We start from the raw sequence: 114480 nt of genomic DNA on the forward strand, positions 1-114480 counted from the left end.
GGTTGCTCAAGGCGTCAACGGCGGCGTGATCGCCCTCGACGGCAAGGGCGAAACCAACCTGGCCAAGCCGACCGCCGACGGTGTGCGCGAACCGCTCAACCGCCGCGCGACCATCGACATCAACTTCTAAGACTTGCCCAGGAGCCGATCTGGTTCGTCCGGATCGGCCTCAACCTTCGAAGTTGTCGAAAGACAGAACGCCGCTTCCGACAGGAGGCGGCGTTTTTCTTTGCGCCGTCTCACCTTCTGCGTGATGCGTCCACGCAGAGAAAAGGGCGACGCCTCACGACGTCGCCCTCAAGCATTCTGATTTTGACGCCGATCAGCCGGTGAACGGACGGATCAGGATCTCGACCCGGCGGTTCTGCGCCTTTCCTTCTGCTGTTGCGTTCGAGGCCACCGGGTTGCGCGAGCTATTGCCGGCGACATAGAGGCGCTGGGCGATCACGCCACGACGAACCAGTTCAGAGGCGACGCTGCTCGCGCGGCGCTCCGAAAGAGGCTGATTGATCGCGTCGCCGCCTGAGGAGTCGGTGTGACCGATCACGTCCACCGTCGACTGGTCATACTGTTGCAGCACGCGGGCGACGTCGTCCAGCACAGGCAGGAAGCGTGGATCGATGGACGACTGGTTCGTGGCGAAGGTCACGTCCGAAGGCATCCGCAGCACCAGCAGGTCGCCTTGGCGCGCCACACCGACGCCAGAGCCGGACAGTTCGGCCTCCATCGCGCGCTGCTGACGATCCATGTATTGGCCGACGGCGGCGCCGCCCAGCGCGCCGATGCCCGCGCCGATCAGAGCGTTCTTGCGGCCCTGTTCACCGTTCGAGGTGTTGGTCAGATAGCCGAGCACCGCGCCGCCCAGCGCACCGGCGATGGCTCCGGTTCCGGTATTGTTGCGAACCGGACCCGAACGATACGGATCCGTGGTGGTGCAGGCGGCGGCCCCCAACAGGGCGGCGATGGAAACGCTGGCGACGATGAACTTGGCGCGCATGGAATGGTCCTTTTCTTTTGCGTGATCTGGCGCGAAAAACGTGCGCTTACTGTGAAGGTTCCAATCTGTACGGCGCATGAACACCCACCATGTCCGCACTCGCCATGGCCCTGACAAGGCCGCCGATTAGGCGTATGGGAACCGCCGCACATCCCAGATCGAGGACGACGCCGTGAGCGTGAACCAGACGGACCACACGACCGACCGCGCCATTCAGCCGGTTTCGATGACGCAGTATGACGCCGATTTTCAGGCGTTCAGCGATGCATTGGGCGCGTCATTCTCACGCTATGGCTTCGCTGTGATCGCCGACCATGGTCTGGATGAGGCGCGCATCACCGCGGCCATCGACGACGCCAAGGCCTTCTTCGCCCTGCCGGAAGACGTGAAGCGCCAATACCATCAGCCGGGTACTGGCGGCGCGCGCGGCCTGACCCCGTTCGGGGTCGAGGCGGCCAAGGACGCCAAGACGGTCGATCTGAAGGAATTCTGGCACGTCGGCCGGGAATTGCCTGAAGGCCATCCCTATCGCCGCTACATGCGCGACAACGTCTGGCCGTCCGAGGTCGAGGGCTTCCGCGAGCACCTGTATGGCATGTTCGAGGACCTGGATGCGCTCGGGGCCAAGATCCTGCGCGCCATCGCCCGCTATCTGAAGCTGGGCGACGACTTCTTCGCGGACAAGGTGGACATGGGCAACAGCGTCCTGCGCATGCTGCACTATCCGCCGGTTCCGGCCGATGCACCGGGTGTGCGCGCCGGGGCGCACGAAGACATCAATGTCATCACCCTGCTGCTCGGCGCCGAAGAAGCCGGTCTTCAGCTGAAGGACAAGGACGGCAGCTGGCTCGACATCGCCCCGCCGCCCGGCGCCTTGGTCGTCAACATCGGCGACATGTTGCAGCGGCTGACCAACCACGTCCTGCCGTCGACGACCCACCGCGTGGTCAATCCGGCGCCCGAGCGTCGCGGCTTCGCCCGCTATTCGACGCCCTTCTTCCTGCACTTCAACCCGGATTTCCCGATCGAGACCCTGCCCAGCGCCATCACGCCGGACAATCCCGATCGCTATGCGGGCAAGACCATCCTAGCCGAGGATTATCTGACCGAACGCCTGCGCGAAATCCGCCTGCTCTAGGCCGTCAGCGGGAAATCCGTAGTCGGGTGATGTCGCGTCCGATGGCTTGGAAGTCATTGGACAGGTCCGCGCCCGACTGCGGTAGGAAGGCCTTGTCTTTGTCAGTGGCGCAACTGCTCAAAATTTTGGCCGCGTCGCTGCCTGGGGTAATTGAGAACCCAACCGTGTAAACGATCACGTTCTTGTTCTTCATGCTGGTGCACAGTTTTGAGGCCTGATCGAACGGGTCGCCATTCGTCGCATCGCAGGCGATCTTGTCAAAGAGGTTGCCGGACCCTGAGCCCGCATCGCGCGCGATGACGCCACCGCAATAGGGCGTGTTGAATTCCCCGTCCGTCATCAAGATCACCGCCTTCAGAACCTTGGTCGGTGCATAGGCCGCTGCGGGGTTCGATGACCACAGCCCATTGAACTGGTTGGATACCGTATACCAACCCCAGGCGAGACCAATCTGCCCGGATGTCGAGCCCGTCACAGACAGCCCATTTACTAGGCTGGTCAAGGTGCTGATATTGGATGTCAACGGCTGGATCGTCGCTGCCGGGCAAGGGTTACCCGCGGATTTTAAGGGCGTCGTGCGGGGTGGCGCGGCATAGTTGCGACCCACCGTGGCTGTGCTCGGAGCCGCGTCGGTGTAGGCTTGTGAACCCGTACGCTCGCTGACGCAGCTGGTGTTACTAAAGGCGGTCAAGCGATTGTACTGAGCGTCGCGGAAGACGCGTGTGGCGCATCCATCGCGCCCACACTGAACCGAGCCGCCACCAGAATAATCAGCGAACGTGGCGCCACCGACAGGGATTACAAAGGCGTCGTTCGAGATTTTCTCTTGGACTTCGTAAAGGCCTTCATCATTCGTCGTGTTAAGCGCCGTCATGCCCTTAACGTCAGCGATCTGAAGCGTGTCGCCTTTCGACAAGCCGTGAGTTGTGGAGGAGATGGTCACGAAGCAGTCGGAGCGCATGCATTTGCGGATCTGACCGCCCGAGCTGTAGCTGCTGTATCCATTGCCGCTAGTGGTGTTCAGCGCATACCAGTTCGTGCCCGACTGATATTGCAGGGACACCCGATTGGCGTCGATCCGCACGACCTTGTAGGCGCGGTTGTTGATCTGGGTCATGCCGCCGACGCCGCTGATCCAGACGTAGTCGTCGGTCGATAGCCCGTGGCTGTTGGCGGTCACGACGCCCGGCGAAGCGCGCGTGATGCCAGAGATCGACTTGGCCGCCGCCGCCGCCCATGCGGCGCCGCTGATGCTGGTCGATCCGATCGAGGCGCCGCGTGCGGCGTCGGCGCGAGCACCTAGATTTACGCCGATCGAATAGGGCACAATCGCCATGCGGGAATAGTAGGGCGTCTGTTTCGCGGCCGGCTGAACGACCAGTTTGATCAGCTGGTTTGCGGCGTTCTTCAGATCACCGATCCGATTGTTGCTGGCCATCGAGCCGGTGATGTCGAGCACCAGCGAAACCTCGATATCCTTGGACGATCTATTCACCTCGGAGTGGACGCTCACGGGCAGGGTGTCGTCCAGAATCTTACCGTAGGGCGGCAGGACCACATTGGCGATCAGGGTCTTCACCTGGACCTGGATGTCGGCGATGACGACCTGGTCTTTCGTCAACTCGATCTTGACGGCGTCGTCGGCGAACGGCTCCACCGAGGCGTTGCGCAGATTGGCTCTCAGCGCCACCAGCGCGACGGTCTTCAGGTCTTTCGGATCGGTGTAGGACGAGCGCGCTGCGGCCAGGGCGGCCGCGTCCAGCGCGTCCTGAACGCGGGCCTTCGCCGTCGTCACGCGGTTGATGTCGATGCCGCCCAGGGTCAGCATGATCAGCGCCGGCATCACCAGAGCGAAGATCATCACGACATTGCCGCCGCGGTCCGACGAGAGGCGCGACGTAAACATGCGCAGAGCCTCCACCGCCCTGCCGATCCGTTTGGAAACCTTCACCATGCCCATCCCAAAGGACGCGGACCGCCCGATTAGCGCTCAGTCTGCCATCGGGCGGTTAAGGGAATTGTGAAGGGGACGGTTAACGCCGCGGCGTGATCAGGCGGCGCTCCATCCGCATTGGTGACCGCGGTTCTGCTCCTGGAGCCAGACGTTCAGCGGGGCGAAATAGTCGGCGATGGCCGAGGCGTCATTGCCGTCGTCGCCGGTGAAGGCCTTCATCGCTTCCTGCCAGGGTTGGGACTGGCCCATCTGCAGCATGGCGTTGAAGCGCGCGCCCACCTCATTGTTGCCATAGACGGAGCAGCGGTGCAGCGGCCCGGTCCAGCCGGCCTGTTTGCAGGCCGCGCGCTGGAACTGGAACTGATAGATGGCCGCCAGGAAGTAGCGGGTATAGGGCGTGTTTCCGGGCACATGGTATTTGGCGCCCGGATCGAAGGCGTTGGCCGGGCGCGGTCCAGGCGGAACCAGACCCTGGTATTGCAGCATGTCGGCGGTCCAGGCGGTATTGTAGGCGGCCGGCGCCGTCTCGCCTGAGAAGACGTCCCAGCGCCAGCGGTCGACCATCAGGCCGAACGGCAGGAAGGCGATCTTGTCCAAGGCCATCTTGAGCAGGAAGGGAATGTCCTCCTCTGCGCCCGGGGTGGTTTTGAGCAGGCCGATCTGGTTCAGATAGGTGGGCGTCAGGGCCGACAGGCCGACGAAGTCGCCGATGGCCTCGTGGAAGCCGTCGTTGGCGCCGTTCCGGAACAGCATCGGCTGGTTCTTGTAGCCGCGCTGGTAGTAGTTGTGACCCAGTTCGTGGTGGACGGTGTAGAAGTCGTCGCCGTTGACGTTGGTGCACATCTTGATGCGGATGTCGTCGGCGTTGTCCAGGTCCCAGGCCGAGGCGTGACAGACGACTTCGCGGTCGCGCGGGCGGGTGATCTGACTGCGTTCCCAGAAGGTCTGAGGCAGCGGGTCGAGGCCCAGCGAGACGTAGAAGCCCTCGCCCGTCTTGACCATTTTCGTCGCGTCGTAATCGGCGGCCTTGAGTAGTTCGGTGAGGTCGTAGCTGGAGGCGCCGCCGCTGGGCGGGGCGACGACGTCATAGATGTTGCCCCACTGTTGGGACCACATATTGCCCAGCAGATCGGCCCGGATCGGACCGTGATCGGGTTGCACCGCGTCGCCGTATCTGGCGTTCAGCCGGGCGCGCACATAGCAGTGCAGGTTCTCGTAGAAGGGCTTCACCTGGGCCCACAGCCGGTCGGTCTCGGCGGCGAAGTCGTCGGCGGGCATGTCATAGCCCGAGCGCCAAAGGGCGCCGGTGTCGGCGAAGCCCAGTTCGCGCGAGCCCTCATTGGCGATCTCGACCATGCGGGCGTAATCGTCGCGCATGACTGGCGAGATGGTGCGCCAGCCTTCGTACAGCGCCTTGGTCTCGGCGGGATCGCGGCTGTCGGCCAGGATCAGCGAGGCCTCGTCCAACGTGATCGGCTTGTCCTTGAAGTCGAACTTGCCGGTCGAATAGGTCGAATCCAGCCGCGTCGTGATCTGGGCCAATTCCTCGGCCGCGCCGGGACGATTGGGCGCCGGCAGGACCAGGCTGAGCCGCAGCAGGTTCAGCTTGCGGCGCACGACCGGATCGACCTGGACGTCGTTGAACTTGGCCGCCCGATTGGCCAGCTGGACCTGAAGCTCGGTCGCTTCGGCGTTGGCCTTGGATTCCAGCCACATGGTGTCGAAGGTGATGTTGGTGGCGCGCGCCCATTGGATTCGGGCGACATATTCGCTGACCTCGGCCCATTTGGTTTCGGCGTCGGCGATGAAGGCGGTCGCGCCGTCGGCGGTGATCGGATAGTCGGCGCGCATGCCGCTGACGGCCGGCGCAGGCGTCGTCGAGGCCGTCTGTTCGACCCCCGGGGCTGCGGCGGCGGGTTCGCGGGTGCTGGCGCAGCCGGCGGCAAAGGCGAGGGCGCAGACCGCGACGGCGGTCATCATCTGACGCTTCATGATGGATCTCCTGAACAGCGCGGGCAGGAGAGGTCAGGCCCGGTCGCCCGTCAAGCGTGACGGTTCAGCGGCCGACGACGCAGCTGTTCAGACCCTCGTTGCGCACCGTGCCCATGGCCGCCTGAACGCGCGCGGCGCGCCGACGCACATAGGGGCCGGGCGCGGCGGCTTCGTAACGGCGCGGGGCCGGAAGGATGGCGGCCAGACGCGCCGCCTCACGCGGGCTCAGGTCGCGGGCGTCCTTTCCGAACCAGTGGCGCGACGCGGCCTGGGCGCCATAGACGCCGGGCGCCCATTCCACCACGTTCAGATAGACCTCCATGATCCGGCGCTTGGACCACACGGCCTCGATCAGGACGGTGTAGCCCGCCTCCAAACCCTTCCGGATCCAGTCGCGGCCGGGCCACAGGAAGACGTTCTTGGCTGTCTGCTGGCTAATGGTCGATCCGCCGCGCAGGCGCCCGCCCTCGGCGTTGTGGTCCAGGGCCTTCTGGATCGCCTCCATGTCGAAGCCGTGGTGGCTGCAGAACCGGGCGTCCTCGGCGGCAATGGCGGCGTTCACCAGGTTGGGTGAGATCTGGTTCAGACCCCGCCACTGATAGTCCATGCCGTCGCCCCTCGCGAGTTGACGCAACATCAAGATGGTGGGCGGCGGTGGGACGATGGCGACGATCAGCACGCCAGCGACCGGGATCAGGGCCAGGATCAGAAACGCGGTCAGCACGACGCGACGCCAACTTTTGCGGCCCGTCGCCATCAGAGAATCAACACCCCGGCGGCGCCGTCTTCGTCAGCCCAGGCCACCTTGTCGACGGCGGGGCTGAGCGACAGGGCGACGATGGCCGGCCCCTTCTCGGCCTTGACGAAGTTCAGACCTTGGGCGGCTGGATGGGCGACCCAGACCCGACCGTCGGTCAGGCCGGCGGCCAGCAGGCCCTGATCCGCGCGGGCCGAGACCAGATTGACCAGGGTCGTGTCGTCATAGCCGATCTCGGTCGCCTCGCGGCCCATCGGTCCGTTCGATCCGATGAAGGGCCACAGGACCGCGCCCTGCGCGCCCGAGGTCGCCATCAGCTGACCATTGGCCAGGAAGGCCATCGAGCGCACCTTGCCCGGATAGCCGCCCATGCGCAGGTTCTTGGCGTCCTTGATGCGCCAGCCGTGCATCTGATTGTCCTGCATCGTCGTGACGACGAAGGCGCCGTCGGGCGAGAAGGCGACGCCGGTGTGCGACCCGGCCCAGGCCAGCTTAATCGGCTGCTGCTTTTCGATCCGTGCATACCACAGGGCCGCCCCGCCATAGGTCGAGGTAGCGATGCGCCGGCCCTTGGGTTCGAAGGCGACGCCGGAGACGGTGCGCTCGTGCTGGAAGTCGCGGCGGAAGCCCACCTCCTTGGGGTCGATCACCGACAGGGTGCGGCCGAAGGAAAAGGCGATCAGGCGGGAGGCCGGCGAGGCGTCGATGGCGTCGATCCACTGGTTCTTGGCCGTGGCCAGAACGACCGGGTCCTCGTCTCGACGGCTCCAGACGACCTTGCCGTCGTCGCCGCCGGTGACGATCCCGTCGCCGGACGGGTGAACGCAGGCGCACAGCACGGCGCCGTCGTGCGCCTCCACCCGCGTCCGGTCCTCGAACCGGACCGAGCCGTCGCCGAGGGCGAAGACGGCGCCGGTGTTGTCGAACAGGGCGGCGGTGACCTGGGCGTCGAAATCGAAGTTCATAGGCCGCATGTAGCGACCCGACCTCGCCGCGTCACCTTCTGCCTGCCCGCTAGACCGGATCGGTCGGCTTGGGCGTCACTGACGCAGGCTCCGCCTGCGCCTTTGCGGGTTCGTCAGGCAGGGGGATGAACTCCAGATCGTCGGCGTGGGGCAGGCTCATCCGGCCCGCCTTCCAATCGGCCTTGGCCTGATCGATGCGGGCCTGGCTGGAGGCGACGAAATTCCACCAGATCAGCCGTTCACCCACCGGCTCGCCGCCCAGCACCATGACGGTCGCCTGGGTCAGGGCCTTGATCGTCGGCTCGGCCGCCGGCTCCAGCACGATCATCTGGCCCTCGTGGAAGGTGCGGTCGCCGACCTCGATGGAGCCTTTGGCCACGTAAAGGGCACGCTCGCTCATGCCCCCGGCCCCTTTGCCGGCGGGCGGGGCGGTGCGCACGCCGGGCTGAAGCTCCCAATGGATATAGAACAGCGGCGACGACACCGGCACGGCCGCCTTGGCGCCGTAGGCCTCGCCCGCGATCAGCCGCGCGAACAGGCCGCCGTTCTCGTAAGCCGGCTGGGCGTCCTCGCCCAGGTGGTGGAAGGCCGGGTCCATCTCCTCAGCCTCGTCGGGCAGGGCGACCCAGGCCTGCATGCCGTGCATCGGTCCGCCCTTGCTCTTCTTCAGCGGATCGGTGCGCTCGGAATGGACGATGCCCTTGCCGGCGGTCATCCAGTTGACCTCGCCCGGCCGGATCGCCTGATCGTAGCCGAGATTGTCGTGGTGCATGATCTCGCCCTCGAACAGATAGGTCAGGGTCGACAGGCCGATATGCGGGTGGGGCCGCACGTCGATGGCCGTGGCGCCGGGCGCGAACTCGGCCGGTCCCATCTGGTCCAGGAAGATGAAGGGCCCGACCATCCGGCGCGAATGGAAGGGCAGGACGCGCCCGACCTCGAACCCGCCCAGGTCCTTGCGGCGTGCGTCGATCACCAGTTCGATCATGTGTCGGCTCCGAAAGCGGCCCGCGCCGCCTGAGCGACGTTATCCGACGTGAGGCGTGATGATGCCAAGAGGCAGTGCGGTCACATTCTTCACGCCACGCGTGACGATGTGGCTTTCGCAGTCCGAGACGATGCCCAGCGCCAGCAGCTTCTCGCGCAGGAACAGGTCGAAGGCGTGCATGTCCGAGGTGATGATGCGCAGCACATAGTCCTCGCGCCCCGTGATGGTGGCGCACTGGACCACTTCCGGCCACTTGGCCACGGCGGCCTCGAAGACATTGAGATTATCCGCCGAGGGCAGCATCAGTTTGACGATGGCGTAGACTTCGAAGTCCAGGCCCAGCAGCTGCGCGTTCAGCAGGGTGACGCGCTTGGTGATCAGGCCGGAGTCTTCCAGCCGCTTGATCCGCCGCCAGCAGGGCGAGGCCGACAGCCCGACGCGATCGGCGACCTCTGCGACCGACAGCCCGGCGTCTTGTTGCAGGATATCCAGGATGCGGGCGTCGATGGGGTCGAGTTCGTCGGCCAATGCGTTTCTCCGATTATGATTATCGCGAAATAAAATACCCGATATCGGGATTGCGCAAGGTCAAATTGAGCGAGCACCTGCTTAAGCGGCGTGTTATCACACGTCCAGAGGAAACACGGACGGACCCCAGAACGGATATGGACGCCCGCATGAACGACAAAATGAACAAAAAGAACAGCCAGCCCCTGTCCTTGCGCGTGCCGGAGCCGTCGGGCCGTCCCGGCGATACGCCGGACTTCAGCCATCTGCAGATGGATCCTGCCGGTGTCGTCGAACGGCCCGAGGTCGGGTCGACGCCCTATCAGATGCGCGATCTCGCCTTCCGCCTGATTCGGGTGCTGGACGACGAGGGCGCCGCGGTCGGTCCGTGGAACCCGCGCCTGGATCCCGAGACGATGCGCCGGGGGCTGAAGGCCATGATCCTGACGCGCGCCTTCGACGACCGGATGCACCGCGCCCACCGCCAGGGCAAGACCAGCTTCTATATGAAGTGCACCGGCGAAGAGGCCATCGCGGTCGCCCAGGGCATGATCCTGAGCCGCGAGGATATGGGCTTCCCCACCTATCGTCAGCAGGGGCTTTTGATCGCGCGCGGCTATCCGCTGGTCGCGATGATGAACCAGATCTATTCGAACGCCGAAGATCCGATCAAAGGCCGCCAGTTGCCGATCATGTATTCGGCCAAGGACTACGGCTTCTTCACCATCAGCGGCAATCTGGGCACCCAGGTGCCGCAGGCCGTCGGTTGGGCCATGGCCAGCGCCTACAAGGGCGACGACAAGATCGCCATCAGCTGGATCGGCGACGGCGCCACGGCCGAAGGCGACTTCCACAACGCCCTGACCTTCGCCTCCGTCTATCGCGCCCCGGTCATCCTGAACGTCGTGAACAACCAGTGGGCCATCAGCTCCTTCCAGGGCATCGCAGGCGGGCTTGAGACCACCTTCGCCTCCAAGGCCATCGGCTATGGCCTGCCGGCCCTGCGGGTGGACGGCAACGACTTCCTGGCGGTCTGGGCGGCGACCCAGTGGGCCGAGGAACGGGCGCGGTCGAACCAGGGGGCGACGGTGATCGAGCTGTTCACCTATCGCGGCGCCCCGCACTCGACGTCCGACGACCCCAGCCGCTATCGCCCCGGCGACGAGCATGAGAAATGGCCGCTGGGCGATCCGATCGAACGTCTGCGCCAGCATCTGACCGTCATCGGCGAATGGGACGACGAGCGTCACGCCGAGGCGTTAAAGGACGCCGTCGAACAGGTCCGCGCCGCGGGCAAGGAATCCGAAGCCATCGGCACCCTGGGCCAGTCGCGTCCCAGCGTGAAGACGATGTTCGAAGAGGTCTATGCGACCGAAGACTGGCGGCTGATCGAACAGCGCCGCGAGGTAGGGGTCTGACCATGAGCGAGCAAACCACCTTCACCGACGCCGATCGCAACGACGGCGTCGAGCCCGACATGGTCGACCAGAACGCCGCCCCCGCCTCGGAAGCGACGGGCGCGGGCGTGGTCCCCATGAACATGATCCAGGCGCTGAACTCGGCCATCGACGTCAAGATGGCCGAAGACGCCAATGTCCTGTCGTTCGGCGAGGACGCCGGCTATTTCGGCGGCGTCTTCCGCGTCACCGACAAGCTGCAGCAGAAGCACGGCCTGACCCGCAGCTTCGACGCCCCGATCTCGGAATGCGGCATCGTCGCCGCCGCCATCGGCATGGGCGCCTATGGGCTGCGTCCCGTCGTCGAGATCCAGTTCGCCGACTACATCTACCCGGCCTACGACCAGATCGTCTCGGAAGCGGCCAAGATGCGCTACCGCTCGGGCGGTCAGTTCACCTCGCCGATCACGGTGCGCAGCCCTTACGGCGGCGGCATCTTCGGCGGCCAGACCCACAGCCAGTCGCCCGAAAGCCTGTTCACCCATATCGCGGGTCTGAAGGTCGTCATTCCGTCCAACCCCTACGACGCCAAGGGCCTGCTGACCGCCGCCATCGAGGACGACGATCCGGTCGTCTTCTTCGAGCCGAAACGCCTCTATAACGGCCCATTCGACGGCTGGCACGAGAAGCCGGTCTCGCCGTGGAAGGCCCAGGATCTGGCCCAGGTCCCGACCGGCAAATATGTCGAGCCCATCGGCAAGGCGCGCGTGCTGCGCGAAGGAAACGACGTCACCATCCTGGCCTATGGCACCATGGTCTGGGTCGCCCTAGCCGGCGCGGAGCACGCGGGCGTGGACGCCGAGGTCATCGACCTGCGCTCGCTCGTGCCGCTGGATATCGAAACCATCGAGGCGTCGGTCAAGAAGACCGGCCGCTGCGTCATCGTGCATGAGGCTCCCAAGACCTCGGGCTTCGGCGGCGAGCTGTCGGCTCTCGTTCAGGAGCGCTGCTTCTATTCGTTGGAGGCGCCGATCGCGCGCGTCACCGGTTGGGACACGCCCTATCCGCACGCTTTCGAATGGGAATATTTCCCCGGACCGCAAAGGGTCGCAGACGCCTTGAAGAGCGTCATGACGGGAGGTCGATAAGATGGGTCGTTTCGTCTTCAAACTGCCCGACGTGGGCGAAGGCACCGCCGAGGCCGAACTGGTCGGATGGCACGTCAAGGTCGGCGACACGGTCGCCGAGGACCAGATCGTCGCTGACGTCATGACGGACAAGGCCACGGTTGAGATCACCGCTCCGGTCAGCGGCAAGGTCGTCGCCCTGCACGGCGAACCCGGCGCCATGGTGCCGGTGCGCGGTCCCTTGGTGGAGTTCGAGGTCGAGGGGGCGGGCAATGCCGATGACGCCCCGACGCCCGTCGCCCCCCCCGCCGCAAAGCCGGACCCCGCGCCCGTGGTCGCCGAGGCGCCGAAGGTCGAGACGCCGGCGGTCCCCGCTGCCGAGGCGCCGACATCCGGCAACTACGTCTTCAAACTGCCCGACGTCGGCGAAGGCACGGCCGAGGCCGAACTGGTCGGCTGGCACGTCAAGGTCGGGGACGCGGTGGAGGAAGACCAGATCATCGCTGACATCATGACCGACAAGGCCACGGTCGAGATCACCTCGCCGGTCGCCGGAACCGTCGTCGCCCTGTACGGCGAGGCGGGCAAGTCGGTGCCGGTCGGCGGGCCGCTGGTCGCGTTCGATGTCGAGGGCCGGGGCAATGTCTCGACGCCCGTCGCGGCGCCGAAACCGGCCTCCAAGCCGACCGAGAATGCGACGACGGCTTCCGCCGCGATTCCGACGGCTCAAAGCGCGACTTCAGCGACTGCGCCCTCCAAGCCCGTTCCCGCCCTGACGGGACGTGCGCCCGGCGAACGCCCGTCGGCCTCGCCGGCCGTGCGCAATCGCGCTCGGGATCTGGGCGTCGATCTGACCTTCGTGCCCGGGTCCGGCCCGGCGGGTCGGATCACGCACGAGGATCTGGACGGATTCATCGCGCGCGGCGGTTCGCAACCCGCGTCGGCGCCGGCCGGCGGCGGCTCGACCTATGCGAATGCGCAAGGGACGACCGAGGTCAAGATCATCGGCCTGCGCCGCAAGATTGCGGAGAAGATGGCCGAGAGCGTGCGCCGCATTCCCCACATCACCTATGTCGAGGAAATCGACATGACGGCGGTGGAGGAGCTGCGCGCCCACCTGAACGCGACGAAGTCCAAGGATCAGCCCAAGCTGAACGTCCTGCCCTTCATCGCCCGCGCCATCGTGGTCGCCCTGCGCGACCAGCCCCAGATCAACGCCACCTATGACGATGAAGCCGGCGTCCTGACCCAGCACGCCCCGGTCCATCTGGGCATCGCCGCCCAGACCCCGAACGGCCTGATGGTGCCGGTGGTCCGCCATGCCGAGGCGCGCGACCCCTACGATACGGCGCTGGAAATCGCCCGCGTCTCGGGCGCCGCCAAGGACGGTTCGGCCAAGCGCGAGGAACTGTCGGGTTCGACCATCACCATCACCTCGCTGGGCACGCTGGGCGGGGTGGTCCACACCCCGATCATCAACCACCCCGAGGTCGCCATCGTTGGTCCGAACAAGATCGCCGAACGGGTCGTGGTCAAGGACGGCCAGATGGTCGTGCGCAAGATGATGAACCTGTCGTCCAGCTTCGATCACCGCATCGTTGATGGACATGATGCGGCGGTGTTCGTGCAGCGGATCAAGGGGCTTTTGGAGAACCCCGCGACGCTGTGGATGGGGTGATGCCCATTTTCTAAGCGGGAAAGCGAGGTCCGCCCGCGTCTATGGCCATCACCTCGAAATTGGCGCCATGGCTCTTGATGATCCTTTCTCGTCGCCGAGAGAGGAACATCGGGATCGGAAGGGTAATGTGATGCGGCAATTCAAAGTCAAAGCGTTGACCTTCGGCGCCAGCCTGCTAGCAGCCGTCGGGGTCGTCGCCTCGTCTGCGAACGCCTGCATACCTGAGCCGCCGCCGGCTTGGTCGTCTCTGCTACGGACCGATGGGCCGGCGCTGTTCATCGGGCGCGTGACGACGGTGGAGCGTTTGCCGGAACCCAGCCGGACGCCGACCATCGAGGTCATTCAGTCCAAGGCGACCATCGCCAGACTGGAAACGCTTCAAGGCGCCCCGCAAGAGACATACACCCTGACCGCTGCGGAAACCGCCCGTCCGTTGGGCGGCTATCAAGGCATGATTTGCGTCGATTTTCAGCGCGTCAAACCCGGCGACGTCGTACTGGCCATGGAAACCCAGACCGGCGCGGTCCGCGTTTTCGAGCCCCAGCAAGTTCCTCCGCAGTTCAGCACCCGCCTTGAGGCCTATCGTTGACCCAGACCCTGAAAACCAAAGTCCTGATCATCGGGGCGGGCACCGGCGGCTATGTCGCCGGCATTCGCTGCGGCCAGCTGGGCCTCGACACCGTGCTGGTGGACGGCGGCGATGGGCTGGGCGGCACCTGCCTGAACGTCGGCTGTATTCCGTCCAAGGCCATCATCCATGCGGCGGGCAAGTTCGAGACGGTGGCCAAGGCGGCCGGCGGCGGGACGCTGGGCATCACGGCGGCGGCGCCGGCCATCGACCTGTCGCAGACAGTCGAATGGAAGGACGGCATCGTCCGTAAGCTGAACGCCGGGGTCGCGGCCCTGCTGAAGAAGGCCAAGGTCAAGGTCATCAAGGGCTGGGCCGAGTTCGCCGACGCCAAGACCTGCGTGGTCAAGACCGACGAAGGCGATATCCGCATCACCGCCGAACACGTCATCCTGGCGACGGGATCCGAGCCGGTCGAACTGCCCTTCCTGCCGTTCGGCGGCGACGTCATTTCCTCGACCGAGGCGCTGAGCCTGTCGGAGGTTCCCAAGAAGCTGGTCGTCGTGGGCGGCGGCTATATCGGGCTGGAACTGGGCATCGCCTATCGCAAGCTGGGCGCCGAAGTAGCCATCGTCGAAATGGCCGACCGTATCCTGCCGCTCTACGACAAGGCCCTGACCGATCCGGTCGCCAAGTGGCTGGAGAAGCATGGCGTCGAGCTGCATCTGGGGGCGCGCGCCGGGGGCTTCGGCGACGGAAAGCTGTCGATCACGACCAAGGATGGCGAGCCGCTGCAACTGGACGCCGACAAGGTGCTGGTCACGGTCGGTCGGCGTCCGCGCACGCAAGGCTGGGGTCTGGAAAACATGGGCGTGGCCATGGCCGGGCCGTTCGTGAAGATCGACCAGCGCTGCGCCACCAGCATGAAGAACGTCTGGGCGGTCGGGGACCTGACCGGCGAACCCATGCTGGCGCACAAGGGCTCGGCCCAGGGCGAGGTGGTCGCCGAAATCCTCGCTGGCCATGACCGCATCTTCGACCCCGTCACCATCGCCGCCGTCTGTTTCACCGAGCCGGAAATCGTTTCGGCCGGTCTGGGCCCGAACGAGGTCGCGGGCCGCGACGATGTGATCCAGTCGGTCTTCCCCTTCGCCGCGATCGGCCGCGCCCTGGCCATCGAGGCGGGCGAGGACGGCGGCTTCGTGCGGGTGATCGCGTCGAAATCCGATCATCGCATTCTGGGCATCCAGGCGGTGGGCCAGCATGTGTCGGAACTGTCCAACAGCTTCGCCCAGATGCTGGAGATGGGCGCAGTGCTGGAAGACGTCGCCGGGACGATTCACGTCCACCCGACGCTGGGCGAAGCCTTCCACGAGACCAGCCTGCGCGCCCTCGGGCACGCCATCCACATCTGATCAGATCCGGTCCAGTCGCTTCGCATGGTTCGCCACCATGCGGAGCGCCAGGCCATCGGGCAGGAAGCGGGCCAGTCCGGCCATGACGTTGTTCATAACGCCGGGGGTGACGCTGGGACGGTTGGCCTCGCAGGCGTCATAGCCGATGCGCGCCACGCGCGCGGCGTCCATCCACATCCAGGCCGGATAGGCGCTGGAGACCTGGTCGCGCGAGCCGTTGACGTCGTGAAACTCGGTCAGGGTGTAGCCGGGGTTCAGGACCGTGACGTGGACGCCGGTTCCCTGCGTCTCCAGATACAAGCCCTGCGACGCCTTGATCAGGAAGCTCTTGATCGGCCCATACAGGGTGTCGCCGCCCGTCGCGGGCATCTGGCCGGCCAGCGAAGCGACGTTTAACACCCGGCCGAAGTTCCGCTGGATCATGCCGGGCAGTAACAGGCGCGACAGCTCGACCGGCGCGGTCAGCATGACCTGGATCATGGCGCGGTGCGCGCTCAGGTCGGTATCCAGAAAGCCCGTGACCCGACTGAAACCCGCATTGTTGACCAGGCCGTCGACGGTCAGGCCGCGCGCGGCGATTGCTGCGACCAGCCGCTCGGGCGCCGCGGGATCGGACAAGTCTTCGGGGATCACGGTCGCGGTCACGCTGTGGGCGGCGGTCAGGTCGTCAGCCAGAACCTGCAACGGGCCTTGGCGACGCGCTGTCAGGATCACATTCCAGCCCTCGGCCGCATAGGTCCGGGCCAGGGCCGCGCCGATGCCGGCCGAGGCGCCGGTGATCAGAACGGTTCGATTCACGGCGCGATCAGGCCGCGACGGGGCAGGACTTGTGCGGCGCGAAGGCCGCCAGCGCGATCGGGTTGTCGGCCAGAAGATCGGCGATGGTGATCTTGGACAGTGCTTCGGTCGCGGCCTCGTCGGCGGCGGTCAGGGCCTTGGCGACTTGGCGCGGGATATGTTCGCTGATCGGGCAACCCTTGGCGCCGGCGGGGGGCGAACCGATGTGGGCGCAGCCGTTCACCGCCTTCAGCACCTGATCCAGCCGGATGTCCTCTGGCTGCCGCAACAGCCAGGAGCCGCCGGTCGCGCCTGGGCGGGTGGCGATCAGCCCGGCCTTGGCCAGAAGGGCGGTCACGCGGCGCACCACGACGGGATTGGTCGGGATCGAGGACGCCAGCACGCCGCTTGGCATCGCCTGCGCAGGCCCAAAGGCGCCCTTGTGGGCCATATAGGCCAGGGCGTGGGCGGCGACGGGGAAGCGTTGGCTGTCTGACATGGTTCTGTTCCTGATGCGAAAATAGGCGTTCAGGGGCCGAATCACAAATCGCGCCGCAGAACGCCGAAACCGAATCCATCGCGGCGCGATTGAAGACCGCGTGGAATGAGCCTAAAGGCTCGCCGCTTTGAAGGGACCGACGCCGCGTCGGAGACCCGGAGGATACGCATGGCCGGGGACACTCCCCACGACGCGAGCGCTCCCTCGCCCGCGTCGAACACGCCGGACAAGCCCACCCACGCCACGGGTCCGGAATCCCACATCCCGGGCGGCCAGGCTGCCAAGCACGGCGGCTTCTGGGCCCTGACCATCGGCGCGATCGGCGTGGTGTTTGGCGACATCGGCACCAGCCCGCTCTACGCCCTGCGCGAAGCGATCGACCATGCGCGCTCCGGCGTCGGCGGCGATCTGGCCGTGATCGGCGTCGTGTCGCTGGCGTTTTGGGCGCTGATGGTGGTGGTGACGTTCAAATACGTCTTCTTCCTGATGCGCGCCGACAACAAGGGCGAGGGCGGCACCCTGTCGCTAATGGCGCTGGCCCAATTCGCGGTCGGGCGACGCAGCGCCTGGATCTTCATTCTGGGCGTTTGCGGCGCGGCCCTTTTCTATGGCGACGGCATCATCACGCCCGCCATCTCGGTCCTGTCTGCCGTCGAAGGCCTGCAGGACGCGCCGGGTCTGGCCGGGCGGCTGGATTCCTTCATCGTGCCGATCTCGGCCGGCATCCTGATCGCCCTGTTCTTGGTCCAGTCACGCGGCACCGCCAGCCTGGCCAAGTATTTCGGCCCAATCACCGCCGTCTGGTTCCTGAGCCTGGGCGCGCTGGGCCTGTATCATATCTTCGACGACGTCAGCGTGCTGCGGGCCCTGTCGCCCCACTATGGCGTCATGCTTCTGCTCAACGATGGCTTCCTGGGCTTCGTGATCCTGGGCAGCGTCTTCCTTGCCGTCACGGGGGCCGAGGCCCTCTATGCCGACATGGGCCATTTCGGGAAGGCGCCGATCCGCATGGGCTGGCTGGCCTTCGTCCTGCCGTGCCTGACGCTGAACTATCTGGGCCAGGGCGCCCTGATCTTGGACAATCCGGCCGCATCCGAGAACCCGTTCTGGAACATGGTGCCGCAGTTCGCCTATTGGCCGATGCTGATCCTGGCGACCGCCGCGACCGTCATCGCCTCTCAGGCGGTGATCACCGGCGCCTTCTCGGTGACGCAGCAGGCGGTGCAACTGGGCCTTCTGCCGCGCATCGACATCAAGAACACCTCCGAGACCCAGGCCGGACAGATCTTCGTGCCGGCGGTCAACACCTTCCTGATGGTCGGCGTGCTGGTGCTGCTGGTCGTGTTCCAGAGCTCGCATAACCTAACGGCCGCCTATGGGGTGGCGGTGACCGGCACAATGCTGGTCAATACGCTGATGGCCTATTCGGTCATCCGCAAGGGCTGGAAGTGGCCGATGTGGGCGGTGGCGGGGACCCTCATTCCGTTCGCCTTCATCGACAGCGTCTTCCTGACCTCCAACCTGCTCAAGATTCCGGATGGCGCGTGGATGCCGCTGGTGCTGGGCGCCCTGCTGGTCGTGGTGATGTGGACCTGGGTGCGGGGGACGCAGATTCTGACGACCAAGACGCGCAAGGACAGCCTGCCGCTGAACGATCTGATCGAGATGCTTCAGGCCCGTCCGCCGCACCGTGCTCCGGGCATGGCCATCTTCCTGACCTCGGATCCCGATGTCGCGCCGGTCGCGCTGATGCACAATCTCAAGCACAACAAGGTGCTTCACGAGAAGAACGTCATCCTGACCGTGCGCACCTCCGAGCGCCCGCGCGTCAAGGAAGCCGACCGGGTGCGAATGGAGCCGATCAACGACGACTTCAAGAAGGTCACGGTCACCTATGGCTTCATGGAAACGCCGAACGTGCCGCGTGCGCTGGGCCTGTGCCGCAAGCAGGGGCTGAAGTTCGACATCATGTCGACCAGCTTCTTCCTGGGTCGCCGTTCGCTGATCCCGTCGGCGCGTCAGGGCATGCCGCTGTGGCAGGACAAGCTGTTCATATTCCTGATGCGCAACGCCGCCAATCCGACCGACTTCTTCCACATCCCGCCCGGCCGCGTGGTCGAGCTCGGCGCGCAGGTGGCTGTATGAGCACCGAGGGACGGGGCGGGCAGAGCTCGCAGGCGCGCGGCCGTCGCATGGCCACCAAGGGCCGTCCGCGCCCGGCCTCTGCCGAGGCCGCTCAAGGTCCGTCGCAGGACGACATCGGCGTCGAAGCCCGCGTCGTCGCCGGCATTCTGCTGAACGCTGCGCTGGAGAAGCGCAACGGCCTGGACGAAGCCCTGTCTCAGCCTGCCGCACGCGCGCTGGAGCCGGTGGACCGCGCCTTCGCCCGGGCCGTGTCCATGGCGGCCCTGCGTCGTTTGGGCGAGATCGACCAGATCCTGGATCGCCGCCTGAAGAAGTCGCCGCCCGAAGCTGTGCGCACCCTGATGCGCATCGCCCTGGCCCAGACTCTGGTGCTGGAAACGCCCGCCTTCGCCGCCGTCTCGACGGCGGTGAAACTGGCCGAGCGTGATCCCAAGACCCGGCCCTACAAGAATCTGGTCAATGCGGTGCTGCGCGGGGTTGGGCGTGAAGGCCCGGGCCTGACCACGGCCGAGAGCAATCTGCCGGACTGGATCGCGGCGCGCTGGAAGGCGAACTATGGCGAGGCCGCCCTGGCGGGTCTGGCCTTGGCCGCGCGCGAAGAACCCGCGACCGATCTCAGCCTGAAGCCAGGCGTCGATCCCGCCGCCGTGGCTACCTCTGTCGAGGGCGAAGCCTTGCCCGGGGGCACGGTTCGCACCGGCCGTCGCGGCGATGTGGCCGGCTGGCCCGGTTTCGAGGACGGCGACTGGTGGGTCCAGGACGCGGCCGCCGCCGTGCCCGGCCGGCTGCTGGGCGTGAAGCCCGGCGAGACGGCGCTCGACATGTGCGCCGCGCCTGGAGGCAAGACGCTTCAACTGGCGGCCGCCGGCGCGTCGGTCGTCGCGCTCGACCGTTCGGCCCCGCGTCTGAAACGCCTGACGCAGAATCTTAAGCGGACCGACCTGACCGCCGAGGTGGTCGCCGTTCCGGCCGAGGACTGGGAGGACGCCCGCACCTTCGACGCCGTCCTGCTGGACGCGCCCTGCACCGCGACGGGCACCTTCCGCCGCAACCCCGAAGTCCTGCGCGCCACCAAACCGGCAGAGGTGGCCAAATTGGCCGACGTCCAGCATCGCCTGCTCGACGCCGCCGCCGAACGCGTGAAGCCGGGCGGCCGTCTAGTCTATTGCACCTGCTCGCTGGAGCGTGAGGAGGGCGAGACTCAGATCATCGCCTTCCTGCGTCGCAACCCCGCCTTCCGCACCGTCGCCGCCGATCCGGCTGCCATCGGCGCCCCGCCCGAGGCGCTGACGCCCGAAGGCTGGCTGCGCATCTTGCCCTCCATGTGGGCCGAACACGGCGGACTGGACGGCTTCTTCGCGGCCAGGCTGGAACGGGTTTCCTGAGCGGGAGCGCCTTGCTCCTGCCCGCAACCCGCCTTATCCGGAAGGCCATGGCCGTTACTCCTCTGATCTGCCCGTCGATCCTCGCCAGCGATTTCGCGCGGCTGGGTGAAGAAGTCCGCGCGCTGGAGGCGGCGGGCGCCGACTGGATCCACGTGGATGTGATGGACGGGCATTTCGTGCCCAACATCACGCTTGGCCCCGACATCGTGAAGGCGATCCGGCCACACACGACGCTGCCGTTCGACGTGCACCTGATGGTCGAGCCGGTGGATCCATGGCTGGAGGCGTTCCGCGAGGCGGGCGCCGATGTCCTGACCGTCCATCCTGAAAGCGGGCCGCATCTGCACCGCACCTTGGGTCGCATTCGTCAGCTGGGCGCCAAGGCAGGCGTTGTGTTCAATCCGGCGACGCCGCTGTCGATCCTGGAAGAGGTGGTCGATCTGGTCGATCTGGTGCTGATCATGTCGGTCAATCCGGGCTTTGGCGGTCAGAAGTTCATCGAAAGTTCGCTGAAGAAGATCGCGGGCGCGCGGGCCATTCTCGACCGCGCCGGTTCGTCGGCTCACCTTCAGGTGGACGGCGGCGTGACCTCCGCCAACGCCGGGGCCTGCGTCGCCGCTGGGGCCGATGCTCTGGTCGCTGGGTCGTTCGTGTTCAAGGGCGATTACGCGACCAACATCGCCGCCCTGAAAGCCGCGCCGGCTGCTCCGAGCCTCTCGTGAGCCCGCTCGGTCCCTTCGCCCCGCGGGGCCAAGAAACGACGCTGGACGTCGCTTCGGGTCAGATCCCCGGCCTGCCTGGCGCGCCGGTGCGCACGCCGGTGCGGTCGGGCGACACGATCGCAGGACCCGGTCTGTGGCCCGCCATCGCCGGACGGTTGGCGACGCGGCAGCTGTGGATCGAGCTTTACGGTCTGCCCGGCTACGGCCTGACGCTTGGGGCTCCGCTGGGCGGGGGCAAGGTGACGGCGTTCGCCGCCACGCCGCGCGATTTTCGCCCGCACGATCCCGCGCCGGGCCGCAATGTTCTGGCCGGACGTTTCATGTTGGCGGGCGCCTCGATGGAGGTCGAACCGCCGTCCGATCCGTGGAACCGGCCCAGTCCCTCGCGGCCCTTTGCGGTCGAGCTTCACGCCTTCGCCTGGTTGCCGGGCCTGATGGCACAAGGCGACCGTGGCGCGCGCGAGGCGCTGCGTCTGACCTTGGCCTGGGCCGACGCCTTTGCACGGTGGTCGCCCTTCGCGTGGGGACCGGAAATCCTGGCCCGGCGGGTCGTCAATCTGGCGTGCGGCGCACGGCGGATTGGCGCCGTCGCGACCGAGGCCGAGCGGCTGAAACTGGCCGATAGTCTGGCGCGCCAGACCCGACAGCTGCTGCGTCCGCCCGGCGGTCTGGCCAGCCGGGCCGAGCGGTTGACGGCGGCGGCCATCGGCGGCTGCGTGCTGGCGGGGGCGCCAGGGCAGACCTTGCGCCGCCGCGCGCTGTCGCGGCTGGGCGGCGCCCTGAAGACGACGGTGCAGGCCGACGGCGGCCACGCCTCGCGCAGTCCCGAGGCGGGGCTTGAGCTGCTGCTCGACCTGTTGACGCTGGACGACGCCCTGTCGCAACTGTCCGAACCGACGCCGGAGAGCTTCTCGGCCGCCATCGCCGGGCTGACGCAGGGCCTGCGCCTGCTGACCTTGCCCGATGGTCGTCTGGCCAGCTTCCAGGGCGGCGGCCCCTCCACCATTGAACGCGTCGCGGCCGCCCGCGCCCACGACGACGAAGCGATGGCCAGCAGCGACGTAGCGCCTGCAGCGACCGGTGCGGTCGCCGGCCTGACGCGCATCGCCAGCCCCCTGCTCACCATCATCGCCGACACCGCCCCGCCGGCGCGCGACGCCTGGGGGGCGGCCGCCTGCGCCCAGCCGCTGGCGCTGGAGATCGCCTGCGGCAAGGATCGTCTGGTGACCGGCTCGGGGTGGACGCCGGCCTCGACCGACCGCCAGGCCCTGCGGCTCACGCCGGCCCATTCGACCCTGACCTTGGGCGAGCGATCGCTGAACGAACCGCTGGGCGGCTGGAAGGGTGAGCTCTTGGGCCCGCGCCTGGTCGGACCGCCGATCCATGTGACCACCGACCTGCGCGGCGGCGACGGCGCCGTCTGGCTGGAGATGGAACACGACGGCTGGAATGAGTTGTTCGGCCTGAACCATCAGCGCCGGCTTTATCTGGACCAGCGCTTGGACGAGTTGCGGGCCGAAGAGAAGCTTTTCCCCACGCCCGACCGCAAGGAGATGGTGCGCCAGATCGCGGCGCCCTACGCCATCCGCTTCCATCTGGAGCCGGGAGTGCAGGCCTCTCTGGCGCGCGACCGGCGGTCGATCCTGCTGCGCGGCGCCTCGGGCCGGGGCTGGTGGTTCAGGACCGACGGACCGGACGTGGCCATCGAGCCCAGCGTCCATATCGACGCCGGCCTGACCCGCCGCTCCCTTCAGATCGTGGTGCGCGGCTCGGCCCGCACCGACAGCGAGACCAAGATCCGCTGGAAGCTGAGCCCGGCCGGCGCGAGCGGCGAACCGACATGATTCAAGAGCCTGATTCACGGCGTCGATAAAATCGCGCAGTGATTTGATCTCTGCCGATCAGGCTCTGAAACCGCCCATGGGGTGACGGCGAAGCGGTTTGGGTCTAGACGGCGCGCCATCCTCCCCTGCCATCACGGACGCCGCCCATGCCCGCCGCTCCCGACTTTCCGCCCGCCCCTGATCGGGTCAAGCCGCAACGCGCCCTAATCTCGCTGTCCGACAAGGCCGGGCTGGAGGACGCAGCCCGCACCCTGCACGATCTGGGCGTCGAACTGGTCTCGACCGGCGGAACGCGCGCGGCGATCGAGAAGCTGGGCCTGCCGGTCAAGGACGTGGCCGATCTGACGGGCTTCCCCGAGATGATGGACGGCCGGGTCAAGACCCTGCACCCCATCGTTCACGGCGGTCTGCTGGGCGTGCGCGATGCGGCCGACCACGCCCAGGCCATGACCGACCACGGCATCGGCGCCATCGATATTGTCTGGATCGACCTTTATCCGTTCGAAAGCACAATCGCGGCCGGCGGCGCGTTCGAGGCGGCGGTCGAGAACATCGACATCGGCGGCCCGGCCATGATCCGCTCGGGCTCCAAGAACCACGGCTATGTCGCCGTCGCCGTCGACGGCGAGAGCATCGGCCTGATCCTTGAGGCGCTGAAGACCGAAGGCTCGACCGATCTGGCCCTGCGCAAGCGCCTGGCCGCCCGCGCCTTTGCCCGCACCGCCGCCTATGACGCCGCCGTCTCCGGCTGGTTCGCCGGTCAGTTCGAGGATGCCGCGCCGGCCCGCAAGTCGATCGCGGGCGCCCTGGCCCAGACCCTGCGCTATGGCGAGAACCCGCATCAGACGGGCGCCTTCTACCGCACCGGCGAGCGCCGTCCGGGCGTGGCCTATGCCGAACAGGTTCAGGGCAAGGAACTGGGGTACAACAACATTGCGGACGCCGACGCCGCCTATGAGCTGGTGGCCGAGTTCGAACAGCCGGCCGCGGTCATCGTCAAACACGCCAACCCGTGCGGCGTGGCCGTGGGCAAGGACCTGTCCGAAGCCTATGCCCGCGCGCTGGAATGCGACGCCGTTTCGGCCTTCGGCGGCGTGATTGCGGTCAACCGTCCGCTGAACGGCGAAGACGCCCGCGCCATCACCGGCATCTTCACCGAGGTCGTCATCGCCCCCGGCGCCGACGACGAAGCCAAGGCCGTCTTCGCGGCCAAGAAGAACCTACGCCTTTTGATCACCGACGGCCTGCCCGACCCCCGCGGCCCGGGCGAGGTGTTCCGCTCGGTCGCCGGCGGCTTCCTGGTCCAGAGCCGCGACCGGTCGCTGATCAAGCCGTCGGACCTGAAGATCGTCACCAAGCGCCAGCCGACCCCGACCGAAATCCAGGACATGCTGTTCGCCTTCACCGTGGCCAAACACGTCAAGTCCAACGCCATCGTCTACGCCAAGGACGGCCAGACCGCCGGCATCGGCGCCGGCCAGATGAACCGCCGCGACAGCGCCCGCATCGCCGCCATTCGCGCCAAGGAGGCCGGTGAGGCCAAGGGCCTGGCCCAGTCCCTGGCCGAGGGTTCGGCCTGCGCCTCCGAAGCCTTCTTCCCCTTCGCCGACGGCCTTTTGGAAGCGGTCGCGGCCGGCGCCACGGCGGTGATCCAGCCGGGCGGCTCCATGCGCGACGCCGAGGTCATCGCCGCCGCCGACGAGAAGGGCATCGCCATGGCCTTCACCGGCGTGCGGGTCTTCAGGCACTAATCTTGGAAGGAAGGGCGCTAACGCTCGACGCGCGGCATCGCACTGCTTGAGCACCCTTCTTCCCGTTTTAAAGCGCGCCTTATCGTGACTGGACGACTGCCGTCAGCCGTGATGCTCTGACGTCTTTCCCGCGTTGGAGCGTCCCATGACCGTGCTGATCCGCCCCGAAGGCCAGACCGCCGACGATCTGAAACTGAGTCGTCGAACACTGGGCGCATTCGGTGGCTTGCTCTTTTCCGGCTATGCGGTCGCGGCCCTGGCCAAAGAAGCCAAGCCCATAACGACCGACGCCGAGGGCCTGTCGACCGAGACCGTGACCTATGCCGCGCCGGACGGGTTCCAGCTTCCGGCCTATGTCGCCCGGCCGGCGGGCGACGGGCCTTTCCCGGTCGTGGTGGTGGTGTCCGAGATCTTCGGCGTCCACGAATATATCCGCGACATCTGCCGCCGTCTGGCCAAGCAGGGATACGCCGCCATCGCGCCCGCCTTCTTCGTCCGGGTCGAGGATCCCGCGCCGCTGTCGGACATGCAGCGGATCATGCAGATCGTCGGGGCGGCGAACTATGAGCAGGTGATGGGCGACCTGTCGGCGACGCTGGAATGGGCCAGCCAGCAGTCGTGGTCCAAGGACGGCAAGGTGGGCATCACCGGCTACTGCTGGGGCGGCAAGGTGGTGTGGCAGGCGGCGGCCCGCTTCGCCGCCATCGGCGCGGGCGTGGCCTGGTATGGCCGTTTGGCGCCCGCCGCAGACGCCACGCCGGTTCAGATCTCATCGGGCCAACCCTGGCCGGTCGACATCGCCGACGATCTGAAGGCGCCCGTGCTCGGCCTGTACGGCGGCAAGGATCAGGGCATCCCATTGGCCAGCGTCGAACGGATGCGCGAAGCCCTGGCCCGCGCCAGCCAGACCGGCAGCCAGATCGTCGTCTATCCCGACGCCCAGCACGGCTTCCACGCCGACTACCGCGCAAGCTACTCGGAAGCAGACGCCAAGGACGGCTGGTCCAAGCTGCTGGCGACGTTCGATAAAGCGTTAAAGAATTAGGGCGTTACTGGCGCCAAGGCTGCGGGGAGCAGCCCGAGTATGGGAGGGTAGGGCGTGAACGGATTGCGGCTTCGTGGGGTGATCGTCCTGGGTATCGGTCTGCTGTTTCTGCCTCTCGCAGGGTGCGGAGGTGGTGGCGGCGGTGGCGGCGGCGGCACGATCACGCCCCCCGTTCCTCCGCCCCCGCCACCCCCGCCGCCTCCCCCACCTCCGCCCCCACCACCGCCTCCGCCGCCGCCGCCTCCCTCGGTCACGTCGAGCGAGTATCTGCGGAACTACGGCCTGGCAAATATCAAGGTCCAATCCGCTTGGCAGGCCGGGGCGACCGGAGCCGGCGTCACCGTCGCCGTCGTCGACTCCGGCATCGCCAATACCTTGCCCGAGTTGGAGGGGCGTATCTCCAGCGCCTCGACGGACGTCGTCGTGGGGCGCAATACGCCCTATGTGGCGTCAAGCAGCCACGGCACGCGCGTGTCGGGCGTGATCGCCTCGAACTTCAACGGGTTCGGTACGATCGGGGTGGCGTACAATTCGACCATCCTGTCGATCCGCACCGATATCTCTGACTGCACGGACAAGAATACGGACGTCTGTTTCAGCAGTTCGGATCTTGTACGCGCGCTGGACTACGCCGTCGCCAATGGCGTCAAAATTATCAACATGTCGTTGGGCGGCGATGGGCGGCTGGGCTCGGCGTTCGAGGCGGCGCTGCTGCGCGCGGTCAACTCGGGCGCCGTAATCGTGGCTTCGTCGGGCAATGACGGAAATGCCAATCCGGGCTGGCCCGCGCGTTATGCCATCGATCCCCGGTTCGCCGGCAGCGTCATCGCGGTCGGATCGCACGGCGCGACCGATGTGATGTCCAGCTTCTCGAACCGGGCAGGGGATACGGCGGCCGGGTATATTTCAGCGCCGGGCGAGGATGTGATCACAGGGTGCGAGGGCACGTCGTGTTGGCGCGTCAACGGCACATCCTTCTCGGCTCCGCATGTCTCCGGCGCGCTCGCTTTGCTGATGCAGGCCTTCCCCAATCTGTCGGCGCGTGCGGCTCTGGATATCTTGCTGACGACCGCACGCGACGCCGGCGATCCCGGCACGGACATCGTCTATGGGCGCGGCCTGCTGGACATGGCCGGCGCGTTCAGACCGGTCGGAACGACCTCGACGCCGATGGCTGACGGGAGTTCCATTGTCAGCATGAGCGAACCGGGCAGCTTCGTCGGCGCGGCGTTCGGGGACGCTTTCGGTCGCCAAACGGCGCTAAACACGGTGCTGTACGACGCCTACGATCGGATGTTCGCCGTCCAACTGGGCGGCGCCTATCCGACTGCCCCAAGCCGTTCCTATCAGGCGGCGCCGTTCGAGCAGAACACCACGGCGACAACCACCCTGGCCCTGCCGGGCGGCGGTCGGTTGAACCTGATTGCGGCGCAACCCAGCGCCCGACCCGAGCCGATCGCGCCTCGTCATGATCTCTATGATGCGCCCTGGATGGGGGACGAGCCGCGTCAGGAGGCGATGTTTGACGTCGCCACGGGTCGGATGAATTTCTCGGTCTGGCAAGGAAAAGGCGGGGCGACATCGCCGTTCAACGGCGCGGCGGGCGACGGTTTCGCCGCCCTGGCCCAGGCCGACCACGCCGTGCGGGGCGCGCTGCGCTTCGGCGCGGTGACGGTCTCGGGCGAAAGCGGAGGCGGCGACCGCCGGATGCCGCTGCGTCGTGTCGAGCAGGACGCCTCGACCTATAGTCGCGCGGCGATCGGATGGCGCGGAGCGGAGGGCGGTCTGTCGTTCAGCGTCGGCGCCCTGGATGAACGTCTCGGACCCTTGGGCGCCTTCTTGCCGGGCGGGTCCGACTTCGCCCTGCCGTCACGAACCAGCTTCTATGCGCTGGGCGGCGACTGGACCCTGCGGCCGGGCCTGCGCCTGATCGGCGAGGCGGGGATGGGGTCGACCCGGATCGAGGGCCGGTTCCTGTCGATGGATCAGGCGGCGATCAGTTCGAATTGGCGGCTGGGCCTGCTGACGGGCTGTTCTATGATCTGCGACCGGATCAGCTTTACCCTGTCGCAGCCGTTGCGGATCGAAAGCGGCACCTTCTCAGCGCTGCTGGCCGATGTGCCTATCGAATATTTCGATCCGCTGACCTATTCGCGCCGCAGCTTCTCGGCGACGCCCAGCGGCCGCCAGATCGACTTCATCCTCGGTGGCGAACGTCGGCTGTGGGACGGATCCAGCATGACGCTGCAAGCGGTCGCAAGCCGCGAGCCGCGCCATGTTGCAGACGCGCCGCCGGAGTTCGCCTTGATCGGAGCCTGGCGGCGTCAGTTCTGACCGACGCCGCCTAGAGACCGCGGATCAGGCCTTGCCGTCGAAGGCCTGACCGTCGGCGGCGGGGGCGGCGCCATAGGGGTTGGGAGCCTGGGCGCCGGATCCCTTGGCGGCGACGACGACCATTGCGGGGCGCACGGTGCGGCCGAACAGTTCAAAACCGGACTGCATGGTCTGGATCACCGATCCGCCGGGCACGGTCTCGGACGGCTGTTCCATCATCGCCTGGTGCAGATGCGGGTTGAAGGCCTCGCCGGCCTGGGGCGCGACGCGCTTCAGGCCGTTGGCGTCAAAGGCTTGCAGCAGGGCCTTCTGCGTCAGTTCCAGCCCGGTCACCAGACCGGCCGTGGCGCCCTCGGCGTCCTTGGGCGCCGCCATCAGGGCGCGCTCCAGATTGTCGGCGACGCCCAACAGGTCCTTGGCGAAGCGCTGGATGGCGAAGGCGCGGGCGTCGTTCTGCTGCGTCTCCGAACGGCGCTTCAGATTCTCCATCTCGGCGGCGACGCGCAGGGCGCGGTCCTTCCATTCGTCACGTTCGGCGATCACCGCGTCCAGCGGCGCCAGATCGTCTGACGGATGGGCGTCCAGGCCGTGTTCGGCGTTGGTTTCGGCCATGTCGGCGTCCACGGCGTTCAGTTCGTCGTTAAGGGGCTTGTCGCTCACTTGTCGTTCCCGTCCAGCATCCGGCCCAGCACCCGGGCGGTATAGTCCACCAACGGAATGACACGGGCGTAGTTCAGTCTTGCGGGGCCTATGACGCCGATTGCGCCCAGAACCCGTTGTCGGCCGCTCATATAGGGCGCCGCGATCACGGCGGAACCCGAAAGTGAAAACAACCGTGTCTCCGCGCCGATGAAAATGCGCACGCCTTGGGCCGCATCGACGCCGTCCAGCAGGCCGATTAGCTGTTCCTTCTGCTCCAGATCATCGAACAGGACGCGGACCCGCTCCAGATCGGCCAGGCCTTCCCGGTCCTGAAGCAGGTTGGCGCGACCCCGCACGATCAGGGCCCGCTCGCGATCCTGGCCGCCGGACCACGCAGCGAATCCGTCCTCGACCAGGCGGGCGGCGGTCTGGTCCAGTTCACGCCGTGCGATTTCCAGCTCCTGGGTCATCTCCCGCTTGGCGTCGGCGAAGGGGCGGCCGCGCAGGCGGGCGTTCAGGAAGTTGGAGGCCTCGACCAAGGTCGAAGGCGTGACGCCGGCCGACAGGGTCATGATGCGGTTTTCGACTGTGCCGTCGTCAGCGACGATGACCGCCAGGGCCTGATCGCCGCCCAGGGCGACAAACTCGACATGTTTGACGCCGGAATCACGGACCGGGCTGGAGACAACGCCGGCGCCGCCGGCCAGGCCGGACAGCAGGTTCGAGGCTTCGTCCAAGGCGGACTCGAAGTTCCGGCCGCGCCCGGCGAGCCGCCCGTCGATCTCGCGACGTTCTTCCTTGGTCAGGTCGCCGACCTCCAGCAGGCCGTCGACGAACAGGCGCAGGCCCGCATGGGTCGGGATGCGCCCGGCCGAGGTGTGGGGCGCCGCCAGCAGGCCCGCGAGGGTCAGATCCTGCATGGTGTTGCGGATCGAGGCAGGCGACAGGGCGATACCGCCCAACGACAGGGTCCGCGACCCGACCGGCTCGCCTGTCTCCAGATAGCTTTCCACGATGCGACGAAAGATGTCGCGCGCCCGCGCATCCAGCCCCGCCAGACCCGCAAGGGACTGGCCGGCGTCGAACGGCGGGTTTTTCGGGGCATACAGGCTCACGGTTTCAGGATAAGCACCGCCGCCACAGCTTCCAAGGTCAGACTTCCAGGATCCCTCCCATGCGCCATTCGCAACGCACCGACGATCAACTGCGTCCCGTGACCATCGAGACCGGCGTCAACCGTTATGCTGAGGGCTCGTGCTTGATCAGCTTCGGCAACACCAAGGTGCTGGTGACCGCCTCGATCGAGGACAAGGTGCCGGGCTGGATGCGCAATTCGGGTCAGGGATGGGTGACCGCTGAATACGGCATGCTGCCCCGCGCCACCCACACGCGCGGGCGTCGTGAAGCCGCCGCCGGAAAACAGTCGGGCCGCACGCAAGAGATTCAGCGATTGATCGGCCGCTCCCTGCGCGCCGTGGTGGACCTGAAGGCGCTCGGCGAACGTCAGGTGCTGATCGACTGCGACGTCATCCAGGCCGACGGCGGCACGCGTACAGCGTCGATCACCGGCGCCTGGGTCGCCATGAGCCTGGCCCTGAACTATCTGCGCGACGAGGGCGTGCTGAAAGCCGACCCGATCACGGATCAGGTGGCGGCCGTGTCGTGCGGCGTCTGCGACGGCGTGCCGGTGCTGGACCTGGATTACGAAGAGGATTCCGACGCCGAGGCGGATTCGAACTTTGTCCTGACCGGCTCGGGCCAGATCGTCGAGGTCCAGGCCACGGGCGAGAAGCGCGGCTTCTCGCGCGCCGAATTCGACCGGCTCTTCTCGCTGGCCGAGATCGGCTGCACCGAACTGTTCACCCTGCAGAAGGCGGCCTTGGCGGCGGTGAAGCGATAGGGGGTTTCACCTCGGGGCGCGGACGGGCATCCTCGTCCGGTCAGTCCTGACCGGAGACAAGTCGATGCGTCGATCCCCCTGGCTTTCGATGGCCGCCTGCGTTGTGTTGATGGCCGGATGTCAGCGCGCTGATCCAGCCGATCAGCCTGCGTCCGGAGACACGGCGGCAAGCAGCAATGTCATCGACGCGGTTCCACTGGCGCCGGACGCTCCGCCGCCTGCCCCGCCCGCCAAGCCGGCGGCTGCGGAGAAGGAAGCGACCAAACCGGCCGGGGACGTCGAGGCCAGCATTCCCGAAGGACCGGACATGCCCGCTCAGCCGGTGCCGGTCAGCGAGGTCCCCTGCCGCGACGCCATCGGCGCCGCCGCCTCGGCCCGGTTGGTCGAGCGCTGCATCCAGGTCAGCCCGGCGACCCGCCCGCCCTGCAACGCCGCCAATCCTTGCGACCTCATCCAGGGGGAGATCGACCGGTCCTGCAAGCTGTGGGCGCGCGACGGCGATCCGCCGGCGGCGTGCAAACCCTAGGCTGAGCGCACCGCGCCCGCCACATCGGCCACCACGCGCCTCACCAGCGCCTCGTCGTCGCCCTCGGCCATGACGCGGATCAGTTTTTCCGTGCCTGACGGACGCACCAGCAGCCGCCCCTGACCGTTCAGCGCCGCTTCCGCCTCGGCGATGGCGGCCTTGACCGCGTCGGTCTCCAGCGGCTTGTCGGCGGTGAAGCGGACGTTTTCCAGCTTTTGCGGCACGGGATTGAACTGACGGGCCAATTCGCTCATCGGCTTGCCGGATTCGACCAGGACGGCCAGGACCTGCAGCGCCGCCATCAGGCCGTCGCCGGTGGTGGCGTGGTCGTGCAGGATGATGTGGCCCGACTGCTCGCCGCCGATGTTGAAACCGCCCTCGCGCATCCGCTCCATCACATAGCGGTCGCCGACCTTGGTCCGCTCAAGCGTTAGCCCCTCGGACTTCAGTTTGCGCTCCAGCCCCAGGTTGGACATGACGGTGGCGACGACGCCGCCGCCGGTCAGCAGGCCACGCCTGGCCCAATCCAGCCCGACCAGGGCCATGATCTGATCGCCGTCCACCACCCGACCCGTCTCGTCGCAGATGATCAGTCGATCAGCGTCGCCGTCCAGGGCGATGCCGATATCGGCGCGGTAGCGTTTGACCGCATCGGCCAGGGTCGCCGGATGGGTCGAGCCGCACTCGGCGTTGATGTTGGTGCCGTTCGGGGTCACGCCCACGGGGAAGACTTCAGCGCCCAGTTCGAAAAGGGTGGTCGGCGCGACCTTATAGCCGGCGCCGTTGGCGCAATCGACGGCGATACGCAGCCCCTGTAGCGTCAGCCGCTTGGGGAAGGCCTGTTTGGCGATCTCGATGTAGCGGGCCTGGGCGTCGTCGATGCGTTTGACCCGGCCCAGCTTGTTCGACGGCGCCAAGCCCTGGTCCAGGCCCTGATCCATCATCGCTTCGATCTTCAGCTCGATCTCGTCCGACAGCTTGTAGCCGTCCGGGCCGAACAGCTTGATCCCGTTATCGGCATAATCGTTGTGCGAGGCCGAGATCATCACGCCCAAATCGGCGCGCATCGAGCGGGTCAGCATGGCCACGCCCGGCGTCGGCACGGGCCCGAAGGTGCGCACGTCCATTCCGACCGAAGCAAACCCGGCGACAAGGGCCGGCTCGATCGTATAGCCGGACAGACGCGTATCCTTGCCGATCACCACCAGATGGCGCCGATCGTCGTCGGTGCGGAACAGTTTCCCGGCGGCCAAACCGACGCGAAGCGCGACCTCGGCTGTCATCGGATAGGTGTTGGCGCGTCCGCGAATGCCGTCGGTGCCGAAGTATTTTCTGTCGCCCAAGGCCTGGTCCTTTGTTTCGGGTAACGTTCCGAAACCCCTTTTTTGATGCGGCCCGCCTTAAGATTGCATAGACGGCCGGAGGGGCTTGATGTGTGGCTTAGCCCCGGATCGCCGCCAGTGCAAAGCGGCGTGCTCAATCCACTACGTTTCTGCGGGGTCTCTGGCATGTGTGGCATCATCGGCATCACTGGCAACGGGCCAGTTGTTCCCCGGCTGATCGACAGCCTGAAACGGCTGGAGTACCGCGGCTATGATTCCGCCGGCGTCGCCGCCGTGGTGGACGGCTCGGTCGAGCGCCGCCGCGCCAAGGGCAAGATCCGCAATCTTGAGGCCGTCCTGGCCGAGGATCCGATTACGGCGACGGTCGGCATCGGCCATACCCGCTGGGCGACCCACGGCGCGCCCACGACCGAGAACGCCCACCCGCACAAGGCTGGGCGCGTCACCCTGGTCCACAACGGCATCATCGAGAACTTCGCCGAGCTGAAGGCCGAGCTTGCCGCCGAAGGCCATGTCTTCGAAAGCCAGACCGACACCGAGGTCATCGCCCACCTGCTGGACGCCGAATTGAATACGGGTCGCGCGCCGCTGGAGGCGTTCAAGACCACTCTGGATCGCCTGACCGGCGCCTATGCGCTGGCGGTGCTGATCGACGGGACGGACGACTTGATCCTGGGCGCGCGACGCGGCAGCCCCTTGGTGGTCGGCTGGGGCGAGGACGAAATGTATCTGGGCTCGGACGCGCTGGCCGTCGGTCCGTTCACGCAGAAGATTTCCTATCTGGAAGAGGGCGATTACGTCGCCGTGACCAAGGCCGGCGCCCAGATGTTCGACGTGGCGGGCAAGCCAGTCGAACGCGCCATCGTCCAAGTCTCGGCCTCATCGGCCATGGTCGAAAAGGGCGAGTATCGCCACTTCATGGAGAAGGAAATCCATGAACAGCCCGACAGCGTCCAGCACACCCTGTCGGAATATCTCGACCTGGTGACGGGCAAGGCCAAGACCAATCCCGTCGATTTCGCCGCCATCGACCGCATCCAGATCGTCGCCTGCGGCACCGCCTTCTACGCTGGTCAGATCGGCCGTTATGCGTTCGAGAAGCTGGCCGGCCTGCCCTGCGACGTCGAGATCGCGTCCGAGTTCCGCTATCGCTCGCCTGCCGTGTCGCCCAAGACGCTGGCGGTCGCCGTCAGCCAGTCGGGCGAGACGGCCGACACCCTGGCCAGCCTGACCTGGTGCAAGGCGCAAGGGTTGCAGACCGCCGCCGTCGTCAATGTTCACTCTTCCTCGATGGCGCGCGAAGCCGCCGTGCTGTGGCCCACCCATGCTGGGCCTGAGATCGGCGTCGCCTCGACCAAGGCCTTCACCGCCCAGGTCGCGGCTATCCTAGCCCTGGCCGTGGCGGCGGGCGTGGCGCGCGGCCGGATCGATGCTGCGACCGAGGCCGAGCTGGTCAAGGCTCTGTTCGAAAGCCCGCGCCTGATCGCCGAGGCCCTGACGATGGGCGACAGCATCCGCGCCGTGACTCATGACCTGTCAAAGGCCGACGATGTCCTTTTCCTGGGCCGGGGCGCCATGTTCCCGCTGGCGATGGAAGGCGCGCTGAAGCTGAAGGAGATCAGCTATATCCACGCCGAGGGCTATGCCGCCGGAGAGTTGAAACACGGCCCCATCGCCCTGATCGACGAAGAGACCCCGACCATCGCCCTGGCTCCGCTCGACGATGTGTTCGAAAAGACCGCGTCCAACCTGCAGGAGGTCGCCGCGCGGGGCGGCCCGGTCATCATGATCGCGCCGGAAAAGGCCCCCGATCCGCACGGCGCCGGCATTCGCCGCATCCACGCCCCCGACTGCCACCCGCTGATCGCGCCCCTGGTCTATGCCGTGCCGGTGCAGCTGCTGGCCTATTACACCGCCGTTCAGAAGGGCACCGACGTGGATCAGCCCCGCAACCTGGCCAAGTCCGTCACGGTCGAATAGGCCGCGTCCGTCATCCGGCGCAGGGCGTTCGCATCGATGATTTGGATCGCGCCGCGCCGCAGCCGCACGGCGCCGGCGGCGCACAGTTCGGTGCAGGCGGTCGATATGCTGGCGCGCCGCACGGCCATCAGATACGACAGCTCGGTTTGACGCAAGGCGAGTACGTCGCCTCCCTCTCGGTCGTGAACGTCGAGCAATAGGGCGGCCAGGCGCTGGCTGACTTTTAATGTGGCGTGGCGCGAAAGCTCAGCCTGAAGGGCGATGTTGCGACGGCGAAGATCAATCAACGCCATCTCGACCAGACTGTCGCGATCGATCTTTTGCGCCAGCTTGCGAGCGGAGACGGTCAGGTATCGTCCGGCCGTCAACCAAACGGCGGACTCTGGCCCACCCCCGCCCAATACAGCGTCGAAGTTGATCACGTCGTCGCTGGACGCCAGCCCATGCGACAGCGCGCCGTAGAGCCCGATACGCGCCAGGACGCCTGACAAAATCAGCGTGACGACAGCTTCGCCATTCTGTGTGGTTGAGCTTCGTGCGCCAGCCTCGGCGAAGAATGCATCGCCTTCGTCCAGGCCCTGAACTGCAAGGGCAGACAACAGAGCGTGCGCGAGGTTTGACTGAGACATGCCCCGTCTAGACGGCCGATCGCCGTTCGGTGCGATAACATGCGTTAAGCGATCAGACGGGCTCGGATTGCAGGCGCAGATAGGTGGGGTCGAATTCGGCGATTTCGGCCAGACGACGCCAGTCGAGGATATCAATCCGTCCGCCCGTCCATGCGACGACGCCCTCGTTGCGGAGCTCGGAAATCAGACGGCTGACATGGACAGTCGAAAGGCCGAGCGCGTCACCCAGCGTCGTTTGCGTCAGCGGAAGATCGAATGACAGATCACCCGTCTGGCCGACGGCTTGGAGCCGCAGGTAAAGCTCGCACACCAGATGCGCTAGATGGCCCAGACCGCTGCGCCGGCCCATGGCCACCAGCCACTGTCGATGGATGGCGGCGTCGATGATGGTGTCCAGCCAAAGCAGTCGGCCCAGGTGTGGATGTCGCTCGGTGATGTCGATCAAGCCGCTGTGCGGCGCCTCTGCGATCACGCAGTCGGTTAGGGCGACGACGCCGTGATCCATCTGCTTCATCAACAGGCTGTGCAGGTCGATGAAGTCGCCGGACACATTGATTTCCGTGATCTGACGCGACCCGTCCTCCAGCGTGGAGTAACGCGCGGAAAAGCCCGAAATCAGAAGGGTGCTGTGCAGCGGGCGGGTGTGCTCGCGCACGATATCGGATCCGGCGGAGACGGTTTTGGGCGCATCGAGGACAGCGCGTAACGCCTCTATTTCTTCGGGATTGAGCCGGTCCCGGAGCGACAGCTTATCGACCAGCGTGGTAATCTTTGAGGCGCTGCTAGCCTTGGTCATCACGCGTCCCCCGTCAATGTCCAGCCCTCGGGCGCCTGATCGGATGCGGAGGCCGTGACGCTGACGACCGTTCGACCCTCGGTGTCCGTGACGATGACGCTGAAGGCGCGGGTCGTCCAGAACGATGCGCCCCGGTAGCGAAGGATTTCGCCCAGCACGGCGACGGCTTCCTCGCGCGCCGCGTCAATGCTCCTCAGTTCCTCGCCCTGATCGTCGCGGATGCAATCTCCGTTCTGGGTATGGAAAAAGTAGCGCGGCAATCTTCCCTCCTAGCCTCAGCCGAGAGGGAAGCGGTCACGGGCGCGATTGGTTCAGTCCGCTGTGATCTTTCAGATTTCCTGATTGAAGGAGCCGATTTCAGGATAGGCGGCCAGGCGCGGCTTGATCTCCTTGCGGAACAGATCGCGCATGTCGTCTTCGGACCGCATGCTCTCGACCACCACAACCAGCTCCGGTTTGTTGGACGAGGCGCGGACCAAGACCCATGAGCCGTCTTCCAGGTGCACACGAACGCCGTTGACGGTGATAGCCTCGACGATCTTGCGGCCCAGGATTTCGTCGCCCGCTGCGGCCAGGTCGGAGTATTCCTTCACGATCCGCTCCAGCACGCCGTACTTCAGCTCGTCATCGCAATGCGGCGACATGGTCAGACTGGTCCAGGCGTCTGGAAGGGCCGACTTCAGTTCGCTGAGCTTTTTACCTGGATTGCGATCCAGCATGGCCAGCACAGCTCCGGCCGCAACCAGACCGTCGTCGTAGCCGTGGCCCAGATCGCCGGCCATGAAGAAGTGGCCCGACTTCTCGAACCCAGCCAAGGCGCCCAGTTCGGCGGTCTTGCGCTTGATGTAGGAGTGGCCCGTCTTCCAATAGACGACCTCGGCGCCGTTCGCCTTGAGCACCTCGTCGGTCTTGTAGAGGCCGGTCGACTTCACATCGACGACAAATGTGCTGTCCGGATAGACCTTGGACAGGTCCCGGGCCAGCATCAGGCCGATCTTGTCGGCGAAGATCTCCTCTCCCGTGTCGTCCACAACGCCGCAACGGTCGCCGTCGCCGTCGAAGCCCAGGGCCAGATCGGCCCCCGTTTCTCGCACCCGCTGGGCCATCTGCACCAGCATGGCGTGATCTTCCGGGTTCGGATTGTATTTCGGGAAGGTGTAGTCGAGGTCGGTGTCCATCTCGATCACCTCGACGCCCATCCGGCGCAGGGCGTCGGGGGCGAAGGCGCCGGCTGTGCCGTTGCCGCAGGCACAGACGACCTTCAGCGGTCGCTTGATCTGCACCTTGGAGGCCACGTCGGCGACATAGGTTTCGCGGAAGTCATCGACGCGCACCAGCTTGCCGCCGAGGCGGGCCACGCCCTCGCCGTTGAGGACGATTTCTTTCAGGCGCCCCATCTCGTCGGGGCCGAAGGTCAGGGGCTTGTTGGCCCCCATTTTCACCCCGGTCCAGCCATTCTCGTTGTGGCTGGCGGTGACCATGGCGACGCACGGCGCATCCAGTTCAAACTGGCCGAAATAGGCCATGGGCGACAAGGCCAGACCGACGTCCAGCACCTCCATCCCGCCTTCCAGCAGCCCCAGGATCAGGGCCTGTTTGACGCTGAGGCTGTACCCGCGGAAGTCATGGCCGGTGACGATCTTCGGCGCGACGCCGATCTCGTGGACATAGGTGGCCAGGCCAAGGCCCAGCGCTTGAATGCCGAGAAGGTTGATCTCTTTTTCCAGGATCCAGCGCGCGTCGTATTCGCGAAAGCCTGTCGGCTTGACCAAGGCCTGGATTTCGTAAGCAGCCGTGTTCGGCTTCAGGTCCTGACAGGGTTTCATCATGGCTTGTCCTAGGGGGGCGGCTCGACGGGCCGATCGATCAGGCGGCGGCGCGTTTGCGGATGCGGGCGATGCGCCGCAGGCGACGCCAGAAGCGGCCGCGCTCAGGTTCGGGATAGGGTTGCAGGTTCTCGACGAACTGCTCGGCCGAAGCGCGCCAGCTGAACTTTTCCGCATAGGCCCGCACAGCCTTACGGTCGAGATCGAGGCACTGCAGGCAGGCGGTCTTGAGGTCCTTGTCGATTGCGCCTGCGTTCGATCCGGGAATGATGTCGATAGGGCCGTGAGCCGGATAGGCGGCGACCGGCGTCCCGGCCGCCATAGCTTCGAGGATCACCAGACCGAAGGTGTCTGTCCAGCTGGGGAAGACGAAAACGTCGGCGTCGCGGAAACAGCGGGCCAGGTCGTCGCCGAATTTGGCGCCGAGGAATTTGGCGTCCGAATACTTTTCTTCGAGCTCGGCGCGGGCCGGGCCATCGCCCACGACGATCTTGGTGCCGGGCAGGTCGAGTTGCAGGAAGGCCTCGATGTTCTTCTCGACCGCCACACGGCCGACGTTCAGGAAGAAGGGGCGCGGCCAGTCCTTGCCGCCAAGCTCGTCGTAGATGCGCTCCAGGTCGGGATTGAACACCTCCGTGTCCACGCCCCGCGACCAGGGCGAGACGTTCTTGAATCCATGCTCGACCAGTTCGTCGCGCAGGGTCGGCGTCGCCACCATCAGCCGTCCCGACGGCTTGTGGAACCATTTCATATAGGCGTAGCCGACCTGAACCGGGATCGGGAAACGCGCCGAGACGTATTCGGGGAATTTGGTGTGATAGCTGGTCGTGAACGGCAGCTTCCATTCCACGCAGATGCGGCGCGTGGCGATGCCGATCGGGCCCTCGGTGGCGATATGGACGGCCTCGGGTTCGAAGGCCCGCAGCATCTCGCGGATCTCTTCTTCCGCCCCGAGCGCCAGCCTGATCTCAGGGTAGGTGGGGCAGGGGATGGTCTTGAACAAGCTCGGTTCGATGACCTCGACCTCATGGCCCATGCCGCGGCATTCCGCGACGGTGCGCGTCAGGGTGCGGACGACGCCATTGACCTGAGGTTCCCAGGCGTCGGTGGCCAGAACGATGCGCATTGAGGCGGGCGGACCCTGAGCCGTTGAGTAAGGGCGGAACTTCTAGACGGTTCGCATGACGAAGGCGAGACGGATGTCGAGAGCTCTGATTACAGATTCAGCGAAGAGGCAAGATCGCGGCGCAAGGCGCCTAGCGTGGCCCTGACCTGACTGTAGGCGGCCATGATGTGGTAAAGGGAACTGGCAGGCGCTGGCTCGTCGATGAAAGCGCCGCTCTCCAGCATTTTGTCGCGCCACAGACCGACGGGCGTCAAATAACGCCACACAGCGCGCTGGGCTTTGGCGGCTTGCACCAGGCACAAGTCGCGTCGACCGTCGTCTAAAGACGACGCCAGGATGAGGGCGGCCTTCAGCCATTCCGTCTGCGGCCACAGGCGCGCCCGCGCGCTTCGGATCGAGCCGTCGATATCCATCGCATCGATGGCCACTCCCCGCGAGGGATCGACACCGTTCAGGCCAGCCTCGAACAGTCGCCAGGCGACCTCGCGTGTCTGAGCGTCGGCGCGGGCTCTGGCGTAACGAGCCAGAAGCCAGGCCCATTCAAACTGATGACCGGGCTCTATCAGCGAACCCTCGCCGCCGGCTGCCGGAGACCAGTCAGAAGAGAAGAATTCTCGGATCATGCCGGTGTCGGCATCGATGAACCGTTCGCGCGCCAAGGCGACGATCCGATCCGAAAGCCCTGCCCAGCACGAGTCGCCTCCTGCGTCCTCCCACGCGAGCGCCGCTTCCAGCAGATGCATATGCGCGTTAGCTTGATAGGGATGATCGCCAGTTTCCACGACACCGCCGTCAGCGTCCATGGAAGCCACCACCTGATCGCGGATTTGGGCCGCCTGATCCTCGACGGCTGCGGCGGGCATGGCGATCGAAATGTCGGCCAGGGCGAAGAGAAGGAAGGCCTGATCATAGATGGTCGTCGTGTCGACTTCGCGGGCGCCGGAGAAAGATATCCGGGTCCGCACCCGCCCGTCAGCCTTCATGAGGCGCTGCTCTGTCCAGGCCAAGCCTGATGTGACCACAGCGCTCCAAGGCCCGGACCAACCGAGACGACCTGCTGCGGAATAGACTTGGAGCTGGCGCGCCTGCACGACGGCGCGTCGTGAGGCCGGAAGTCGCCGCCCGTCCTGGGCCAGCAACTCCTCGAAGCCGCCCTCGGCGTTCTGACCCAAGGTGCACCAGGTCGGCAGCGCCGTTTGCCGCATCCACGCCGCGAAGCGCGTCGCGCCCTGCTCAAGCGTTTCCTGAGGCGTCTGCGGGAAGTCGAGATGGCGCGGCGACAGCCCCTCCAATCGACTCACGATCTTTCGTACGTCCTGGCTCCGCGCCAGATCGGTAACCAATACCGCGTCCCGTTCGACCACGATGGCGAGATCGGACACGCCGACGGCGGCGACCAGGACGCCGTCGCAGGCCCGGACCAGGCAGTTCTCGGCGTCCTCGAACACATGCAGGCCGACGTCGCCCTCTCCCGACCGGTGAACGGCGTCCCAGGCGCCGAGGTCCGACCAATCGAACCCGACCGGCAGGACGGCGGCACGCCGGGTTTTTCCATGACGGCGTAATCGATGGAGATCTTCGGCGCATCGCCGAATCTGCGGCCCAAGAGGAGCGCGCCGCCGTCCGAGAGCGAAGAATCGAGCGCATCAGAAACAGCCTCGATCAGGCCTGCGGCGGCCTGGCGGAGCTCATCTTGAAGGACATCGGCGCGGACGACAAAGTTGCCGCTGTTCCACAGATACCCTTCGGCGATGTAGCGTTCCGCGGTGACGAGGTCGGGCTTTTCGACGAAGGCCTGAACCTCCGCCAACCCTTCGCTGCGGGGGGCAATATATCCATAGGCCGACGAGGGGCCGGAAGGCACGACGCCAAACGTAACGATGCGGCCGGCGTGTGCGGCCTCGCTTGCCATGAGAACTGCGGCACGAAACGCGTCGCCGTCTGGGATATGGTGATCGGACGCGACAAACAAATTCACCGCATCAGGATGCTGTCGTTTGGTCCAGATAGCGGCGGCGGCCATGGCGGCGGCGGATTCGCGTGCTTCAGGTTCCAGAAGGACGATTGCGTCGCGTCCCAGCTCTTTCAACTGTTCGCAAATCGCCTGGCGATGCGCAGCGCCGCCAATGACGATCAGCCTGCCCTCCGAGCCGGACAAATCGATGACGCGCTCGACGGTCTCCTGAAACAGGGACCGGTTGCCTGACAATGGAATGAACTGCTTTGGGCGCGACGGTCGCGACGCGGGCCACAAACGCGTGCCGGAACCGCCGCACATGATGACAGGGAAAATAACCGGCATTGGCGACGGCGTCGTACCTTATTGTTGTGGGTGCAGGCATAGGGTAACTGAGAGCGTCCGTCACCTGACGCAAAGCTCTAGGTAGATAGACCGCAATCAAAAGTATTCCTTAGCCTCCTTATAGAGGCAGCACCGTCGTCGATTTTACCTCTTCCAGCACCGCATAGGTGCGAGTTTCGCGCACCCCCGGCATCCGCACCAGAACGTCGCCTAGGAATGCGCGATAGGCGTCCATGTCGCCGACGCGGGCCTTGATCAGATAGTCGAAGCCGCCGGCGACCATGTGGCATTCCAGCACCTCCGGCTGGCTGCGGACAGCGGCGGCGAAGGCTTCGAAGACGTCGCCGGTGGTGCGGTCCAGCAGGACCTCGACGAAGATCAGCAGATCCCGACCGACCTGAGCCGGGTCTATCATCGCGGCGTAGCCGGTGATGATCTTTTTTTCGCGCAGCCGTTTGACCCGTTCGAAACAGGCGGCGGGCGACAGGTTGCAGCGTCGCGCCAGTTCGGCGTTTGAGATGCGGGCGTCGGTCTGAAGCACCCGCAGGATGCGGCGATCAACAGCGTCGACATCGATCATCGGAAATCGCGGCCTCATACCGAACGATCTTCGGTCCAGTCTTGTATCATACGAAGCACCTTCAATGAACTCCGGCATATACGGCTGAAATCCACAGGATCTGTCGCCAATGACTACTCCCGCCTTCATGCCTTCGAGACTGGCCGCCTGGGACGGTCTGGATACGCACAAGTTTCGCGACGAGCGAGAGGCCGTCGCCGCCAATCTGGCACGCATGCCTCTGGATGCGATCGAACGGGCGGATGTGGTCGCCGAGGCGACGGCCCTGGTCGAACACGCGCGTCGCAGCCAGAAGAAGCAGGGCGTCGTCGAAAGCTTCCTGCAGCAATTCTCGCTTGGGACCCGCGAAGGTCTGGCCCTGATGTGTCTGGCCGAAGCCCTGCTGCGCGTGCCGGACGAGGACACCCGCGATCGCCTGATCGCCGAGAAGATCGGCTCGGCCGACTGGGCCGCCCACCTGGGTCAGTCAGACAGCCTCTTCGTCAACGCCTCGACCTGGGGTCTGATGCTGACCGGCAAGCTGGTCGATGTTGATGATGAGGCGCGCACCGATCTGCCCGGCTTCCTCAAGCGGATCGCCGGCCGTCTGGGCGAGCCGGTCATCCGCCAGGCGGTGGCCACCGCCGTCAAGATCATGGGCGAGCAGTTCGTCGTCGGCCGCACCATCCAGAGCGCGCTCAAGCGGTCGAATAAGGAAGGCTGGCTGTGCAGCTTCGACATGCTGGGCGAGGGAGCCCGGACCATGGCCGACGCCGACCGCTACGAGAAGATCTACGCCGACGCCATCGAGGCGGTGGGCAAGACATCCAAGGGCCAGGGGCCGGAACACGGCCACGGCGTCTCGGTGAAACTGTCGGCCCTGTCGCCCCGCTATGAGGCGACGCACGAAGACGACGTCTGGGCGACCCTGTATCCCCGCATCCTGCGCCTGGCCCAGATCGCGGCCAAATACGACATCAACTATACGATGGACGCCGAGGAGGCGGACCGTCTGGCTCTTTCGCTGAAGCTGCTGGACCGGCTGGCGCACGAGCCGTCGCTTGGCGACTGGACCGGCCTGGGTCTGGCGGTTCAAGCCTATCAGAAACGCGGTCTGGAGACGATCGAACGCGTCGCTGACCTCGCCCGCCGCTCCGGCCGTCGTCTGATGGTGCGCCTGGTCAAGGGCGCCTATTGGGACACCGAGATCAAGCGCGCCCAGGTGTTCGGCCGCACCGACTATCCCGTCTACACGACCAAGGCGGCGACCGATCTGAACTACCTGGTCTGCGCCAGGGCCATGATAGAGGCCGCGCCGGCCATCTATTCCCAGTTCGCCAGCCATAACGCCCACACCCTGGCGGCCGTGCGGCGTATGGCGCGTGATCACGGCGTCACGGTCGAGCACCAACGGCTGCACGGCATGGGCGAGGCGCTTTATGACGCCGCGCACGAGGCCTGGGCCGACGAAGTCGTCATCGTCCGCGCCTACGCCCCTGTCGGCGGGCACGAGGAATTGCTGCCCTATCTGGTGCGGCGCCTGCTGGAAAACGGCGCCAACTCCTCCTTCGTCCACGCCCTGCTGGACGAGCGCGTGCCCGCCTCGGCCGTCGCGGCCGATCCCATTTCCCTGGTCGAGCAGGCGCCCGACCGTCACCCCAAGATTCCGGTTCCGAAAGACATGTACGGCGATCGTCAGAACTCCCTCGGCCGCGATTACTCTCAGGCCGCCGACCGTGAAGCCCACGCCAAGGCGCTGGAACTGGTCGACCGCGAGAAGTTGACCAGCGGTCCGATCATCGGCGGCAAGCTGCGCGCCGGCCTCAACGCTCAGGACGTGACCAATCCCTTCGATCGATCACAGGTGTTGGGCCATGTCTCGGAAGCCGAGGCGGCCGACATCGACGCCGCCGTTCAGGCCGCCGCCGAGGCTCAGGACAAATGGGACCGCCAGGGCGGCGCCAAGCGCGCCATAGTCCTGCGCGCTATGGCCGATGCGCTGGAGGCCGATCTGGATCGGCTGGTCGCCCTGCTCAGCCGCGAGGCGGGCAAGACCCTGAACGACGGCGTCGCCGAGGTGCGCGAGGCCGCCGACTTCTGCCGCTATTACGCCCTGCTGGCCGAGCGCGACTTCACCGCCCCGGAAACGCTGAAGGGCCCGACCGGCGAGACCAATCAGCTGTTCCTGCACGGACGGGGCGTCTTCGCCTGCATCTCGCCGTGGAACTTCCCCCTGGCCATCTTCACCGGTCAGATCGCTGCGGCCCTCGCCGCCGGCAACGCAGTCCTGGCCAAGCCCGCCGAACAGACGCCGCTGATCGCCGCCGAGGCCGTGCGCCTCTACCACAAGGCCGGCCTGAACGCCGACTTGCTGGCCCTGGTTCCCGGGCGTGGCGAGACGGTCGGCGCGGCCCTGGTCACCCATCCGGGCATCGACGGCGTCGCCTTCACCGGCGGCACCGACACAGCCGCCGCCATCAATCGCTCCATCGCCGCCCGGCCCGGCGCCATTATCCCCTTCATCGCCGAGACTGGCGGCCTGAACGGCATGTTCATCGATACGACAGCGCTCAAGGAACAGGTCATCGACGACGTGATCCAGTCGGCCTTCGGCTCCGCCGGTCAGCGCTGCTCTGCCCTACGCATCCTCTACGTGCCCAAGGATTCGGCCGACGCCTTGATCGAGGGCCTGAAGGGCGCGCTCGCGGTTCAGACCGTCGCCGACCCTGCCGATCCCAAGACCGACATCGGCCCCGTTATCGATCCCGAATCCCGTCGGGCCCTCGAGGCCCACGTCGAGCGCCTATCGAAGGAAGCGAAGATCATCGCCCGCGCCGCCCTGCCGATGGGCGCCGAAAAGGGCGACCTGTTCGCCCCCACCATCGCTGAAATCCCGACGCCCGACTTCCTCGAACGCGAGGTCTTCGGCCCCATCCTGCACATCTACCGCTACGCTCCGTCCGACCTGAAGTCGGTCGCCGGCAAACTCGCCGCCCGCGGCTACGGCCTGACCCTGGGCGTCCACAGCCGCATCGAAGCCTTCGCCGCCGAAGTCATCGACCTGGTCCCCGCCGGCAACGTCTACGTCAACCGCTCGATCACCGGCGCCGTCGTCGGCGTCCAGCCGTTCGGCGGCGAGGGACTGTCGGGCACTGGTCCAAAGGCGGGCGGGCCGAACAGCCTGATCCGGTATGCGGCCGAGAAGGCGATCAGCGTCAATATCGCCGCGCAGGGCGGCGACCCGGCGCTGCTGAATCTGTAGCTGCAGCCGTGACGGGGCTCCGGTCGCCCGAGTTGCGGTCGGTTCGTGCTTGAGCTAAGCGACCGTTCCGCTGTGGACAGGGGTCCCGCGCACTCAGGATGAGCATTGGAACCCGTTCATAATTTTAGGACCGCACTGTGCTTGGCGCAGCGGAATCCGCGTGAGGCGGCGATGGCGCTGCTCGCCGAAGGTTGGAAGGCGCGCCACGACACCCAGCCGATGGATGTCCGGGCGCCGATCGATTGGCTGACAGCGGGCGGAGAGGACGCGAACTGGCGGTTTCAGATTCATTCCTGGCGGCTGATCGATCCCCTGATCGTGGCGCGGGACCGCACCCAGAAGGCGGGATGGAGCCAATACATTATTCCCGTCATGCTGGATTGGGCGGACGCGGAGGCTTTGCATGGGCGCGATCATCCGGCGGTGTTCTGGAACGACATGGGAACAGGGCACCGCGCTTCGAGGCTGGCCTATATTCTTAGTCGGCCGGAGATCAACAAAAGGCGTAACAAGCCTCTGAAGGCCCGACTTCAAGCGCTGGGCCGGGCCCACGTCGCCAAGCTCCGGGATCCTGAGTTCTTTTCCCTAACGAACCACGGGTTTTTCCAGGTCCACGGTCTCATGGCGCTTGCTCTGACCTTGCCGCAGACTGAAGAGTCCGAGGCGGCGCGGGACCAGGCCAGGGACATGTTCAGGCGCCTGATGCGCCAGCAGTTCGGTCAGGAGGGCGTCCATCTGGAGCACTCGCCCGGCTATCACGGTTTCGCCCTGCGGACGTTGAAACAGCTTCTCGGCAGCGGCTGGTATGATGACCTGACCGAAGTGATCAACATCCGCGATAGAGCGCTCGCAGCCCAGCCCTGGTTCGTCTTTCCCGACGGCCGCATCTCTGCGATTGGCGATTCGAGTCGGCGGAAATCACCTCCGGAGCGGGTGAGTGACGACGTGGTCGCCGCCAAGCTCTTCAAAGAAGCGGGCTATGCGATCGTCAAGAGTTCGCCGGACGCTGCCCCTGACGAGGCCTTCATGCTGATCGTCGGTGCGGGACATCACAGCAGCATGCATAAACATGCCGACGACCTGAGTTTCGAACTGTTCGACAAAGGGCGCTATTGGATCATCGACAGCGGTCGATACACCTATTCGAAATCTCCCATCAAAAACCATATGCGGAGTGCGGCGGCCCATAACAGCATCGACCTCATGGAGGAGCGCGACGATAACGGCGTCCGGCAGACGCAGCCTGTTGGGGGCATGTTGAGTTCGCTGAGCCGAGACGGCGATACCTGGGTCATCAAAGGCGCGTTTGATCGGCCCTTGTTCGGCGTCGTTCACGAACGTACCTTCCTTTACACGCCCGGCCAGCGTCTGGTCCTTGAGGATCACATTCGTTGCGGGCGCAGCCGCAAGGTGACGGCGTGGCTTCACCTCGCTTCCGACCTCTCCGGCCAAGTTCATAAGAACGGGTGGCGGCTTCCCGGCGCCGCAATCCGGTATGGATCCGTCCTGCCGATCACCCTGTCTCGTCATCGGGGCGCCAAGAACCCGATGCAGGGCTGGGCCGCGCCCGCTTACCACCGGCTGGACGCGATCGATGCGCTGGGTGCCACCTTGCAAGGCGAGGAGATTCGGCTACGGACAGTGATTGAATTTGGCGAAGTTCCGCCTTCGCGGACCGATCGTCGATCTCCAATCCAAGCGCTGGTGGCTGGGCTTAAGCGTGCGCTTTTCGTTCGTCGCAGATGAGGCTCGAACGCTTCTGAAACGAGGCGGAGCTCGTCGTTCTTGCGGCGAAGCGACGGATGCGGGATACCCCCGACAAGGGCCGACAGGCGCCCCGGCCCGGCGGAGACCTCGTGCAGTGACATTCATCTCTTATGGTCGGCAGTGGATCGACGAAGAGGACGAACAGGCCGTCCTGACCGCGCTGCGGTCTGACTATCTAACGCAGGGTCCGGCGACGCAGCAGTTCGAAAACGATCTCAAAGCATACGTCGGGGCTAAGCATTGCGTCGTTGTCAGCAACGCCACCGCCGGTCTCCATCTGGCAGTCGCGGCGCTGGAGCTTGAGGACGGCGAGGGCATCACCTCTCCCAACACCTTCGTCGCGACCTCGAACGCCATGGCCTATACCGGCCTCAGGCCGGTGTTCGCGGATATCGATCCGAACACTTTCAATCTCTCGGTCGAGGCCGTTCGGGCGGCCATAACGCCCCGCACTCGCCTGATCGCGCCCGTCCATTTCGCCGGTCTTCCCGTCGACACGAAAGCGCTGAAGGCCACGGCGGACGAACACGGCCTGCGCGTGATCGAAGACGCCGCCCACGCCATCGGGTCCGAGTACGCCGACGGCGGAAAGGTCGGCGACGGCCGCTATTCCGACCTGACGGTCTTCTCCTTCCACCCGGTCAAGACCATGACGACTGGGGAAGGGGGGGCGATCACCACAAATGACGACGCCCTGTACGAGCGCCTGCTGATGCTGCGCTCCCATGGGATCACGCGCGATCCGGCCAGGCTAGAGCAAAGCCCGGGTCCGTGGTGGTACGAACAGCAAGGGCTGGGGTACAACTACCGGATGACCGAGCTTCAGGCCGCACTGGGCTCGAGCCAGCTTCGGAAGCTGGACGGGTTCGTCCAGCGGCGCCGCGAAATCGTGCAGCGCTACCGGCGGGAGCTGGTCGATCTAGACTGGCTCGGTCTGCCGCACGACGCCGGCAATCAACAGGTGAGCTATCATCTGTTCGTCGTGCAGATCGACTTCGAGCGGATCGGCGTAAGCCGCGCCGACGCGATGGCCGCGCTTGCCGCGCGAGGCGTCGGTTCTCAGGTGCACTATATCCCCGTGCATACCCAGCCCTGGTATCGGGCGACCTATGGCGCCGCAAGCCTGCCCGCGGTTGAGGCCTACTACGACCGCTGCCTGTCCATTCCCCTGTACCCAGCCATGACCGACGCCGATGTCGATCAGGTGGTCGAGGCGGTGCGGAGCCTGGCGTGAAGGCGCTGGCCGTTATTCCGGCGCGCGGGGGCTCCAAGCGAATCCCGCGCAAGAATGTCCGCGAGTTCCGTGGAAAGCCGATCATCGCCTGGTCGATCCAAGCCGCCCTCTCAAGCGGTCTGTTCGAAACCGTCATGGTGTCGACCGACGACTCGGAGATCGCGGAGACGGCCAGGGCCTGGGGCGCTGAGACCCCCTTTCTACGCTCGGCCGAGAATTCGAACGACCACGCAGGCCTGATCGATGTCCTTGGGGAGGTGGTCGAAGCCATGGAGGGGAGCGGTCGACGGTTCGATGCGATCTGCTGCCTTCTCGCCACGGCGCCGCTCGTCACGGTGGAGCGGTTGCGCCAAGGTCGAGCGATGCTGGTTGAGCAGGGGCATGACAGCGTCTTTCCCGTCCTCGCCTATGGCGCGCCGATCCAGCGTGCCTTGCGCCGCGCCGCCACGGGTGAGACGCAGATGATCGATCCTTCGGCCTATGCCAAGCGATCGCAGGATCTGGAGCCCGCCTATCACGACGCCGGCCAGTTCTACTGGTTGACGGCGCAGGCCTGCCTGGAACGGCGACCAATTCTGGCGGGCCGCGCGGGCAGTTTCGCCGTCGGGGAAATGGAAGCGCAGGATATCGATTCTGAGGACGACTGGCGCCTGTGCGAACTCAAGCATGCGCTGAGGAGTGAACTGGCTTGAGCAGCCAGCAAAGGCTTACGATTTATACCGAGGGGGACGCTGTGCGCGGCCTCGGTCACCTCACCCGGTGCAAGGGGTACGCTCAGCATTGGGACCGCTTGGGAGGGGTGACCCGCTGGATCGTGGACGGCGATGAAGGCGCCCGCAGAGCATTGGCCGAGGAGAGGCAGGTTCAATGGCGTCGCTGGCAATCTGATAATGGCTCCGTGGGAACGACGGATGTGGCCCTTGTCGATTCCTATTCCGCCGACCTTGATGTCTTGGAGGCCATCGCAGCCAAGGCGGGAACAGCTATCTTCATCGACGACCTGATTCGCCTGCCCTATCCGTCAGGCTTGGTAGTCCACAGCTCGCCTGGCCCGATCGACGGCGAACAGGGGCGTGCTCGCTGGCTTACCGGACCCTTGTGGCATCCAATGCGTGAGGCGTTCTGGGATGTGAGGCAAAGAGCCAAACCTCAAGCTGCGATCGGCAGCGTTCTGGTGCTGGCGGGGGGAGTGGACCACCGCGGTATCAGCGGCCGTATAGCTCAAGCGATCGCCCACTCTTTGCCGGAGGCGCGCATCGACCTAGTCTCCGGGCCTGGGGCAAAGACGCCAACGGACCTGCCGTCGACCGTCCGGCTTCATCACGGTCTAGCCGCAGGGGAGATGCGGGATCTCATGCTCACGTCCGATGTCGCTGTAAGCGCGGCGGGCCAGACTCTTTACGAACTGGCGCGGTGCGGGTGTCCCACGCTCCTGTTCGGCGTCGCGGACAATCAGCGTCGCCACGTGACATATTGGCCGGAAACTGGGGCGGGGCGTGTAGTTGGATGGTGGGATGATCCGGCTCTCGAGCCGAATATCCTCAACAGTCTGCGCGCGCTTTCTCTAAAGGATCGCATCGTCATGAGCGAAGCGGGCGCCCGCTTAGTCGACGGCCAAGGAATCCGGCGCCTTGTGGCTGAAGTAAGGATCTGACGATGTCCCTCCAAACGGCCATGAGCTATGGCGGCTTGAGACTGACGCCATTCGCCTTTCTAAATGAGGAGCAGAAGGTGTTCGTGTGGGAAATGCGGACGCATCCCCAGGTGGCCCGGTGGATGGCGACCGCTGGCGAGATTTCGCTGGCGAACCATCTCGCATATATGGCGCGACAGGCTGGTGATCTGCTGAACGCCAACTATCTGGCTTTCGACAACGCTGGCGTGGTTGGGGTCGTGTCCCTTCACAGAATCGATGCCGCGATCCGCACGGCTGACCTCGGCATCTACCGCAACCCATTTCGAACGGAGAAAGGCTTGGGCAACAGCCTTTTAGCGGCCATATGCGAGGTGGCCTTTGGTCCCGGGAATGTAGAAATATTTCGACTGGAGGTCGCGTCAGACAATGTAACTGCGATCTCCTTGTACCGAAAAGCGGGTTTCATTCTTCACGGTTCCTGCGAAAAGAACACGAGCTTGTTGAGTATGACGCTCGCGCGCGCAGACTGGGCTGAGCAACAGGAGATTCCAAATGGCTGATTTCCGTTTTCCGGATCACACTTTCATCATCGCCGAGTTGTCGGCCAATCATGGAGGTTCGTTGGACGTCTGCCTGGAAACCGTTCGATTGGCTGCGGCTGCAGGTGCGGACGCCATCAAGCTGCAGACCTATACTGCGGACACCATCACCTTGGATTCCGACAGCGAACTGTTTCAAATTCGCCAGGGTACATTATGGGACGGCCGGACGCTCCATGACCTTTACGCCGAAGCCTATACACCTTGGGAATGGCACGCCCCCATCAAGGCGGAGGCAGATCGGCATGGTCTGACCTTCTTCTCCTCGCCGTTCGATTTTACAGCCGTAGATTTCCTGAACGACCTCGGTGCGCCGATCTTCAAGATCGCTTCCTTCGAGATCGCCGACATCCCGCTGATCGAATATGCCGCTTCCAAGGGGCGGCCGATGATCATGTCCACCGGCATCGCCGGGCTGACGGAAATCGAAGAGGCGGTCGCGGCTTGCCACCGACAGGGCAACTTCGACATCACCCTGCTGAAATGCACCTCAGCCTATCCGGCCGAGCCGAAGGACGCCAACCTTCGGACCATTCCCAATCTGGCGGAAACGTTCGGTTGCAAGGTAGGGCTGTCGGACCACACCATGGACAACGCCGTCGCCGTGGCGGCCGTAGCGTTGGGTGCTCGCGTGATAGAGAAGCACTTCATCATTGATCGCGCAGTCGGCGGCCCCGACGCCAGCTTCTCGTTGACGCCTGACGAGTTCAAATCGTTGGTTGAACAAATCCGCATTGCGGAACAGGCGCTGGGACGGGTCCAGTACGGCGCAACGGGTCAGGCGGCGGCCAATCGCAAGTTCGGCCGGTCTCTGTTCATCGCCGAGGACACTAAAGCCGGAGAAGAACTGACGTCGGCCAATCTTCGCTCCGTGCGTCCCGGCGACGGCCTGCATACCCGCTACTATCGCGAGCTGCTCGGTCGCCGCCTTCGGACACCTGCTTCGAAGGGTACCCCGATGAGCTGGGCGTTGTTAGAATAGCAACCCAGCACTAGCAGTTTCAGCAGCGGTCATAGCATCGCTTTAGCATTGAATGCCCGTATCTCCTCGACCGTGAAGAAATGCGGGTTCGTGCCGGAATTATATTCAAAGCCCTGTTCCACGCGCGCGCCCTCTTCGCCCAGGCGATTCGTGGCGAAGTCCACATCGACATGATGGAAACGGATCGTTGGCGCGATGACGTAGTGGTCGCCGAACTCATAGGTGAGGTGCGAATCATCGGCGGGGCACATGATCTCGTGCAGCTTCTCGCCCGGACGAATGCCAACGACGTGGGTCGGCATGCCGGGCGCGATCGCTTCCGCGAGATCCATTATGCGCACAGACGGAATCTTCGGGATGAAGATTTCTCCGCCGTGCATCCGGGTGAAGTTCGTCAAAACAAACTCCACGCCCTGTTCCAAAGAAATCCAGAACCGAGTCATGTTTTCGTGGGTGATTGGAAGAGACGTCGCGCCCTGTGCGATCAGCCTCTCAAAGAAGGGCACCACCGAGCCACGTGAGCCCACGACATTTCCGTAGCGCACGACGGCGAACCGCGTGCGATGGCTACCGGCCATGTTGTTGGCAGCGACGAACAACTTGTCCGAGACCAGCTTGGTCGCGCCGTAGAGATTGATTGGATTGGCCGCCTTGTCCGTAGACAGGGCGATAACCCTGTCAACATTATTGGCCAAGGCGGCGGCGATCACGTTTTCTGCACCGTTCACGTTAGTGCGGATACATTCCGTCGGATTATATTCCGCCGCCGGAACTTGTTTCATCGCGGCGGCGTGAATGACGAAATCGACGCCCCGCATCGCCTGCGTCAGGCGTTCCCGATCCCGCACATCGCCAAGGAAGAAGCGCATGCAAGGATCGGTAAACTCTTGCTGCATCTCGAACTGCTTCAGTTCGTCGCGAGAGTAGACGATCAGTCGTTGCGGGCGGTACCGCGCAAGGATCTGGCGGATGTACATCTTCCCAAACGATCCTGAACCGCCCGTGATAAGGATAGATTTTTGTTCGAACATGCGACATTTCCGTGGTTTGTTGAAAATCAGTAAGGTCGGGTTTTAGTAGTCGTCGTGCGGAGTCAGAGCAATCCGGATTGCGTCAGGTCAGTCCACCGCGGGCTGTTTCGGCTATTATAGTCAACGCGTTGTCCAAGGGGAGGTTTGGCTGCTCAACTCGCGAGAATCTATTTCCTAGCCGCGGTTAGGAGGCTCTTATCTCTTCAGAAAAGTCGGCGATCTGTTGAACGATATTTTCGACCAGACTTACCCGGTCGCCCAACCGGTCGCCGCAAACCTGTCTAGCGCTCGCGTGCCAGACATCCCTCCCATCCGTGTTGCGACGCCAAAGTGTGGAAGCCATATTGCTCAGGAACAAGGTCCTGCAACCCAGAGCGGCGGCAAATTCGGCATGCGTGGTGCATGGTGCGATGGACAGGTCCATGTTGGCGAAGAATGCCGCCTGTTCCTCAAAATCGTCCCGCAGGTCCAGGCCGTATGGGAAGTGTACATTCGGCAGCACAGCCTTGATTTCCGCAACCTCGGCGAGGGTTATGCCGGTTTGTGTCACCCAGAACTCAATGCCCGGTAAATCGCCGAGCGCTTTTAGGTGGGAAACAGTGAGATAGTGGCGATCTCGCTGTACGCTGGTCAGCATGCTCCGCCATGTAAGGGCGACCCGTAATGAACCGGCGGCGCTGCTTTCCCGCTGTAAAAAATCTTTCCAGCGATCGACGCGAACCGGATCCGCCCTTAGATATGCCTTGCGTTGCGGAAAAGCGTCGCGATCGGGCCGCAGTTCCCCTAGAACGTCAAGATAAGACAGTGCGACATCTGCGCGCTTCCCCAAGCCAACGGCGGTGTCATTCAATGAGTCGGCCGCCAGCGCTCCACGAACTGACCGGCGCGAGAAATAGTCGAGGCTTCTGAATTCCCTTCTCGACCTTGGCACCGGCACGAATTCGATGCTGGGAAAGCTTCGGGAGAATATCGTGTACAGCCGCGGTTCGCAGGCCACAGTCAGGCTGGGAACTACAGTTCGGATGTCGTCCAGCAGCGACGTCAGGCGGATTTCGTCGCCAGGGCCTCCTTCAGGGAACACAAAGCCAGATTTCGCTTCTGTCTTGCTTGAGAGTGTTTCTTCCACCCGCAGATACTTTTTTCCAAAAGTGTCTAAGAACTGATGGGTTACCCTCCGGTTTCGATATTCTCCATAGGCTTCACCTATGCGCCCCTGCAGAAGGCGGAGCTCCATACGAACGTTTTCAAATCTTTTTGGAAGACCCGCTGAAAGGTCATGAGCCTCCGCTTTCTTTATCTCGTCCTCCGCCGCAGTTGCATTTCCGAGTTCCAGATGACACCGGGCCAAGCCAATATGGCGTATGTACAAATAGGCAGGGTTGCGAGCATCGATGAGTGCGAACCGGGTAAGCGCGGTACGGTACTCTTCGCGCAGTTCGGCACAATGAGCGAGGTAATGCTGTAGCGGCGCAAGCGCCGCTCCGTCGGCCGACGAGTTTTTGAGTGCGTTTTTTAAGAGAGTCTCAGCACCCAGGATATTTCCGGCTCGAACCAGCATGATTGCCCCTTGATGTGTCGCTACCAGGGGTTGTGGAGAGCGCCGTGCTTCGGATGTTACGGTGTCGAGGTCAATGCTCAGAGCCTGTGGAAGCAGTATCTGTACAACCCGTGCGGCATCCGAGTTAAGCGGATCGAGGGCGAGCGCCGCCTGAGCGGACAGCACGGCGCTGGTTCGATCTCCCAGAAGTTGGAAGATCATCGCCTTCAGTGCGTGCGCCTTGGCTGAGCTCCGCCAAGATTTCAAAGCGGCATCGGCGGCGTTCAACGCATCGAGTAGGCGCCAGTTCTTCATGGCTACCTTTCCTACCGCCACGAAAGCCTTCGAGCGAGCTCGCCGGCTAGCCGCCTGCGAAGCCAAGTGGAGCGCGCTAGGAAAATCTGTATGCGCGAGGGCCGCAGCGGCGGCCCTCAAGTCAACCGCGCGCGCGCCCGTCCATGAGATTGCTCGCGCATCTGGGATCGGCTCTGGGGCGAACTTCGCCAGCCAAAGGTGTGCTCTTAGAAGATCGGGCCGGAAGATTGGCGGCGTGCCGTAATATCCTAGACCGGCCTCTTGTTGGGGAAAGCGCTGCGCGAACGTCCTTTTGGGGGGGCGCGCCCGCTTGCCCTGCCAGAGGCAAAGAAAGCCAACGATCTTCTTGAGGGTGAGCGCGCGCCCCTCTACCTGCAGGGGCTCGAGCGTCTTGATCGCCGCCGCAGTCTGGCCAGCCCTATAGGCGCTGATTGCTGACAAAAGGGCGATTGAAGGCCTTTCTGGAGCGCGGGTTCTGTTGGCCCACAGTTGGTCTACGGTCGTCAGGGCTAACTCTGCGAACGGCGACCATATCAACTCGACCAGCAGCGCTTCGGTGCGCCGGTACTCCGGGTGATGCCTCGAACGTACTTCATCGCGTCGACAGCAGTTCAGCGCGTAGACGACCCAATCGGCGTCCAACTGGTTCCACCAGCCGCTTGGGAAATGGCCTGTGCGCCAAGCCTGCAGCACCTCGGGGGGCATAGCCAGATCGGGCGAAAAAAGCGCGATGCGACGCAATCGTCGAATTAGAGCGCGACGCTTTCGGGTGAAAATTTTTCGCACCAGATGATCCGTTTGCGCTGACATCGAAAGTTTCCAGTTATGCCAAGACCCTCGCGGGCAGGCGTTTGGAGCGCTCTCCTAGAAGAATCTCGACGCCCCGTCACGCTAAGAGCGCATGACAGCAGGATATGTCGCTTTGTCGAATTGGCCGGCGGAAGGAAATATGAGCTCAAAGTTCATGGTGAAAAGCCGGGCTAGTGCTAGGTCAAGGTAGTCGGAGCGGCCGGAAAAATTCACGGAACATGTTCGGAGGACTTTTCTTGATCAGCATCCTGACGTTTTCGATCGGTTCGACGCCGAATGAGTCGTCTTGGCCGAGCGTTGTGGCGCTGTCACCGCTAGCCGCATCGGGCAAATGAACCGACCAGCCTGCCGATCTCATCGGAATCTCGGGCTTGGATCGCCCGGACATCGTAAACTTTAGGCCGTCAGGGCAGGATCTGCGCTCAGGTGAGACTCGAATGCCCGCCCCGTTTCTGCCAGAGGATGAACTGGCCGATCAACTCGCTCCGCTCGATGAAGTTGACCTGCACGAAGACGATGAAGTTCGTGATCGGGAGGAAGCCGATCTTCGGCACTTACAGATGGTGTTGCGGAATATGGCGACCTACGAAAGTGCGAATGTCGTGGCTAAGAGATGGCTTGCCGTCTCACGGCATTCGCTCTTGCTGCTGCTGTAATGCTGAGCAAACCCGCAGAAGATGACAGACGTTCGAGCCGTCATACATGAAGGAGCAGAGGGCGAAGGACGAAGGCGTTAAGACGCCGAAAGCCACGTGCGACCGCTTCGGCCAATATCGGCGCCAACCCATAGCCATTGATCTGCAAACCCCACCCCGCAGCAAGGCGTCGTATCGGGTCATTTCGTCTGATTTTCTAGAGGACAACCCCAGTGTCCGCTTTCACGTCGAGATATATCAATCAGAAAGCGATGCTTGGCTGGCCTACAAGTTGGAATTGCTGAACTTGCAACGCTTCAAGTACGAGCAACTGGCGCTTATTCCCGAGTTGTCCGAACCATTCGGCTATTTCCCGCTGCACTACGAGCCCGAGAAGACTGGCAATCTAGATGGAGGTTGGTACAATGCCTATGATGCCATTGCCGCGCTGCGATGCAAGGTACGACTAGATGTGCCATCTACGTCAAGGAACATTATTCCCAGTTCTCGCAAAGCATGAGCGGCGCCCGGGGCAGGTCAGCCTACTTCTATCGCGCGATCCGGTCCCTGTTTAACGTAGCGGTCATCGATATGGACACGCCACAGTTGGAGCTAATGTCAAAGGCGGTCTTCACAGCGTCGCAGACCGGAACGACATGTATCAAGGCCGCCTGCCTGCGCCGCAAGGCGGTTTTGATGGGGGATACCTGGTTTTCGCGCTGTCCTAACGTGTGGCGCTTCGCGGAGATGCCGGCCTATGACGCGTTAATGGCTGCTCCGGTTCATGACGCCGAGGCGGTCGAGGCGGTGATAAGCGACTGGGTGCGACGTTACACCGTCAACGGCTACGTCAGAGGATCATTTATCCGTATGCACCGGGCGCGAAAGCTGCAGCGACCTGATTTTTCGTTCGCCGAGACGTGCGCGGAGATCGCGCGCTCGCTGCACAAGGGCGGCTGGGTTTAAGACGTAGCGGCAACCGTTGCGGTTAAATTGCGTGGCTCGTTACGACCGGCCGACACCTCCGAGTATTCAAGGTCGTAGTGACGATTTAGGACTCCCGGACTGGCGCGGTTCTGATCCGACGCTTCTTTTGGCGGGCGTTGGTGGAAGGCGAGGCTCTTCGGGACGATCAGTGGGCGCGTATCGAACCGTTCGTGCCGGGTGGTCGCAAGGGCAAACGGGGTCAACGCAGCAACGGTCGTCTGTTCGTGGACGGTCTGTTGTGAATGGCGCGATCGGGCGGTCGTTGGCGTGACCTGCCGGAACGGTTCCTTCGTGGTGGGGGATATCAGGAACAATTGGATCACCTGCTTGCGGCTGACATCCCTCGTCCCTTCGTGGACAGCGAACGCCTTGCTCTTAAAGATGGTTCTCTTGAAGTGGAGGGGCACGGCGTTTCCGTTGTCAGCGCACGGACGGTAGAACCCGAAAGTACGCCGATGGAAATTGTTACCTTTTGTCGTTTGGCTTGCGGGCGGCCTGAATTCGGTACGGACGCGAAGCGCGAGCTCGCCGTTCCCACTTCGCGACATAGGCAGCGACCTTGGAGGGGTCTTCGATCACCAACATGTTTTCCGCGTGTGTTTCGGACGCGCTAGTGAAGTTGTGGCTACCCGTGATAAGGATGCGGCGATCGACAATGATAACCTTGTTGTGTTGCAGCGTGACGTTGTAGTCCGTCAAGACATCGACACCGGCCTCCTGAACCTCTTCCACGCGAGGCGCGCTCGCCGGTGACGTCGACGATCATTCGGACCGGAACGCCTCTTCTCTTCGCGTCCGAGAGCGCTTGGACGATGCGTCGATTGGTGTAGGCGTAGGACTGAACGAGTATTTCGGTTTGCGCTCTGGCCAGTTCCTGGACCGCCAGGGCGATGCAGTCGTCGTCCAGCTCGAAGCAGACGCGAATGGGATCGGCGGCCGCCGCAGCTGTCATCGACGGCTGGCAACCCATAACGGCGATCAGAACGGGGGGGACCATTAGATGGCCCATAAAATTCCTCGCAGAATCTGATAGTTGCGGATGGCGATCTGACACTCTCAAATCCCGAGATCTTGGCGCCATGCTCGTTCGACCTGGCTGCACAGCAGGTCAAAGTCGACTGGGCGTCCATCTTCGTCGTTGATTTCCACCGCCTCGGCCCCGTTATTCATTGGGGCGCGAGATCTGGCGACCGATCCTTGTCGTCTCTGGCTCTCAGACTGACGGCGCCGCCGCGTTCAGGGGTGGTGGTCGTGTATTCATCAGTTGAGTGTCTTCCGGCGCTGCATTTTCGATGATGACGAACACTGTCTGCACGGTGACCATGAGGCGACCAAAGGTTTTAGTGGTCCAGAACCGATTGACGCGACTTTCAATCCGTTCTTTGGGCGTTATTGTGCGTGCGAATTAATCGGAGCTGCCTAATTGACGTCAATTCAAAAAGGACCCCGCCGCCTCGCACGATTATGGCGGAAGGTGACGCCCGATGCGCGCCAAGGCTCTACAGAGATTGCCGACGAGATTTCTCGTGGAGCGGTGTCGATCGGCCAAGACGTGCAAGCGCTGGAGGTGTCTGCCGAGTTGCGCCCGGCTTCACCGGCATCGTCGAAAAGCGTCGTTGCGCAGGTTCGCTTCTATGATGAGGCGGGCAAAGCGCTCGAGGTAAGGTCTCCACCGTTGCGACATTCCGACAAAGTTGGCAGCTATTTTTACCCCTACGATTATATGCGCGGCGGCACGTTTCGTTTCGTCATCCCGGCGCCGAGTGGGGCAGCGAAGGCGGAGGTGATTTTGCGCCACTGGCGCAAGCTGGACAAGACGCCGTATGGCGCCGGCGCCTTGTCCATCGAGCCCGTCGATCCAATCGCCGCACCGCAACGAGCGGGGGCTGTGGTGGGGGAAGACGAAGCTTGGTCGGCTGAACGTGTCTTGCGTGGCGCCATCAAATCTTACGCGACCACTCTGGCGGCAGGCGTGGATCCCCTTCCAGGGCATGAAGCGCCTTTTGGCGAGGCTGTCGCCGAGCACTTCATCTTTGAGACGAGGGACGCCAAGCTCGCGCGAGGGCTAGCGCTTAGACGGCTTGCGGCAGGTCGCGACCGAGACGCTCTGTTTCTTTTGCCGCTCGTGCCGGACCAACGCTTGTTGGAGGCCGCGTGTCGCCGTGCTCTGCTAGACTGGGCTGAGAGCTTCTCTCTGCCTGTGCTCGAGCGGCGTCTCGGAGATGCGGGGGCTGTGGTCCTGATCGCACAAGAAAGAAGTCCGCTGATCGGGGAGTCTATCCTGAGTTTCTTCAAAGAGCAGGATTGGCCTCTGGAGGTGTTTTCGGCTGATAGTCCGACCGGTTCTCTCGCCCTCGGCGTGTGGACCGCAGTCGAACATTTGAATGGAGCCGAGGCCGGCCAGGCCGTTCGGTTGGCGGATCAGGTCGTGCGAGCGGGCAGGGGGCGGGACCTGCGGCTTGTATGGGCTTCAAGCGCAAGAGATGCCTTGGTTGCGGCGTCAGTGGGTCGACGACTGGAACTGCCGATCGTTTATGAGATCGGCGATGCCGCAGAATGGATCGACCGCTTCAACGATGCCGTTTGGCGATCGACCGACGAGGGACAAAGGGAGGAAGCGCTTCTGCGCGCCGCGTTGCGGACCGCAGATCGCCTGGTAATCCAGGACGAAGGCCAGCGCGCGTGGCTGTCGATGCTGACCGAAGGTTTGGATCGGATTTATTGCGCTGGATCAGAGCTCGCCATGCTGAATGGCCTCGCGAGAGGAAATCAGGCGACAGGAACCGCCTCGGAATGAACATGCAGCCAAACCAGGACTTGGCGACGTCCCGAATTTCCGGATTGCAGGAGGCGAACCGCATCGGCAGGGTTTACGCCGATTGGACGGCTCTGAAGGCTGACGGCGCGATTTCCGACGCCATTTGCGCCGTGGAGGTTTTGCAAGCGTACGATCGGCCTCGACATCTCATGAACGCCCGACTTCGGGAGATGCGGACATGGCTGCCCGTCGCGCTGTTGAAGCGTGGCCGGCCCCAAGACGCGCAGGCAGCGCTCGATTCAGCGGAGAACGCCTACGGAGCCTCTTCCCAAACGCGTTCGGCCCAGGCTCAGATTTATTACCATTTCGGACGGCTGGGAGAGGCCGCTGCGGCGTTCGGAGAGGCGCTCGTTCTCCTCAAGCCGACCACCAAGCCCTCTCCTGCTTATGACCGAGCCGCCCACGCCTGGGTGGACGCCCTTTGCCTGAACGGTGAGCATGAGCGGGCGCGCAGGCTCGTGGAGCGACTGTTCGCCAAACGAACAGCCTGGAAGACGGACAATATCCGCGCCCTGCGCCTGACGGTGAAATCGGCCGCAGATCTGGACGAATTCGCCGCGTTCCTGGCTCCTTCTTTCAGCAAGCAGGGCGCGGAATCCCGAACGGCGCTTTATCATTACTCGATGGCGTGTCGCGAACAGGGGCGTTATCGGGAAGCCGAAGCGGCGGTTCGCCAGCGCTTTATCACCAGCGCTGAAATCGTCGGCTTTGGCTCCAAAAAGGCTCCGTCGAAAAGCGCGCGTCAAGGTTGGGTCGAGGACGCGCGCGTTACGCTGCAGAACCTAAAGCAAGCGTTGGATGAAGCCGAAGCTCCAATGTTCCTGATTAGCGGCACTTTGCTTGGCTGCGTCCGCGAGAACGACATCTTGGGACATGATAAGGATATAGACGTCGGGGTGATGGAGACGGGCTTGGATAAGGCGAAGATCCAGGATGTCATCGCCCGAAGCGGCTGGTTCTCGATAAAGCCTTATCAGTCGCCGGGCCTTCTTCGCCTTCAGCACGCGAGTGGCGTGTTAGTCGATGTGTTCTGGCATCGCGAAGAGGATGGCCGCATCGTCCACGAGGGCCTGAAAAGCAAATGGTGGAACTCGCCGTTCGATTTAGTGAGCCGTGAGTTTCTTGGGCAAGATCATCTGATACCCCGGAACTACGGCCTGTATCTGCAAGAAAACTACGGAGATTGGGTGCGACCTAGCGTCGAGTTCGAAACGTTCGTCGATACGCCCAACATGATCATCACTCACGAAGGTGAGATGATGTGGTATTATTACTGCAAACTTTTTGAGTATTATTTTTCGGGAAAATTCCCGCAGTTTGAGAAGGTCGCTCTGGCGATCTTGGCGCAAAGGCCCCGGGATTGGGCGATTGTGCGGGTCCTTGAATCAGTTCGTCGATTTGAGCTGGGGCGGAGTGCCGGTTGATCGCGGTTCCCGCCATGCTTTCTGTCCCGGGATGTAGAGGGTCCAGCCATCGGGATGTTTAAAGCAAAGCACATCCATGGCGCGCCCCGTTCGTTGCCTGATGATTATTTTTCTTGTGGCCTGCTCCACACGGCGCTCCTCGGTCTCACGAACGGGACGATGATAGGTGCGGACTATGTGGTGACGACGAAGCTCCGGTGACATTCCGATGACGCTCCATATGGTTGACTGGAGTGAGGGATAGTGGAAAGGGTGCGGCGATGCGCAAGGTCATAACCTACGGTACATTTGATCTCTTCCACATGGGCCACCTTCGGCTCCTGGAGCGCCTCCGCGCGCTTGGAGATCACCTGACGGTTGCAGTCTCAACAGACACCTTCAACACGATCAAAGGCAAGAAGAGCGTTGTGTGCTTCGAGGAGCGAATGCACATCATCGCCGCGCTCCGCTGCGTCGATGATGTCATCCCCGAAAACGACTGGTCGCAAAAAGCCGTGGACATCGTTTCGCGCGGCATCTCCGTGTTCGGCATGGGGCATGACTGGCAAGGTCATTTCGACGACTTGAAGCCGATGTGTGAGGTCGTTTATTTGCCGCGCACCGAAGGCATCAGCACGACCTTGATCCGCGAATCGATTGTGTCGCCCACTACGGTCCGCGCCATACTGACTGAAATCGAGGCTGCTGCACCAAACATCGCAGTGGGGCGTTGATTTTCTAGTGGCTTCATCACCAATCGGCTGCAGACGAGCGGCGGGCGTTAGCCGGCCGCAACCGAAGCCGTGAGCGCCATGCGCATCGCAGTAATCTTTGGCACGCGGCCCGAAGCCATCAAGATGGCGCCGGTTATCCGCGCGTTGCAGGCGAATCCATCCTTCGAATGTCTCGTCTGGTCCACCGGCCAACACAGGCAGATGTTGGACCAGGTCCTGTCTCTGTTCAGCCTCCGCGTTGATGAAGATCTGGGCTTAATGCGGCCAGACCAGACCTTGAACGAGCTCTTTTCTTCTGCCGTTCTCGGCGTTGACCGAGTGCTGAAGGAAAACCAGCCTGATCTGCTTCTGGTTCATGGCGATACGTCAACTGCGGCGGCCGCCGCCACGGCGGCGTTTCATCGCAAGGTCGCCATCGGACACGTAGAAGCCGGGCTGCGGAGCGGGCGTCTGGACCAGCCATGGCCCGAAGAGTTCAATCGCCGCGTCACAGATATGGTCAGCGATCACCTGTTCGCCCCCACCGAAGGCGCGCGACGCAATCTTCTGGCGGAGTCTGTCCCAGCGGACAAAGTCCATGTGACCGGCAATACCGTCATCGACGCGCTGCTGCAGGTTCAGGAGCGTCTTCTGGCAAATCCCGTGAGGGCGGCGGAACTAGCCGCTCGCTTCGACATGATCGAGGATGACCGTCCCCTGGTCCTGGTGACGGGCCACCGACGAGAGAATTTCGGGGAGGGTTTCCGAGGAATCTGCTCAGCCATCAAGCGTCTGTCCAACTCTGACGTGGCTCAGGTGATCTTTCCTGTTCACCTGAATCCACACGTGCAAGGCCCCGTCCGGGAAATGCTGGCCGACTGCCGCGGCGTTCACCTGATAGATCCCGTGAACTACGAGGAGTTCGTCTATCTCATGGGGCGCTCGAGCGTCATTCTGACCGACTCCGGAGGAGTCCAAGAAGAAGCGCCGTCGCTAAACAAGCCGGTTCTGGTCACCCGCGATGTCACAGAGCGTCCCGAGGCCGTTGAAGCGGGCGTTGCAGAGCTGGTGGGGACTAATCCGGATCGGATATACGAGGGTGTCCTTGCGGCCTTGATCCGTCCCGCCATGAACGTGACCAATCCGTATGGTGATGGAGGCGCGTCGCAGCGTATCGTAGAGAAGTTGATCAATGTCGCTGACCGTTTACGCTAAATTCAACGCTCCACCGTTGCCGAAGCTCGATCTGGTAGTGGTCGGCTTAGGCTACATCGGGCTTCCGACTGCGGCGGCGCTAGCGCGAGCCGGCCACAGGGTCGTGGGCGTCGATGTGAACCCAAATGTGGTTGATGCCGTAAATCAGGCCCGTCCGCATCTCGTGGAGCCGGGGCTGGAAGACCTCCTTATCGAGGTCGTCGAGAAGAAAGCGCTCAGGGCAACATCGGACATGCCTGAGGCGGAGGCCTATCTGATTGCTGTGCCCACCCCTGTGGGTCAGGATCAATTTCGCACGCCCGATCTTAGCTATGTTTTCGCCGCGGCAGACGCCATCGCGGCTCGCCTGCGTCCAGGCTGTCTGGTGGTGCTGGAGTCCACCTCACCCGTGGGCACCACGCGCAAGATGATCGACCGCATGAAGCGGGCGCGGCCCGACCTTCGTTTTCCTGAACCGGGGGAAGATGCGGGCGCCGATATCGATGTCGCCTATTCGCCTGAGCGCGTTATTCCGGGGAAGACGCTTTCGGAGTTGACGAGCAACGCGCGTGTTCTGGGCGGGGTGACCCCGAAGGCCGCCATGCGGGCGGCCCGAATCTACCGGTCGTTGACCACAGGCGACCTCCTCCTCACCGACGACCGCTCTGCGGAAATGGTCAAGCTGGTGGAGAACGCCTTCCGGGACGTGAACATCGCGTTCGCCAACGAGCTGTCGCTGATCTGCGACCGAATGGAGATGGATGTCTGGGAAGTGATCGCGCTGGCCAATCATCATCCCCGCGTCGACATCCTGAAGCCTGGGCCCGGGGTGGGCGGGCACTGTATCGCCGTTGATCCCTGGTTTATCGTCGCCCAGGCACCTGAACAGTCCCGCCTCATCAGGACGGCGCGCGAGGTGAATGACGGCAAGCCGTGGTTCATCATGGATAAGGTCAAAGCACTTCTGGATGGGGATCCGGAAGCCCGCGCCGCCTGCCTGGGGTTGACCTTCAAACCGGACGTCGATGATTTTCGCGAAAGCCCGGCGCTCGAGATCGCGCGTTCTTTGAGTCGCGCCTATCCGGGCCGGATTGTGTGTGTCGATCCCTACAAGGATCTTCTCACCGACCCTCAGGGCCTCGTCTTCACGACGTTCAAAGAGGCCATGACCTGCCAGGTGCTGGTCGGTCTAGTTTGTCATAGTGAGTTTTACACGATGGAACGGCCAAAGGGCCACCTTGTCGATGCCTGTGGGCTTTGGTCGTAACGCTGGCTGAAGCGAATGGAAGTTGCTAGAGGGCTAGGTCATCGGCAGCGAAGCGGAATGACATGAGTGCTATGCCGCCATGGCGTTCAGCCTCCCCCCACTCCCCCGAAAGGACCGCGACTACGTTCGGGGGGGCTCTGAAGCGTCTCTGGCGCGGGAGTGAGGATGTACGCCGTACAATAAAGAGTACGGCGGTGGTCATCCATGCGCTGATCCTCCGCGAAGCGCTCACACGGTATGGGCGCCGCTCCGCGGGGTTTCTTTGGGCGATCGTCCAGCCCGTGACTCAGCTGGTCTCCCTTCTTTTGATTTTCGCCTACCTTCGTCACCGGACGCCTGCAGCCGGTGAGAGCCTGACGATTTTTCTCATGACGGGGATCATGCCCGTGTTTCTGGTCAGAGGGGGGCTCACCCAGGGCGCGGGCGCCGTTGCAAGCAATCGCGGTCTCATGATCTATCGCAAGGTTGGGGCCTTCGAGGTAATCACCGCACGGCAGATACTTGAACTGACGATAAGTCTCTGCGTCGTGCTGATCATTATGGTTTTCATGAAGGTGTTTCACGGTCTCGCCTTTCACGAGTGGGTGGACCGCGGCTTTAGTCTGCTCCAGGCCCTGGCCGCTCTTGCTTGCCTGGCGTACGGGCTTTCATACCTAAGTGCGCAGATGGGTAGGATGTTCGATCAATGGCGGGATTTCTCCGGTATACTGAGCCGTATCCTCTTTTTCACGTCAGGCGTGTGGTTCACGCTCGACAGTCTGCCGCCGGCGATACGAAAATGGGCGGTGTTGAATCCTTTGGCGCACGTCATTGAGTGGATCAGAGATGCCGCCCTGCCGACCTTCTCAAGCTTGCACGTGGATCATCTTTACCCTTTCCAGTTCGGACTGACGTGCCTGTTTATCGGATTGTTTATCGACTGGTTGCACCAGATTAGCGGCTATGATCTCGTCGCAGGGCGGCGTCGATGATTGAGATGATCGACCTGGAGAAATCCTACATTACGCGTCACGGCCGCAGACCCATTATCCGGCCGACGAATTTTGTCTTCTACCGTGGGGCAAATACTGCGGTTCTCGGTTTGAACGGCGCGGGCAAGTCCACGCTGCTGCGGTTGATCGGCGGCGTGGAACGGCCCGATCGCGGACGGGTGCTCCGATCGGTTTCCGTCTCCTCGCCCATCGGTCTGACAAACGCCTTCAACGGCGAGTTGACCGGAGCGGAAAACCTCAAATTCGTCTGCCGAATCTACGGGCGAGACATAGCCGAAACGACGGAGTTCGTTCGCGAGTTCTCGGAACTGGGCCCTTACTTCTATGAGCCGATCAAGACCTACTCTTCCGGTATGAGAGCCCGGTTGATGTTCGGCTTGAACATGGCGATAGACTTTCAGGTCTACTTGATCGATGAGGGACTCAGCGTGGGCGACGCTTCGTTCCGCCGAAAATGCCACGAGGCTTTCGCGGAGCGACGGTCTCGATCAGATATCATCATGACCGCCCACAGCATGTCTACAATTCGGGAATTTTGCACGAGCGCCGTGGTTGTCGACAACGGCCGCGTCGTGCCTTTCGAAGATTTGGACGCCGCAGAAGAATATTACATGGAAATCCTGGCCCGAAAGAGCATCGCATGACTACGATGGATGTGCCGGTCACTGCCGCACAGGCGAAAGCAGCGGTCCGCCGGGCATGGCTGTGGCGCTCGGCCGCTATCGTCGTTCTCGGGCCGACGCTGATTTATGCCCTCTACCTGCTGCTGCTCGCACCTGCGCAGTATCAAACGTCGTCCTCGTTTGCGTTGCGTGGCGCACAGGCTGGTTCACCTCAAGACGCGCTGAGCCTGCTCGGCATCGCGGCGCCGACGTCGAACGCGGCTGACGCGAAGGTTGTCGAAACCTACATCCGTTCGGAAGCCATGGTGAAGGCGCTCCGGGAGAGCCATGGCTTCAATGAAGCCTATTCCCATTTTTCACTAGATCCTTTCTCGTATCTTTCCCCCAACGCGTCGTTGCGTAAAGCGACGGCGTTCTGGCGGAGCAAAGTGAAGATCATCCATGACCCCGCCACACAGGGGGCTACTGTAGAAGTCAGCGCCTATTCTCCGGAAGAAGCGCTTCGTCTGTCTCAAGGCGTGCTCAGACTCAGCGAGGATCTCGTGAACGGTCTGCCGCGTCGCGCGATGCGCGACCTCGCAGCCGCTGCCGATCGCGAGATCGCCATGCGCCGCAAAGCCTATGAAGACGCTCGAGACCGCCTCACGGAATATACGGGGCGAAACTTTTCCGGCGTGCAAGCGGCTGCTCCGGCTCAGCAGGCCCTTTCACTGGTCGGATCGCTGGACGCCAGCCTGGCCGAGAAAAGGACGCAGTTGGCCACGGCACGTGAAACGTACCAGCCTGGCGCGCCTCAGCTTTCGGGTCTTGAGCGCGAGATTGAGGCGTTAGAGACAGAACGCGCTCGCGCGGTGGACCGGGCTCTCCAGGCGCCGGGCGAGCGGGCGGCTGGAGGCGAGATTGAGGCGCAAAGCCTGCTGCTCGACTATCAGGTCGCCCAGCAGAGCTACCAGGTCGCAGTTCAGGCCGCAGATACGGTTCGTCGTCAGCAGATTATCGATCGCAAGTACATTGTTTCATATGTGCCGCCCTTCCAGCCTGAAACGTCCAATTGGTGGAGCCGTCTGGGTGGCATTGCGGCTGTGTTCTTTGGCGCCGCGCTACTCTGGGGCGCGGGCACGCTCATCTATTCGATCATCCGGGACCACGTCGAGTGACCTTTTTCAAAGCAATCATAAGCGCCTCCGCTGCGCTGCTGCTCGTCAGCGGCGCAGCTCAGGCGCAGAACGCCGGCGCTGTCGAGCCGGCCCAGATCGCGGTCGACGCGCGCGCGCCAACCGGACCTGAAAGACTGGTTCTAGAGAAGGGCCGGGGCGATAGGCCGCCGCCGCTTGGCTCGGAGATGTTCGGGGGGGCGGTGCTCGACAAGAATTCTGCAATCGTTGATCCGAACCACGTCCTAAGGCCGGGCGATCAAGTTCGCGTCACGATGTGGGGCCTTGTCAATGAGGCGCAGGACCTGGCGATCGACAGTCAGGGCAACGTCGTCGTCGCAGGCGTCGGTCCTGTGCGGTTGGAGGGCGTGACCGCCGGCCGCGCACCCGCGGTAATCGAAGCCGCTGCGCGAAAGGTTTATAGCGATGGCGTGCAGGTGTACGCCGCTGCGATCAGCGCGAGCTCAACCCAAGTCTTGGTGACCGGTCCAGTCGGCCGTCCCGGCGCTTACTCGGGATCCTCCGAAGATGCGCTCATCGTCTATCTTCAGCGCGCGGGCGGCGTTGACGCGGAACGCGGCAGTTACCGCCGCGTACGCATCATGCGGGGCGGCCGGACCTTGGAGACGGCCGATCTTTACGAGTTTCTGCGAAGCGGGATCCTGCCGGGCGTTTCCTTCCGCAACGGCGACGCCGTAGTCGTGGAGGAGCAAGGGCCCGCGGTCTCAGTCACCGGCGACGTCCGGGCGGCCTATACTTTCGAGCTGTTGTCGGAAGGCGAGACGGGCGCGCAGCTGATGCGTTACGCCCGCCCACGTCCAGGCTCGACCCACGCCGCAGTGGTCGGCGTCAGAGATCGACAACCGTTCTCTGTGTATCTGCCTTTGGAGGCGTTTTCGACCTTCATGCTGCGCGACGGCGATCAGGTCCAGTTCACCTCCGACGTTCGCAGCACCGAGGTTCTCGTCAGGGTGGAGGGCGCTCATGAGGGGGCGTCGGTTTTCACCCTTCCTAAGGGGACGACGCTGGGGGGGCTATTGCAGCAGGTGGCGGTCAGCCCCGACGCAGATATGAGTTCCATGCACCTAAGACGCGACAGCGTCCGCGTGGCTCAGAAGCAACTGATTGAAGAAGGCCTGGATCGGCTTGAACGCTCGGCCCTCCTGGCTCCCGCGCGGTCGCCGGCTGAAGCATCAGCCCGTGCGGCTTCCGCGACGTTCTTGACCCAGTTCGTCGACAGGGCGCGTAGCGTGGAGCCGCTCGGCATTTTGGCCCTCAATGGTCGCGACCCGAACAGCGTTCGTCTAGAGAGCGGAGACCTCGTCGTCATACCCCGGCTTTCCCAGGTTGTTACGATCGCAGGCGAGGTCCAGGCTCCGCAGTCCTTGTTGGCGCTTAATGGGGGGGACGTCGATCAGTACGTCGCCGCCGCGGGCGGATTTACACGTCGCGCCGACAAGCGCCATGTTCTTGTCTATCGTCAGGACGGTCAGCTTCGCGACGGCGGCCGCGTTGAACCGGGTGATCGCATCCTTGTTCAGGCAAAGCCGGATTCAACCCTGCTGCCCTTCATTCGTGACATCACGCAGACACTGTTCCAGACGGCGGCCATCTTCCTCGCTTTCGATAACTGAGGCGCGGTTCCCTACCACATAGCGCCCGCGTGGTAGGGATCCTTGCAGCCGATCGCCAGGATCGGTGGTGTACGAGGATCATGCTTCCAAACCCCGATTCGCCCTTGTCCGCTGACGAATCTCACCATCACGGTCGTCGAAAGAGCAAGAGATGAGCCATCGCTCTCGCCTTGGAGATACGCTGGCGCTTGTGGGATCGTTGGCGCCGTGGCCCCTTCGCGTGTTAGGGGCGAGAGCGGCCTCCCGACGAGGGCTTCATGTAGCCGCGCTCAAAGCGGCGCCCAACGACCCTTGGGTGCTGGCGAATCTGGGTATGTTCCAAAGCGCAGCGGCAAACCCACGAGCGAAGGTTGCCAAGGCGATCGGGCTGGCCGGGTTAGGCAAGATGGTTGACGCCAAGGCGCTCCTAGGGCCGCTGCATCTCGTACCGTGGCGACACCGCACCCAACTTGCCAAAGTCATCGCGCCTTTTGATCCAGGGACAGGGCTGGACCTGCTCCCTCGCGAGGCGCTTGCATCGCGAGCAGCCTGTCTGATTGCGTTGGGAGCCGTCACAGAGGCCGAACAACTTCTGAATCAGCTTGACGCCGGGAGGGAGACCGGCCTCCTGCGGGCGGCCTGTAGCACGCGCAAAGGTGCAAATCGGCGGGCCCGCATACAGATCAACGGGGTCTTTCTCGCGGATGGGCTGAAGGCCCCTTTTCCTGAAAAGGATGAGCCTCTCACGCTCACTGGCCTGAATGACGTGTCTCGCGACCCGATCAACCAAATAGGCGGCGCGCTGGTATCTGTGGTGCTTGCGGTCCGCGACGCAGCGAACACGCTCGGCATGGCGCTGGACTCCCTGCGAGGGCAAACGTGGCGAAACGTCGAAATTCTGGTGGTCGATGACGCCTCAACCGACGGAACGGCTGATATCATCGCTGAGCACGCCCGTTCCGATGAGCGGGTCGTACCTTTGCGCAACACTGGGTTCGCCGGCGCTTATGGCGCAAGAAATACCGGGATCGAAGCCGCCCGAGGTAACTACGTCACATTTCATGACGCCGACGACTGGGCGCACCCCCAGCGGATCGAGCGCCAAATCGCAGCGCTCGACGCAGGTAAGGTCGGCAGCGTGTGCTCCCATATCAGGCTGAATGCCGAAGGCCATCTTTTGGCGCCGCGCGTATTCCCGCTCGCACGGATCAATCCAATTCTTCTCATGTTGCAACGCGAGGTGCTTGTGCAGTGGGGCGGATTTGACAACGTCCGCTTGGGGGGAGATTCAGAACTTCTCGCTCGGATCGACGCGCTTTACGGCCGAGACGCTGTCGCCAGGATCGCCGAGGTCCTCGTGATCGCTGGATGGAGCAGCTCTTCGCTGATGGGATCCGCTGACACGGGTCTGAAAGGCGATGGTGCTGCGTTGAGGGTCGCCTATGTCGAGGCGTGGCGTCGCCGGCATGCGAGGGGAGAATTCGCGACCGAAGCGCGGCAGGCCGCCAGCCTTGCTTTCGCCGAGAAGACGTGGCGTTAAGGCGCTGACTGGCACCGACGAGGCTTCTATTGACTGACACCGCCAAGGCGGATGCGCGATTACAACTGCGTCCCCCGCAACCTTCAGAAGTCGCCGAACTGACGAATTTGAGGCTGAAGGTTCTTGCTCTATCCGCTGAGAACGAGCGCCTCCGCAACACGGTGTCGTTCCAGTTGGGTGGCGCCATTCTGAAAATGCGCTCCCTTGAAGGGATGCTTCATTTTCCGGGCGAGCTTGCGCGCCTCGGCCAGCTCTCGCGTCATCGCCGGGGACGCCTGAAGGATGGGGAAGAGGCGCCCAAGAGCCTCGAAGAGCGGCTGCGAAGGATCGTGACGCGCGCCGTCGACATGAGTGCTGCGGAAATCGAGGCCGCCGTAAGGCTTGAGGGCGGATCCGAGGTCGTTCAGGCGACCCTGCTGACCGGGCTCGCCAATATCATTCGCCCACTGGATCCGGCAAAGGCGCTGATCCTGTCCCGGCGCGCCGCCGCCTTAGCCCCGACAGCGCAAAACAACATCGCACTGGCGAACCTCTTGGTTGACGCTGGCGCTGTAGAGGAGCCTCTCTCTATCTACCGCCGCCTCCGCTCCAAACGGACGCCGATGCCGTATCGGTCAAATCAGCGGATGGCGTTGCTGGAAGGCATGGTTCGCGTCCAGAGCGGCGGCCTAGAAATCCCTCCTCGTGTCGCGGGCCTACGGACGTCTGGAGAACGACGCATTCTCTATGTCGCCGCCAGCTCATTTCCATACCACACGACAGGATATACTTCCCGCACGCAGGCCTTGCTGAGTGCGCTCATTCAAGGGGGAGAACGTGTCGACGCAGTGACTCGGCCGGGATATCCCAACGACAGGAACGATGTGCACGTGATGCACGCTGAGGCCGTTCAGACCGTGAACGCGGTCACCTATACTCGGCTAACCGGCCCGCAATCCAACAGTACGCCGTTCGATCATTACTGCGAACGCGCCTCCGCCAGTCTGTCTCAGATGATCGAGAAGACCGGAGCTACCATCGTACACGCAGCGTCCAACTATCTGAATGCTATGCCGGCCCTAATCGCCGCAAGAAAGGCGGGGCTGCCTTTCGTCTATGAAGTCAGAGGTCTGTGGGAACTGACGCAAGCGGCGAAGGATCCTCAATTTGAACTCAGCGAGCGGTTCCGTTGGCAGCGTGAACAAGAGGCGCGGGTCGCCGCGGCGGCAGATCGGGTGCTCACGATTTCGCAGGGCTTGAAGGCTGAACTTATCCAGCGAGGCGTGGACGCGGGTACGATCGTCATCGTGCCGAACTGTGTGGATTCAGAAGTCTTTATCCCGACCCGACGCGACAAGGCGTTGCGCGACGAGCTCTTGATCGGTCAATCCAAGGTGCTCGGCTTCATTGGTTCCATGACAGCGTATGAAGGATTGGTCGATCTCGTTTCGGCGATGGCGGAGCTTCGACGCCAGGGGGTGGATGTCTGTGCGCTTCTGGTGGGAGACGGTCCCGCTGCGCAGGAGGTTCGGGAGGCCGCGCGCAGCTTCGGTGTGGAACGACATTTGATCATGCCGGGCCGTGTCCCGCATACCGATGTGGCGCGTTGGTATTCGCTCATGGACGTCGCCGTTTATCCCCGCCGGCCTTCGCGTGTGACCGAAATGGTGCCGCCGCTGAAGCCGTTGGAAGCTATGGCGGTCGGCGTCCCTGTAGTGGCGTCGAACGTTTCGGCGATACAAGAAACCGTCAAACACGATTATAATGGCCTCCTTTTTGAACGTGGCGACGTCAGTGACCTCGTCCAGCAGTTGAAAATCGCTTTGACCCAGCCCCGTCGAATGCGAGCTTTGGCCAAGCAGGCTCGCCGTTACGTACAAAATGATTACAGCTGGACCGCTGCGGCAGCCCGCGTCGCGGATGCTTACGCCGAGCTCGAGGTCCCGGTCGCAGGATGATGAATTCTGCTGACAGGAAGCCTGGTGCGTGGGCGGGCTTTGCGTTTCGCCGGAAGCCGTGAAAACATGAGCACGAGAACGATCCGCCGAAGGGTTGAAAGCCCGGTGCTGCGCTGGACGCCTCCGGGGCCAGACCGACAGTACCGCGTGGCCGTAAGAGATGAAGATACTGGTCGTCGCCTCATCATTTACGAGGGATTCCAGACGGAATGCCGCCTCCCGGCGGATCTCCGTTTGACGCCAAATCAGCTGTCCTTCTGGGTCGGCAGCCGGTCTGAGCAGGAGCCAACCGCACGTTTCCTGCGCTGTCAGGATTATACGGTCATCACCCGGTTAGGGGATGATTATCAAAGCGCCGCGCCTGATCGCCTGACCGCCTCAGAGAGGCCGAATGTCGATGAGTACCGCCTGCGGGTCCGTGACAGCGAAACGGGTCGCATTCTGGTGGAGATGAGCCGCTCCTATCCCGCATTCCTGCTTCCGGCCGGACAGCTTGAGGAAGGAATTTTTGAGTGGACAATACAGCCACGGTTGAAGGCGGGTTTCGGTAAACCGGTGTGGGCGTCGGTTACTGATGTCATGGTGTCGGCAGCTCGCAGTCGTGCGGAACGCTTAATCGCTTTGCCGGAAGAACCTCGTCCCGCCCTCGCGGTCGTGCGTGGAGAGTTGCCACCGGGCTCTCTGGCACGCATTCGTGAGGCGCCGCCGCAACCAGCGACCGTGGCGCTCGCCCTTCCTGTCACTGCTGACCCTCGTATTGCCCCCGAGCCCAGCCTCCAGAGCGTTATTACGACGCAATGGATTAACTCGGCGGGGACCGGGGCCATTCAGATGGCGTCCTGCACGCTCAAGGATGCAGGCGTCTCTGCTTGGTTTTTCCTAGATATCGGGTCGATGAACCAGGCCGGATCGACCGTCGCCCGTGATCTAACGGCGACCTTGATCGGCGATGGTCATCAGATTGGTCTCACTATTGGTGAGTCGGTTTGGGATTTTCGCCCCCAATCGGAGGGCTCGCTAACGGATTTCGTAAGTCGTCAGCTGGACGCCTTTATCACACTGACGGGCGGCGGTGATGTTACGCCAGTCCGGCTTTCTGTCACCGCGCGAACTCAGGAGTGGCTCCGGGCGTGTAGCGAAGCAGGACTTTCGGTCGTCACGATGCCTCGGAAAACGCTACGAGCCGGCGCGCGCTGGATGCACTGGCGAACTGCGCCTTTCGTCACAGCAGATGGCGTGGTCGTGTTACCGCCGGCAATGTTGTTGTCCACCCCTGCACATCCCCGCGACCAGGTTTTGAGGCACCCTGTCAACGCTGCGGATTCCCTGGCCGCTGCGTCTGCGGCGCAGACCCTCAATGCGTTGGCGACGACAGGCAAGGTGCGCCTTCTGATCGCAGAAGCCGATCCGCTGCGGCTGCTGGCCCGAGTTCGGTTTAAACGTCGGAAAGAGGCGGAGGCTTGGAACGGCGTTCTTCGCCATGACCTGCCGGAGTGGTGGGATGCGGGATGGGGCCGCACAGCGGCGGGCTACGACGTCGCCCAAGGCGTCAATGAGATCCAAGTGCAAATGCTCTCCGGTTTGGCAGGCGGAATGAAAAACTCGGATCTCTCGTGGGGTGCAGCGACGGACGTTTTCGACGAGACCAAAATCAGGGGATGGCTGGACGCCGAACCCAGCGCCAATCTCATTGTTGAACAACGTCGGGGGCCCCGATTGACGCGTCTTTCTGAGGGACGAGCCTATGACAATGCGCTTCGTCTGGCGTTGTTGGCGGACCATGCATGAGCAGCGATTTTCCGGCCGCAGCGGTGATCGAGGCAGCTCAAGCCTTGCGGGCGTCCTTGTCGTGCAGCCGAGCCCTCGTCGTGGGTCCCGACACCTTGGCGCATTGGGTCCAGCTTGAGTTTTCGCCAGAAGTCCTGGTGAAGAGGGACAGCGTCGACGCGGCTGCCCAGCATGCTGACCCGTCGCCGATTGACCCGGGCTATGATTTGCTCGTGGTCAAGTACGGCTTGGAATTTGGAACCGTAGCGGAGGCGCGAGACCGTCTATTGGCGCTCAAATCCTTGCTGACGACCAACGCATTTGGGCTTTTCACCATCAGACCGATGGCTCATCCGCTATCGGTCGACGACGCCCCAACGCCTGTTGGCCCCCACGATCTTCTGCTTTTTCCCTACGCTGCGAGAATGGGCGATCTGGGGGCGACGGCGAAAAATCGTCTGCTGTTGTCGCCTCTGAGCTGGAGATACATGTTTGAACGGGGTGGTTTTTCCATAGTGAAGATATTTCGCCCTCAAACCGACGCACAGCGCATTGAGCTGCGGCGCGCTCACGGCTCCCGACTCCATTATTTCGACGATGACGCACTAAACACAGGCGCTATGACGTTTCTAGTCTCGGTTGATGGAGCATCGCAAAATGACCTTGCGTGACCTTCGACGAGCGCTCACCCAAGGCCGCAGGGTTCTGTTTCCGACCTCTCTGCGGCTGGTGCTGGAGCGGACACCGGAATGGCGAGAGGTCGAGGAGGAATGGCTATCGCAGAAACAGGCTTTCGGACTTCAGACCGAGGACGCCGATATCCTCCAACTCGGTTGCGGTGACGGACGGCTGCTGTTCCTACTGCTGGGTGGTGACCACCCCGCACGCCGCGCGACCGGGATCCGAACTCTTATAGGATCGAAGACCCTCATAAACTGGCCAATGGAGGATCGTCTGGGGCGCATTCAGATTCATGACGAGATCGCCTATTTGGACGCCTTTGATCCAGCCTCTTTCGACCTCATCATCTGCGATGATCTCGAGAACGTCTTCTGCCTCGACGGCTTGGAGGACAGATTGGATCGACTTTATTCACTTCTGCGGCCCGGTGGGGAGGCCGTGCTGACGGTTCAATGCGCCAACACGACTGGAACGGGTGGTTTTGGGGTTCTTACGGCGTCGTCATGGATCATGATGTTTATGCGGGCGGGATTTGAACCGGCGAATGTCATGCGGCTGCCCACGGCCGTCGACAGGGAGGCCATGGAACAGACGACGGGGGACGCCCAATCTCTTCGGCTTCATCTCTTGCGCCCTTGGGAAGCGTGGGAGCTTGAACGGCTGCGGACTACAGATGAGGCTGTTGACGCCTCCGCATCTAAAAAAACTAAGAAAAAGGCCTGACTATTCAGGTGATGTCCTCAAACGAGATAGAGCATGACGCCCAGTGAAATCCAGGCCCGCCTCGACGCCTTTACGGCATCGCAGAACTGGATGCACAATATCCCGCTGCCTCATGGCCTTTTCACAGTGAAGCCCGCAGCGAACCACCTGGCACCCCTCGACGACAAAGAATCACGGGCTCGAAAAGTAGCGGTGCTTCAGAGCCGAGGCGCAAAAGAAGGTCTGCTTTGCGCGCTGGACTTGGGCGGCAAAGACATCCTGGACGTCGCTTGCGGCGAGGGAAAGTACAGCTTCATCGCTGCCGGGGAGGCTAAGAGCGTGTTCGGCCTCGATATTGACGAGGAGCGGATCGCAAAGGCTCGATTCGTGAACGAACTTGTGAACTTGGATAACCTGTCGTTTGACGTTGTCGATATTTACTCAAGCCAATTCCAGCAACTCCCCAAGGCAGATTTAGCCCTGTGTTTTGGCCTGATCCATCGCCTTCCTGACCCATTCAACTTCATAAATGCGGTCAGTTCCTGCGCTGACGCCTTGCTCTTTGAATGGATAGGCGCTCCTCCCCTTCTAGATCAAAACGTGCCTTGGGCCTTTCATAATCAAGGGCGCCTGTATGAATGGCAGAACGCTATTGGAAATTTCGAAGAGAAGGGCGTGGCGTCGAAGGGGCGGGCCGGCGGTGGCGTCAATCGCGCCTCGTACTGGAACATCAGTTACGGTGCGCTTGAGGCGATGTGCCAGCGCTCAGGTCTAAACCACTTCCTGCGTTTCTCGCGCGCGCCAATGTATCCAGACCTGTCAGCGCAACCCGAGCTGCAAACGAAACGCGTCATGCTTCTCGCATCCCGCAATCCCGCAGAAGTCATGGGGCGGCGAACGCGCGAAGGGTTGATCCGTTGGAAACCCAAGCGCCCTGTATGACGTGGCTCGAAGCCGCTCGGCAGAACCACCGCGAAGCGGCGGCGATGTTCCGTAACGTCGCGCCCTTATTCGAAAAGATCGAGGTTGCGCCGCTTAGCATCACACACGCCTGTCGCATGCACATGTTTACACGAAGGGCGATGGGTTCGAAGTTGTTCGATATGGGCAAGGTCATGCCCGGCGATTGGGATCAGGAGTTCGGCGGTGTCGCCAATCCATCACTCGCGCAAGACCCGATAATCACGGGAATCCGCAGACGCTACCTGGACGGCCTTCCTTGGAGCGAAACCGGCGTCATCGAACACAAGCTGTTCCAGATCGCGCGAAGCCCCCGCGGCAAAATCGATGGCTGCCGGACTCGGGAAGACCTAGAGCGACGTTACGCAGCATTGGATGACGTGGCGGCCTCCATCCAGTCCGAAGGCTACAGGGTCCGTCATGATCTGGAGGCAAATCCCGTCCCGGGGTACGATGACATCAGCATCAGCATTGGCCGGCAGGGAGAATTGCTGTTGGCTACCGGAGGGCTTCATCGCTTGGGTATCCTTCAGGCTGTTGGCTATAAAAAGATATCTGTGCTCGTCGTCACGCGCCATCAGGAATGGCAGCAACGCCGAGATCTCAACGTGGCTGACGACCATCCGGATTTCCTCAGTATGTTTGATGGAGCGCCCCCTAGCCGAGGATCGGGCGGACCTTCGCTTGGAAACTGACGCGTGACACCGTCTGCATCCCCCGCTATCTCGCGGCCGTAATGAACGAAACAGAACGCCAGTCCGAGGAACGCAGCTGGGAGACGGCGAAGACGCTCGCCGAGGCCTTGCCGTATATTCAGGTGTATGACCGCGAGACCGTGGTCATCAAATACGGCGGTCACGCCATGGGCGAGAGCGCTGTGGCGCGTCAGTTTGCGGCCGATGTGGTGCTGCTGAAGCTGATGGGCGTGAACCCGGTGGTGGTGCATGGCGGCGGGCCGCAGATCAGCGCCATGCTGGACAAGGCGGGGGTGAAGTCCAGCTTCGTCGACGGGCTGCGGGTCACCGATCCGGCGACGATGGAGGTCGCCGAGATGGTGCTGTCGGGCGCGGTGAACAAAGAGATCGCCCACTGGATCACCATGGCCGGCAAGGAGGCGGACGTGCGCGGCGTCGGTCTGTCGGGCAAGGACGCCGGTCTGCTGACCGTCGAGAAGACGCGCCGGACCAAGCGCGATCCCGACAGCATGATCGAGCATGAGGTCGATCTGGGCTATGTGGGCGAGCCGACGAAGGTGGATCCCAAACTGATCGCGGGTCTGATCGCGTCCGAGACCGAAGACTGGGTGCCGGTCATCGCGCCGATCGGCGTGGCCGAAGACGGACAAACCTACAACGTCAACGCCGACACGGTGGCGGGCGCCGTGGCGGGTTCACTGAACGCCAAGCGAATGCTGCTGCTGACGGACGTGCCGGGGGTCAAAGGCGCGGACGGCGACATCATCCGTCAGATGACGCTGGACGAGGCGCAAAACCTGATCGACACCGGCGTGGCCACCGGCGGCATGATCCCCAAGCTGGAGACCGCCATGGCCGCCGTTCGCGCGGGCGTCGAAGCCGTGGTCATTCTGGATGGGCGTCGGCCGCACGCCATGCTGGTCGAGTTGTTCACCGAGTTCGGCGCCGGCACCCTGGTGAAGGCGCTTTGATCGACCCCCATTCCACATCCCTCGGGCATGTGCGCGCCTGGGTGTTCGACATGGACGACACCCTGTATCCGCGCGAGCAGGGTCTGATGCGGCTGGTCCAGGCGCGCATCAACGCTTTCGTGGTCGAGGCCGTCGGGCTGGAGCCCGAGGCCGCAGCCGCGATGCAGCGCCAGTTTCTTGACGAGCACGGCACGACCCTGGCCGGGCTGATGGCCAACTATGCGGTCGATACCGAACGGTTCCTGCGCGAGGTGCACGACGTGCCGCTGGACGGGGTCGAGCCCAATCCGCGTCTGGCCGAGCGGCTGAAGGCTCTGCCCGGTCGCTGCTATGTCTTCACCAATGGTGCGCGCGACTACGCCCATCGTGTTCTGGAGCGGATCGGCGTCGCCGACTGTTTCGAAGGCGTCTTCGCCATCGAGGATGGCGATCTGACGCCCAAGCCCAATCCCGCGACCTTCCGACGGATGTTGGAGCAGTTCGGCATCGATCCGCACCAATCCGCCTTCTTCGAAGACACGCCTAAGAACCTGGAACCGGCCAAGGCCCTGGGCATGGCGACGGTCCTGATCGGCGACGGCCATGGCAAGCCGATCGGGCCGCACATCGACCATGTGGCCCCGGACCTTTTCGACTTCCTCTCCGACCTGACCTTCAAGGACGCCGCATGACCGATCTGTCGCATCTCGAATCCGTCGTCGAGGCCGCCTGGGAACAGCGCGCCGAGGTGTCCGCCACCACGCATGGCGAGGTGCGCGACGCCGTTGAAACCGCCCTGGCCCTGCTGGATTCCGGGCAGGCGCGCGTCGCCTCGCGCGGCGCGGATGGCGCCTGGACCACGCATCAGTGGCTGAAGAAGGCGGTGCTGCTGTCCTTCCGTCTGAACGACAACCAGATCATGCGCGCGGGCGCGCCGTCCGTCATGCCGCTGTCGGTGGATCATCCCGTAGCCGTCGGTCCCTTCTGGGACAAGGTGCCCAACAAATTCGGCGACTGGACCGCATCGGATTATCAGTCGGCCGGCTTCCGCTCGGTGCCCGGCGCCATCGTCCGTCACGGCGCGCATATCGCCAGGAACGTGGTGCTGATGCCGTCGTTCGTGAACATCGGCGCCTTCGTCGACGAGGGCTCGATGGTCGATGCCTGGGCCACGGTCGGCTCCTGCGCCCAGATCGGCAAGAATGTGCACCTGTCGGGCGGCGCGGGCATCGGCGGCGTGCTGGAGCCGCTGCAGGCCAATCCGACCATCATCGAGGACGGCTGTTTCATCGGCGCCCGGGCCGAGGTCGCCGAGGGCGTGATCGTGCGCGAGGGCGCGGTCCTGGCCATGGGCGTCTATCTGTCGGGCTCGACCAAGATCGTGGACCGGGCGACCGGCGAAGTGTTCCGGGGCGAGGTGCCGGCCTATTCGGTGGTCGTGCCGGGATCGCTGCCGGACCCCAATGGCGGGCCGTCGCTGTACTGCGCCGTGATCGTCAAGCGTGTGGACGCACAGACACGGGCCAAGACCGGCGTCAACGAACTGCTGCGCGACTGATTAGGCGGCGACGCGAACAGCCTCGATCTGAGGCGTGTCGAAGGTCGCGTGCAGGGTGAAGGTCGATCCCTGGCCGGGGATCGACGTCACCGTGATCTCGCCGTCCATCAGGGCGGCCAGACGCTGACAGATGCTGAGGCCCAGGCCGGTGCCGCCGAACTTGCGGGTGGACGACCCGTCCACCTGAGAGAAGGGCTGGAACAGGCGCGTCAGATCGTCGGCGGCGATGCCGATGCCGGAATCGACCACACCAAGTCGCAAGGTCGTGCGGCCCTCGCCTGCCGGCTCGCTGTCGATAATCAGGCGAACCTCGCCCTGGGGCGTGAACTTGATGGCGTTGGCCAGCAGGTTATGCGTCACCTGCGCCAGGCGCAGCGGGTCCATTCTGAGAAGCGGCGGCAGCGCGCCGCGGATGTCGGTCGTGAAGGTCAGGCCGCGCGCTTCGGCCTGGGCCTTGAACGGGCCCGTCAGGCGGGCGGCGAGGGTCTCGGCTTCGACATCGACGAAGTCCAGTTCCATCTTGCCGGACTCGATCTTGGTGATGTCGAGGATGTCGTTCAGCAGCACCATAAGCCCTTCGCCGGAGTCGCGGATGACCCCGACGAATTCTTTCTGGCGGTCGCTGAGCTCGGACATCTGCAACAGTTGCGCGGCCCCCAGAACCCCGTTCATCGGCGTGCGAAGCTCGTGTGAAATAACGCCCAAGAAGTTGGATTTGGCGGCGCTGGCGGCGTTGGCCGTGTCACGGGCGGTTTCCAACTCGGCGATCAGTTCGGCCTGGCGGCGGTTGACGGCTTCCAGATCGCTGTCCTTCATCTGGGTGATCGCCACCTTGATCAACAAGGCCAACGCCAGAACCGGGATCATGCTGACGACCACCCAAAAGCCCGGTGTGCCCCACAGTTTCGCGAACAGCAGCACCACGACCACCGAATAGGGCGCTGATGCGATCAGGGCCTCGCGGGGGGCGGCGCGCATCTGGGTGAAGACCAGCACATAGCCGGCCATCAGAAGAGCCACGCCCAGCGGCACGCCATAGCCGCCGCCGTAGAGGAAGGCGAGCAGAGGCGCTGCTGACCAGGCGATGCAGGAAATGGTGGCGGCCGTCAGCTTGATCCGGCCGTGAAGCCCCTCATCCCGCATTACCAGCACACGTTCGGCGAACGTCCGCAACAGGCCCGACGCGGTCGCCGCTGCAAACCACAACACTGCAGTCGCCAAACCGGTGACGGTGAACAAGGCGACCGCCCAACTGGCGATGATCAGATACCGCATATGACCGTCGGCAATCAGATGTTGCACCAATGAGCGATCTTGGCCGGGCGTGTGGTTGGTCATCGTCGGATCTCGGGTTCGATGACGCATCGTCGCCCAAATCCGACTAAGAGACTATTAACGCTAAACTTTATGCATGAAGTGTCCGGCGTCGGACATAGCGCGGGATGAGCGGAGAGGCAGGAAGCGGTCGTCAGCCGCCTCCCATCCCTGATCAGGCGGCCGTCTTCATGGCGTCCGCATTGACAGCCGCGTCGGCGATGCCGGTCAGGTCTTCGTCCGTCTGGGCTTCTTCCTGAAGCGTCTCGTCCAGAAGGGCGGCGGCGTCCTTCAAACCCAGCACCAGCGCCCAGCGTTTCAGCGTGCCGTAGCGGGTGATCTCGTAATGTTCGACCGCTTGGGCGGCGGCCAGCAGGCCGGCGTCCAAAGCCGGGGTGTCCTTATATTCTTCCATGATCTCGTCGCCTTCGGCCAGGATGCCCTCAATGGCGTCGCAGGTCTTGCCACGCGCGGGCTTGCCGATCAGCTCGAAGACCTGTTGAAGGCGTTCAATCTGGCCCTCGGTCTGACCCTTATGCTTCTCGAAGGCGGCCTTCAGCTCTGGCGACTGAGCCGCACGGGCCATCTTGGGCAGGGATTTCAGGATTTTGCGCTCAGCGTAATAGATGTCTTTGAGCGTGTCGTGGAACAGGGTGTCCAGGGTCTTGTCGGCCATGGTGAGGTCTCGCATCTGTGATGGAGCGCAGGCGCGCGCCCCATCACAAGCGATCCATCCCGTTAGTGTTCCTATGCGCGAATTCGCGCGCAGCGGATCAGCCGGCGCGCTTCAGATCCGGCGGGGTCGCCTCGTCGGTCAGGATGCGAATGGCTTCCTCGACCGTGACCAAGGTCTGGGCTTGGGAGCCGAGGCGGCGGATGGCGACCATGCCGTCTTCGGCTTCCTTCCTGCCAACCACGGCGATGACCGGGACCTTGCCGACCGAGTGTTCACGCACCTTGTAGCCGACCTTTTCGTTGCGCAGATCGATCTCGGTGCGCAGGCCGGCGGCCTTGAACTTGGCCATCACGTCGCGGGCGTAATCGTCGGCGTCCGAGGTGATGGTGGCCACCACAGCCTGGGTTGGGGCCAGCCACAGCGGGAAGGCGCCGGCGTAGTTCTCGATCATGATGCCGATGAAGCGCTCGAACGAACCCAGGATCGCGCGATGCAGCATGACCGGGCGGTGCTTCTGGCCATCCTCGGCGATGTAGGTGGCGTTCAGACGCTCGGGCAGGACATAATCCAGCTGGATCGTGCCGCAGGTCCATTCGCGGCCGATGGCGTCCTTGACGATGAAGTCCAGCTTGGGCGCATAGAAGGCGCCGTCGCCCTCGGTGACGACCGGCTCGGTTCCGGCGGCGCGGGCGGCCTCGGCCATCAGGGTCTCGGCCTTGTCCCAGAATTCGTCCGTGCCGGCGCGGTTCTCGGGACGTGTGCCCAGGCTGATGTAGGCCGTCTCCATGCCCAGGTCGGCGTGGACGCTGCGGGCCAGTTTGATGAACTCGGCCGTCTCCTCGACGATCTGATCCTCGCGGCAGAAGATGTGGGCGTCGTCCTGGGTGAAGCCGCGCACGCGCATCAGGCCGTGCAGCGATCCGGACGGCTCATAGCGGTGGCAGGCGCCGAACTCGGCCATGCGCAGCGGCAGTTCGCGATAGGACCGCTGACCTTGGTCGAAGATCTGCACGTGGCCGGGGCAGTTCATCGGCTTGAGGCTCAGTTCCTCGCCCTCGACCGTCTCGCAGACGAACATGTTCGGACGATACTTGTCCCAGTGGCCGCTCTGCTCCCAGAATTTGCGGTCCAGCACCTGGGGCGTCTTGACCTCGACATAGCCCGCAGCGTCCAGGCGGCGGCGCATATAAGCTTCCAGCACACGCCACAGCACCCAGCCCTTCGGGTGCCAGAAGACCATGCCCCGGCCCTCTTCCTGCATATGGAAGAGCTCCATCGCCTTGCCGACCTTGCGGTGGTCGCGCTTCTCGGCCTCTTCCAGACGCTGCAGATGGGCGTCCAGATCTTCCTTGGTGGCCCAGGCGGTGCCGTAGATGCGTTGCAGCTGCTCGCGCTTGGAATCGCCCCGCCAATAGGCGCCGGCCAGCTTGGTCAGTTTGAACGCCTTGCCGACGTGGCGTGTCGAGGGGAAGTGCGGGCCCCGGCACAGGTCGATCCAGTCGCCCTGTTTGTACAGGGTGATGGTCTCGGTCCCCGGCAGGTCGCGGATCAGCTCGGCCTTGAACTTCTCGCCGCGCGCCTCGAAGAATTGGATGGCCTCGTCCCGCTCCCACACCTCGCGCTCGAACTTGGCGTCGCGATCCACGATCCGGCCCATCTCCTTTTCGATGGCGGCGAAGTCGTCGGTCGAGAAGGGCTCTTCCCGGTAGAAGTCGTAGTAGAAACCGTCCTCGATCGCCGGGCCGATCGTGACCTGGGTGCCCGGGAACAGGGTCTGGACCGCCTCGGCCAGGACGTGGGCGGTGTCGTGGCGGATCGTATAGAGGGCGGCGGGGTCGTCGCGCATGATCAGGCGGAAGTCGCCGCCCGTCTCCAGCACCCGGCCCATATCGCGTTGCTCGCCGTTCAGTTCGGCCAGCACGGCCTTCTTGGCCAGCGAAGGCGAGATCGAGGTCGCGACGTCGCGCGCCGTCGAACCGGCCGGGTATTGGCGCACCGCGCCGTCGGGGAATTTCAGGTCGATCATGGCTTCGTCTTTACTGGCGGAACCGGGTCGTATCCCGACCCGCCGAAGGGATGGCATTTACAGAGCCTGCGCACGGTGAGCCATCCCCCCTTTACCGGTCCGTGCTGGATCAGGGCGTCGCGCCCGTAATCCGAACAGGTCGGCAGGAACCGGCACTGCTGGCCGATCAGGGGAGACAGCGTCAGCTTGTAGCCCCGATGGGCCGCGCGCACGCCGCGTTCATAGAGAGACATATGTCCCTTCGCCGGGGGCTTGAGAGGTTTGCCGCGCTTATCCCCTGTTGCAGCAGGGGGATCAACCGGTCGTGCCCGTCAGGCCGCGCCGGCGAGACGCGTTCGGGCGGCGAGGGCCTTGTTCACCGCCTCCAGCGTCGCCTCCAGCGAGACCAGGGTCGAGGCGTGGCGGGCGGGGTAGTCGGCGACCTGTTTCAGCAGGCGCAGATCCTCGAACCGACCGACGGGGCCGTCGCCGCCGGATTTCAGCATGGCGATCATGGCGTCGCGGGCGTCCTTGAGATCATCGACCGACGCGCCGATCACAGACTGACCCAGCACCCCGGCGGCGGCCTGGCCGAGGGCGCAGGCTTTTACGTCCTGGGCGAAGGCGGCGATGCGGGCCTGGTCGTCCAGCGTCACATCGACCGTCGCGCGCGACCCGCACAGTTTCGCCACCCGTTCCCCGGTGCCCTGCGGCGTGGGCAGACGGCCTGCATGCGGCAGGTTCGCCGCCAGCGACAGGATGCGCGCGCTGTAGAGGTCGTCGATCATGGGATGAAGATAGGCGCTCAATCCTCCTCCGTGAAGCGCAGCGTAAAGGGGGAGGATTTAAAGCGTCAGGACGAGACGCCCATCGGATCGGACTTCCAAAGTCGCATCCGCGTAGTCCGCCAGGGTGGGATGATCCGTCTCCAGCGGATGGGTCCAGGCGGCGGTGACGACCAGCACGTCGGCGCCGGCCGCTTCGCCCGCCTTGATGCCGGCCTCGGCGTCCTCGAACACCAGGCAGTCGGCGATGTCGAAGCCCAGGGTCGCGGCGGCCTTCAGATAGCCGGCCGGGTCGGGCTTGCCGCGTTCGACGTCCTCGGCGGTGACCATGACGGCGGGCGGGGTCACGCCGGCGGCGTTAAGCCGAGCGCGCGCCAAGGGGGTCGAGGCGGAGGTGATTACGGCCCAGCGGTCGGGCGGCAGGCGTTTGACGAAGTCGATGGCGCCGGGGATGGGGGCGACGCCGTCCACGTCCTCGATCTCGCCGCGTTCGACCCAGGCGACCTCGGCGTCCAGGTTGATATCGGGCAGATTCTGACGACGAATGGTGTCGATGGCGCGCACGCCGTGGATGGTGGGAACGAAGGCGGCGACATCCAGCCCGTGGCGCGCGGCCCAGCGGGTCCAGACGCGCTCGGCGGCCAGGGTCGAGGTGATCAGGGTGCCGTCCATGTCGAACAGGAAGGCCTGATAGGCGCGGGACGCAGGGAGGGCGGTCATGGCCTCATCCACCATGCGGGCGGTCAGACCGCAACGGGCGGATCAGCCGCCTTGCAGCGAATTCCAGGTGCGGGCGGTGTCGGTCGCGGGCGAAGGACTCGCCGCGCCGCCGCCAGACGTCGCCGCGCCGCCTGTGCTGCGCGAACGCAGCCATTGCAGGTTCTGCTCGGCCTGCTCGGGCGGCAGTTCGCGGCGCAGGATCTGTTCGGCCTCGCCCATCTTGCCCTGAAGGCCCAGCACCATGGCCAGGTTCTGGCGCACCTTGGCCGAGGCGGTCGGCTGGGCCACGGCGCGACGCAGCAGGGTCTCGGCGCCCGGCGCATCGCCATGCGTCAGGGCGGCCGTGGCGGCGTTAGTCAGGACATCGGGGTTGTCGGGCGACAGGGCCAGGGCCTGGTTCCAGGCGGCGCGGGCGTCGTCGGTGCGACGCACCTGCTCATAGGCCACGCCCAGAAGGGAATAGGGGCGCCAATCGCGTGGCGCCAGGTCGCGCGCCTGCTCCAGCGGCGCCACGCCATAAAAGGCCTGGCCGCGCGCGATGTGGGCGCGGCCCAGCTCCAGCAGAGCGTCCAGATTGTTGGGCTGGATCGTCAGGGTCGCCTGGGCGGCCTCGGCCGCCTGATCGTAGCGGCCCAGCTCTCGCAGGGCCTGGGCCAGTTTCACGCCCGCCACGGCGTCGGTCGGATCGGCCTGCTGCTCCGAGGCCCAGAAGACCGAGCGCGACAGGGCGTCCATCCGGTCATAGGTGGCCCGCACCGCAGCGGACGACGGCGCGCGGGCCTGGGCCGCGGTCGCCGCCGTCGAATCAGCCGCCAGCGTCGGCGTGCCGGACAGGGCGATCAGGGCGATGGTTGCGAGAAGGGCGGGCATGCGCGACATGGGTCAGGTCCAGACGGTCCTAGAGGTCTCGCCTCTAGAATCGCCGGTTCGCGTCAACCGATGGTTAACTTCGTTTCGAGGGCCTCATGTCCGTCTCGCATCCTCTGCTGGTTTCCGCCCAAGACGGCGACGGCGCCATCCCGATCCGCTTCATTCAGGCGGGCGGCGTGCTGGACGGTGCGGCCCGACGCTGGGGCGATCGACATGGATTCGACGGCAAGCCGGGCCAGCTGTTGGTCGTGCCGGACGCGGACGGCGAGATCGGCCAGGTGGTCGTGGGCGCGGGCGGGACCTTCGATCCGATGAGCGTGCGGGGACTGTCGGCGCGGTTGCCGGGCGGCCTGTACCGGCTTGAGATCGCCGCGCAGGACGCGGAACTGGCGACCTTGGCCTTCCTGCTGGGGGCCTATGTCTTCGATCGCTACAAGGCCCGGCCGGACCGGACGCCCGTGCGGCTGGTCGCGCTGGACGGTGTGGATGTCGCCGAAATCTCGCGCATCGCCGCCGCCTGCGCCCTGGCCCGCGAAATGGTCGATACCCCCGCCGCCGACATGGGGCCTTTGCAGATCGAGACCATCGCCCGCGAGATTGCAGAGAGCGCGGGCGCCGAGATCACCGTCACGACCGGCGACGCCCTGCTGGAAGACAACTATCCGGCCGTGCACGCCGTGGGGCGCGCCGCCGCTTCACACCGGGCGCCGCGCCTGATCGAGATCGGCTGGAAGCTGGACCGGACCGACCTGCCGCTGGTCGCCCTGGTCGGCAAGGGGGTGGTGTTCGACACCGGCGGTCTGGACCTGAAGCCCGCCGCCGGCATGCGCAACATGAAGAAGGATATGGGCGGCTCGGCCCATGCGCTGGCCTTGGGACGTCTGGTGATGCAGGCCGACCTGCCGGTGCGGTTGGTGGCCATCGTCGCGGCGGTCGAGAACGCCGTGTCGGCCGACGCTTTCCGGCCCGGCGATATCCTGAACAGCCGCAAAGGGTTGACCATCGAGATCGGCAATACGGACGCCGAAGGCCGGCTGATCCTGGCCGACGCCCTGACACGGGCGGGCGAGCACCAACCCGACCTGACGCTGGACTTCGCCACCCTGACCGGCGCCGCGCGGATCGCCTTGGGACCGGAACTGCCGCCGCTTTATACTGACGACGAAGCCCTGGCCGCCGGGCTGCTTGCTGCGGCAAGTCAGGTGCGCGATCCCCTGTGGCGGATGCCGCTGTGGCCCGGCTATCGCGGCGCCCTGGACGCCGAGATCGCGGATCTCCGGAACGACCCGGCCGGCTGGGCCCAGGCCGGATCGGTGACGGCCGCCCTGTTCCTGCAGAAGTTCGCTCCGACCACGGGGGCTTGGGCGCATATGGACATCTTCGCCTGGAACCCCCGCGCCCGCCCCGGCTATCCGGAAGGCGGCGAGGCCCAGGCCCTGAGAGCCTGCTTCCAATATCTCAGAACGCGGTTCTGTTGATTTTCTTTCGCAAAAGCGTCTCGCGTTAACGGCCCCTAAGCCATCGGGGGATAAGGCTGTGGGTTCAGCAACGCGAGTTCACGTTGACCGACGTCCTCGACCTTCTTCCGCCCGGCGACCGCCTCGTTCGCCCCGACCTCGCCGAACAGGCGCTGGAAGGGCTGGTGCGCGCAGACGCCTATCGGGCGACCGAGGCCATGCATTGTCGGGTCGCCGTGGCGGACATCCTGTCGAACGTTGACGGTCGGATCGACCAGCTGCTGCATGGCGAGATCTTCGACGTTCTGGATCGGTCGAATGGCCGGGTCTGGGGCCGGGCGCGTCGCGACGGCGTCGTCGGCTGGGTGGTCCTGGACAGTCTGTCGGCCGGCGCGCCGTTGGCGACGCACTGGATCGCCGGCGTGGATGCCGTCCTGCCGCTGAACGCTCTGGTGGTCGAGGCCACGGATGTGGCGGAGGCCGACCTGAAGCCGATCGGCGTATTCGAGGCGGATCTGGTCGCGGTAGCCGAGCGGTTGCTCGGGCGGCCGCATGAACTTGGCGCGCGGTCTTCGATCTCCACCGACTGTTCCGGCCTGGTGCAGCAGGCCCTGCTGGCGTGCGGCCTGCCCGGTCCCCGCCGGTCGGACGCGCAGGCCCAGATGGGTCGAGCGGCGTCTCCATCGGACCTTCAGCGCGGCGACATCGTCGTCTGGCTGGCGCCGAACGACGATCACGACTGGACGGGTCATTCGGCGCTGATGCTGGATGGCCAACGCATCATCCACGCGACAGGCGGCAAGGGCGTCGTGATCGAGAGCCTGGCCGAGGTCGAGGCGCGTCTGGTCGCCGAAGGTTTTGCGACCGCCGTCTTCCGTCGGCTTTAGTCCCGCAAGGTCCGCATCGCGCCCAGCCGGGCGAAAGCCAACGTCAGCGCCTTGCGGCGGGCGGGCGCCAAGCCGATCACCGGCGCGTCTCGCACGACCGCCCCGCCGAAACCGTCTGCGACGATCAGGCCCGGTTCGTCGGGCAGGATGTCCTGCGAAAACTCGGGCGCAACGGCGAAGAAGAAGGCGTCGCAGAACGGTCCGTACTCGTGCCATTTGCGATCGACGCGATAGTCCTCGACGCCCGACTTGACCTCGCAGATGACAATGTCGCCCTTGCGCCCGATCGCCATGACATCGGCGCGTCGGCCGTTGGGCAGGCAGACTTCCAAGAGCGGCGCATACCCCATGTCCATCATCAGCCGCGCCGCGCCGCGCGTGACCGAAAGGGTGGTCTCGGGACGGCTGAAGACGAGTTCGAGGTGGGCGACGGCGGACATGCCGACAGCTTATGTTCCGCCTACGTTCCTATCGCAAGCGGCGCCTTAGAGGCCGGTGTGGACCAAGCGGCCGGTGCTGAAGCCCAGGGCGCGCACGCGGCTCAGAATGCGATCGCGCTCAGCCTGCGAGGCATTCTGGTTGCGGTGCCAGATCCACCAGTTCGACTTGTCCGGCAGACCCATGATGGCCCAGCTGTAGTCCGGGGCATGGTCGTAGACCCAGTAGTTTTGGCCCGCCAAGCCGCCGAAGCTGAGCAGGCCGGTCAGGCTGAATCGGAACTTCGCATTGGTCGTGGTGTCGGTGACACGGGCGTTGGCGCGCAGCGTCTCGACCTTGCCATCGGCGCGCCGGACGCAGGTGACGGTGATGGCGTAGCGGTCGGCGGCGCCCTGCGGCGTGAAGTCGATCTGCGCCCGGCTGCAGTCCTTCTGGACATTGTTGTGATTGCGCTCGATCTCGAACCACCGGCCGTCGAAGCGGTTCAGATCGACGTTCGACGCCTGCGCAAACGCTAATGACGGCGGGGCGGCGAGGGCGACGGAGGCGGCGATCAGGCTGGCGCGGAACATGGGCGTATCCTCGTTCGGTTTGGAAGGGATACGATGCGCCGACGCGTTCGGTTGTCGGTCAGCGATTCAGGCGCGTCCGATTGATCGCCCATTCGTTGCGCGTCTGGCCCCACAGATCGATGGCGATGTCCTGGAGCGGTTCGGGCAGGGCGCCCGGTCCGCGATTGCGTGATCCCAGCCGTGTCGCGACCGCCGCCGAGGGCAGGTTCTCGGGCGCGATGCAGTGGATCACGTCGTTCCAGCCCAGCACCTCGAAGACGTAGTCCATCGTGGCTGCGGCCGCTTCGACGGCATAACCCTTGCCGGTGGCGTCGCGATGCAGGCTCCAGCCCACCTCGCGGCCGGGCCAGCCATAGGGGTGCAGCGGCCCGATGCGGCCGATCCACTGGCCGGTCTCCTTTTCCAGGATGGAGAACATCCCCTCTCCGGTCAGGGCCCACATGCCCGCGACGGTGCAGATCAGGCGCCAGACCTGGGGCGCGGGCTGGACCCCGCCGATGAAGCGGGCGGTCTCGGGATCGGCCATGAACTCAGCCCAGCGCGGAAAGTCTTCAACCGCCGGCGGACGCAGGATCAGTCGTTCTGTCTCCAGGGTCGGCCCCAAGGTCACATGGGGCGGCACGGTGTATGGGGCAGTGCTCACAGCAGATACTCCCGCTCCAGTTCGTAATGGCTGCCGCTATCGGTCAGGACGCTGGAATACAGGCCGAAGCGATCGATGCGGATCGGCGGCGAATGCAGCAGATTGTGACCCGACACCCAGGCACCGAGCCGGTCGGGATTGGTCTGCGTCTTCAGATAGGCCAGGGTCACATGCGGTTTGTAGGCGCGCGCCTCCATGCCGATCCCGGCGCGTTCTCCGGCGGCCTTGCAGCGTCCGGCCAGAACCGACAGGCGCTCATTAGGCGTTTCGACCCCGGCCCACAGCGTGTGGCTGCGGTGGTCGTCGCCGAAACAGCCGACGCCCTTCAGCGCGATCTCGAACGGACCGCCCGTCACGCGCGTCAGCTCCGACGCCAGGTCGTCGGCGCGGCGTTCGTCAATCTCGCCATAGAAGGCGAGCGTGACGTGCAGGGCGTCCAACGGCCGCCACCTTGCGCCGGGCAGGCCCGATTGCCGTCGTTTCAGCGTCTCTGCGACGTCGGGCGGCAGGGTCAGGGCGGTGAACAGACGAAGCATGCGACCGAAAGTAGCGGCCGGAACACAAGCCTCCAAGTCCGGTTTTCCTTGCAGCGCGGGCCTCGGCTCACGATATTCAAAGCCTGTGACCGGAGAAGCCTCTCCGGCCAATCGGAGAAAGTTCGTCGCCATGAGCGATTTCAACAACGGTTACGCCCGTCCTCTGCCGCAGACGGCCGACATGTCGGTCGACGCCGGCCTGCGCAGCTTCATGCTGGGCGTCTATAACAAACTGGCCCTGGGCCTCGTGGTCGCCGGCGCCTTGGCCTATGTCACCGGTAATGTGCCCGCGGTGCAGCAGCTGCTGTTCGTCCAGACTGCGGACGGCCGGATCGGCCTGACGATCCTGGGCATGATCGTCCAGTTTTCGCCGCTGGTGATGCTGTTCGGCTCGATGTTCTTCATGAAGAACCCGACGGCCAAGGGCGTGAACATGCTCTACTGGGCCGTGGTCGCCACGATCGGCGCGGGTCTGGGCATCCTGTTCCTGCGCTATACGGGCGGTTCGCTGGCCACCACCTTCCTGGTGACGGCGGCGGCCTTCGGCGGTCTGAGCCTCGTGGGCTACACGACCAAGAAGGACCTGACCGGCATGGGCACCTTCCTGATCATGGGCGTAATCGGCCTGATCATCGCCTCGATCGTGAACATGTTCCTGCAGTCTGGGACCTTCTATCTGATCATCTCCGGCCTGGGCGTGCTGATCTTCTCGGGTCTGATCGCCTACGACACCCAGCGTCTGAAGATGACCTACTACGCCTTGGGCGGCGACCAGAACGCGATGGGCGTGGCGACCGGCTTCGGCGCTCTGAGCCTGTTCATCAACTTCGTGAACCTGTTCCAATTCCTACTGGCCTTCATGGGCGGCAACCGGAACTGAGGTCTGTCGAAAGACGGATACGGAAAGGGCCCCTCGCGGGGCCCTTTTTGTTTCTACTCCACCACTTGGAACTTGCGGCCGTCAAAGACGCGCAGCACCTGGGCCAGGTCGCGGCCGCGTTTCAGGATCTGGCCGCCTTCGCCGATGACGGCCCACTGACCCTGGCGGGTCTGAAGGGCAGGTCGCTTTTCGATCCGGTAGAGCGGGGCGTCGCCGCTGCGGCGAAAGACGGCGAACTCGGCGAAGTCCTTATGCCCGACCATGGCGTAGTCGCGCCATTCGCCCTGCGCGACCATGCGGCCATAGACCCTGAGGATCGGATCCAGTTCGCGGCGGTCGAAGAAGACGGGGCCGGGCGCCGGCGTCGTGTCGTGAGGGTTCAGGCTCATAGGTTCAACTTAGGCCGCTGGAGGCCCGACGCCAGAGGCGGCCAGGAAATCGACGCAGACACGAAATGGCCCCGTTTCGGTCCTTCGCCCGCCCGTATGCGCAACGAAATATCGATCATCGGCTCGTCGGAGTTCGGAAGCGTCCCGGATCCTGAACAGCCCCCCCAGCCCCCCTGGATGTTTCCAGTTTACGGGCTCCGGCGGCCGATGCTTCCTCCAAGCGAGCGCCCGCCCTGCCTTTCCCCTCCCCCTCCTTGGCAAGGCGGGCGTTTCGCTGTCTGGAGCCTGCCAGCAGCGAAACGTCGGCGTCTGATCCCGCCTAGAGCGACAGGGTCAGGTTCAGGGTCTCTCCGTTTCTGAGCACGGTCGCTTCGACCGATCCCGATGCGCGCTGCAGGGCGGTGGCGGCCGCGCGAGCGTCTGCGACGGGCACGCCTGCAATGGCGGTGATCACATCGCCCGCCGTCAGTTCGGCCTGGGCGGCGGGCGAGCCGGCCGCGACGGCCGTGATCTGGGCACCGCCGTCCTGGGTTCGCAGCGTCGCCCCATAGGCCAGCACCGACTGGGCGCCAACAATCACGGGCTGTTCAGCGGGAGTCTCGACCGCCAGCGACGTGGTCGCTTCGCGGCCCCCGCGCAGATAGGAGACGCTGAGGTCCGAGCCCGGCGCGGCGATGCCGATGGTGGCGTTAACCGAGCCGGCGTTGGCGACGGGACGGCCCTGGATGCGGGTGATGACGTCGTTGTGGCGCAAGCCCGCGCGTTCGGCCGGCGATCCCGGCGCGACATCGGCGACGACGGCCCCGCGCACGATGCCCAGATGCAGGTCGCGCGCGCGTTCGGCGTTCAGCGAGCCGAAGATGGCCCCGGTCGCGCCGCGCTTGACCTCGCCGTTCTTCTTCAGCTGGTCGGCGACGTAGAGCATGATCCGCGTCGGCACGGCGAAGGCGATGCCGTCGTTGCCGCCGCCGAGACCCCCCGACAGGATCGAGGTGTTTATGCCGATCAGCCTGCCCCGGCTATCCAGCAGCGGCCCGCCGGAGTTGCCCGAGTTCACGGCCGCGTCGGTCTGGATATAGTCCTCGACTGCATCGCCCAAACCTGAGCGGTTCAGGCCCGAGATGACGCCCATGGTCAGGGTCTGGTCCAGGCCCAGTGGATAGCCGACCGCGAAGGCTAGGTCGCCGGTGCGCAGGGTGTCGGAATCCACCGTCTGGACCTGTTTGAGGTTCAGCGGCCGACCGTCGGGCGTGATGCGAAGCACGGCGATGTCGGTCGCCTTGTCCGCCCCCACGAGCACAGCGTCGAACAGGCGGCCGTCCGTCAGATCGACGGTGAACTTTCGCCCGCCCTCGACGACGTGATTGTTGGTGATCACCAGCCCCTCGGCCGCATCGACGATGACGCCGGAGCCGGAGGCGTAGGGTTTGGGGTCGGCCGCGTCCGAACTTGGACCACGCGACTGGCCCAGGGTCGTGACCTGAACCACCGCCGGAAGCGAGCCCTCGAGCCCCGACGAGAAGCTGAAGACGCCGCGCCGGGCGTCATAGGGCAGGCCTGCCGCGCCCGATTGCGCCAGCACCGGCGTCGCTGAGCCCAGCAGGGCCAGGGCGACGGCCATGGAAGAGGCGGGCGAAAGGCGGATCGGCATGGGCATTTCCTTGATCGAACGCCGACCCTAGACCGAGTTTTCACTTCTGACGATGGGTCTGAAGCGAGCGGGTCGCGTGTCGGTCACGTCCAATGAACAGATTGCGATGGGGGTTGCGTCGCCGGCCGTCCGGCGTGACCATGAGGCGACGAAGCAGGGAAGGCCGCCGCCATGAGTCAGACGACGATCGACCGCCGCCGTTCGGGCTCGACCGCGTTCGACCGCCTCTTCCGCGACCATCCGCGCGAGGTCGACGAAACCTATCTGCAGCATATGGTCGCCTCGGCCGGTTTCGGCTTCAAGCTGCTGGGTCTGGCGGGCGCCGCGTTCGCCCACGCGATCGTGCCGGGCGTGCACAAGGCCACCGTCTCGACCGCGATCCGCAGCATGGCCAAGGACATGGGCGGCCGGGCCGAGGAGGCGCGCGAGACCCGGATGCGCGACGCCGGCGTCTGGGACGTGGGCCTCTAGGGCGGTCGAATCCGCCCCGGCCATGCAATCGCCGGGATCCGTGCTATATAGGCCGGCTCAACCTCACGCAGGATCGCCGCCTTGAGCATCACGCTCGATCTTTCGCGCGTCTCTAACGCGCCCGCCGTCAAGGCGCCCGTCAACCTCAGCGGTCTGACGCGCGCCGGCCTGCGCCAGGCCCTGATCGACGCGAACGTCTGTCCGCCCGAGAAGGCCAAGATGCGCGCCAGCCAGGTGTGGAGCTGGATCCACCACTATGGCGTGACCGAGTTTTCGGCCATGAGCAATGTCGCCAAGGACATGCAGGCCAAGCTGGCCGAGCGTTTCACCCTGGCCCGCCCCGAGGTCGTCGAGCGCCAGGTGTCCAAGGACGGCACGCGCAAATGGCTGATCCGCACCGCGCCGGGCATCGAGATCGAGACCGTCTACATCCCCGACGTGGGCCGGGCCGGCGCCCTGTGCGTGTCCAGCCAGGTCGGCTGCACCCTGAACTGCACCTTCTGCCACACCGGCACGCAGAAGCTGGTGCGCAACCTGACCGCCGCCGAGATCGTGGCCCAGGTCCAGGTCGCGCGCGACGACCTGGAGGAATGGCCGTCGCCCAAGGAAGACCGGCGCCTGTCCAACATCGTCTTCATGGGCATGGGCGAGCCGCTCTACAATCTGGACCACGTCGCCGACGCCATCGACATCATCTCGGACAATGAGGGCATCGCCCTGTCGCGCCGTCGGATCACGGTCTCGACCTCGGGCGTGGTGCCGCAGCTCCAGGCCTTGGGCGACCGGACAGCGGCCATGCTGGCCATCAGCCTGCACGCCACCAACGATGCGCTTCGCGACGTGCTGGTGCCGCTGAACAAGAAGTATCCGCTGGACCAGCTGATGGCGGCGATCCGGGCCTATCCGGGCCTGTCGAACGCGCGTCGGGTGACGTTCGAATACGTCATGCTGAAGGGCGTCAACGACAGTCCCGCAGAAGCGCGCGCCCTGCTGAAGCTGATCGAGGGCATTCCGGCCAAGATCAATCTGATCCCGTTCAACCCCTGGCCCGGCGTCGAATACGAATGCTCGGACTGGAAGACGATCGAGCGCTTCGCCGCCATCCTGAACAAGGCCGGTTATGCGTCACCCATCCGCACCCCTCGCGGCCGCGACATCCTGGCCGCCTGCGGCCAGCTGAAGTCCGAAAGCGAAAAGGTCAGAGCTTCGGCGCTCCGAAAGGCGGAGCAGGCGGCGGCCTGATCCTCGTGTCCTCTTTTGATGAGAGGTCACAACCTTCGGACACATAATGTCACGCAGTGTGTCCCCGGCGCGCTTGCGGATTGGGGCGACAATCGGGCAAGGCGTCTGGGCATGGACCCCTCCTTGTCGAACGTCCTTTCAAGCGCCGAGGTGCAGGCTTTCGCTTCGGGCTTCCCGGTCATGGTGATGCACCTGATCGTAACCCTGCTGCTGCTTGCGGCGGGGGCGACGGTCTATGCCTTACTGACGCCGTGGAAGGAGGTCGCCCTGATCCGTCAGGGCAATGTCGCCGCCGCCATCGCCTTCGCCGGCATTCTGGTGGGATTGGCGGTGCCGCTGGCGGTGTCGCTGTCGGTGTCGACCTCGGTGCGCGACATCGCCATCTGGGGCGTGGCGACCGTGGTGCTGCAGCTTCTGGCCTTCCGGGTCGTGGACCTGCTGCTGACGGGCCTGCCCGAGCGGATCCGCCACGGCGAGATTTCGGCGGCGGTGGTGCTGCTGGGCGCCAAGCTGGCGACGGCCGTCATCCTGTCCGCCGCGCTGACCGGCTGATCGGCCGGAGCGATGCAGTTTCCCCGCCTGCCGGACTGGGCCATCTACGGAGCGGTGGCGGCCGTGTTTCTGGCGGTGTCCCTGGGGCGACGCGAGAACGCCGATGCGCCGCCGGTCGCTGAGGCCGGCGCCGATGTCGCCGAGGGCGCGCTGTTAGGCCCCATCACCCCCTTCGACGCCGCCGTCACGGTCGATGCGGGCGAGGCGCCGTTCAAGCCGTCGTCGGGCACGGCCTTCTCTATCGCAGGACGGGGGCGCTGGGTGACGGCGCGCCATGTCGTCGAGGGGTGCCGCAAGCCGGCGTTGGTCGTAGGCGAGGGGCGGGCGGTCGCGGCCGACGTCCGTCTGGCGCCGCGCGCCGACGTCGCCTTGCTGATCACCGACGGCGGGCCGGCGGCCCTGCCGGTCGCGGTCGAGGCGCCCCTGCGCAAGGGCCAGCGCGCCTTCCATCCGGGCTTTCCTCAGGGGCGTCCGGGCGAGGTGACGTCACGCCTGCTGGGGCGCGAGACCTTGAAGGTCTTCGGGCGCGGCGCGCACGACGAGCCGGTCCTGTCCTGGGCCGAGGTCGGGCGCACCAACGGGCTTGAGGGTACATTGTCGGGCCTGTCCGGCGCGCCGGCTTTGGATGCGCAGGGCCGCGTCGTGGGCGTCACCATCGCCGAGGCGCCGAGACGGGGCCGGATCTATACGACGGCGCCGGAGACGTTCGGGCCGGCCATTCGCGGCGAACAGACGCCGGCCGACGACGCGCGCGGCCAGGCCATCACGACCGAGGATTACGGCCAAGTGTCCAACCGCCTGAGGCGCGACCTGCGCGTGGCGCAGGTGGTGTGCCTGTCGGTCTAGCTTAAGAAAAGTGACGGCCCGCCACGCAGAGGCGACGGGCCGTCCAGCTTTCAGTTCTACTTCAACGAACCGCTGTTCAGGTTCAGGGCGCCGGCCTCGATGACTTCGAGGTTCGGGTGTTTGGCGCGCAGATCGTCCAGGAACTTCGAGCCGTCACCGACGATGACCAGGCTGGCGCGGCTGACCGGCAGGTGTTCGGCGAAGGCGGCCTCGACCTGTTCGGGCGTGACGGCGCGAACTCGGCCGGCGTAGTCGGCGAGGTCGCTCATCGGCAGATCATAGAGCGCCAGGGTGGCGACCAGGGCGCCCAGGCCGTCCACCGTCTCCAGAGAGCGGCCGAAGCCGCCGATCAGGGTGGCGCGGCGCGGGGCCAGATCGGCCTGGGTCGGGGTCTCGGTTCCCAGCTTGGCGATTTCGGCCAGGATCAGATCGGCGACCTCGTCGGCGGTCTCGTTCTTGGTCTGGGTCGAGGCCGTAAATAGGCCCGCATCCGCCCGTGCGCCCAGCGACGACGAGGCGCCGTAGGACAGACCGCGCTTGATGCGGATTTCCTGGTTCAGGCGCGACGAGAAGCCGCCGCCCAACAGGGTGTTGCCGACCGTCAGCGGGAAGAAGTCCGCATCGGTGCGCGACACGCCGCGAACGGCGGCGACGACCGCGGCCTGACCGGCGCCGGGCTGGTTCACCACGACGATGCGCGGCGCCAGGGGCTGACCGGCCGGATTGGTCGCAGCGGCCGGGGCCGCGCCGGCCGGGCGCCAGTCGCCGAACGCCTGTTGCGCCAGGGCGCGGGCGGCGGCCGGCGTGATGTCGCCCGAGAAGACCAGGGTCGCGTCCGACGGCCGGTAGCGGGCGGCGTGGAAGGCGGCGACGTCGGCCGCCGTGATGGCCGGAACCGTCTGCTGGGTGATCGTCGCGCCATAGGGGGCGTCGCCGTAGATGACGCGGCCGACCGTCATGCCGGCGATGGACGCCGGCTGGCTGAGGGCGACGCGCAGGCCGTCCAGGGTCTGGGCCTGCTGACGTTCAAGCTCTTCGCCGGCGAAGGTCGGGTTCTTCACCAGATCCGCCATCAGGGCGACGGTCGCCGGGAAGGCGTTCGACGGCGCGTTGGCGTAGACGTTCGAAAAATCGACCCCGGCTGATGCGCCCACGCTGGCGCCCAACTGTTCGATCTGGGTGGCGATTTCGGGCGCGGTCCTGGTCTTGGTGCCCTGGGTCAGAAGGGCGGCGGTCATGGCGGCGACGCCGGCCTTGCCCGTCGGATCATCCGACGAACCGGCGTCGAAGCTGAGGCGGGCCGAGACCAGCGGCACGCCGTCGGTCGGGGCGACCAGGACGCGCAGGCCGTTGTCCAGGCGGAAGTCGACGACGGTCGGCGTCACGGGTGCGACCTCGGCGCCCGGCTGGGGCAGGGGCTTGCGCTCCGCCTCGGGCAGGAGGACGGCGGGCGGGCCGGCGGGGGCCAGGTCGGCGACCTTCACGGGGGCGTCCACGTTCATCTTCTGGACCGAGGCGGGGTTCTGATCGTCGGCGGCCAGGAAGGTGATCGTCGACTGGCGCTGCGGCGTCAGATATTTGCGGGCGACGCGCTGAATGTCGGCGACGGTGACGGCCTGGATCTGGGCGACCTCTTCGTCGGCGGCGGCGGCCGAGCCGGTGTTGATCAGCGAGAAGCCCAGGGCGGTCGCGCGGTCGTCCACCGTCTCGCGGCTGCGCAGGGCGCCGGCGACCAGTTCGTTCTTGGCCTCGGCCAGTTCAGCGGCGCTGACGAGCGTGTCGCGCAGCTTGGCGATCTCGTCGTTCAGGGCGGCGATGCCTTCCTCGGCCGTGTGACCCTGCGCCATGATGGCCAGGGCGGACAGATTGCCGGCCTGCTGCGAGAAGTCGGGGGTCGAGCCGATCTGGGCCGCGATCTGCTTGTCATAGACCAGCGAGCGATACAGGCGGCTGGATTCGCCGGTGGACAGGATGCCGTCCAGAACGGTCAGGGCGGCGCGGTCGGCGTCGGCGTATTTTACCGTCGGCCAGGCGACGACGGCGGCCGGCAGCGGCACGTTGGGCGCATAGTAGGTGACGTTGCGCGGACCCGCTGGCTCGGGCTCGACGACATTGTTGGTCGGGATCGGCGTGGTCGGATTTTTCAGCGGGCCGAAATACTGATCCACCCAGCGGTCCAGTTGAGCCTGGTCGAAGTTGCCGGCCACGATAAGATAGGCGGCGTCGGGACGATAATAGGTGGCGTGGAAGCGGCGAACGTCTTCCAGCGACGAGGCCTCCAGCTCCTCGATCGAGCCGATGCCCGGACGGCGATAGGGGCTGTCCTTATAGATGGTCTCGGGCACGAACAGGCCGAACAGACGACCATAAGGATTGGCCAGAATCCGCTGACGGTATTCCTCCTTCACCACGTCGCGCTCGGCGACGAAGGTCGGCTCGTCCACGACCAGCGAACCCATGCGGTCGGCCTCGGCGAACAGCATCCGCTCCAGGTGGTTGGCGGGCACGGTCTCGAAATAGGCGGTGGTGTCGTCGGCGGTGAAGGCGTTGTTGGAGCCGCCCACGTCCTCGGTCAGCCGGTCGAAGGTCTCGGGCGGCAGGTTGGTGGTGGACTTGAACATCAGGTGTTCGAACAGGTGGGCGAAGCCCGAGCGGCCGGCCGGGTCATCCTTGGAGCCCACTTTGTACCAGACCTGGACCGTGACGTTCGAGGTGTCGGCGTCACGCGCCGAATAGACCTCCAGCCCGTTCGCCAGAACGCGCTTGGTGAAGCCCAGCGGCGGCACGCTCACACCCTGCGGCGCCTGCCCGGTCGATTGAGCGGCGGCAGCGGCGGGCGCGGCGCCCTCTGCGAAGGCGGGGGCGGCGAGGCCGAGAAGGAGGGCCGAGGCGGCAGCTGTGGCGATCAGGCGGGATTTCATGAGAGGCTCCGAAGCCCGGAACGCCGGGCGCCGAGACCGTATCAGCGATTGGGCGTCTTGCACCTTACCGAGATGTAATGAAGCGCAAGGGGCGCAGGTCGTTCATGGACAAATCCCCGGCGGCGATCTATTCGCCCAATGTCGCATGTCAGCGGCGACCCCCTGCCGAGGATCCGTGCCGAGACGAGCGAAAGCGACTTCTGTCTCCGACGAAAAAATCGCGGTCTGGGCCTTCGTCCTGCAAAATATGGTTACTCCGCCCGCCGTACTTTACGGCAGTTGGGCGGCCGCCGGGCTGATCCTGGCGGCTCTCGGGCAGCCGTGGGTGGGGCTGGGGTTCGCCCTGGTCGGCATGGCGTTCGACGCTTGGGCCCAGGGGCGCGTTAAACGATACCAGAAGGCTGAGGCGCCCGTTGCAGGCTGGCCGCCGCTGCTGATGGTCATCGTGGCGATCCGGTTCGCCCTAGGGGTGTCCGGGCCGCTGATCGCCTGGCTGATGAACCCCCGCGCCGATGTGATGCTGGTGGTGGTGCTGATCCAGGTCTGGTCGATCGGTGTGGCTTTCGTTCAGTTCAGCGCGGCGCCTCGGCTGTTGGCGCTGGCGGCGGCGCCGATCTGCGCGACCGTGCTGGTCGTGATCTATCCCTCGCTAATCGGGCCGCACGGTCTGGCGGTGGTGGCGGCCTTCGTGATGCTGGCGACGATCCTGTTCATCATCTCGCGCGCGACCCACGCCCTGTGGTGCGACCTGTTCGCGGCGGATCAGCGCAACAAGGCGTTGCTGATGGACGTGCAGGCGGCGCATGAGGCGGCCGTGCTGGACCGCGACGCCGCCCGATGCGCGCGTCAGGAGGCGGACGAGGCCAATGCCGCCAAGTCCCGCTTCCTGGCCAATATGAGCCATGAGATCCGCACCCCTCTGAACGGCGTCATCGGCATGGCGCAGATCATGGCGGGCGACGCGCTGGAGGATCGGCAGAAGGCGCGACTGGAGATTCTGGATCGGTCGGCCCACACCCTTCTGGACCTGATCAACCAGATCCTGGACCTGTCGCGGATCGAGGAGGGGCGGCTGGAGATCGTGCCGCAGCCCATCGATGCGGACGCCTTGGTCCACGAGGTCACAGAGACGCTGCGGCCCTTGGCCGAAAGCAAGAACCTGGCCTTCCGCGTCGTGTCGCCGGGCCTGGGCTGGGTCAGCGCCGACCCGGTCCGGCTGCGCCAGATCCTGTTCAACCTGCTGTCCAACGCTATCAAGTTCACGACACAGGGGCAGGTGGCGTTGGATGTCGCGCGCACGGACGCCGGGGCGGTGTTCCGCGTGTCGGACACGGGGCGGGGCATACCGGCGGACCAGATCGGGCAGCTCTTTACGCGCTTCGCCCAGATCGAGGCGGCGGCCGTCGACCGGCGTGACGGGGCCGGGTTGGGCCTGTCGATCGTGGCGACCCTGGTGGAGCTGATGGGCGGCCGGATCGAGGTGGAGAGCGAGGCGGGCGAAGGGGCGATCTTCGTCGTCACGCTGCCGCTGACGCCGGCGCAACCTGTGAAGGCCGGCGAGGATGCGCCGGACGCCGAGCCAGAGCGGGCGCTGCGGGTGCTGGTCGCCGAGGACCATCCGGTCAATCAGCAGGTAATCCGGGGCCTTCTGGGCCAGGTCGGGATCGAGGTCGAGATCGTCGATGACGGTCTTCAGGCGGTCGAAGCGACGCAAACGCGCGACTGGGACCTGATCCTGATGAATGTGCAGATGCCGAACATGGACGGTCCGACGGCGACACGGACGATCCGGCAAGGCGAGGCCGACCAGGGGCTGGTCCGCACGCCGATCATCGCCCTGACGGCCAATGCGATGGTGGAGCAGGTCGAGGCCTATCTGGCGGCGGGCATGGACGCGGTGGTCAGCAAGCCCGTCGATCTGAAGGTTCTGCTGACCACCATTTCCGACGTGATGTCCGCAAAGACCTAGTCGCGGAAGACCTGGACGCCGATCTCGCCGGCGGGCGTCAGCCAAGCGTGCTTCATGCCCTGGCTGTTGAAGGGGGCGGCGATGTTTCCGGCGGCGTCCAGAGCGATCATGCCGCCGTCGCCGCCCATGGATCCGATTTCGTCGATCACGGCCTGGGTCGCTTGGGCCAAGGTCTGGCCGGCGGCGACGCGCCAGGCGACCTGGGCGGCGGCGGCGACGCGGATGAAATATTCCCCCTGGCCGGTGCAGGACGTTGCGGCGTGGGCGTCGGCCCAGGTTCCGGCGGCGGGGATCGGAGTGTCGCCGACGCGGCCCGGCATCTTGCCGAAGACGCCGGCGGTCGAGGTGGCGGCGGCGAGACGGCCCTGGCTGTCCAGCACGCAGGCGCCGACGGTGCCGTGGCTGAGGGTTCCGGGCGGATGGTTGTCCTCACCCTTGCCGGCGCCGGTGAACCAGGCGGCCTCGTCGGCGATGGGCTCCAGCCCCTGGTCGTGGGCGAACAGGGCCGCGCCCTCGCCCGCCAGCATGATATGCGGCGTCTTCTCCATCACCGCGCGCGCGGCGACGACGGGATTGCGGAACCCTTGCAGGGCGGCGACGGCGCCAGCGCGTTTGGTCGATCCGTCCATGATGCTGGCGTCCAGCTCATAGGCGCCGGCCAGATTGGGCGAGGCGCCCTTGCCCGCGACATAGAGGCCCGAATCCTCCAGCATGACGACTGCGGCGGTGGCCACATCCAGGGCGCTGTCGCCCGCCTCCAGCCGAACCTTCATGGCCTCGACCACCTCACGCATGTGCACGACCTCGGCGTCGTAGTTGCGTTCGCGCCGGGCGCCGGCGCCGCCGTGAAGGATGAGGGCGGTCATGTCGTCTTCCTGAGCCTTGTCTTCATCGCCTCTTTCAAACGGGCGTGGCGCTCTTTAGCGTCGCGATGAAGGCCGCGCCATGTCGGTCGATGGGAAACGGCCTCAAGCAGCGCGAAGCGCGGTAGGCCAAGAAAGGAAATCTTGATGCGCGCTGTTCTGTCCAAGACGCCTGGCGGTCCTGAAACCCTCGTGGTCGAGGACGTGCTCGATCCGACGCCCAAGGCGGGCGAGGTGATCATCGAGGTCAAGGCGGTTGGGATCAACTATCCCGACACCCTGATCATCGAGGACAAATATCAGTTCCGGCCCGAGCGGCCCTTCTCGCCGGGCGCCGAGGTCGCCGGCGTGGTCGAGGCGGTGGGCGAGGGCGTCAAGGGCGTGCGCAAGGGCGACCGGGTCATCGCCGTGCCGGGCTGGGGCGGGCTGGTCGAGCGGCTGGCGGTGCGGGCCGAGACGGTCATCCCCATTCCCGAGGCCATGAGCTTCGAAGAAGCGGCGGCCCTGATCATGACCTATGGCACCAGCTACTATGCGCTGAAGGACCGGGCGCAGCTGAAACCGGGCGAGACCCTGCTGGTGCTGGGTGCGGCCGGGGGCGTCGGCGCCGCCGCCGTCGAACTGGGCAAGGCTATGGGGGCCAAGGTGGTCGCCGCCGCCTCGACCAACGACAAGGTCGAGTTCGCGCTTGAACTGGGCGCCGACAATGGCCTGATCTATCCGTCGGGACCGATGGACAAGGCGGCGCAGAAAGAGCTGTCGGGCGAGTTCAAGCTGGCGACCGGCCGCGACGGCGCGGACGTGGTCTATGATGCGGTTGGCGGCGACTACGCCGATCCGGCGCTGCGGGCCATGGACTGGAACGGGCGCTATCTGGTGGTCGGCTTCCCGGCGGGCATTCCGTCCCTGCCGCTGAACCTGACGCTGCTGAAGTCGGTGTCGGTGATCGGCGTCTTCTGGGGCGCGGCGGTGATGCGCGATCCCAAGGCCCACGCCGCCAACATGGCCGAGCTGATGCAGATGTACGCGGACGGCAAGATCAGGCCGCGCGTGTCAAAGACCTTCCCGCTGGAAAAGGCCGGCGAAGCCATCAAGGCCCTGGGCGACCGTCAAGCCCTGGGCAAGATCGTGGTGACGGTCGAGAGCTGAATCCTCCCTCGCGGAGCGGGGGAGGATCATTATTTCGCCTTCAGCCGCTGCACCGCGTCCTCGGCCTGGTCGCGGTGGCGGCGTTTGATGTTGGCGCCGACCAGGGCCAGCAGGGCGGTGATGACGGCCGCATCGTCGGTGTAACCGATGCCCGCGAAGATGTCGGGAATGGCGTCCACAGGCATGACGAAATAGGCCAAACCCGCGAAGATCATGCCCTTAGCCGCCATCGGCGTCTGCGGATCGCGCGCGGCGTACCAGGCGGCCAGGGCCTGGTCCGCAAAGGGGATGCGGGCGGCCGTGCGCTGGATCTTGGGCCAGAAGCCCTTGGCCACGCGGGCCTCGTTGATCTTCACGACCGACGGCACGAGCGCCTTTTTCGGGTCCAGGACATCGGACGGATCGGCGGGTTTGGCTTTGGCGGTCATGGCCGCTAAATCCTCAATCGAAACTCAGGTTCACGACAATATAGGAACGAACAGGATGAAACTCGACAACACCATCGCCGCAGTGGTCACCGGCGGCGCCTCGGGCCTGGGCGAAGGCACCGCGCGCGCCATCGCGGCGACGGGGGCCAAGGTCGCCCTGTTCGATCTGAACGCCGAACGCGGCGAGGAAATCGCGAAAGAGATCGGCGGCGTCTTCTGTCAGGTGGACGTGACGGACGACGCCTCGGTCGCCGCCGCCTTCGAAAAGGCCCGCGCCGCCCATGGCCAGGAGCGTCTGACCGTCAACTGCGCCGGCATCGCCACGGGCCAGAAGACCGTCTCGCGCAAGAAGGACACCGGCGAGATCAAGGCCCACGACATGGCTCAGTTCGAGCGTACCGTGCGGGTCAATCTGTTCGGCACCTTCCGCGTTTTGTCGCAGTCGGCGGCGGGCATGGTGACGCTGGAGCCGATGGCGGACGGCGAGCGCGGCCTGATCGTCAACACAGCCTCGGTAGCGGCGCAGGACGGCCAGATCGGCCAGGCGGCCTATTCGGCGTCCAAGGGCGGCGTCTATGCGATGACCCTGCCGATCGCGCGCGATCTGGCTCAGGAAGGGGTGCGCTGCAACACCATCCTGCCCGGCATCATGTGGACGCCGATGATGGCTGGGATGGACCAGAAGATCCAGGACGCCCTGGCCGCCGCCATCCCCTTCCCCAGCCGTCTGGGCACGCCGGCCGACTATGCGTCGCTGGTGCTGGAGCTGGCTAGAAACGTCTACATCAACGGCGAATGCATCCGTCTGGACGGCGGGATTCGTCTGGCGCCGCGCTGAGGCGCGGAAGGGCGCTACGCTCGCGACGCGGTCGCTCGCTGCTTGAGCGCAAAAGCGCTCAGGCGGCGAGCAGCAAAGCGTTCCGGCAGCGGCCGTGGAGGCAATTATCGGGCTCAAGCAGCGCGAACCGCGATAGCCCGAAAAAACCTCTTGCAGGACCGATCAACCCTCCGCTATACGCCCCCTCCTCGACGGGGAGCGCACCTAGCTCCTACGGAGTGCGGGCGTAGCTCAGTGGTAGAGCACAACCTTGCCAAGGTTGGGGTCGAGAGTTCGAATCTCTTCGCCCGCTCCAAGTCGAGACAAATAAAATCAGGGGCCTGTCGGTTGCGGCAGGCCCCGATTTTTTGCCCGCTGCCTGAGGTGTTTTCAGATCAGTCCGGCGGCGAGCGTCAGCACGCCCAGACCGATCGACAGCGGCGCCCGCAGCGCCAGCCAGCCCTCGGGCGTCAGACCCGCCGTCTTCAGCTTCAGATCGACCAGGACGCTGGCGGTGATGAAGACGCCCAGCACGACCAGAGACGCGGCCGGGTTGGAACCCGCCGCCCAGACAACGCTGGTCGCCAGCGCGAGAAGCGAGGGCGCCACAGAGGCGATCCAGACCCATTTGGGCGCCTTCAGGCCCGTCGCGGCCGCCAGTCCCCACCAGACGCCGCCTAGGAAGCTGAAGATCAGGGCGGCGTAGGCGTAGGCCAGGCCGAGGGCGACGGTCTGCTGGTCGGCATCGCCTGCAACAAGGACGACGACCGCCGCCGCCTGGGGCAGCAGGCCGGCGAAACCCAGTATGCGGGCGAGCGGCGGCAAGCGATGTCGGCCGGTGGGTTCAATCGTCATCGGACACCTGTCGAGGCGGGTTGCGATCCAGACTGTAGAGGACGGCCGTATAGGATGGCGAGCCCGTTCGCCGTCGCCGAGAGCCTTCGATCGTCATGACCCCCTTGCTTGTCTGGTACGATGGCGGCTGTCCCCTGTGCCGACGCGAGATCGCCCTGATGCGTCGGCTGGATCGACGCGGCGCGATCCGATTCGTCGATGTGTCGGACGGACAGACGAGCTGCCCGCTGGATCGCGAGACGCTGCTGGCGCGATTCCACGCGACGGAGAACGGAAGACTGCTGTCGGGCGCGGCGGCGTTCGCGGCGATGTGGCGGGCGATCCCGCTGTTGCGGCCGCTGGGCCTGGCCGCACGCATCCCCTCAGTCCTTGCGGCGTTGGAGCAGGCGTACCGGGTGTTCCTTCGCCTGCGTCCTCGACTTCAGTCTCTCGCTCGCAAATGGGCCCGGTGATGGGAATAACGCATGTCCGTGCTTAGGCTGGTGCTGGGCGATCAGTTGTCGGACGACCTGTCGGCGCTGAAGGATCTGAACCCGGACGTCGACACGGTTCTGATGGCCGAGGTTCGCGACGAGGCGACCTATGTCCGGCATCACAAGCAGAAGCTGGCCCTGGTCTTCGCCGCCATGCGCAATCACGCCGAGCGGCTGAAGGGGCGGGGCGTCAAGGTGCGCTATGTGCGGATCGACGATGCGGACAACAGCGGCTCCATCACCGGCGAACTGGCCCGGGCGCTTGAGGAGGGCGCTTATGGAACGGTGGTGATGACCGAATGCGGCGAGTGGCGGCTGGCCGAGCATCTGGCCGCCTTTGCGGAAGGGGCGGAGCTGCCGGTCGAGATTCGCGAGGATCGCCGCTTCATCAGCAGCCACGACCGTTTTCGTCGCTGGGCCTCGGGCAAGTCGCAGCTGCGCATGGAATTCTTCTATCGCGAGATGCGCCGCGCGACGGGCATACTGATGGACGGCGATCAGCCGGAGGGCGGGCGCTGGAACTATGACGCCGAGAACCGCAAGAAGCTGGCCAAGGGCGTGACGCCCCCCGATCGCCTGCGCATCCCGCCCAACGCCGTGGCGCGCGAGGCGATGGCGGATGTCGAGCGACTGTTCGGCGACCATTTCGGATCGCTGGACGGGTTCGGCTGGGCCACGACGGCGCAGGAGGCGGAAGCTTCGCTGAAGCACTTCCTGAAGGACGTCCTGCCGTCGTTCGGGGACTGGCAGGACGCGATGGCGGAGGGTCAGCCATGGATGTGGCATGGGCTGATCTCGACCTCGATCAACCTGGGCCTGCTGGACCCGCTGGACGTCTGCAAGCGCGCCGAGGCGGTGTATCGGGCGGGCAAGGCGCCCCTGAATGCGGTCGAAGGCTTCATCCGGCAAATCCTGGGATGGCGCGAGTTCGTGCGCGGCATCTACTGGCTGAAGGCGCCGGAGTATCGGGCGCGCAACTTCCTGGATGCGGACCGCAAGCTGCCCTGGTTCTACTGGTCCGGCGAGACCGACATGGCCTGTGTCGCCGACGTGGTGGAGACCACGCGCGACAACGCCTACGCCCACCATATCCAGCGGCTGATGGTGACCGGCAATCTGGCCTTGCTGCTGGGCGTGCATCCCGATCAGGTCGATGACTGGTACATGTGCGTCTATGCCGACGCCTATGAATGGGTCGAGATGCCCAATACGCGCGGCATGGCCCTGTTCGCCGACGGGGGCATCGTGGGGTCCAAACCCTATGCGGCCTCGGGGGCCTATATCGACCGGATGAGCGACTACTGCGGGGCGTGTCGCTATGACGTGAAGAGCAAGAGCGGCGACGCGGCCTGTCCGTTCAACCGGCTGTACTGGGGCTTTCTGGAGCGCAATCGCGGCCGGCTGCGGGACAATGTGCGGCTGGCCATGCCCTATCGCACGCTGGAGAAGTTCGGGGAGGCCAAGCGCAAGGCCCTGGCGGCCGAGGCGGAGGCGTGCCGGACGCTGCTGGGCGCGACGCCGATCGATTGACCGTGGAACCACAGGCCCAGCGCGACCATTTGCCTTGCTGTTTCGTCCTGCTCGAAGAGGCCGCCCCCGTGATCCTGCCCCGCCGTTCCGCCCTTGTCCTGGCCGCCGCCGTCGCGGCCTCGGCCCTGTCCGCCTGCGCCTATAACGAGGCTCTGGGTCGCAATCAGCTGCTGCTGGTGGACAACGCCGCCCTGTCGCAGCAATCGACGGCGGCCTGGCGCGAGGCTATCGCCAAGCCAGGCGTGATGACGACCGGCGCGCAGGTCGACCGGATCCGGCGCGTCGGCGACCGTCTGGTTCAGGCGGCGGGGCTGGGCGGTCGGACCTGGGACTATGCGGTGTTCACGGAAGCCAGCCCCAACGCCTTCGTCCTGCCGTCCGGCCAGATCGGCGTGACGACCAGCCTGTTGGCCCTGGTCCAGAACGACGACCAGCTGGCCAGCGTGATCGGTCACGAAATCGGGCACGTCGTCGCCAACCATGCGGCCGAGCGCGCCTCGAACCAAACGGTGACCAGCGTCGGTCTGGCGGCCGTCGGCGGGGCGGCGGGTCGATACGGAGATGCGGTCAACGCCTATGGCGGTTTGGCCGCCCAATACGGCCTTCTGCTGCCCTATTCGCGGCGCGACGAGCTGGAGGCCGACCGTCTGGGCGTGGACTATATGGCCGGAGCCGGGTTCAAGCCGTCGCAGGCGGTGGCGCTATGGCGATTGATGGCGGCGCAGCGTCAGACCCAGACGCCGCAGTTCGCCTCGACCCACCCGTCGGATGCGACCCGGATCGAGGCGTTGCAGCAATATATCGCCAGCCGCGGCTGGAACTGATCAGACCCGGATGTCGAGGTAGGAGCCGGGGCGCATGATCCGCGGCTCCTCGCGTTGGGCCGGGGCGGGGGGCGCCTCGACCGGCCGGGCCGGGTTGGCGGTTCGGATCGTGGACATGACGGCGGCGGCCGGGACCGGCGGCTTCGGCGCCGCAGTTTGATCCACCGCATTCTGATTCAGGGCGGCGCGGAAGAAGGCCGCCTGAGCGCTGCGGGCGCTCGGCAGATCAAGGCCTTGGGCGGGTGTGTTCAGCGGCAGGCCGGGACGAATCGCGCTCATGCCGACATGGTTAACGCAAACCCTCGAAAAAGGGTTAACGCCGCCTCACCGCTTGGTCGGCGCGGGACGGGGCGGGGCCTGCATGGAGGCGACCAGTCGGTCGATGTCGGCGTCGTTCAGCAAGGGGCCGGACTGTTTGGCGGTGATGCGCCCCATGGCGTCGACGGCGAAGGTCTCGGGCACGCCGGAGATGCCGAGGTCGAGGCCCGCACGACCTTCGCGGTCCACCAGCACCATCGAATAGGGATCGCCCAGTTCGTCGAGGAAGGCGCGAGTGGCGACCGGCTCGTCCTTGTAGGCGATGCCGACCACGGCGACGCCGCGCGCCTTCAGCGCCAGCAGCTTGGGATGTTCGATCCGGCACGGCGCACACCAGGAGGCGAACACATTGACCAGCATGGGCCGACCGACGCCGGCAGTCTTCAGGTCCAGATTGCCCGGTCCCGCCTGATCGCCCGACAACAGGGGCAGGACCGTCTCGGGGATGGTCTGGCCGACCAGGGCGTCGGGCTTGAACGCCGGATCCCGCTTCAGCGACCAGCCGACGAACAGGGCCGCCAGAGCCGCGAGGACCACCAGTGGGATCAGGGCCAGCCAGCGGTTCATTTTTGTTGTCCTACAGCGCTTCGCGCTACTTGAGGACGGTCGGAATCCGCCCCTTCTGACGAGGGCGTTTGCGCTGGCTCCAGTCGCGCCAGTTCGCGCTTCCATTTGCGGGAGGCGACGACGGCGCGGACGGTCAGGACGATCAGCACCAGGGCGCTGACGCCCCAGGCGGGCCAGACGAAGGCGGCGTAGGGGGTCATGTCGAGGTCGAGCATGGCTTCAGGCCTCCTGAGCCAGACGGGCGCGCAGGGTCATGACGCGGCGGCGGCGGATCTCGGTGCGGATGGCGGTCAGCCACAGGGCCACAAACAGCATGCCATAGGCCGCCAGCATGGTCAGGAAGGGCGGCAGATAGACGGGGTCGAGGCCTGAGGAGCCAGGCGTCAGGAAGCTGGCGGGCTGGTGCAGGGTGTTCCACCAATCGACCGAGAATTTCACGATCGGCAGATTGATCAGGCCGACCAAGCCCAGGACGGCGGCGGCGCGTCCGGCCTTTTGCTCGTCGTCGATCGAGGCTCTCAGCGCCATATAACCGAGGTAGAAGAGAAACAGCACCAGCACGCTGGTCAGGCGCGCGTCCCAGACCCACCAGGTCCCCCACATCGGCTGGCCCCACAGCGAGCCGGTGAACAGGGCCAGGGCCGTGAAGGCGGCGCCCGGCAGGGCGGCGGCGCGGGCGGCGGCGTCGGCCAGGGCGTGGCGGAAGACCAGCGCAAAAAAGCTGGATACGCCCAGCGCGGCATAGGCGCCCAGGCCCAGAGTGGCGGCAGGCACATGGACGAACATGATCCGCACCGTGTCGCCCTGCTGATAATCGGCCGGAACGGTGAAGCTGAGCCAGGCGCCGACGGCCAGCAGCACGGCGGCGAGCCCCCACAGAACGGGCGTCAACGGGCCGGTGAAGGCCATGAAGCGCTGCGGATTGGACAGGCCGAACATCGGTTCAGCGCTTACGCAACGAATGGACCGCGGGCAAGCTCACCCTTGCGCGTTGCGAACGGCGGCGGCCCCGGCGAAGGGGGCGACGACGGCGGCGAACAGGACGTAGGCGCAGAGCAAGGCCAGCGCCGGGCCGATCGGCTGACCCGATCCGGCGCGCTCCAGGGCGCCGGCGCCGAAGACGACCGGCGGAATGAAGAGCGGCAGGACGACGACGGCGATCAGCAGCCCGCCACGCTTTGCGCCCAGCGCAAGGGCGGCGCCGAGCGCCCCGGTGAAGGCGAAGCCTGCGCCGCCGATCAGGGCGGTCAGTGCGACCAGCGGCGTCAGCGACGCGGGCAGGCCCAGCGCCAGGGCGGCGACGGGGGCGGTCAGGGCAAGCGGCAGACCGACGGCGATCCACTGGGCCAGGGCCTTGATCAGGACGACCTGCTCCAGCGCCAGATGACCGAGGGCCAGCAGATCCAGCGCCCCGTCCTCCATGTCGCGCTCGAACAGCCGCTCCAGCGACAGCAGGGACGCCAGGGCGAGGGCCAACCACGCGACGCCGCCGGCGACGGGGCCGAGCGTGCGCGGATCGCCGCCGGCCGCCAGCGGCAGAATGGCGGTCAGACAGGCGAAGAAGCCGCACGCCAGCAAGGGGCCGCCGCCCCCGCCCCAGGCCAGATCCAGCTCGCGCTCCAGCAGCACGCGCGTCGCGCCGCGCAGGCCAGGCGGACGGGGTTCCTGATCGACATCGCGGCGGCTCACTTCAGCGCCCCCAGATCGAGAGCGCGGGTCGGCAGCGGCAGGGGGTCGTGGACGGCGGCGACGATCAGGCCGTCGGCGTCCAGATGACGCTGCATCTGCTCGGCGAAAGCTTCGCGCCAGCGCGTGTCCAGCGGCGCCATCGGCTCGTCCAGCAGCCACAGGGCGCGCGGCGATCCGACCAGCCGGCCCATGGCCAGGCGACGGCGCTGACCGGCGGACAGACGCCGGACCTCCAGGTCCAGCAGGGGCTTCAGGCCGAAGGCCTCGACGGCGTGATCGACGCCGTACTGGGTGTGGCCCAGCCAGTCGCACTGAAACCCCAGCTCTTCGTGCGCGGTGCGGCCGCCCTTCAGCCCGTCCAGGTGGCCGAGAAAATGGGTTTCGCGTCCACGCGCCTGTCGTTCGTCCAGCCGATTGCCGTCGCCGTCCTGGAAGGCGACCGTGCCTGCGTCGGGGCGCAGCAGGCCGGCGATCGCGCGCAGCAGGCTGGTCTTGCCCGCCCCGTTTGCACCCGTCAGGGCCAGCACCTCGCCCGCGCGCAAGGTCAGGTCGAGACCGTCGAACAGTCGCCGCTCGCCGCGCGAGACGGTCAGGCCGGAGAGGGCGAGGGTGTGGATCATGACGGCATCTCCCTCCCCGCTCCTGGGAGGGTGGCCGAGCACAGCGAGGTCGGGTGGGGGCGGCGGCGTGATACATCGCTGATCGCTCTCGCCACAAGCCGTGCGCCCCTGCCGGGCCGCCCCCACCCGGTCGCTACGCGACCACCCTCCCCGTTCCGGGGAGGGAGAGGCAGGGCGTGTTTTCTGCGAACCCTTCTCAATGTCCACGTCAGGGGTGTGGACACATGGACGGTGCGGCGTGGCGGGGCTATAGGCACGGTCGCCGCAGCAGGCTTTCGCCGCGCGCGCAGGGGCCCTGTGAGCCGCTGCGTCTGCCGCGCGAAGGCGCAACCGGATTGTCGGGCGGCGCTGACCAGAGGAACTCTCCATGCCGTCGATCGACAGCTTCAAGACCCGCCAGGACCTTTCCGTCGGGCGTAAGAAATACGCCTATTACAGCCTTCCCGCCGCCGAGGAAGCCGGTCTGACCGGGATTTCCCGCCTGCCGCGCTCGATGAAGGTGCTGCTGGAGAACCTGCTGCGCAACGAGGACGGCGTTTCCGTCACCGAAGACGACCTGAAGGCCGTCGCCGCCTGGGTCGAGAACAAGGGCTCGGTCGAGCACGAGATCGCCTTCCGTCCGGCCCGCGTTCTGATGCAGGACTTCACCGGCGTTCCCGCCGTGGTCGATCTGGCCGCCATGCGCGACGCCATGAGCGCCCTGGGCGCCGACGCCGCTAAGATCAATCCGCTGGTGCCGGTCGATCTGGTCATCGACCACTCGGTCATGGTCGACAATTTCGGCACGTCCAAAGCCTTCGCCCAGAACGTCGAGCGCGAATACGAGCGCAACATCGAACGCTACAACTTCCTGCGTTGGGGTTCGTCGGCCTTCAACAACTTCCGCGTCGTGCCGCCCGGCACCGGCATCTGCCACCAGGTGAACCTCGAAAACCTGGCCCAGACCGTCTGGACCCTGGACGAAGGCAAGAAGACCGTCGCCTATCCCGATACCGTCGTCGGCACCGACAGCCACACCACCATGATCAACGGCCTAGCCGTCCTGGGCTGGGGCGTGGGCGGCATCGAGGCCGAGGCGGCCATGCTGGGCCAGCCGATCCCGATGCTGATCCCCGAGGTCATCGGCTTCAAGCTGACGGGTTCGATGCCCGAAGGCACGACGGCGACCGACCTGGTGCTGACCGTCACCCAGATGCTGCGCAAGAAGGGCGTGGTCGGCAAGTTCGTGGAGTTCTTCGGCGACGCCCTGCCGAACATGACCATCGAGGACCAAGCAACCATCGCCAACATGGCTCCGGAATACGGCGCCACCTGCGGCTTCTTCCCCGTCTCGGCCGCGACCATCGGCTATCTGACCGCCACGGGCCGCGACAAGGCGCGCGTCGCCCTGGTCGAAGCCTACGCCAAGGCCCAGGGCCTGTGGATCGACGAGAATTCGGAAGACCCGGTCTTCACTGATGTGCTGGAACTGGACATCTCGACCGTCGTACCGTCGCTGGCGGGTCCGAAGCGTCCGCAGGACCGCGTCGAACTGACCACCGCCGCTCCGGCGTTCGAAACCGCCCTGACCGACGTCTTCGCCCGTCCGTCCGACGCCGAGCGTGTCTCGGTGGATGGCCAGAAGTTCACCGTCGGCGACGGCGACGTGGTCATCGCGGCCATCACCTCCTGCACCAACACCTCCAACCCGTCGGTCCTGATCGCCGCCGGTCTGGTGGCGCGCAAGGCCAATGCGCTGGGCCTGAAGGCCAAGCCCTGGGTCAAGACCTCGCTGGCCCCCGGCTCGCAGGTCGTGACCGACTATCTGACCGACGCCGGCCTGCAGAAGGATCTGGACGCCCTGGGCTTCAACCTGGTCGGCTATGGCTGCACCACCTGCATCGGCAACTCGGGTCCGCTGGACCCGGCGATCTCCAAGGCGATCAACGACAACGCCCTGGTCGCCACCTCGGTCCTGTCGGGCAACCGCAACTTCGAAGGCCGCGTGAACCCCGACGTCCAGGCCAACTATCTGGCCTCGCCGCCGCTGGTCGTGGCCTACGCCATCGCCGGCTCGATGCGGATCGACATCACCAAGGATCCGATCGGTCAGGACAAGAAGGGCAACGACGTCTTCCTGAAGGACGTCTGGCCGACCACGCAGGAAATCGCCGACATCCAGCGTAAGTCCGTCACCCCGGCCATGTTCGCCAAACGTTACAAGGACGTGTTCAAGGGCGACAAGCATTGGCAGGCCATCAAGGTCACCGGCGGTCAGACCTATGAGTGGGACGACAGCTCGACCTACGTCGCCAACCCGCCCTATTTCGACGGCCTGTCGATGGACCTGACCCCGGTTCAGGACGTGGTCGAGGCTCGCGTTCTGGCCATCTTCGGCGACTCGATCACCACTGACCACATCAGCCCAGCCGGTTCGATCAAGAAGACCTCGCCCGCCGGCGTTTATCTGACCAACCACGGCGTCGAGGCGGCCGAGTTCAACAGCTACGGCGCCCGTCGCGGCAACCACGAAGTCATGATGCGCGGCACCTTCGCCAACATCCGCATCAAGAACCGCATCACGCCCGAGATCGAAGGCGGCGTGACCAAGCACTTCCCGTCGAACGACACGATGTCGATCTATGACGCGGCCATGCGGTATCAGTCGGAAGGCCGCCCGCTGGTCGTCTTCGCCGGCAAGGAATACGGCACCGGCTCGTCGCGCGACTGGGCGGCGAAGGGCACGCGTCTGCTGGGCGTTCGCGCCGTCATCGCCGAAAGCTTCGAGCGCATCCACCGCTCCAACCTGGTCGGGATGGGCGTCGTGCCGCTGCAGTTCAAGCAGGACGGCTGGCTGAAGCTGGGCCTGACGGGCGAGGAGATCGTCACGATCCGCGGCCTGTCGGACGCCAACATCGGCAAGCTGAAGCCGCGTCAGGACCTGTGGGTCGAGCTGTTCCGCCCGTCGGACGGAAAGATGGCCCGCTTCCCGGTTCGCTGCCGCATCGATAACCAGACCGAGCTGGATTATCTGCTGGCCGGCGGCGTCATGCCCTATGTGCTGCGCAACCTGGCGCGCGGTCCGGAAACCGAAGCGCCGATCGCCGCCGAATAGGTCGCGGATCGCCCAGACAAGAAAAGAGGGCCGGCGGAGCGATCCGCCGGCCCTTTTCCGTTTGCCGAAAGGCGGTGGTCATTCGGCGCTGACGACCACCAGCTTGCGGTTCACGAACTCCTTGATGCCCACATCGCCCAGTTCGCGGCCGAAGCCCGAGCGTTTGACGCCGCCGAACGGCAGTTCGGGCATGGAGGTCGTGGTGGTGTTGATGAAGACCATGCCGGTCTCGATGCGAGAGGCCAGTTTGCGGGCGCGGTCGGTGTCGCCCGAGAAGACCGAGCCGCCCAGGCCGAAGTGGGAGTCGTTGGCCAGGGCCACGACCGCGTCGTCGTCCTCGACCACGAAGACCTGGGCTACGGGGCCGAAGAACTCCTGATAGAAGGCCGGGTTGTCGCGCGCGACGTCAGTCAGGACGGTCGGCTCGTAGAAGAAGCCGGTGCGATCGGCGGG

107 protein-coding genes, 1 tRNA gene and 2 pseudogenes (1 of these 110 only partly in view) are annotated in these 114480 nt (G+C 64.9%); 62 read left to right on the top strand and 48 right to left on the bottom strand.

Going from position 1 to position 114480, the window contains the following annotated elements:
* Positions 1 to 130, top strand: a pseudogene (locus ASF81_RS15645) (cell envelope biogenesis protein OmpA); the annotation flags it as partial.
* A 192-nt stretch (positions 131 to 322) separates the two neighbouring features.
* Here the strand turns inward: ASF81_RS15645 and ASF81_RS07310 are convergent.
* Positions 323 to 997 (bottom strand): OmpA family protein, encoded by a 675-nt coding sequence (locus ASF81_RS07310; RefSeq protein ID WP_055807033.1) that lies wholly within the window; start codon positions 995 to 997, stop codon positions 323 to 325.
* A 226-nt stretch (positions 998 to 1223) separates the two neighbouring features.
* Between ASF81_RS07310 and ASF81_RS07315 the strand changes: the two genes are divergently transcribed.
* Complete coding sequence (locus tag ASF81_RS07315) at positions 1224 to 2135, top strand: isopenicillin N synthase family oxygenase (protein WP_055807834.1); 912 nt, start codon at positions 1224 to 1226, stop codon at positions 2133 to 2135.
* A 4-nt stretch (positions 2136 to 2139) separates the two neighbouring features.
* Here the strand turns inward: ASF81_RS07315 and ASF81_RS07320 are convergent, their stop codons facing one another.
* The 6 genes from ASF81_RS07320 to ASF81_RS07345 form a co-directional block, all read right to left on the bottom strand.
* Positions 2140 to 4095, bottom strand: a complete 1956-nt coding sequence (locus ASF81_RS07320; RefSeq protein WP_055807036.1) for a TadE/TadG family type IV pilus assembly protein — start codon at positions 4093 to 4095, stop codon at positions 2140 to 2142.
* A gap of 90 nt (positions 4096 to 4185) precedes the next feature.
* Positions 4186 to 6081 carry a M2 family metallopeptidase gene (locus ASF81_RS07325; RefSeq protein ID WP_055807039.1) on the bottom strand — a complete coding sequence of 632 codons (1896 nt, stop codon included), beginning with the start codon at positions 6079 to 6081 and terminating at the stop codon, positions 4186 to 4188.
* Between the two features lie 64 nt (positions 6082 to 6145).
* Positions 6146 to 6838, bottom strand: coding sequence for a monofunctional biosynthetic peptidoglycan transglycosylase (mtgA, locus tag ASF81_RS07330; RefSeq protein WP_055807043.1), 693 nt, complete (start codon positions 6836 to 6838; stop codon positions 6146 to 6148).
* Entirely contained in the window at positions 6838 to 7803 is a 966-nt protein-coding gene (locus ASF81_RS07335; protein WP_055807047.1) for a WD40 repeat domain-containing protein, read from the bottom strand. The genes mtgA and ASF81_RS07335 overlap by 1 nt, the downstream gene beginning before the upstream one ends.
* Before the next feature lie 49 nt (positions 7804 to 7852).
* Positions 7853 to 8791 carry a pirin family protein gene (locus ASF81_RS07340; protein WP_055807051.1) on the bottom strand — a complete coding sequence of 313 codons (939 nt, stop codon included), beginning with the start codon at positions 8789 to 8791 and terminating at the stop codon, positions 7853 to 7855.
* 39 nt (positions 8792 to 8830) lie between these two features.
* Complete coding sequence (locus ASF81_RS07345; protein WP_055754211.1) at positions 8831 to 9319, bottom strand: Lrp/AsnC family transcriptional regulator; 489 nt, start codon at positions 9317 to 9319, stop codon at positions 8831 to 8833.
* Positions 9320 to 9468: 149 nt separating this feature from the next.
* Here ASF81_RS07345 and ASF81_RS07350 point away from each other — a divergent pair, with 149 nt between their 5' ends.
* The 5 genes from ASF81_RS07350 (at position 9469) to lpdA (ending at position 15483) form a co-directional block, all read left to right on the top strand.
* Positions 9469 to 10716: a thiamine pyrophosphate-dependent enzyme gene (locus tag ASF81_RS07350; RefSeq protein ID WP_235559271.1), complete on the top strand. Its 1248-nt coding sequence runs from the start codon at positions 9469 to 9471 to the stop codon at positions 10714 to 10716.
* 59 nt (positions 10717 to 10775) lie between these two features.
* A complete protein-coding gene (locus tag ASF81_RS07355) occupies positions 10776 to 11843 on the top strand; it encodes an alpha-ketoacid dehydrogenase subunit beta (protein ID WP_082503506.1) in 1068 nt (355 codons plus the stop codon).
* Between the two features lies 1 nt (position 11844).
* The gene (locus ASF81_RS07360; RefSeq protein ID WP_082503490.1) at positions 11845 to 13500 is read left to right on the top strand and encodes a 2-oxo acid dehydrogenase subunit E2; all 1656 of its coding nucleotides are present in this window, start codon (positions 11845 to 11847) and stop codon (positions 13498 to 13500) included.
* 130 nt (positions 13501 to 13630) lie between these two features.
* Entirely contained in the window at positions 13631 to 14089 is a 459-nt protein-coding gene (locus ASF81_RS07365; RefSeq protein WP_055807057.1) for a hypothetical protein, read from the top strand.
* Entirely contained in the window at positions 14086 to 15483 is a 1398-nt protein-coding gene (gene lpdA, locus ASF81_RS07370) for a dihydrolipoyl dehydrogenase (RefSeq protein WP_055807061.1), read from the top strand. Before ASF81_RS07365 ends, lpdA begins: the two co-directional genes overlap by 4 nt.
* Here the strand turns inward: lpdA and ASF81_RS07375 are convergent, their stop codons facing one another.
* The gene (locus tag ASF81_RS07375; protein WP_055807064.1) at positions 15484 to 16281 is read right to left on the bottom strand and encodes an SDR family oxidoreductase; all 798 of its coding nucleotides are present in this window, start codon (positions 16279 to 16281) and stop codon (positions 15484 to 15486) included.
* A gap of 7 nt (positions 16282 to 16288) precedes the next feature.
* Positions 16289 to 16759 (bottom strand): Rrf2 family transcriptional regulator, encoded by a 471-nt coding sequence (locus tag ASF81_RS07380; RefSeq protein ID WP_055807840.1) that lies wholly within the window; start codon positions 16757 to 16759, stop codon positions 16289 to 16291.
* Positions 16760 to 16927: 168 nt separating this feature from the next.
* Between ASF81_RS07380 and ASF81_RS07385 the strand changes: the two genes are divergently transcribed.
* From ASF81_RS07385 to ASF81_RS07415, 7 genes are all read left to right on the top strand, one after another.
* Positions 16928 to 18904 (top strand): potassium transporter Kup, encoded by a 1977-nt coding sequence (locus ASF81_RS07385; RefSeq protein WP_055807067.1) that lies wholly within the window; start codon positions 16928 to 16930, stop codon positions 18902 to 18904.
* Positions 18901 to 20289 (top strand): RsmB/NOP family class I SAM-dependent RNA methyltransferase, encoded by a 1389-nt coding sequence (locus tag ASF81_RS07390; protein ID WP_162237585.1) that lies wholly within the window; start codon positions 18901 to 18903, stop codon positions 20287 to 20289. The genes ASF81_RS07385 and ASF81_RS07390 overlap by 4 nt, the downstream gene beginning before the upstream one ends.
* A 47-nt stretch (positions 20290 to 20336) precedes the next feature.
* Complete coding sequence (gene rpe / locus ASF81_RS07395; RefSeq protein ID WP_055807070.1) at positions 20337 to 21011, top strand: ribulose-phosphate 3-epimerase; 675 nt, start codon at positions 20337 to 20339, stop codon at positions 21009 to 21011.
* A complete protein-coding gene (locus tag ASF81_RS07400; RefSeq protein ID WP_055807073.1) occupies positions 21008 to 22855 on the top strand; it encodes a heparinase II/III family protein in 1848 nt (615 codons plus the stop codon). The genes rpe and ASF81_RS07400 overlap by 4 nt, the downstream gene beginning before the upstream one ends.
* Before the next feature lie 146 nt (positions 22856 to 23001).
* On the top strand, positions 23002 to 24606 hold the full coding sequence (purH, locus tag ASF81_RS07405) for a bifunctional phosphoribosylaminoimidazolecarboxamide formyltransferase/IMP cyclohydrolase (protein ID WP_055807076.1): 1605 nt from the start codon (positions 23002 to 23004) through the stop codon (positions 24604 to 24606).
* Between the two features lie 145 nt (positions 24607 to 24751).
* On the top strand, positions 24752 to 25651 hold the full coding sequence (locus tag ASF81_RS07410) for a dienelactone hydrolase family protein (protein ID WP_055807079.1): 900 nt from the start codon (positions 24752 to 24754) through the stop codon (positions 25649 to 25651).
* 291 nt (positions 25652 to 25942) lie between these two features.
* On the top strand, positions 25943 to 27985 hold the full coding sequence (locus ASF81_RS07415) for a S8 family peptidase (protein WP_055807844.1): 2043 nt from the start codon (positions 25943 to 25945) through the stop codon (positions 27983 to 27985).
* 24 nt (positions 27986 to 28009) lie between these two features.
* Here ASF81_RS07415 and grpE read toward each other — a convergent pair whose 3' ends face one another.
* Both grpE and hrcA read right to left on the bottom strand, forming a co-directional pair.
* Positions 28010 to 28597: a nucleotide exchange factor GrpE gene (gene grpE, locus ASF81_RS07420; protein WP_153924513.1), complete on the bottom strand. Its 588-nt coding sequence runs from the start codon at positions 28595 to 28597 to the stop codon at positions 28010 to 28012.
* 44 nt (positions 28598 to 28641) lie between these two features.
* Positions 28642 to 29736: a heat-inducible transcriptional repressor HrcA gene (gene hrcA, locus ASF81_RS07425; protein ID WP_055754458.1), complete on the bottom strand. Its 1095-nt coding sequence runs from the start codon at positions 29734 to 29736 to the stop codon at positions 28642 to 28644.
* A gap of 65 nt (positions 29737 to 29801) precedes the next feature.
* Here hrcA and rph point away from each other — a divergent pair, with 65 nt between their 5' ends.
* Both rph and ASF81_RS07435 read left to right on the top strand, forming a co-directional pair.
* A complete protein-coding gene (rph, locus tag ASF81_RS07430) occupies positions 29802 to 30527 on the top strand; it encodes a ribonuclease PH (RefSeq protein ID WP_055807082.1) in 726 nt (241 codons plus the stop codon).
* Between the two features lie 64 nt (positions 30528 to 30591).
* Positions 30592 to 31053 carry a hypothetical protein gene (locus ASF81_RS07435; RefSeq protein WP_156363184.1) on the top strand — a complete coding sequence of 154 codons (462 nt, stop codon included), beginning with the start codon at positions 30592 to 30594 and terminating at the stop codon, positions 31051 to 31053.
* Here ASF81_RS07435 and glmM read toward each other — a convergent pair.
* Positions 31050 to 32396, bottom strand: coding sequence for a phosphoglucosamine mutase (gene glmM / locus ASF81_RS07440; protein WP_082503492.1), 1347 nt, complete (start codon positions 32394 to 32396; stop codon positions 31050 to 31052). The two genes, ASF81_RS07435 and glmM, sit on opposite strands and share 4 nt — an antisense overlap.
* A 165-nt stretch (positions 32397 to 32561) precedes the next feature.
* Here glmM and glmS point away from each other — a divergent pair, with 165 nt between their 5' ends.
* Positions 32562 to 34376, top strand: a complete 1815-nt coding sequence (gene glmS, locus ASF81_RS07445) for a glutamine--fructose-6-phosphate transaminase (isomerizing) (protein WP_055807088.1) — start codon at positions 32562 to 32564, stop codon at positions 34374 to 34376.
* Here the strand turns inward: glmS and ASF81_RS07450 are convergent.
* From ASF81_RS07450 to ASF81_RS07480, 8 genes are all read right to left on the bottom strand, one after another.
* Positions 34337 to 35005, bottom strand: a complete 669-nt coding sequence (locus ASF81_RS07450) for a Crp/Fnr family transcriptional regulator (RefSeq protein ID WP_055807092.1) — start codon at positions 35003 to 35005, stop codon at positions 34337 to 34339. The two genes, glmS and ASF81_RS07450, sit on opposite strands and share 40 nt — an antisense overlap.
* Before the next feature lie 52 nt (positions 35006 to 35057).
* Positions 35058 to 35801 (bottom strand): Crp/Fnr family transcriptional regulator, encoded by a 744-nt coding sequence (locus ASF81_RS07455; protein WP_055807095.1) that lies wholly within the window; start codon positions 35799 to 35801, stop codon positions 35058 to 35060.
* Entirely contained in the window at positions 35801 to 36061 is a 261-nt protein-coding gene (locus ASF81_RS07460) for a hypothetical protein (RefSeq protein WP_055807099.1), read from the bottom strand. The genes ASF81_RS07455 and ASF81_RS07460 overlap by 1 nt, the downstream gene beginning before the upstream one ends.
* Positions 36062 to 36130: 69 nt before the next feature.
* Positions 36131 to 37630, bottom strand: coding sequence for a phosphomannomutase/phosphoglucomutase (locus ASF81_RS07465; RefSeq protein ID WP_055807102.1), 1500 nt, complete (start codon positions 37628 to 37630; stop codon positions 36131 to 36133).
* Positions 37631 to 37667: 37 nt separating this feature from the next.
* Positions 37668 to 38753 carry a glycosyltransferase family 1 protein gene (locus ASF81_RS07470; protein ID WP_055807105.1) on the bottom strand — a complete coding sequence of 362 codons (1086 nt, stop codon included), beginning with the start codon at positions 38751 to 38753 and terminating at the stop codon, positions 37668 to 37670.
* 89 nt (positions 38754 to 38842) lie between these two features.
* Positions 38843 to 39958 (bottom strand): AGE family epimerase/isomerase, encoded by a 1116-nt coding sequence (locus ASF81_RS15410; protein ID WP_235559285.1) that lies wholly within the window; start codon positions 39956 to 39958, stop codon positions 38843 to 38845.
* A 92-nt stretch (positions 39959 to 40050) separates the two neighbouring features.
* Positions 40051 to 41055, bottom strand: coding sequence for a mannose-1-phosphate guanylyltransferase (locus tag ASF81_RS15415; RefSeq protein ID WP_235559272.1), 1005 nt, complete (start codon positions 41053 to 41055; stop codon positions 40051 to 40053).
* Positions 41056 to 41173: 118 nt separating this feature from the next.
* Entirely contained in the window at positions 41174 to 41635 is a 462-nt protein-coding gene (locus ASF81_RS07480; protein ID WP_055807108.1) for an Lrp/AsnC ligand binding domain-containing protein, read from the bottom strand.
* A 109-nt stretch (positions 41636 to 41744) separates the two neighbouring features.
* Between ASF81_RS07480 and putA the strand changes: the two genes are divergently transcribed.
* The 7 genes from putA to pseI all read left to right on the top strand — a co-directional run bounded on the left by putA (position 41745) and on the right by pseI (position 51094).
* The gene (gene putA, locus ASF81_RS07485) at positions 41745 to 44876 is read left to right on the top strand and encodes a bifunctional proline dehydrogenase/L-glutamate gamma-semialdehyde dehydrogenase PutA (RefSeq protein ID WP_156363185.1); all 3132 of its coding nucleotides are present in this window, start codon (positions 41745 to 41747) and stop codon (positions 44874 to 44876) included.
* Between the two features lie 171 nt (positions 44877 to 45047).
* The gene (locus ASF81_RS07490; RefSeq protein ID WP_055807114.1) at positions 45048 to 46622 is read left to right on the top strand and encodes an alginate lyase family protein; all 1575 of its coding nucleotides are present in this window, start codon (positions 45048 to 45050) and stop codon (positions 46620 to 46622) included.
* Positions 46528 to 47877: a UDP-4-amino-4,6-dideoxy-N-acetyl-beta-L-altrosamine transaminase gene (gene pseC / locus ASF81_RS07495; RefSeq protein ID WP_235559273.1), complete on the top strand. Its 1350-nt coding sequence runs from the start codon at positions 46528 to 46530 to the stop codon at positions 47875 to 47877. Before ASF81_RS07490 ends, pseC begins: the two co-directional genes overlap by 95 nt.
* Entirely contained in the window at positions 47874 to 48569 is a 696-nt protein-coding gene (gene pseF, locus ASF81_RS07500) for a pseudaminic acid cytidylyltransferase (protein ID WP_055807121.1), read from the top strand. Before pseC ends, pseF begins: the two co-directional genes overlap by 4 nt.
* Before the next feature lie 107 nt (positions 48570 to 48676).
* Positions 48677 to 49531, top strand: a complete 855-nt coding sequence (locus ASF81_RS07505) for a hypothetical protein (RefSeq protein WP_156363186.1) — start codon at positions 48677 to 48679, stop codon at positions 49529 to 49531.
* Positions 49532 to 49533: 2 nt separating this feature from the next.
* Entirely contained in the window at positions 49534 to 50073 is a 540-nt protein-coding gene (gene pseH / locus ASF81_RS07510) for a UDP-4-amino-4,6-dideoxy-N-acetyl-beta-L-altrosamine N-acetyltransferase (RefSeq protein ID WP_055807127.1), read from the top strand.
* Positions 50066 to 51094: a pseudaminic acid synthase gene (gene pseI / locus ASF81_RS07515; RefSeq protein ID WP_055807130.1), complete on the top strand. Its 1029-nt coding sequence runs from the start codon at positions 50066 to 50068 to the stop codon at positions 51092 to 51094. The genes pseH and pseI overlap by 8 nt, the downstream gene beginning before the upstream one ends.
* A gap of 29 nt (positions 51095 to 51123) precedes the next feature.
* Here pseI and pseB read toward each other — a convergent pair whose 3' ends face one another.
* Both pseB and ASF81_RS07525 read right to left on the bottom strand, forming a co-directional pair.
* A complete protein-coding gene (gene pseB, locus ASF81_RS07520; protein ID WP_055807134.1) occupies positions 51124 to 52125 on the bottom strand; it encodes a UDP-N-acetylglucosamine 4,6-dehydratase (inverting) in 1002 nt (333 codons plus the stop codon).
* A 184-nt stretch (positions 52126 to 52309) separates the two neighbouring features.
* Positions 52310 to 54787 carry a lipopolysaccharide assembly protein LapB gene (locus tag ASF81_RS07525; protein ID WP_156363187.1) on the bottom strand — a complete coding sequence of 826 codons (2478 nt, stop codon included), beginning with the start codon at positions 54785 to 54787 and terminating at the stop codon, positions 52310 to 52312.
* A 437-nt stretch (positions 54788 to 55224) separates the two neighbouring features.
* On the opposite strand from ASF81_RS07525, the gene ASF81_RS15030 reads away from it, so the two are divergent.
* From ASF81_RS15030 to ASF81_RS15650, 4 genes and pseudogenes are all read left to right on the top strand, one after another.
* Entirely contained in the window at positions 55225 to 55443 is a 219-nt protein-coding gene (locus ASF81_RS15030) for a hypothetical protein (RefSeq protein ID WP_156363188.1), read from the top strand.
* A 46-nt stretch (positions 55444 to 55489) separates the two neighbouring features.
* Positions 55490 to 55942: a hypothetical protein gene (locus tag ASF81_RS07530; protein WP_055807141.1), complete on the top strand. Its 453-nt coding sequence runs from the start codon at positions 55490 to 55492 to the stop codon at positions 55940 to 55942.
* Entirely contained in the window at positions 55939 to 56388 is a 450-nt protein-coding gene (locus ASF81_RS07535; protein ID WP_055807144.1) for a hypothetical protein, read from the top strand. Before ASF81_RS07530 ends, ASF81_RS07535 begins: the two co-directional genes overlap by 4 nt.
* Before the next feature lie 137 nt (positions 56389 to 56525).
* Positions 56526 to 56717: pseudogene (locus tag ASF81_RS15650) on the top strand (transposase); the annotation flags it as partial.
* A 157-nt stretch (positions 56718 to 56874) separates the two neighbouring features.
* On the opposite strand, the gene ASF81_RS15545 reads toward ASF81_RS15650, so the two are convergent.
* Both ASF81_RS15545 and ASF81_RS15655 read right to left on the bottom strand, forming a co-directional pair.
* Positions 56875 to 57141: a phospholipase D-like domain-containing protein gene (locus ASF81_RS15545; RefSeq protein ID WP_055807147.1), complete on the bottom strand. Its 267-nt coding sequence runs from the start codon at positions 57139 to 57141 to the stop codon at positions 56875 to 56877.
* The gene (locus ASF81_RS15655) at positions 57035 to 57490 is read right to left on the bottom strand and encodes a phospholipase D-like domain-containing protein (RefSeq protein ID WP_082503493.1); all 456 of its coding nucleotides are present in this window, start codon (positions 57488 to 57490) and stop codon (positions 57035 to 57037) included. Before ASF81_RS15655 ends, ASF81_RS15545 begins: the two co-directional genes overlap by 107 nt.
* A 393-nt stretch (positions 57491 to 57883) precedes the next feature.
* Between ASF81_RS15655 and ASF81_RS07550 the strand changes: the two genes are divergently transcribed.
* The 19 genes from ASF81_RS07550 to dapD all read left to right on the top strand — a co-directional run bounded on the left by ASF81_RS07550 (position 57884) and on the right by dapD (position 78976).
* On the top strand, positions 57884 to 59206 hold the full coding sequence (locus ASF81_RS07550; RefSeq protein WP_235559274.1) for a hypothetical protein: 1323 nt from the start codon (positions 57884 to 57886) through the stop codon (positions 59204 to 59206).
* A complete protein-coding gene (locus ASF81_RS07555; protein ID WP_055807156.1) occupies positions 59203 to 60651 on the top strand; it encodes a hypothetical protein in 1449 nt (482 codons plus the stop codon). Before ASF81_RS07550 ends, ASF81_RS07555 begins: the two co-directional genes overlap by 4 nt.
* Before the next feature lie 260 nt (positions 60652 to 60911).
* Positions 60912 to 61364, top strand: coding sequence for an adenylyltransferase/cytidyltransferase family protein (locus ASF81_RS07560; protein WP_055807159.1), 453 nt, complete (start codon positions 60912 to 60914; stop codon positions 61362 to 61364).
* Between the two features lie 78 nt (positions 61365 to 61442).
* Positions 61443 to 62558 (top strand): non-hydrolyzing UDP-N-acetylglucosamine 2-epimerase, encoded by a 1116-nt coding sequence (wecB, locus tag ASF81_RS07565; RefSeq protein WP_055807162.1) that lies wholly within the window; start codon positions 61443 to 61445, stop codon positions 62556 to 62558.
* Entirely contained in the window at positions 62536 to 63804 is a 1269-nt protein-coding gene (gene wecC, locus ASF81_RS07570; RefSeq protein ID WP_055807165.1) for a UDP-N-acetyl-D-mannosamine dehydrogenase, read from the top strand. Before wecB ends, wecC begins: the two co-directional genes overlap by 23 nt.
* 194 nt (positions 63805 to 63998) lie before the next feature.
* Complete coding sequence (locus ASF81_RS07575; protein ID WP_055807168.1) at positions 63999 to 64775, top strand: ABC transporter permease; 777 nt, start codon at positions 63999 to 64001, stop codon at positions 64773 to 64775.
* Positions 64772 to 65440, top strand: a complete 669-nt coding sequence (locus ASF81_RS07580) for an ABC transporter ATP-binding protein (protein WP_055807171.1) — start codon at positions 64772 to 64774, stop codon at positions 65438 to 65440. Before ASF81_RS07575 ends, ASF81_RS07580 begins: the two co-directional genes overlap by 4 nt.
* Positions 65437 to 66576 (top strand): hypothetical protein, encoded by a 1140-nt coding sequence (locus tag ASF81_RS07585; protein WP_055807174.1) that lies wholly within the window; start codon positions 65437 to 65439, stop codon positions 66574 to 66576. Before ASF81_RS07580 ends, ASF81_RS07585 begins: the two co-directional genes overlap by 4 nt.
* On the top strand, positions 66573 to 68207 hold the full coding sequence (locus ASF81_RS07590) for an SLBB domain-containing protein (protein ID WP_055807177.1): 1635 nt from the start codon (positions 66573 to 66575) through the stop codon (positions 68205 to 68207). The genes ASF81_RS07585 and ASF81_RS07590 overlap by 4 nt, the downstream gene beginning before the upstream one ends.
* A gap of 295 nt (positions 68208 to 68502) precedes the next feature.
* The gene (locus ASF81_RS07595) at positions 68503 to 69726 is read left to right on the top strand and encodes a glycosyltransferase family A protein (RefSeq protein ID WP_162237588.1); all 1224 of its coding nucleotides are present in this window, start codon (positions 68503 to 68505) and stop codon (positions 69724 to 69726) included.
* Between the two features lie 29 nt (positions 69727 to 69755).
* Positions 69756 to 71663, top strand: a complete 1908-nt coding sequence (locus ASF81_RS07600; RefSeq protein ID WP_156363190.1) for a glycosyltransferase — start codon at positions 69756 to 69758, stop codon at positions 71661 to 71663.
* A 66-nt stretch (positions 71664 to 71729) separates the two neighbouring features.
* Complete coding sequence (locus tag ASF81_RS07605; protein ID WP_156363191.1) at positions 71730 to 73451, top strand: hypothetical protein; 1722 nt, start codon at positions 71730 to 71732, stop codon at positions 73449 to 73451.
* Positions 73448 to 74101 (top strand): hypothetical protein, encoded by a 654-nt coding sequence (locus ASF81_RS07610; protein ID WP_055807189.1) that lies wholly within the window; start codon positions 73448 to 73450, stop codon positions 74099 to 74101. Before ASF81_RS07605 ends, ASF81_RS07610 begins: the two co-directional genes overlap by 4 nt.
* Positions 74088 to 74834 (top strand): hypothetical protein, encoded by a 747-nt coding sequence (locus ASF81_RS07615; RefSeq protein WP_055807192.1) that lies wholly within the window; start codon positions 74088 to 74090, stop codon positions 74832 to 74834. The genes ASF81_RS07610 and ASF81_RS07615 overlap by 14 nt, the downstream gene beginning before the upstream one ends.
* 33 nt (positions 74835 to 74867) lie before the next feature.
* Positions 74868 to 75755 (top strand): bifunctional 2-polyprenyl-6-hydroxyphenol methylase/3-demethylubiquinol 3-O-methyltransferase UbiG, encoded by an 888-nt coding sequence (locus ASF81_RS07620; RefSeq protein ID WP_055807195.1) that lies wholly within the window; start codon positions 74868 to 74870, stop codon positions 75753 to 75755.
* Positions 75752 to 76468 (top strand): hypothetical protein, encoded by a 717-nt coding sequence (locus ASF81_RS07625; RefSeq protein ID WP_055807198.1) that lies wholly within the window; start codon positions 75752 to 75754, stop codon positions 76466 to 76468. Before ASF81_RS07620 ends, ASF81_RS07625 begins: the two co-directional genes overlap by 4 nt.
* Before the next feature lie 41 nt (positions 76469 to 76509).
* Entirely contained in the window at positions 76510 to 77439 is a 930-nt protein-coding gene (gene argB, locus ASF81_RS07630; RefSeq protein ID WP_055807201.1) for an acetylglutamate kinase, read from the top strand.
* A complete protein-coding gene (locus ASF81_RS07635) occupies positions 77436 to 78110 on the top strand; it encodes a pyrimidine 5'-nucleotidase (protein ID WP_235559275.1) in 675 nt (224 codons plus the stop codon). The genes argB and ASF81_RS07635 overlap by 4 nt, the downstream gene beginning before the upstream one ends.
* Complete coding sequence (gene dapD, locus ASF81_RS07640) at positions 78107 to 78976, top strand: 2,3,4,5-tetrahydropyridine-2,6-dicarboxylate N-succinyltransferase (RefSeq protein WP_055807206.1); 870 nt, start codon at positions 78107 to 78109, stop codon at positions 78974 to 78976. Before ASF81_RS07635 ends, dapD begins: the two co-directional genes overlap by 4 nt.
* Here the strand turns inward: dapD and ASF81_RS07645 are convergent, their stop codons facing one another.
* The 7 genes from ASF81_RS07645 to ASF81_RS07670 all read right to left on the bottom strand — a co-directional run bounded on the left by ASF81_RS07645 (position 78977) and on the right by ASF81_RS07670 (position 85355).
* Positions 78977 to 80278 (bottom strand): HAMP domain-containing sensor histidine kinase, encoded by a 1302-nt coding sequence (locus tag ASF81_RS07645; protein ID WP_162237589.1) that lies wholly within the window; start codon positions 80276 to 80278, stop codon positions 78977 to 78979.
* A 187-nt stretch (positions 80279 to 80465) separates the two neighbouring features.
* Complete coding sequence (locus tag ASF81_RS07650) at positions 80466 to 80966, bottom strand: ferritin-like domain-containing protein (protein ID WP_055807212.1); 501 nt, start codon at positions 80964 to 80966, stop codon at positions 80466 to 80468.
* Between the two features lie 97 nt (positions 80967 to 81063).
* Positions 81064 to 82992, bottom strand: coding sequence for a threonine--tRNA ligase (gene thrS, locus ASF81_RS07655; RefSeq protein ID WP_055807215.1), 1929 nt, complete (start codon positions 82990 to 82992; stop codon positions 81064 to 81066).
* On the bottom strand, positions 82989 to 83225 hold the full coding sequence (gene yidD / locus ASF81_RS14815; RefSeq protein WP_082503497.1) for a membrane protein insertion efficiency factor YidD: 237 nt from the start codon (positions 83223 to 83225) through the stop codon (positions 82989 to 82991). Before yidD ends, thrS begins: the two co-directional genes overlap by 4 nt.
* Before the next feature lie 78 nt (positions 83226 to 83303).
* Positions 83304 to 83759, bottom strand: a complete 456-nt coding sequence (locus ASF81_RS07660; protein ID WP_055807851.1) for an iron-sulfur cluster assembly scaffold protein — start codon at positions 83757 to 83759, stop codon at positions 83304 to 83306.
* Between the two features lie 57 nt (positions 83760 to 83816).
* Positions 83817 to 84476, bottom strand: coding sequence for an HAD-IA family hydrolase (locus tag ASF81_RS07665; protein ID WP_055807853.1), 660 nt, complete (start codon positions 84474 to 84476; stop codon positions 83817 to 83819).
* 42 nt (positions 84477 to 84518) lie between these two features.
* On the bottom strand, positions 84519 to 85355 hold the full coding sequence (locus ASF81_RS07670; RefSeq protein ID WP_055807218.1) for a tetratricopeptide repeat protein: 837 nt from the start codon (positions 85353 to 85355) through the stop codon (positions 84519 to 84521).
* A gap of 86 nt (positions 85356 to 85441) precedes the next feature.
* Between ASF81_RS07670 and ASF81_RS07675 the strand changes: the two genes are divergently transcribed.
* Complete coding sequence (locus ASF81_RS07675) at positions 85442 to 86824, top strand: M17 family metallopeptidase (RefSeq protein WP_055807221.1); 1383 nt, start codon at positions 85442 to 85444, stop codon at positions 86822 to 86824.
* Between the two features lie 83 nt (positions 86825 to 86907).
* The gene (locus ASF81_RS07680; RefSeq protein ID WP_055807225.1) at positions 86908 to 87690 is read left to right on the top strand and encodes an NlpC/P60 family protein; all 783 of its coding nucleotides are present in this window, start codon (positions 86908 to 86910) and stop codon (positions 87688 to 87690) included.
* Here the strand turns inward: ASF81_RS07680 and mmcB are convergent.
* From mmcB to thpR, 4 genes are read right to left on the bottom strand one after another with little or no spacing between them, the layout of a single operon-like run.
* Positions 87687 to 88130 (bottom strand): DNA repair putative endonuclease MmcB, encoded by a 444-nt coding sequence (mmcB, locus tag ASF81_RS07685; RefSeq protein ID WP_055807228.1) that lies wholly within the window; start codon positions 88128 to 88130, stop codon positions 87687 to 87689. The two genes, ASF81_RS07680 and mmcB, sit on opposite strands and share 4 nt — an antisense overlap.
* Positions 88131 to 88175: 45 nt before the next feature.
* Positions 88176 to 88700: a lipocalin family protein gene (locus tag ASF81_RS07690; protein WP_055807231.1), complete on the bottom strand. Its 525-nt coding sequence runs from the start codon at positions 88698 to 88700 to the stop codon at positions 88176 to 88178.
* Positions 88701 to 88758: 58 nt separating this feature from the next.
* Positions 88759 to 89343, bottom strand: coding sequence for a GNAT family N-acetyltransferase (locus ASF81_RS07695; protein ID WP_082503498.1), 585 nt, complete (start codon positions 89341 to 89343; stop codon positions 88759 to 88761).
* On the bottom strand, positions 89340 to 89879 hold the full coding sequence (gene thpR, locus ASF81_RS07700; protein WP_017506257.1) for an RNA 2',3'-cyclic phosphodiesterase: 540 nt from the start codon (positions 89877 to 89879) through the stop codon (positions 89340 to 89342). The genes ASF81_RS07695 and thpR overlap by 4 nt, the downstream gene beginning before the upstream one ends.
* Positions 89880 to 90009: 130 nt before the next feature.
* Between thpR and ASF81_RS07705 the strand changes: the two genes are divergently transcribed.
* Positions 90010 to 90759, top strand: a complete 750-nt coding sequence (locus ASF81_RS07705; RefSeq protein ID WP_055754260.1) for a Bax inhibitor-1/YccA family protein — start codon at positions 90010 to 90012, stop codon at positions 90757 to 90759.
* Between the two features lie 53 nt (positions 90760 to 90812).
* Here the strand turns inward: ASF81_RS07705 and ASF81_RS07710 are convergent, their stop codons facing one another.
* Positions 90813 to 91148 carry a DUF2794 domain-containing protein gene (locus ASF81_RS07710; protein WP_055807234.1) on the bottom strand — a complete coding sequence of 112 codons (336 nt, stop codon included), beginning with the start codon at positions 91146 to 91148 and terminating at the stop codon, positions 90813 to 90815.
* A 319-nt stretch (positions 91149 to 91467) separates the two neighbouring features.
* On the bottom strand, positions 91468 to 92799 hold the full coding sequence (locus ASF81_RS07715; RefSeq protein ID WP_200932914.1) for a trypsin-like peptidase domain-containing protein: 1332 nt from the start codon (positions 92797 to 92799) through the stop codon (positions 91468 to 91470).
* 171 nt (positions 92800 to 92970) lie between these two features.
* On the opposite strand from ASF81_RS07715, the gene ASF81_RS07720 reads away from it, so the two are divergent.
* From ASF81_RS07720 to ASF81_RS07735, 4 genes are all read left to right on the top strand, one after another.
* The gene (locus ASF81_RS07720; RefSeq protein WP_055807241.1) at positions 92971 to 93270 is read left to right on the top strand and encodes a DUF6356 family protein; all 300 of its coding nucleotides are present in this window, start codon (positions 92971 to 92973) and stop codon (positions 93268 to 93270) included.
* Positions 93271 to 93351: 81 nt separating this feature from the next.
* On the top strand, positions 93352 to 94512 hold the full coding sequence (rlmN, locus tag ASF81_RS07725; protein WP_055807244.1) for a 23S rRNA (adenine(2503)-C(2))-methyltransferase RlmN: 1161 nt from the start codon (positions 93352 to 93354) through the stop codon (positions 94510 to 94512).
* A 111-nt stretch (positions 94513 to 94623) separates the two neighbouring features.
* Positions 94624 to 95064 carry a DUF350 domain-containing protein gene (locus tag ASF81_RS07730; protein ID WP_017506264.1) on the top strand — a complete coding sequence of 147 codons (441 nt, stop codon included), beginning with the start codon at positions 94624 to 94626 and terminating at the stop codon, positions 95062 to 95064.
* A gap of 12 nt (positions 95065 to 95076) precedes the next feature.
* Positions 95077 to 95910, top strand: a complete 834-nt coding sequence (locus ASF81_RS07735) for a serine protease (RefSeq protein WP_055807247.1) — start codon at positions 95077 to 95079, stop codon at positions 95908 to 95910.
* Between the two features lie 56 nt (positions 95911 to 95966).
* Here ASF81_RS07735 and ASF81_RS07740 read toward each other — a convergent pair whose 3' ends face one another.
* Entirely contained in the window at positions 95967 to 98831 is a 2865-nt protein-coding gene (locus tag ASF81_RS07740; RefSeq protein ID WP_055807250.1) for a pitrilysin family protein, read from the bottom strand.
* 247 nt (positions 98832 to 99078) lie between these two features.
* On the opposite strand from ASF81_RS07740, the gene ASF81_RS07745 reads away from it, so the two are divergent.
* Positions 99079 to 100800: an ATP-binding protein gene (locus ASF81_RS07745; protein WP_162237590.1), complete on the top strand. Its 1722-nt coding sequence runs from the start codon at positions 99079 to 99081 to the stop codon at positions 100798 to 100800.
* On the opposite strand, the gene ASF81_RS07750 is transcribed toward ASF81_RS07745, so the two are convergent.
* Positions 100797 to 101666: an isoaspartyl peptidase/L-asparaginase family protein gene (locus ASF81_RS07750; protein WP_055807257.1), complete on the bottom strand. Its 870-nt coding sequence runs from the start codon at positions 101664 to 101666 to the stop codon at positions 100797 to 100799. The two genes, ASF81_RS07745 and ASF81_RS07750, sit on opposite strands and share 4 nt — an antisense overlap.
* Positions 101667 to 101810: 144 nt before the next feature.
* On the opposite strand from ASF81_RS07750, the gene ASF81_RS07755 reads away from it, so the two are divergent.
* The gene (locus ASF81_RS07755; protein ID WP_055807260.1) at positions 101811 to 102812 is read left to right on the top strand and encodes an NADPH:quinone oxidoreductase family protein; all 1002 of its coding nucleotides are present in this window, start codon (positions 101811 to 101813) and stop codon (positions 102810 to 102812) included.
* Positions 102813 to 102841: 29 nt separating this feature from the next.
* Here the strand turns inward: ASF81_RS07755 and ASF81_RS07760 are convergent, their stop codons facing one another.
* The gene (locus ASF81_RS07760) at positions 102842 to 103240 is read right to left on the bottom strand and encodes a YkvA family protein (RefSeq protein WP_055754271.1); all 399 of its coding nucleotides are present in this window, start codon (positions 103238 to 103240) and stop codon (positions 102842 to 102844) included.
* Between the two features lie 55 nt (positions 103241 to 103295).
* On the opposite strand from ASF81_RS07760, the gene ASF81_RS07765 reads away from it, so the two are divergent.
* The gene (locus ASF81_RS07765) at positions 103296 to 104078 is read left to right on the top strand and encodes an SDR family oxidoreductase (protein ID WP_055807263.1); all 783 of its coding nucleotides are present in this window, start codon (positions 103296 to 103298) and stop codon (positions 104076 to 104078) included.
* Positions 104079 to 104298: 220 nt separating this feature from the next.
* A tRNA-Gly gene (locus ASF81_RS07770) sits at positions 104299 to 104373 on the top strand.
* Positions 104374 to 104447: 74 nt separating this feature from the next.
* Here ASF81_RS07770 and ASF81_RS07775 read toward each other — a convergent pair.
* On the bottom strand, positions 104448 to 104912 hold the full coding sequence (locus ASF81_RS07775) for a DUF3429 domain-containing protein (RefSeq protein ID WP_055807267.1): 465 nt from the start codon (positions 104910 to 104912) through the stop codon (positions 104448 to 104450).
* Positions 104913 to 105007: 95 nt separating this feature from the next.
* Here ASF81_RS07775 and ASF81_RS07780 point away from each other — a divergent pair, with 95 nt between their 5' ends.
* The 3 genes from ASF81_RS07780 (at position 105008) to ASF81_RS07790 (ending at position 107739) form a co-directional block, all read left to right on the top strand.
* Positions 105008 to 105364 carry a DUF393 domain-containing protein gene (locus ASF81_RS07780; protein WP_055807269.1) on the top strand — a complete coding sequence of 119 codons (357 nt, stop codon included), beginning with the start codon at positions 105008 to 105010 and terminating at the stop codon, positions 105362 to 105364.
* 12 nt (positions 105365 to 105376) lie between these two features.
* The gene (locus tag ASF81_RS07785; RefSeq protein WP_055807272.1) at positions 105377 to 106915 is read left to right on the top strand and encodes a cryptochrome/photolyase family protein; all 1539 of its coding nucleotides are present in this window, start codon (positions 105377 to 105379) and stop codon (positions 106913 to 106915) included.
* A 68-nt stretch (positions 106916 to 106983) separates the two neighbouring features.
* Entirely contained in the window at positions 106984 to 107739 is a 756-nt protein-coding gene (locus ASF81_RS07790; RefSeq protein WP_039244085.1) for a M48 family metallopeptidase, read from the top strand.
* Here ASF81_RS07790 and ASF81_RS07795 read toward each other — a convergent pair whose 3' ends face one another.
* From ASF81_RS07795 to ccmA, 6 genes are read right to left on the bottom strand one after another with little or no spacing between them, the layout of a single operon-like run.
* Entirely contained in the window at positions 107740 to 108018 is a 279-nt protein-coding gene (locus tag ASF81_RS07795; RefSeq protein ID WP_039243838.1) for a hypothetical protein, read from the bottom strand.
* 45 nt (positions 108019 to 108063) lie between these two features.
* On the bottom strand, positions 108064 to 108624 hold the full coding sequence (locus ASF81_RS07800) for a DsbE family thiol:disulfide interchange protein (protein ID WP_055807275.1): 561 nt from the start codon (positions 108622 to 108624) through the stop codon (positions 108064 to 108066).
* Positions 108621 to 108839 carry a heme exporter protein CcmD gene (gene ccmD, locus ASF81_RS07805; protein WP_055807279.1) on the bottom strand — a complete coding sequence of 73 codons (219 nt, stop codon included), beginning with the start codon at positions 108837 to 108839 and terminating at the stop codon, positions 108621 to 108623. The genes ASF81_RS07800 and ccmD overlap by 4 nt, the downstream gene beginning before the upstream one ends.
* 4 nt (positions 108840 to 108843) lie before the next feature.
* Positions 108844 to 109563, bottom strand: coding sequence for a heme ABC transporter permease (locus tag ASF81_RS07810; protein WP_055807282.1), 720 nt, complete (start codon positions 109561 to 109563; stop codon positions 108844 to 108846).
* Between the two features lie 39 nt (positions 109564 to 109602).
* Entirely contained in the window at positions 109603 to 110313 is a 711-nt protein-coding gene (ccmB, locus tag ASF81_RS07815; protein WP_045809988.1) for a heme exporter protein CcmB, read from the bottom strand.
* Positions 110310 to 110933 carry a heme ABC exporter ATP-binding protein CcmA gene (gene ccmA, locus ASF81_RS07820; protein WP_055807287.1) on the bottom strand — a complete coding sequence of 208 codons (624 nt, stop codon included), beginning with the start codon at positions 110931 to 110933 and terminating at the stop codon, positions 110310 to 110312. The genes ccmB and ccmA overlap by 4 nt, the downstream gene beginning before the upstream one ends.
* A gap of 367 nt (positions 110934 to 111300) precedes the next feature.
* Here ccmA and acnA point away from each other — a divergent pair, with 367 nt between their 5' ends.
* The gene (gene acnA, locus ASF81_RS07825) at positions 111301 to 114027 is read left to right on the top strand and encodes an aconitate hydratase AcnA (RefSeq protein WP_055807289.1); all 2727 of its coding nucleotides are present in this window, start codon (positions 111301 to 111303) and stop codon (positions 114025 to 114027) included.
* Between the two features lie 78 nt (positions 114028 to 114105).
* Here acnA and ASF81_RS07830 read toward each other — a convergent pair whose 3' ends face one another.
* Positions 114106 to 114480, bottom strand: the 3' portion of a protein-coding gene (locus tag ASF81_RS07830) for an NAD-dependent succinate-semialdehyde dehydrogenase (RefSeq protein ID WP_055807293.1). Its footprint extends 999 nt past the window's final position; the window shows 375 of its 1374 coding nt (coding positions 1000–1374); its start codon lies beyond the right edge, outside the window; its stop codon occupies positions 114106 to 114108.

This window comes from Brevundimonas sp. Leaf168, assembly GCF_001423685.1.
GTDB lineage: Bacteria > Pseudomonadota > Alphaproteobacteria > Caulobacterales > Caulobacteraceae > Brevundimonas > Brevundimonas vesicularis_C.

Coding starts and splice junctions, on each gene's coding strand:
- ASF81_RS07310 (WP_055807033.1), bottom strand. CDS start 997: ATGCGCGCCAAGTTCATCGTCGCCAGCGTTTCCATCGCCGCCCTGTTG.
- ASF81_RS07315 (WP_055807834.1), top strand. CDS start 1,224: ATGACGCAGTATGACGCCGATTTTCAGGCGTTCAGCGATGCATTGGGC.
- ASF81_RS07320 (WP_055807036.1), bottom strand. CDS start 4,095: ATGGGCATGGTGAAGGTTTCCAAACGGATCGGCAGGGCGGTGGAGGCT.
- ASF81_RS07325 (WP_055807039.1), bottom strand. CDS start 6,081: ATGAAGCGTCAGATGATGACCGCCGTCGCGGTCTGCGCCCTCGCCTTT.
- mtgA (WP_055807043.1), bottom strand. CDS start 6,838: ATGGCGACGGGCCGCAAAAGTTGGCGTCGCGTCGTGCTGACCGCGTTT.
- ASF81_RS07335 (WP_055807047.1), bottom strand. CDS start 7,803: ATGAACTTCGATTTCGACGCCCAGGTCACCGCCGCCCTGTTCGACAAC.
- ASF81_RS07340 (WP_055807051.1), bottom strand. CDS start 8,791: ATGATCGAACTGGTGATCGACGCACGCCGCAAGGACCTGGGCGGGTTC.
- ASF81_RS07350 (WP_235559271.1), top strand. CDS start 9,469: ATGAACGACAAAATGAACAAAAAGAACAGCCAGCCCCTGTCCTTGCGC.
- ASF81_RS07355 (WP_082503506.1), top strand. CDS start 10,776: ATGGTCGACCAGAACGCCGCCCCCGCCTCGGAAGCGACGGGCGCGGGC.
- ASF81_RS07360 (WP_082503490.1), top strand. CDS start 11,845: ATGGGTCGTTTCGTCTTCAAACTGCCCGACGTGGGCGAAGGCACCGCC.
- ASF81_RS07365 (WP_055807057.1), top strand. CDS start 13,631: ATGCGGCAATTCAAAGTCAAAGCGTTGACCTTCGGCGCCAGCCTGCTA.
- ASF81_RS07380 (WP_055807840.1), bottom strand. CDS start 16,759: ATGTCAGACAGCCAACGCTTCCCCGTCGCCGCCCACGCCCTGGCCTAT.
- ASF81_RS07385 (WP_055807067.1), top strand. CDS start 16,928: ATGGCCGGGGACACTCCCCACGACGCGAGCGCTCCCTCGCCCGCGTCG.
- ASF81_RS07390 (WP_162237585.1), top strand. CDS start 18,901: ATGAGCACCGAGGGACGGGGCGGGCAGAGCTCGCAGGCGCGCGGCCGT.
- rpe (WP_055807070.1), top strand. CDS start 20,337: ATGGCCGTTACTCCTCTGATCTGCCCGTCGATCCTCGCCAGCGATTTC.
- purH (WP_055807076.1), top strand. CDS start 23,002: ATGCCCGCCGCTCCCGACTTTCCGCCCGCCCCTGATCGGGTCAAGCCG.
- ASF81_RS07410 (WP_055807079.1), top strand. CDS start 24,752: ATGACCGTGCTGATCCGCCCCGAAGGCCAGACCGCCGACGATCTGAAA.
- grpE (WP_153924513.1), bottom strand. CDS start 28,597: ATGGCCGAAACCAACGCCGAACACGGCCTGGACGCCCATCCGTCAGAC.
- rph (WP_055807082.1), top strand. CDS start 29,802: ATGCGCCATTCGCAACGCACCGACGATCAACTGCGTCCCGTGACCATC.
- ASF81_RS07435 (WP_156363184.1), top strand. CDS start 30,592: ATGCGTCGATCCCCCTGGCTTTCGATGGCCGCCTGCGTTGTGTTGATG.
- glmS (WP_055807088.1), top strand. CDS start 32,562: ATGTGTGGCATCATCGGCATCACTGGCAACGGGCCAGTTGTTCCCCGG.
- ASF81_RS07450 (WP_055807092.1), bottom strand. CDS start 35,005: ATGTCTCAGTCAAACCTCGCGCACGCTCTGTTGTCTGCCCTTGCAGTT.
- ASF81_RS07455 (WP_055807095.1), bottom strand. CDS start 35,801: ATGACCAAGGCTAGCAGCGCCTCAAAGATTACCACGCTGGTCGATAAG.
- ASF81_RS07465 (WP_055807102.1), bottom strand. CDS start 37,630: ATGATGAAACCCTGTCAGGACCTGAAGCCGAACACGGCTGCTTACGAA.
- ASF81_RS07470 (WP_055807105.1), bottom strand. CDS start 38,753: ATGCGCATCGTTCTGGCCACCGACGCCTGGGAACCTCAGGTCAATGGC.
- ASF81_RS15410 (WP_235559285.1), bottom strand. CDS start 39,958: ATGCGGCAAACGGCGCTGCCGACCTGGTGCACCTTGGGTCAGAACGCC.
- ASF81_RS15415 (WP_235559272.1), bottom strand. CDS start 41,055: ATGCCGGTTATTTTCCCTGTCATCATGTGCGGCGGTTCCGGCACGCGT.
- ASF81_RS07480 (WP_055807108.1), bottom strand. CDS start 41,635: ATGATCGATGTCGACGCTGTTGATCGCCGCATCCTGCGGGTGCTTCAG.
- putA (WP_156363185.1), top strand. CDS start 41,745: ATGACTACTCCCGCCTTCATGCCTTCGAGACTGGCCGCCTGGGACGGT.
- ASF81_RS07490 (WP_055807114.1), top strand. CDS start 45,048: ATGGCGCTGCTCGCCGAAGGTTGGAAGGCGCGCCACGACACCCAGCCG.
- pseH (WP_055807127.1), top strand. CDS start 49,534: ATGTCCCTCCAAACGGCCATGAGCTATGGCGGCTTGAGACTGACGCCA.
- pseI (WP_055807130.1), top strand. CDS start 50,066: ATGGCTGATTTCCGTTTTCCGGATCACACTTTCATCATCGCCGAGTTG.
- pseB (WP_055807134.1), bottom strand. CDS start 52,125: ATGTTCGAACAAAAATCTATCCTTATCACGGGCGGTTCAGGATCGTTT.
- ASF81_RS07525 (WP_156363187.1), bottom strand. CDS start 54,787: ATGTCAGCGCAAACGGATCATCTGGTGCGAAAAATTTTCACCCGAAAG.
- ASF81_RS15030 (WP_156363188.1), top strand. CDS start 55,225: ATGCCCGCCCCGTTTCTGCCAGAGGATGAACTGGCCGATCAACTCGCT.
- ASF81_RS07530 (WP_055807141.1), top strand. CDS start 55,490: ATGAAGGAGCAGAGGGCGAAGGACGAAGGCGTTAAGACGCCGAAAGCC.
- ASF81_RS07535 (WP_055807144.1), top strand. CDS start 55,939: ATGAGCGGCGCCCGGGGCAGGTCAGCCTACTTCTATCGCGCGATCCGG.
- ASF81_RS15655 (WP_082503493.1), bottom strand. CDS start 57,490: ATGGCGCCAAGATCTCGGGATTTGAGAGTGTCAGATCGCCATCCGCAA.
- ASF81_RS07555 (WP_055807156.1), top strand. CDS start 59,203: ATGAACATGCAGCCAAACCAGGACTTGGCGACGTCCCGAATTTCCGGA.
- ASF81_RS07560 (WP_055807159.1), top strand. CDS start 60,912: ATGCGCAAGGTCATAACCTACGGTACATTTGATCTCTTCCACATGGGC.
- wecB (WP_055807162.1), top strand. CDS start 61,443: ATGCGCATCGCAGTAATCTTTGGCACGCGGCCCGAAGCCATCAAGATG.
- wecC (WP_055807165.1), top strand. CDS start 62,536: ATGTCGCTGACCGTTTACGCTAAATTCAACGCTCCACCGTTGCCGAAG.
- ASF81_RS07580 (WP_055807171.1), top strand. CDS start 64,772: ATGATTGAGATGATCGACCTGGAGAAATCCTACATTACGCGTCACGGC.
- ASF81_RS07585 (WP_055807174.1), top strand. CDS start 65,437: ATGACTACGATGGATGTGCCGGTCACTGCCGCACAGGCGAAAGCAGCG.
- ASF81_RS07605 (WP_156363191.1), top strand. CDS start 71,730: ATGAGCACGAGAACGATCCGCCGAAGGGTTGAAAGCCCGGTGCTGCGC.
- ASF81_RS07610 (WP_055807189.1), top strand. CDS start 73,448: ATGAGCAGCGATTTTCCGGCCGCAGCGGTGATCGAGGCAGCTCAAGCC.
- ASF81_RS07615 (WP_055807192.1), top strand. CDS start 74,088: ATGACCTTGCGTGACCTTCGACGAGCGCTCACCCAAGGCCGCAGGGTT.
- ASF81_RS07620 (WP_055807195.1), top strand. CDS start 74,868: ATGACGCCCAGTGAAATCCAGGCCCGCCTCGACGCCTTTACGGCATCG.
- ASF81_RS07625 (WP_055807198.1), top strand. CDS start 75,752: ATGACGTGGCTCGAAGCCGCTCGGCAGAACCACCGCGAAGCGGCGGCG.
- argB (WP_055807201.1), top strand. CDS start 76,510: ATGAACGAAACAGAACGCCAGTCCGAGGAACGCAGCTGGGAGACGGCG.
- dapD (WP_055807206.1), top strand. CDS start 78,107: ATGACCGATCTGTCGCATCTCGAATCCGTCGTCGAGGCCGCCTGGGAA.
- ASF81_RS07650 (WP_055807212.1), bottom strand. CDS start 80,966: ATGGCCGACAAGACCCTGGACACCCTGTTCCACGACACGCTCAAAGAC.
- thrS (WP_055807215.1), bottom strand. CDS start 82,992: ATGATCGACCTGAAATTCCCCGACGGCGCGGTGCGCCAATACCCGGCC.
- yidD (WP_082503497.1), bottom strand. CDS start 83,225: ATGTCTCTCTATGAACGCGGCGTGCGCGCGGCCCATCGGGGCTACAAG.
- ASF81_RS07660 (WP_055807851.1), bottom strand. CDS start 83,759: ATGATCGACGACCTCTACAGCGCGCGCATCCTGTCGCTGGCGGCGAAC.
- ASF81_RS07665 (WP_055807853.1), bottom strand. CDS start 84,476: ATGACCGCCCTCCCTGCGTCCCGCGCCTATCAGGCCTTCCTGTTCGAC.
- ASF81_RS07670 (WP_055807218.1), bottom strand. CDS start 85,355: ATGTCGCGCATGCCCGCCCTTCTCGCAACCATCGCCCTGATCGCCCTG.
- ASF81_RS07675 (WP_055807221.1), top strand. CDS start 85,442: ATGTCCGTCTCGCATCCTCTGCTGGTTTCCGCCCAAGACGGCGACGGC.
- mmcB (WP_055807228.1), bottom strand. CDS start 88,130: ATGTCCGCCGTCGCCCACCTCGAACTCGTCTTCAGCCGTCCCGAGACC.
- ASF81_RS07690 (WP_055807231.1), bottom strand. CDS start 88,700: ATGTTCCGCGCCAGCCTGATCGCCGCCTCCGTCGCCCTCGCCGCCCCG.
- thpR (WP_017506257.1), bottom strand. CDS start 89,879: ATGCTTCGTCTGTTCACCGCCCTGACCCTGCCGCCCGACGTCGCAGAG.
- ASF81_RS07705 (WP_055754260.1), top strand. CDS start 90,010: ATGAGCGATTTCAACAACGGTTACGCCCGTCCTCTGCCGCAGACGGCC.
- ASF81_RS07710 (WP_055807234.1), bottom strand. CDS start 91,148: ATGAGCCTGAACCCTCACGACACGACGCCGGCGCCCGGCCCCGTCTTC.
- ASF81_RS07715 (WP_200932914.1), bottom strand. CDS start 92,799: ATGCCGATCCGCCTTTCGCCCGCCTCTTCCATGGCCGTCGCCCTGGCC.
- ASF81_RS07720 (WP_055807241.1), top strand. CDS start 92,971: ATGAGTCAGACGACGATCGACCGCCGCCGTTCGGGCTCGACCGCGTTC.
- ASF81_RS07730 (WP_017506264.1), top strand. CDS start 94,624: ATGGACCCCTCCTTGTCGAACGTCCTTTCAAGCGCCGAGGTGCAGGCT.
- ASF81_RS07735 (WP_055807247.1), top strand. CDS start 95,077: ATGCAGTTTCCCCGCCTGCCGGACTGGGCCATCTACGGAGCGGTGGCG.
- ASF81_RS07740 (WP_055807250.1), bottom strand. CDS start 98,831: ATGAAATCCCGCCTGATCGCCACAGCTGCCGCCTCGGCCCTCCTTCTC.
- ASF81_RS07745 (WP_162237590.1), top strand. CDS start 99,079: ATGGTTACTCCGCCCGCCGTACTTTACGGCAGTTGGGCGGCCGCCGGG.
- ASF81_RS07750 (WP_055807257.1), bottom strand. CDS start 101,666: ATGACCGCCCTCATCCTTCACGGCGGCGCCGGCGCCCGGCGCGAACGC.
- ASF81_RS07755 (WP_055807260.1), top strand. CDS start 101,811: ATGCGCGCTGTTCTGTCCAAGACGCCTGGCGGTCCTGAAACCCTCGTG.
- ASF81_RS07760 (WP_055754271.1), bottom strand. CDS start 103,240: ATGACCGCCAAAGCCAAACCCGCCGATCCGTCCGATGTCCTGGACCCG.
- ASF81_RS07765 (WP_055807263.1), top strand. CDS start 103,296: ATGAAACTCGACAACACCATCGCCGCAGTGGTCACCGGCGGCGCCTCG.
- ASF81_RS07775 (WP_055807267.1), bottom strand. CDS start 104,912: ATGACGATTGAACCCACCGGCCGACATCGCTTGCCGCCGCTCGCCCGC.
- ASF81_RS07780 (WP_055807269.1), top strand. CDS start 105,008: ATGACCCCCTTGCTTGTCTGGTACGATGGCGGCTGTCCCCTGTGCCGA.
- ASF81_RS07785 (WP_055807272.1), top strand. CDS start 105,377: ATGTCCGTGCTTAGGCTGGTGCTGGGCGATCAGTTGTCGGACGACCTG.
- ASF81_RS07795 (WP_039243838.1), bottom strand. CDS start 108,018: ATGAGCGCGATTCGTCCCGGCCTGCCGCTGAACACACCCGCCCAAGGC.
- ASF81_RS07800 (WP_055807275.1), bottom strand. CDS start 108,624: ATGAACCGCTGGCTGGCCCTGATCCCACTGGTGGTCCTCGCGGCTCTG.
- ccmD (WP_055807279.1), bottom strand. CDS start 108,839: ATGCTCGACCTCGACATGACCCCCTACGCCGCCTTCGTCTGGCCCGCC.
- ASF81_RS07810 (WP_055807282.1), bottom strand. CDS start 109,563: ATGTTCGGCCTGTCCAATCCGCAGCGCTTCATGGCCTTCACCGGCCCG.
- ccmA (WP_055807287.1), bottom strand. CDS start 110,933: ATGATCCACACCCTCGCCCTCTCCGGCCTGACCGTCTCGCGCGGCGAG.
- acnA (WP_055807289.1), top strand. CDS start 111,301: ATGCCGTCGATCGACAGCTTCAAGACCCGCCAGGACCTTTCCGTCGGG.